106 protein-coding genes, 2 pseudogenes and 1 riboswitch (1 of these 109 running past the window's edge) are annotated in these 110,836 nt (G+C 71.9%); of the genes and pseudogenes, 52 read left to right on the forward strand and 56 right to left on the reverse strand.

The genetic code is table 11. The annotated features are described in order from the left end of the window. On the forward strand, positions 1–687 hold a 687-nt coding region (locus ACFO0B_RS14910), incomplete at its 5' end, for a DUF5753 domain-containing protein (protein WP_378613018.1). Next, a complete protein-coding gene (locus tag ACFO0B_RS14915) occupies positions 684–866 on the forward strand; it encodes a DUF397 domain-containing protein (RefSeq protein WP_378613019.1) in 183 nt (60 codons plus the stop codon). The genes ACFO0B_RS14910 and ACFO0B_RS14915, both read left to right, overlap by 4 nt. Here the strand turns inward: ACFO0B_RS14915 and ACFO0B_RS14920 are convergent. Next, the gene (locus ACFO0B_RS14920; protein WP_378613020.1) at positions 832–1,245 is read right to left on the reverse strand and encodes a DUF4254 domain-containing protein; all 414 of its coding nucleotides are present in this window, start codon (positions 1,243–1,245) and stop codon (positions 832–834) included. The two genes, ACFO0B_RS14915 and ACFO0B_RS14920, sit on opposite strands and share 35 nt — an antisense overlap. Before the next feature lie 179 nt (positions 1,246–1,424). Here ACFO0B_RS14920 and ACFO0B_RS14925 point away from each other — a divergent pair, with 179 nt between their 5' ends. Continuing rightward, positions 1,425–2,213: a GntR family transcriptional regulator gene (locus ACFO0B_RS14925; RefSeq protein WP_378613021.1), complete on the forward strand. Its 789-nt coding sequence runs from the start codon at positions 1,425–1,427 to the stop codon at positions 2,211–2,213. Continuing rightward, positions 2,210–2,719, forward strand: a complete 510-nt coding sequence (locus tag ACFO0B_RS14930) for a GNAT family N-acetyltransferase (protein ID WP_378613022.1) — start codon at positions 2,210–2,212, stop codon at positions 2,717–2,719. The genes ACFO0B_RS14925 and ACFO0B_RS14930 overlap by 4 nt, the downstream gene beginning before the upstream one ends. Before the next feature lie 88 nt (positions 2,720–2,807). Here ACFO0B_RS14930 and ACFO0B_RS14935 read toward each other — a convergent pair whose 3' ends face one another. From ACFO0B_RS14935 to ACFO0B_RS14950, 4 genes are all read right to left on the reverse strand, one after another. Further along, the gene (locus tag ACFO0B_RS14935; protein WP_378613023.1) at positions 2,808–3,191 is read right to left on the reverse strand and encodes a DUF3349 domain-containing protein; all 384 of its coding nucleotides are present in this window, start codon (positions 3,189–3,191) and stop codon (positions 2,808–2,810) included. A 9-nt stretch (positions 3,192–3,200) separates the two neighbouring features. Next, positions 3,201–3,446, reverse strand: a complete 246-nt coding sequence (locus ACFO0B_RS14940; RefSeq protein WP_378613024.1) for a hypothetical protein — start codon at positions 3,444–3,446, stop codon at positions 3,201–3,203. After that, positions 3,443–4,609, reverse strand: coding sequence for an inorganic phosphate transporter (locus ACFO0B_RS14945; protein ID WP_378613025.1), 1,167 nt, complete (start codon positions 4,607–4,609; stop codon positions 3,443–3,445). The genes ACFO0B_RS14940 and ACFO0B_RS14945 overlap by 4 nt, the downstream gene beginning before the upstream one ends. Positions 4,610–4,677: 68 nt before the next feature. Further along, complete coding sequence (locus tag ACFO0B_RS14950; RefSeq protein ID WP_378613026.1) at positions 4,678–6,258, reverse strand: ATP-dependent DNA ligase; 1,581 nt, start codon at positions 6,256–6,258, stop codon at positions 4,678–4,680. A gap of 105 nt (positions 6,259–6,363) precedes the next feature. Here ACFO0B_RS14950 and ramB point away from each other — a divergent pair, with 105 nt between their 5' ends. After that, a complete protein-coding gene (ramB, locus tag ACFO0B_RS14955) occupies positions 6,364–7,770 on the forward strand; it encodes an acetate metabolism transcriptional regulator RamB (RefSeq protein ID WP_378613027.1) in 1,407 nt (468 codons plus the stop codon). A gap of 3 nt (positions 7,771–7,773) precedes the next feature. Here the strand turns inward: ramB and ACFO0B_RS14960 are convergent, their stop codons facing one another. Next, positions 7,774–9,603: an acyl-CoA dehydrogenase gene (locus ACFO0B_RS14960; RefSeq protein ID WP_378613028.1), complete on the reverse strand. Its 1,830-nt coding sequence runs from the start codon at positions 9,601–9,603 to the stop codon at positions 7,774–7,776. A gap of 271 nt (positions 9,604–9,874) precedes the next feature. On the opposite strand from ACFO0B_RS14960, the gene urtA reads away from it, so the two are divergent. The 6 genes from urtA (at position 9,875) to ACFO0B_RS14990 (ending at position 15,506) form a co-directional block, all read left to right on the forward strand. Further along, positions 9,875–11,137 carry an urea ABC transporter substrate-binding protein gene (gene urtA, locus ACFO0B_RS14965; RefSeq protein ID WP_378613029.1) on the forward strand — a complete coding sequence of 421 codons (1,263 nt, stop codon included), beginning with the start codon at positions 9,875–9,877 and terminating at the stop codon, positions 11,135–11,137. A 69-nt stretch (positions 11,138–11,206) separates the two neighbouring features. Next, on the forward strand, positions 11,207–12,091 hold the full coding sequence (urtB, locus tag ACFO0B_RS14970) for an urea ABC transporter permease subunit UrtB (RefSeq protein ID WP_378613030.1): 885 nt from the start codon (positions 11,207–11,209) through the stop codon (positions 12,089–12,091). After that, complete coding sequence (gene urtC / locus ACFO0B_RS14975; protein ID WP_378613031.1) at positions 12,088–13,215, forward strand: urea ABC transporter permease subunit UrtC; 1,128 nt, start codon at positions 12,088–12,090, stop codon at positions 13,213–13,215. The genes urtB and urtC overlap by 4 nt, the downstream gene beginning before the upstream one ends. After that, entirely contained in the window at positions 13,212–14,051 is an 840-nt protein-coding gene (urtD, locus tag ACFO0B_RS14980) for an urea ABC transporter ATP-binding protein UrtD (RefSeq protein ID WP_378613032.1), read from the forward strand. Before urtC ends, urtD begins: the two co-directional genes overlap by 4 nt. After that, entirely contained in the window at positions 14,035–14,727 is a 693-nt protein-coding gene (gene urtE, locus ACFO0B_RS14985) for an urea ABC transporter ATP-binding subunit UrtE (protein ID WP_378613033.1), read from the forward strand. Before urtD ends, urtE begins: the two co-directional genes overlap by 17 nt. A gap of 8 nt (positions 14,728–14,735) precedes the next feature. Next, positions 14,736–15,506, forward strand: a complete 771-nt coding sequence (locus ACFO0B_RS14990; RefSeq protein ID WP_378613034.1) for a GntR family transcriptional regulator — start codon at positions 14,736–14,738, stop codon at positions 15,504–15,506. Here the strand turns inward: ACFO0B_RS14990 and ACFO0B_RS14995 are convergent, their stop codons facing one another. The 4 genes from ACFO0B_RS14995 to ACFO0B_RS15010 all read right to left on the reverse strand — a co-directional run bounded on the left by ACFO0B_RS14995 (position 15,507) and on the right by ACFO0B_RS15010 (position 20,613). Beyond that, on the reverse strand, positions 15,507–18,176 hold the full coding sequence (locus tag ACFO0B_RS14995; RefSeq protein WP_378613035.1) for a hypothetical protein: 2,670 nt from the start codon (positions 18,174–18,176) through the stop codon (positions 15,507–15,509). It abuts the gene before it with no gap. Positions 18,177–18,346: 170 nt separating this feature from the next. After that, on the reverse strand, positions 18,347–19,240 hold the full coding sequence (locus ACFO0B_RS15000) for an NERD domain-containing protein (RefSeq protein WP_378613036.1): 894 nt from the start codon (positions 19,238–19,240) through the stop codon (positions 18,347–18,349). Between the two features lie 20 nt (positions 19,241–19,260). After that, positions 19,261–19,812 (reverse strand): carboxymuconolactone decarboxylase family protein, encoded by a 552-nt coding sequence (locus ACFO0B_RS15005; protein ID WP_378613037.1) that lies wholly within the window; start codon positions 19,810–19,812, stop codon positions 19,261–19,263. Between the two features lie 54 nt (positions 19,813–19,866). After that, positions 19,867–20,613, reverse strand: coding sequence for a TetR/AcrR family transcriptional regulator (locus ACFO0B_RS15010; RefSeq protein WP_378613038.1), 747 nt, complete (start codon positions 20,611–20,613; stop codon positions 19,867–19,869). A 58-nt stretch (positions 20,614–20,671) separates the two neighbouring features. On the opposite strand from ACFO0B_RS15010, the gene ACFO0B_RS15015 reads away from it, so the two are divergent. Beyond that, on the forward strand, positions 20,672–21,079 hold the full coding sequence (locus ACFO0B_RS15015; RefSeq protein WP_378613039.1) for a VOC family protein: 408 nt from the start codon (positions 20,672–20,674) through the stop codon (positions 21,077–21,079). A gap of 1 nt (position 21,080) precedes the next feature. Here ACFO0B_RS15015 and ACFO0B_RS15020 read toward each other — a convergent pair whose 3' ends face one another. Further along, positions 21,081–21,926 carry an NAD(P)H-binding protein gene (locus ACFO0B_RS15020; protein ID WP_378613040.1) on the reverse strand — a complete coding sequence of 282 codons (846 nt, stop codon included), beginning with the start codon at positions 21,924–21,926 and terminating at the stop codon, positions 21,081–21,083. A 78-nt stretch (positions 21,927–22,004) separates the two neighbouring features. On the opposite strand from ACFO0B_RS15020, the gene ACFO0B_RS15025 reads away from it, so the two are divergent. Together ACFO0B_RS15025 and ACFO0B_RS15030 are read left to right on the forward strand one after the other, a co-directional pair. After that, complete coding sequence (locus tag ACFO0B_RS15025; protein WP_378613041.1) at positions 22,005–22,382, forward strand: winged helix-turn-helix transcriptional regulator; 378 nt, start codon at positions 22,005–22,007, stop codon at positions 22,380–22,382. A gap of 28 nt (positions 22,383–22,410) precedes the next feature. Continuing rightward, positions 22,411–22,830, forward strand: coding sequence for a PPOX class F420-dependent oxidoreductase (locus tag ACFO0B_RS15030; protein ID WP_378613042.1), 420 nt, complete (start codon positions 22,411–22,413; stop codon positions 22,828–22,830). A 4-nt stretch (positions 22,831–22,834) separates the two neighbouring features. Here the strand turns inward: ACFO0B_RS15030 and ACFO0B_RS15035 are convergent, their stop codons facing one another. From ACFO0B_RS15035 to lpdA, 3 genes are all read right to left on the reverse strand, one after another. Then, a complete protein-coding gene (locus tag ACFO0B_RS15035; RefSeq protein WP_378613043.1) occupies positions 22,835–23,404 on the reverse strand; it encodes a hypothetical protein in 570 nt (189 codons plus the stop codon). Positions 23,405–23,688: 284 nt separating this feature from the next. Then, positions 23,689–24,360 (reverse strand): polysaccharide deacetylase family protein, encoded by a 672-nt coding sequence (locus tag ACFO0B_RS15040; protein ID WP_378613044.1) that lies wholly within the window; start codon positions 24,358–24,360, stop codon positions 23,689–23,691. A gap of 60 nt (positions 24,361–24,420) precedes the next feature. Then, entirely contained in the window at positions 24,421–25,824 is a 1,404-nt protein-coding gene (gene lpdA / locus ACFO0B_RS15045) for a dihydrolipoyl dehydrogenase (protein WP_378613045.1), read from the reverse strand. A gap of 88 nt (positions 25,825–25,912) precedes the next feature. On the opposite strand from lpdA, the pseudogene ACFO0B_RS15050 reads away from it, so the two are divergent. After that, positions 25,913–27,997 (forward strand): annotated as a pseudogene (locus ACFO0B_RS15050) (prolyl oligopeptidase family serine peptidase); the annotation flags it as partial. Between the two features lies 1 nt (position 27,998). On the opposite strand, the gene ACFO0B_RS15055 reads toward ACFO0B_RS15050, so the two are convergent. Together ACFO0B_RS15055 and ACFO0B_RS15060 are read right to left on the reverse strand one after the other, a co-directional pair. Continuing rightward, positions 27,999–28,862, reverse strand: coding sequence for an alpha/beta hydrolase family protein (locus ACFO0B_RS15055; protein ID WP_378613046.1), 864 nt, complete (start codon positions 28,860–28,862; stop codon positions 27,999–28,001). A 19-nt stretch (positions 28,863–28,881) separates the two neighbouring features. Then, positions 28,882–29,514, reverse strand: a complete 633-nt coding sequence (locus tag ACFO0B_RS15060; RefSeq protein ID WP_378613047.1) for a TetR/AcrR family transcriptional regulator — start codon at positions 29,512–29,514, stop codon at positions 28,882–28,884. Positions 29,515–29,817: 303 nt separating this feature from the next. Here ACFO0B_RS15060 and ACFO0B_RS15065 point away from each other — a divergent pair, with 303 nt between their 5' ends. Beyond that, on the forward strand, positions 29,818–30,507 hold the full coding sequence (locus tag ACFO0B_RS15065) for a ZIP family metal transporter (RefSeq protein WP_378613048.1): 690 nt from the start codon (positions 29,818–29,820) through the stop codon (positions 30,505–30,507). Positions 30,508–30,562: 55 nt separating this feature from the next. Here the strand turns inward: ACFO0B_RS15065 and groL are convergent, their stop codons facing one another. Both groL and ACFO0B_RS15075 read right to left on the reverse strand, forming a co-directional pair. Beyond that, positions 30,563–32,188 carry a chaperonin GroEL gene (gene groL / locus ACFO0B_RS15070; protein WP_378613049.1) on the reverse strand — a complete coding sequence of 542 codons (1,626 nt, stop codon included), beginning with the start codon at positions 32,186–32,188 and terminating at the stop codon, positions 30,563–30,565. Between the two features lie 206 nt (positions 32,189–32,394). Next, positions 32,395–32,709, reverse strand: coding sequence for a hypothetical protein (locus tag ACFO0B_RS15075; RefSeq protein ID WP_233020814.1), 315 nt, complete (start codon positions 32,707–32,709; stop codon positions 32,395–32,397). An 84-nt stretch (positions 32,710–32,793) separates the two neighbouring features. Between ACFO0B_RS15075 and ACFO0B_RS15080 the strand changes: the two genes are divergently transcribed. Both ACFO0B_RS15080 and ACFO0B_RS15085 read left to right on the forward strand, forming a co-directional pair. Further along, positions 32,794–33,426, forward strand: a complete 633-nt coding sequence (locus ACFO0B_RS15080) for a suppressor of fused domain protein (RefSeq protein ID WP_378613050.1) — start codon at positions 32,794–32,796, stop codon at positions 33,424–33,426. 23 nt (positions 33,427–33,449) lie between these two features. After that, the gene (locus ACFO0B_RS15085; RefSeq protein WP_378613051.1) at positions 33,450–35,501 is read left to right on the forward strand and encodes an NAD(+) synthase; all 2,052 of its coding nucleotides are present in this window, start codon (positions 33,450–33,452) and stop codon (positions 35,499–35,501) included. On the opposite strand, the gene ACFO0B_RS15090 is transcribed toward ACFO0B_RS15085, so the two are convergent. From ACFO0B_RS15090 to ACFO0B_RS15115, 6 genes are all read right to left on the reverse strand, one after another. Beyond that, complete coding sequence (locus ACFO0B_RS15090) at positions 35,498–36,205, reverse strand: Clp protease N-terminal domain-containing protein (RefSeq protein ID WP_378613052.1); 708 nt, start codon at positions 36,203–36,205, stop codon at positions 35,498–35,500. The genes ACFO0B_RS15085 and ACFO0B_RS15090 overlap by 4 nt on opposite strands. 49 nt (positions 36,206–36,254) lie before the next feature. After that, the gene (locus ACFO0B_RS15095; protein WP_378613053.1) at positions 36,255–37,352 is read right to left on the reverse strand and encodes an NAD(P)/FAD-dependent oxidoreductase; all 1,098 of its coding nucleotides are present in this window, start codon (positions 37,350–37,352) and stop codon (positions 36,255–36,257) included. Between the two features lie 102 nt (positions 37,353–37,454). Then, the gene (locus tag ACFO0B_RS15100) at positions 37,455–38,336 is read right to left on the reverse strand and encodes an RNA polymerase sigma-70 factor (RefSeq protein WP_378613054.1); all 882 of its coding nucleotides are present in this window, start codon (positions 38,334–38,336) and stop codon (positions 37,455–37,457) included. A 15-nt stretch (positions 38,337–38,351) separates the two neighbouring features. Continuing rightward, positions 38,352–39,254 (reverse strand): CDP-alcohol phosphatidyltransferase family protein, encoded by a 903-nt coding sequence (locus tag ACFO0B_RS15105; protein WP_378613055.1) that lies wholly within the window; start codon positions 39,252–39,254, stop codon positions 38,352–38,354. After that, on the reverse strand, positions 39,251–39,964 hold the full coding sequence (locus ACFO0B_RS15110) for a phosphatidylserine decarboxylase (RefSeq protein WP_378613056.1): 714 nt from the start codon (positions 39,962–39,964) through the stop codon (positions 39,251–39,253). Before ACFO0B_RS15110 ends, ACFO0B_RS15105 begins: the two co-directional genes overlap by 4 nt. Positions 39,965–40,120: 156 nt before the next feature. Beyond that, positions 40,121–40,393 (reverse strand): GlsB/YeaQ/YmgE family stress response membrane protein, encoded by a 273-nt coding sequence (locus ACFO0B_RS15115; protein ID WP_378613057.1) that lies wholly within the window; start codon positions 40,391–40,393, stop codon positions 40,121–40,123. Between the two features lie 215 nt (positions 40,394–40,608). On the opposite strand from ACFO0B_RS15115, the gene ACFO0B_RS15120 reads away from it, so the two are divergent. Then, positions 40,609–41,637, forward strand: coding sequence for a beta-ketoacyl-ACP synthase III (locus ACFO0B_RS15120; RefSeq protein WP_378613058.1), 1,029 nt, complete (start codon positions 40,609–40,611; stop codon positions 41,635–41,637). A 40-nt stretch (positions 41,638–41,677) separates the two neighbouring features. Here the strand turns inward: ACFO0B_RS15120 and ACFO0B_RS15125 are convergent, their stop codons facing one another. After that, positions 41,678–42,133, reverse strand: a complete 456-nt coding sequence (locus ACFO0B_RS15125) for an SRPBCC family protein (RefSeq protein WP_378613059.1) — start codon at positions 42,131–42,133, stop codon at positions 41,678–41,680. Positions 42,134–42,249: 116 nt separating this feature from the next. Between ACFO0B_RS15125 and ACFO0B_RS15130 the strand changes: the two genes are divergently transcribed. From ACFO0B_RS15130 to mnhG, 11 genes are all read left to right on the forward strand, one after another. Beyond that, positions 42,250–43,917 (forward strand): FAD-dependent oxidoreductase, encoded by a 1,668-nt coding sequence (locus ACFO0B_RS15130; RefSeq protein ID WP_378613060.1) that lies wholly within the window; start codon positions 42,250–42,252, stop codon positions 43,915–43,917. A gap of 91 nt (positions 43,918–44,008) precedes the next feature. After that, complete coding sequence (locus ACFO0B_RS15135; protein WP_378613061.1) at positions 44,009–45,445, forward strand: sensor histidine kinase; 1,437 nt, start codon at positions 44,009–44,011, stop codon at positions 45,443–45,445. 36 nt (positions 45,446–45,481) lie between these two features. After that, positions 45,482–46,888 carry a WS/DGAT/MGAT family O-acyltransferase gene (locus tag ACFO0B_RS15140; RefSeq protein ID WP_378613062.1) on the forward strand — a complete coding sequence of 469 codons (1,407 nt, stop codon included), beginning with the start codon at positions 45,482–45,484 and terminating at the stop codon, positions 46,886–46,888. 71 nt (positions 46,889–46,959) lie between these two features. Next, entirely contained in the window at positions 46,960–47,394 is a 435-nt protein-coding gene (locus tag ACFO0B_RS15145) for a hypothetical protein (RefSeq protein ID WP_378613063.1), read from the forward strand. 10 nt (positions 47,395–47,404) lie between these two features. Beyond that, a complete protein-coding gene (locus tag ACFO0B_RS15150; protein WP_378613064.1) occupies positions 47,405–49,666 on the forward strand; it encodes an AAA family ATPase in 2,262 nt (753 codons plus the stop codon). Between the two features lie 138 nt (positions 49,667–49,804). Next, on the forward strand, positions 49,805–52,627 hold the full coding sequence (locus tag ACFO0B_RS15155; RefSeq protein WP_378613065.1) for a Na+/H+ antiporter subunit A: 2,823 nt from the start codon (positions 49,805–49,807) through the stop codon (positions 52,625–52,627). Next, positions 52,624–53,004, forward strand: coding sequence for a Na(+)/H(+) antiporter subunit C (locus ACFO0B_RS15160; RefSeq protein WP_378613066.1), 381 nt, complete (start codon positions 52,624–52,626; stop codon positions 53,002–53,004). Before ACFO0B_RS15155 ends, ACFO0B_RS15160 begins: the two co-directional genes overlap by 4 nt. After that, positions 53,001–54,605: a Na+/H+ antiporter subunit D gene (locus tag ACFO0B_RS15165; protein WP_378613068.1), complete on the forward strand. Its 1,605-nt coding sequence runs from the start codon at positions 53,001–53,003 to the stop codon at positions 54,603–54,605. Before ACFO0B_RS15160 ends, ACFO0B_RS15165 begins: the two co-directional genes overlap by 4 nt. Next, a complete protein-coding gene (locus ACFO0B_RS15170; protein WP_378613069.1) occupies positions 54,602–55,138 on the forward strand; it encodes a Na+/H+ antiporter subunit E in 537 nt (178 codons plus the stop codon). Before ACFO0B_RS15165 ends, ACFO0B_RS15170 begins: the two co-directional genes overlap by 4 nt. Next, a complete protein-coding gene (locus ACFO0B_RS15175; protein WP_378613070.1) occupies positions 55,135–55,395 on the forward strand; it encodes a monovalent cation/H+ antiporter complex subunit F in 261 nt (86 codons plus the stop codon). Before ACFO0B_RS15170 ends, ACFO0B_RS15175 begins: the two co-directional genes overlap by 4 nt. Further along, on the forward strand, positions 55,392–55,724 hold the full coding sequence (gene mnhG / locus ACFO0B_RS15180) for a monovalent cation/H(+) antiporter subunit G (RefSeq protein ID WP_378613071.1): 333 nt from the start codon (positions 55,392–55,394) through the stop codon (positions 55,722–55,724). Before ACFO0B_RS15175 ends, mnhG begins: the two co-directional genes overlap by 4 nt. A 14-nt stretch (positions 55,725–55,738) precedes the next feature. On the opposite strand, the gene ACFO0B_RS15185 is transcribed toward mnhG, so the two are convergent. From ACFO0B_RS15185 to ACFO0B_RS15205, 5 genes are all read right to left on the reverse strand, one after another. Beyond that, complete coding sequence (locus ACFO0B_RS15185; RefSeq protein ID WP_378613073.1) at positions 55,739–57,064, reverse strand: phosphatase PAP2 family protein; 1,326 nt, start codon at positions 57,062–57,064, stop codon at positions 55,739–55,741. 61 nt (positions 57,065–57,125) lie between these two features. Beyond that, positions 57,126–58,283: a glutamate--cysteine ligase gene (locus tag ACFO0B_RS15190; RefSeq protein WP_378613074.1), complete on the reverse strand. Its 1,158-nt coding sequence runs from the start codon at positions 58,281–58,283 to the stop codon at positions 57,126–57,128. A 10-nt stretch (positions 58,284–58,293) separates the two neighbouring features. Continuing rightward, positions 58,294–58,977, reverse strand: coding sequence for a superoxide dismutase[Cu-Zn] (gene sodC, locus ACFO0B_RS15195; RefSeq protein ID WP_378613076.1), 684 nt, complete (start codon positions 58,975–58,977; stop codon positions 58,294–58,296). A gap of 171 nt (positions 58,978–59,148) precedes the next feature. After that, complete coding sequence (locus ACFO0B_RS15200) at positions 59,149–59,736, reverse strand: LytR C-terminal domain-containing protein (RefSeq protein WP_378613078.1); 588 nt, start codon at positions 59,734–59,736, stop codon at positions 59,149–59,151. A gap of 66 nt (positions 59,737–59,802) precedes the next feature. Next, positions 59,803–60,126 carry a DUF3263 domain-containing protein gene (locus ACFO0B_RS15205; RefSeq protein WP_233020840.1) on the reverse strand — a complete coding sequence of 108 codons (324 nt, stop codon included), beginning with the start codon at positions 60,124–60,126 and terminating at the stop codon, positions 59,803–59,805. Between the two features lie 126 nt (positions 60,127–60,252). Between ACFO0B_RS15205 and ACFO0B_RS15210 the strand changes: the two genes are divergently transcribed. The 6 genes from ACFO0B_RS15210 (at position 60,253) to ACFO0B_RS15235 (ending at position 66,178) form a co-directional block, all read left to right on the forward strand. Beyond that, on the forward strand, positions 60,253–60,840 hold the full coding sequence (locus tag ACFO0B_RS15210; protein ID WP_378613080.1) for a peptide deformylase: 588 nt from the start codon (positions 60,253–60,255) through the stop codon (positions 60,838–60,840). Beyond that, complete coding sequence (locus ACFO0B_RS15215) at positions 60,840–61,826, forward strand: N-acetylglutamate synthase, CG3035 family (RefSeq protein WP_378613081.1); 987 nt, start codon at positions 60,840–60,842, stop codon at positions 61,824–61,826. Before ACFO0B_RS15210 ends, ACFO0B_RS15215 begins: the two co-directional genes overlap by 1 nt. A 10-nt stretch (positions 61,827–61,836) precedes the next feature. Continuing rightward, positions 61,837–62,652 (forward strand): exodeoxyribonuclease III, encoded by an 816-nt coding sequence (locus tag ACFO0B_RS15220; RefSeq protein WP_378613082.1) that lies wholly within the window; start codon positions 61,837–61,839, stop codon positions 62,650–62,652. Positions 62,653–62,747: 95 nt separating this feature from the next. Then, positions 62,748–63,374: a TetR/AcrR family transcriptional regulator gene (locus tag ACFO0B_RS15225; RefSeq protein WP_378613084.1), complete on the forward strand. Its 627-nt coding sequence runs from the start codon at positions 62,748–62,750 to the stop codon at positions 63,372–63,374. A gap of 25 nt (positions 63,375–63,399) precedes the next feature. Then, positions 63,400–63,509: riboswitch (TPP riboswitch) on the forward strand. Next, the gene (gene thiC / locus ACFO0B_RS15230) at positions 63,498–65,123 is read left to right on the forward strand and encodes a phosphomethylpyrimidine synthase ThiC (RefSeq protein ID WP_378613812.1); all 1,626 of its coding nucleotides are present in this window, start codon (positions 63,498–63,500) and stop codon (positions 65,121–65,123) included. (Overlaps the previous riboswitch by 12 nt.) Positions 65,124–65,383: 260 nt before the next feature. Further along, a complete protein-coding gene (locus ACFO0B_RS15235) occupies positions 65,384–66,178 on the forward strand; it encodes a thioesterase family protein (RefSeq protein WP_378613085.1) in 795 nt (264 codons plus the stop codon). Positions 66,179–66,205: 27 nt separating this feature from the next. Here ACFO0B_RS15235 and ACFO0B_RS15240 read toward each other — a convergent pair whose 3' ends face one another. Beyond that, the gene (locus ACFO0B_RS15240) at positions 66,206–66,838 is read right to left on the reverse strand and encodes a TetR/AcrR family transcriptional regulator (RefSeq protein WP_378613086.1); all 633 of its coding nucleotides are present in this window, start codon (positions 66,836–66,838) and stop codon (positions 66,206–66,208) included. Between the two features lie 88 nt (positions 66,839–66,926). On the opposite strand from ACFO0B_RS15240, the gene ACFO0B_RS15245 reads away from it, so the two are divergent. Next, on the forward strand, positions 66,927–67,997 hold the full coding sequence (locus tag ACFO0B_RS15245) for an epoxide hydrolase family protein (protein ID WP_378613088.1): 1,071 nt from the start codon (positions 66,927–66,929) through the stop codon (positions 67,995–67,997). A 14-nt stretch (positions 67,998–68,011) separates the two neighbouring features. Here ACFO0B_RS15245 and ACFO0B_RS15250 read toward each other — a convergent pair whose 3' ends face one another. Then, a complete protein-coding gene (locus ACFO0B_RS15250; protein WP_378613089.1) occupies positions 68,012–68,440 on the reverse strand; it encodes a VOC family protein in 429 nt (142 codons plus the stop codon). A 159-nt stretch (positions 68,441–68,599) separates the two neighbouring features. Here ACFO0B_RS15250 and ACFO0B_RS15255 point away from each other — a divergent pair, with 159 nt between their 5' ends. Then, positions 68,600–69,226 carry an NAD(P)-dependent oxidoreductase gene (locus ACFO0B_RS15255; protein WP_378613090.1) on the forward strand — a complete coding sequence of 209 codons (627 nt, stop codon included), beginning with the start codon at positions 68,600–68,602 and terminating at the stop codon, positions 69,224–69,226. Here ACFO0B_RS15255 and ACFO0B_RS15260 read toward each other — a convergent pair. Continuing rightward, positions 69,223–70,587: an FAD-binding oxidoreductase gene (locus tag ACFO0B_RS15260; RefSeq protein WP_378613091.1), complete on the reverse strand. Its 1,365-nt coding sequence runs from the start codon at positions 70,585–70,587 to the stop codon at positions 69,223–69,225. The two genes, ACFO0B_RS15255 and ACFO0B_RS15260, sit on opposite strands and share 4 nt — an antisense overlap. Positions 70,588–70,750: 163 nt before the next feature. Here ACFO0B_RS15260 and ACFO0B_RS15265 point away from each other — a divergent pair, with 163 nt between their 5' ends. Further along, entirely contained in the window at positions 70,751–71,881 is a 1,131-nt protein-coding gene (locus ACFO0B_RS15265) for a helix-turn-helix transcriptional regulator (RefSeq protein ID WP_378613092.1), read from the forward strand. Here the strand turns inward: ACFO0B_RS15265 and ACFO0B_RS15270 are convergent. Next, positions 71,878–72,957, reverse strand: coding sequence for a GTP-binding protein (locus tag ACFO0B_RS15270; RefSeq protein ID WP_378613093.1), 1,080 nt, complete (start codon positions 72,955–72,957; stop codon positions 71,878–71,880). The two genes, ACFO0B_RS15265 and ACFO0B_RS15270, sit on opposite strands and share 4 nt — an antisense overlap. Positions 72,958–73,008: 51 nt before the next feature. On the opposite strand from ACFO0B_RS15270, the gene thiD reads away from it, so the two are divergent. Continuing rightward, positions 73,009–73,863, forward strand: coding sequence for a bifunctional hydroxymethylpyrimidine kinase/phosphomethylpyrimidine kinase (gene thiD, locus ACFO0B_RS15275; protein WP_378613094.1), 855 nt, complete (start codon positions 73,009–73,011; stop codon positions 73,861–73,863). Positions 73,864–73,990: 127 nt separating this feature from the next. Here the strand turns inward: thiD and ACFO0B_RS15280 are convergent, their stop codons facing one another. Then, entirely contained in the window at positions 73,991–74,689 is a 699-nt protein-coding gene (locus ACFO0B_RS15280; protein ID WP_378613095.1) for a TetR/AcrR family transcriptional regulator, read from the reverse strand. Positions 74,690–74,763: 74 nt separating this feature from the next. Between ACFO0B_RS15280 and ACFO0B_RS15285 the strand changes: the two genes are divergently transcribed. The 4 genes from ACFO0B_RS15285 (at position 74,764) to ACFO0B_RS15300 (ending at position 79,199) form a co-directional block, all read left to right on the forward strand. Continuing rightward, the gene (locus ACFO0B_RS15285; protein WP_378613096.1) at positions 74,764–75,417 is read left to right on the forward strand and encodes a class I SAM-dependent methyltransferase; all 654 of its coding nucleotides are present in this window, start codon (positions 74,764–74,766) and stop codon (positions 75,415–75,417) included. 94 nt (positions 75,418–75,511) lie between these two features. Further along, a complete protein-coding gene (locus ACFO0B_RS15290; RefSeq protein ID WP_378613097.1) occupies positions 75,512–76,753 on the forward strand; it encodes a glycosyltransferase in 1,242 nt (413 codons plus the stop codon). After that, positions 76,750–78,759: a glycosyltransferase family 39 protein gene (locus ACFO0B_RS15295; protein WP_378613098.1), complete on the forward strand. Its 2,010-nt coding sequence runs from the start codon at positions 76,750–76,752 to the stop codon at positions 78,757–78,759. The genes ACFO0B_RS15290 and ACFO0B_RS15295 overlap by 4 nt, the downstream gene beginning before the upstream one ends. 71 nt (positions 78,760–78,830) lie before the next feature. Next, positions 78,831–79,199 carry a DMT family transporter gene (locus ACFO0B_RS15300; protein ID WP_378613099.1) on the forward strand — a complete coding sequence of 123 codons (369 nt, stop codon included), beginning with the start codon at positions 78,831–78,833 and terminating at the stop codon, positions 79,197–79,199. On the opposite strand, the gene ACFO0B_RS15305 is transcribed toward ACFO0B_RS15300, so the two are convergent. Then, positions 79,177–79,911, reverse strand: a complete 735-nt coding sequence (locus ACFO0B_RS15305; protein ID WP_378613100.1) for an SDR family oxidoreductase — start codon at positions 79,909–79,911, stop codon at positions 79,177–79,179. The two genes, ACFO0B_RS15300 and ACFO0B_RS15305, sit on opposite strands and share 23 nt — an antisense overlap. 44 nt (positions 79,912–79,955) lie before the next feature. On the opposite strand from ACFO0B_RS15305, the gene ACFO0B_RS15310 reads away from it, so the two are divergent. Beyond that, a complete protein-coding gene (locus tag ACFO0B_RS15310; RefSeq protein ID WP_233020859.1) occupies positions 79,956–80,249 on the forward strand; it encodes a winged helix-turn-helix transcriptional regulator in 294 nt (97 codons plus the stop codon). On the opposite strand, the gene ACFO0B_RS15315 is transcribed toward ACFO0B_RS15310, so the two are convergent. From ACFO0B_RS15315 to ACFO0B_RS15350, 8 genes are read right to left on the reverse strand one after another with little or no spacing between them, the layout of a single operon-like run. Next, positions 80,250–81,212: a linear amide C-N hydrolase gene (locus ACFO0B_RS15315; RefSeq protein WP_378613101.1), complete on the reverse strand. Its 963-nt coding sequence runs from the start codon at positions 81,210–81,212 to the stop codon at positions 80,250–80,252. It lies immediately after the preceding gene. Between the two features lie 56 nt (positions 81,213–81,268). Further along, a complete protein-coding gene (locus tag ACFO0B_RS15320) occupies positions 81,269–81,874 on the reverse strand; it encodes a TetR/AcrR family transcriptional regulator (protein ID WP_233020861.1) in 606 nt (201 codons plus the stop codon). Positions 81,875–81,878: 4 nt separating this feature from the next. Next, positions 81,879–82,649 carry an enoyl-CoA hydratase family protein gene (locus tag ACFO0B_RS15325; protein WP_378613102.1) on the reverse strand — a complete coding sequence of 257 codons (771 nt, stop codon included), beginning with the start codon at positions 82,647–82,649 and terminating at the stop codon, positions 81,879–81,881. Continuing rightward, complete coding sequence (locus tag ACFO0B_RS15330) at positions 82,649–83,809, reverse strand: acyl-CoA dehydrogenase family protein (protein ID WP_378613103.1); 1,161 nt, start codon at positions 83,807–83,809, stop codon at positions 82,649–82,651. The genes ACFO0B_RS15325 and ACFO0B_RS15330 overlap by 1 nt, the downstream gene beginning before the upstream one ends. Next, complete coding sequence (locus ACFO0B_RS15335) at positions 83,806–85,815, reverse strand: acetyl/propionyl/methylcrotonyl-CoA carboxylase subunit alpha (protein ID WP_378613104.1); 2,010 nt, start codon at positions 85,813–85,815, stop codon at positions 83,806–83,808. Before ACFO0B_RS15335 ends, ACFO0B_RS15330 begins: the two co-directional genes overlap by 4 nt. 10 nt (positions 85,816–85,825) lie before the next feature. After that, entirely contained in the window at positions 85,826–87,424 is a 1,599-nt protein-coding gene (locus ACFO0B_RS15340) for an acyl-CoA carboxylase subunit beta (RefSeq protein WP_378613106.1), read from the reverse strand. Next, positions 87,421–88,572 carry an acyl-CoA dehydrogenase family protein gene (locus ACFO0B_RS15345; protein ID WP_378613107.1) on the reverse strand — a complete coding sequence of 384 codons (1,152 nt, stop codon included), beginning with the start codon at positions 88,570–88,572 and terminating at the stop codon, positions 87,421–87,423. Before ACFO0B_RS15345 ends, ACFO0B_RS15340 begins: the two co-directional genes overlap by 4 nt. Continuing rightward, positions 88,569–90,203 (reverse strand): acyclic terpene utilization AtuA family protein, encoded by a 1,635-nt coding sequence (locus ACFO0B_RS15350; protein WP_378613813.1) that lies wholly within the window; start codon positions 90,201–90,203, stop codon positions 88,569–88,571. The genes ACFO0B_RS15345 and ACFO0B_RS15350 overlap by 4 nt, the downstream gene beginning before the upstream one ends. A 181-nt stretch (positions 90,204–90,384) precedes the next feature. Here ACFO0B_RS15350 and ACFO0B_RS15355 point away from each other — a divergent pair, with 181 nt between their 5' ends. Then, a complete protein-coding gene (locus ACFO0B_RS15355; protein ID WP_378613108.1) occupies positions 90,385–90,540 on the forward strand; it encodes a hypothetical protein in 156 nt (51 codons plus the stop codon). 48 nt (positions 90,541–90,588) lie between these two features. On the opposite strand, the gene ACFO0B_RS15360 is transcribed toward ACFO0B_RS15355, so the two are convergent. Beyond that, positions 90,589–91,167, reverse strand: coding sequence for a hypothetical protein (locus ACFO0B_RS15360; RefSeq protein ID WP_378613109.1), 579 nt, complete (start codon positions 91,165–91,167; stop codon positions 90,589–90,591). 439 nt (positions 91,168–91,606) lie between these two features. Here ACFO0B_RS15360 and ACFO0B_RS15365 point away from each other — a divergent pair, with 439 nt between their 5' ends. Together ACFO0B_RS15365 and ACFO0B_RS15370 are read left to right on the forward strand one after the other, a co-directional pair. Further along, positions 91,607–92,926 (forward strand): lipase family protein, encoded by a 1,320-nt coding sequence (locus ACFO0B_RS15365; RefSeq protein WP_378613110.1) that lies wholly within the window; start codon positions 91,607–91,609, stop codon positions 92,924–92,926. A 55-nt stretch (positions 92,927–92,981) separates the two neighbouring features. Next, complete coding sequence (locus tag ACFO0B_RS15370) at positions 92,982–94,529, forward strand: LVIVD repeat-containing protein (RefSeq protein ID WP_378613111.1); 1,548 nt, start codon at positions 92,982–92,984, stop codon at positions 94,527–94,529. A gap of 203 nt (positions 94,530–94,732) precedes the next feature. Here the strand turns inward: ACFO0B_RS15370 and ACFO0B_RS15375 are convergent. The 6 genes and pseudogenes from ACFO0B_RS15375 to thiO form a co-directional block, all read right to left on the reverse strand. Beyond that, positions 94,733–95,494, reverse strand: a pseudogene (locus tag ACFO0B_RS15375) (adenylate/guanylate cyclase domain-containing protein); the annotation flags it as partial. A gap of 384 nt (positions 95,495–95,878) precedes the next feature. After that, positions 95,879–96,640 (reverse strand): ABC transporter permease, encoded by a 762-nt coding sequence (locus ACFO0B_RS15380; RefSeq protein WP_378613112.1) that lies wholly within the window; start codon positions 96,638–96,640, stop codon positions 95,879–95,881. Continuing rightward, complete coding sequence (locus ACFO0B_RS15385; RefSeq protein WP_378613113.1) at positions 96,640–97,584, reverse strand: ABC transporter ATP-binding protein; 945 nt, start codon at positions 97,582–97,584, stop codon at positions 96,640–96,642. Before ACFO0B_RS15385 ends, ACFO0B_RS15380 begins: the two co-directional genes overlap by 1 nt. Positions 97,585–97,670: 86 nt before the next feature. Then, entirely contained in the window at positions 97,671–98,471 is an 801-nt protein-coding gene (thiG, locus tag ACFO0B_RS15390; RefSeq protein WP_378613114.1) for a thiazole synthase, read from the reverse strand. Further along, complete coding sequence (gene thiS / locus ACFO0B_RS15395) at positions 98,464–98,679, reverse strand: sulfur carrier protein ThiS (protein WP_378613115.1); 216 nt, start codon at positions 98,677–98,679, stop codon at positions 98,464–98,466. Before thiS ends, thiG begins: the two co-directional genes overlap by 8 nt. Further along, on the reverse strand, positions 98,676–99,890 hold the full coding sequence (gene thiO, locus ACFO0B_RS15400; RefSeq protein ID WP_378613117.1) for a glycine oxidase ThiO: 1,215 nt from the start codon (positions 99,888–99,890) through the stop codon (positions 98,676–98,678). Before thiO ends, thiS begins: the two co-directional genes overlap by 4 nt. A 112-nt stretch (positions 99,891–100,002) precedes the next feature. Here thiO and thiE point away from each other — a divergent pair, with 112 nt between their 5' ends. After that, on the forward strand, positions 100,003–100,719 hold the full coding sequence (thiE, locus tag ACFO0B_RS15405) for a thiamine phosphate synthase (RefSeq protein WP_378613118.1): 717 nt from the start codon (positions 100,003–100,005) through the stop codon (positions 100,717–100,719). Between the two features lie 9 nt (positions 100,720–100,728). Here thiE and ACFO0B_RS15410 read toward each other — a convergent pair whose 3' ends face one another. Next, positions 100,729–101,415 carry an NUDIX hydrolase gene (locus tag ACFO0B_RS15410; protein WP_378613120.1) on the reverse strand — a complete coding sequence of 229 codons (687 nt, stop codon included), beginning with the start codon at positions 101,413–101,415 and terminating at the stop codon, positions 100,729–100,731. Positions 101,416–101,539: 124 nt separating this feature from the next. Between ACFO0B_RS15410 and ACFO0B_RS15415 the strand changes: the two genes are divergently transcribed. Genes ACFO0B_RS15415 through ACFO0B_RS15425 form a run of 3 tightly spaced genes read left to right on the forward strand, consistent with a single transcriptional unit; the run spans position 101,540 to position 106,277 of the window. Then, positions 101,540–102,814 carry a hypothetical protein gene (locus ACFO0B_RS15415; protein WP_378613121.1) on the forward strand — a complete coding sequence of 425 codons (1,275 nt, stop codon included), beginning with the start codon at positions 101,540–101,542 and terminating at the stop codon, positions 102,812–102,814. Further along, the gene (locus ACFO0B_RS15420; protein ID WP_378613122.1) at positions 102,811–103,776 is read left to right on the forward strand and encodes a glutamate ABC transporter substrate-binding protein; all 966 of its coding nucleotides are present in this window, start codon (positions 102,811–102,813) and stop codon (positions 103,774–103,776) included. The genes ACFO0B_RS15415 and ACFO0B_RS15420 overlap by 4 nt, the downstream gene beginning before the upstream one ends. A 5-nt stretch (positions 103,777–103,781) precedes the next feature. After that, positions 103,782–106,277 (forward strand): serine/threonine-protein kinase, encoded by a 2,496-nt coding sequence (locus ACFO0B_RS15425; protein WP_378613123.1) that lies wholly within the window; start codon positions 103,782–103,784, stop codon positions 106,275–106,277. Positions 106,278–106,378: 101 nt separating this feature from the next. Here the strand turns inward: ACFO0B_RS15425 and ACFO0B_RS15430 are convergent, their stop codons facing one another. From ACFO0B_RS15430 to ACFO0B_RS15445, 4 genes are all read right to left on the reverse strand, one after another. Next, positions 106,379–107,566 (reverse strand): acetate kinase, encoded by a 1,188-nt coding sequence (locus ACFO0B_RS15430; protein ID WP_378613124.1) that lies wholly within the window; start codon positions 107,564–107,566, stop codon positions 106,379–106,381. 11 nt (positions 107,567–107,577) lie between these two features. Further along, on the reverse strand, positions 107,578–109,647 hold the full coding sequence (gene pta, locus ACFO0B_RS15435; RefSeq protein ID WP_378613126.1) for a phosphate acetyltransferase: 2,070 nt from the start codon (positions 109,645–109,647) through the stop codon (positions 107,578–107,580). Between the two features lie 87 nt (positions 109,648–109,734). Beyond that, positions 109,735–110,532, reverse strand: a complete 798-nt coding sequence (locus ACFO0B_RS15440) for an HAD-IIA family hydrolase (RefSeq protein ID WP_378613127.1) — start codon at positions 110,530–110,532, stop codon at positions 109,735–109,737. A gap of 10 nt (positions 110,533–110,542) precedes the next feature. After that, a protein-coding gene (locus ACFO0B_RS15445) for an ester cyclase (protein ID WP_378613128.1) crosses the window boundary here: on the reverse strand, positions 110,543–110,836 show its 3' portion. Its footprint extends 237 nt past the window's final position; the window shows 294 of its 531 coding nt (coding positions 238–531); its start codon lies beyond the right edge, outside the window — the gene reads right to left on this strand; the stop codon is at positions 110,543–110,545.

Consider the following 110,836-nt stretch of genomic DNA (forward strand, 5'->3'; position numbering starts at 1 on the left):
GAGAGCGAACAGCACGAATTCCTCGCCCTGCGCGAGGCCGCGCGGCAACGCGGCTGGTGGGCCGCGCATCCCGGGCTCTTCGACGAGGAGCTCACCCGCTACTACGGCATGGAGTGGGGCGCGCACACCATCCGCAGCTACGAGAGCGTGATGATGCCCGGGCTGCTCCAGGGCGAGGAATTCATTCGCGCGCTGATGAATTCGCGCAGCGCGACCGTCGCGCCGGTCGAGGCGGAGGAGCGGGTGCGGGCGCGGCTCACCCGGCAGCGCCGGCTCACCGACGCGGCGGATCCGCTGCACCTCACCGTCGTGCTCGGCGAGGCGGTGCTGCACCAGCAGCTCGGCGGGCCCGAGGTGCTCGCCAGGCAGCTGCGGCACCTGGTCGCGGTCGCGGAGGAGCACCCGGCGACCGTCGACATCCGCGTGATCCCCTTCGCCGACGCGGGTTTCGTGCCCGCGGGCTCCACCTTCCACCTGCTCGACTTCGACCGGCCCAAGCTGCCGACGCTCGCCTGGTACGAGTCGGCCGTCTTCGGCGAGACCGTCGTGGACGATCCGGCGCGCAACCAGAACCGGGTCCGCGACCTCACCTACCTCTTCGAGCGCATGCACCGCGAGGCGCTCGGGCGGGTCGAATCGCTTGCCCTGATCCTGGATCGGGCCGCGGCGTTGGACGGTGCCCGATGAGCGAATGGTTCGTCTCGTCGTACTCGAGTGATCGGCAGACCTGCGTTGAGGTTCGGTTCCGCGCGGGGCGCGTCGAGGTGCGCGACAGCAAATCGCCGAGCGGGAGCCCGGTTCTGAGCTGGCCCGCACATGAGTGGACCGCATTCACCGCAGCCATTCGGGCGGGCGCACTTCGCTGACCGGATCGCGGTCGTCGGGTAACCGCAGCCCGCGACGGCCGAAGGCCGTGACCAGGTCGGTGTAGCTGTCTGCCAGCTCCGCCAGCCGGAACCAGGCCGCGTGCACGCGGGGTGCCGCGAGGTCGTCGGCGGTCATGAGCAGGCGATAGGCCCGGACCTGCGTATAGGCGATGCGGTCGACGACTACGCCGAGAGTCTCGCCGGATGGGCGGGCGTCGGCGCGAGGCGCGGGTAGGTGACGCGCCGCCCAGGTGTCGACGGAAGATATGAGTTCCTCTCGCCTACCGGGAAATTCGAGCTCCTGGTACAGCGCTCCGAGTTCGGTCGCGAGACGGGCTACCGGATGCGGACCCCGTGATGCCCCCTGATCGCCGCGCACAGTTCCTCCGCCGAGGGCGGCAGCTGAAACATCGCCGTACGACCCCGATTGATCACGGAACCGGTTCTTTCCGAGCAGGTTTCACTATTTCTCCCCCTTCGACCAAAGTGGCTTGAGCCAGTGAAACACTGGACGGACAGCTCGTCAAGAGGTGGCTCAAGCCAGTAGTATGGGGCGGCATGAGCGACGTTGACCCGACGGCGCGAGCTGTACCTGCAAGCAAGCGACTGGCAGGGGAACTGCGCCTCGCCATCGCTACGGGCGAACTCGGCCCGGGCGCACGCCTCCCGTCCGAGCGGGCACTCGCCGAGACTCACCGTGTAGCGCGCAATACCGCCAGGGAGGCCGTGCGAATTCTCGCGGACGAAGGGCTGGTCACGGCGGTACACGGCAAAGGCGTATTCGTTCGGGAACCGCGGCGGCTCCTACGATTCGGGAGCAGCCGGTATTCGAATCAGCTGCGGGAGCGGACCGGGCTGTCGCCCTTCCGGGCCGAGGTCGCGGAGCAGGGCAGGGTGGCGCGGGTCGACTGCACGTCGATCACCCGGGTTGCGCCACCGGAGCGAGTCGCAGCTCGGCTCGGCCTCGATCCGGAGAGCGACACCGTTGCCCGCCGGGAGAACTGGTACTACGCCGACGACGAGCCCGTGCAGGTCGGCGTGACCTACATTCCGTGGGCGGTCGCGGAGGACTCGGTCCTGGCGAGCTCGGCGCAGTTGGGCAAGGGCAGCTTGTACGCGCATTTCGAGGAACGCGGACATCGGATCACCCGGATCCGGGAGGAGGTGTCCGCCCGGATGCCGTCACCGGACGAGATCCGCGGGTTGGCGATCCCCGACGGAGTCCCGGTCCTCGAAGTGCTGCACACCGGAATCGACCAGGATGATCAGCCATTCGAGGTCACGCATTTCGTCATGCGTGCCGATCTCAACGCTGTGGACTACAACATGCCCGTGGAGGACCGTTGACCGTCACCGTGCGCCTGCGAGCGGCGACCGACCTCGAGGCTTGCGCCCGGCTCCTGGTCGAGGTGCACCGAACCGACGGATACCCGGTCGAAGGTGTTGCCGAGCCGATTTCCTGGTTGACCCCGGGTAACGCCGTCGAAGCGTGGGTCGGCGAGGTCGAAGGGGCGGTGGTCGGGCACGCGCTGGTCTGCGCGGCGACAGCTGCCGACGACGCTGCGCGGCTCTGGCTCGAACGAACGGCGGAGCCGCTTACGCGGGTGCTGGCATTCGGGCGCCTCTTCGTCGGCACCGCGGGCCGGAATCACGGTGTCGGCGAACGACTCGTGCGCACGGCGATGGCCTACGCGACCGAGCGGGACAAGCGGCTCGTGCTCGATGTCATGGACAAGGACCGAGCCGCCATCCGGCTGTACGAGCGGCTCGGCTGGCAGCACATCGGCATGGTGACTCACCACTTCGGCGAGGGCAGGGAAACGGGCGCGCAGTGCTATGCGGCTCCCAGCTGATTCACAGCCGTATGCCGAGTAATTCGGAGCAACGGCGAGCAGGATGAACTGCGTCGCCCTCGGGCGACGGAATCACCGCCGGAGCGGATCAACTGCCCTGATCGTCCGGCGCGACGGCCGGTGCCGCTGCCCCCTCGCAGGCGGCACCGGCCGATTTCCGCTCCGGGGCGGCGAGCGGGGGCGCGAGCGAGCGGCCGGTGGCGGCGAGGTGTGCGGCGACCCGCGCGATGTCGTCGGGGCCCGCCTTCTCCTTGGCCAGGTCGCCGATGGCGGCGGCGATCTCCGTCGCCGTGATGTCGGTGTGGCCGCGGCCGCGCGCGAGTTCCTCGGCGACCAGGACGATCTCGGTGTCGGTGAGGTCGCGGTGCAGGACGGCGAGCAGCGCGACGTAGTCCGACTGCGGGACGCCCTGCGGGTACCCGGTGCGCAGCCAGTCGACGATGCGGCGCAGCAGGCCGGCTCGGTCGCTCATCGAAACTCCTCAGGCACCGAAGATGTGCACGCCGAGCTTCGCCGCGAGGAACGCCTTCGCGACCCACAGCACCCCGCAGACGACGGCGGCGACGACGATCCCGAAGCAGGCGTACGCGCCCGCCCGCGCGGGGGCGCCGCCGCCGGCGTAGAAGCGCACGCCGAAGGCGAAGACGGCGGGCAGCCCGGCGCCGAAGACGATGCCGGCGAGCACCACCTCGAGCAGCGCGTTCAGGTTGGTGACGACGGTGTTCACGCGGACTCCCGGTCGGCGGCGGGCAGCCGGTCGCCCGGCCACTCGTTGACATTGGCATCGGTGACCGGCGCGCGCCGGGAGCGCAGGTACATGAGCGTGGAGAGCGCGATCAGCACGGTGAAGACCACGAGCACGCCGGGCAGCCCGCCGACGAAGTGCGCCACCGCCCAACACGCCGCGCCGACCAGCCCGGCCATCGGCAGGGTGAGCAGCCAGGCCACCGCCATGTGCCCCATGACCCGCCAGCGCACCTCGGCGCCCTTGCCGAGCCCGCTGCCGAGGATCGAGCCGGTGGCGGTCTGCGTGGTGGAGAGCGGCAGCCCGAAGTGCGCGGAGGTGAGGATGATGGCGGCGGCGGAACTCTCGGCCGCCAGCCCCTGCGGCGACTCGATCTCGACCAGCCCCCTGCCCAGTGTGCGGATGATTCGCCAGCCCCCCAGGTAGGTGCCTGCCGCGATGGCGACGGCGCAGGCCGCCATCACCCAGAGCGGCATTTCATCGTTAGCTGTGAGTGTGCCGTTGGCGACGAGCGCGAGGAAGATCACGCCCATGGTCTTCTGCGCGTCGTTGGTGCCGTGCGCCAGCGAGACCAGCGAGGCGGAGCCGATCTGACCCCACCGGAAGCCGCTCCGCACCGTATCGGCGTCGGCCCCCCTGGTGATCCGGTAGACGGCGCGGGTACCGAGCGCGGCGACCAGCGCGGCCACCACCGGCGCGAGCAGCGCGGGTACGACGATCTTGGCGAGCACGCCCTCCGACCCGGCCTGCCAGATCACCCCGCTCCAGCCGAGCGCCGCGAGCGTGGCGCCGATGAGCCCGCCGAACAGCGCGTGCGATGAACTCGATGGGAGCCCGAAAAGCCAGGTCAACAGGTTCCAGAGGATGCCGCCGACGAGTCCGGCGAAGACGACGACGAGCAGCTCCTGTCCGCTGACGGCGTCGAGCCGGACGATGCCCTTGGCCACCGTCGCGGCCACCGCCACCGAGAGGAAGGCGCCGATCAGGTTCAGCACGGCGGAGAGCGCCACCGCCACCCGGGGCCGCAGCGCCCCGGTCGCGATGGAGGTGGCCATCGCGTTGGCGGTGTCGTGGAACCCGTTCGTGAAATCGAAGGCGAGCGCGGTGATCACGACGATCACGAGAACCAGGAGCTCTACGGACACCTCCACAGTGTGGCGGGTTCACCCTGCATTTACCACCAGTTTGCCCAGCGTTGTGAATGGGTAATGGGTCACAGCAGCAGGGCCCGGATCGCGTCGATGGTGTCCGCCTCGGCGGGCGTTTTGTCCGGCCGGTACCGCACCACCCTGGCGAATCGCAGCGCGACGCCGCCGGGGTAGCGGGTGCTGGTCTGCACCCCGTCCAGCGCGATCTCCACCACCAGCGCCGGGTGCAGCAGCACGGTGTGCTCGTCCCTGGCGCGCTCGTGCCGGGGGAACTCCGCGGTCTGCCAGTGCAGCAGGGCGTCGGTGAGGCCCTTGAAGGTCTTGCCGACCATGATCGGCTCGCCGCCGTCCGGGTCGCGGGCGCCGAGGTGCAGGTTGGAGAGGTAGCCGGTGCGCCTGCCGTACCCCCACTCGGCGCCGAGGACCACCAGGTCGAGGGTGTGCGTCGGCTTGATCTTCTGCCAGGCCCTTCCGCGCCTGCCCGCGGCGTACGGCGCGGTCAGCGACTTGACCATGACGCCCTCGTGCCCGGCGGCGAGCGCGCCGTCGAAGTACTCGGCGGCGGTCTCGGCGTCGGGGCGCAGCAGCGCGGGGATGCAGTGCTCGGCGGCGACCTGTTCCAGCGCCTGCCTGCGCTCGGCCAGCGGGGCGTCGAGCAGGTCGCGGCCGTCCAGGTGCAGGCAGTCGAAGAAGTAGGGGTGCAGGAGGAGCTCGCGGGTGGAGGCGACCGGGCGGACGGCGGGATCGTCGCTGCCCGCCGGCACCGGGCGGGCAGCGCCGTCCGCCGGCTCCAGGATGGCGAAGCGGCTCATGGTCTCCTGGAACGGGCGCGGGCGGCCCGCGTCGGTGAGGGCGAGGGTCTCGCCGTCCAGCACCACCGAGCTGCACGGCAGCGCGCGGACCAAGCGAACCAGCTCCGGTACGCCCGCGGTGATATCGCGCAGGGTGCGGGTGTAGATACTGACCTCGTCGCCGCTGCGGTGCACCTGGATCCGGGCGCCGTCGAGCTTGTGCTCCAGGCTGACCTCGCCGCCGAACTCGCCGAGCGCCTCCTCCAGGCTGGCGCCGGGCGCGGCGAGCATGGGCCGCACCGGGCGCCCGACCTCCAGCCGGAACTCGGCCAGCGCGGCCGCGCCGCCGCGGCGGGCGGTGACGGCGGTGAGCGGCAGCTCGCCGCAGAGCATGTGCGCGCGGCGCACCGCGGCCACCGGGATGCCCTCGGCCTCGGCGACCGCCTCGGCGACCAGCGCGGTGAGCGCGCCCTGGCGCAGTTCGCCGGTGAGCAGGCGGATCAGGAACTCCCGCTCGGCGGAGGTCGCGCTGCCGAACAGCTCGATGAGCAGGTCCTTGCGGCGGGCCGCCGAGCCGGCGCCGGAGATGCCTGCCAGCTCGGTGAAGGTGGCGTCGACCTCGGCCACGGTGAGCCGGGGCTCCTCGGCCGGGGCCACGTCCAGCGCGGACAGCGTGCGCCAGCCGGTCCCGATCCGGCCCTGGCGCAACTCGCCGGAGAGCCACGCGGTCACAGCCGCGAGTTCGGCGTCGTCGCCGGCGGCGCGCAACACCTCGGCGAGCGCTTCGGTCTTCGTTTTCCGTGATCGGGTGGCCCGCACGCTCTCCGAGACCCGCACGACATCGGCGAACAGCACGTACTGGAATCTAGCCGCAGGCACCGACAGCAAACCCCACCGCTGTGACCAGCATTGCTAACTCCGTTATGGCCGGACTGCTAATCAGTTCGTAGACTCGGCCGCATGGCCAAAACCTACGTCGGCGCGCGGCTCCGCCAGCTGCGCACCGAGCGGGGGCTGAGCCAGGTCTCGCTCGCGCAGAAGCTGGAGATCTCGGCGAGCTACCTCAATCAGATCGAGCACGATGTACGCCCGCTGACCGTACCGGTGCTGCTCAAGATCAGCGAGCTGTTCGGCGTCGACGCCACCTTCTTCTCCTCGCAGGACGACACGCGCCTCATCGCGGAGCTGCAGGAGGTGGTGCTGGATCAGGAGCTGGGCATCGAGGCCGACACCAAGGAGATCGCGGACATCGTCTCGGCGCACCCGAGCATGGCCCGCGCCCTCGTCGCCATGCACAACCGGTACCGCAACACCTCGGCCCAGCTGGCCGCGGCCACCGAGGACCGGTTCGCCGACGGCTCGGGCAGCGGCGCCATCAGCAAGCCGCACGAGGAGGTGCGCGACTACTTCTACCAGCGGCAGAACTACATCCACGAGCTGGACACCGCCGCAGAGGACCTGACCACCCGGATCCGCTTCCACGGCGCCGACGTGAACACCGAGGTCGCCAGGATGCTGCGCGGCCACGGGGTGCGGATCGCGGAGCGGATCGATCTCGGCGAGGGTGTGCTGCACCGGTACGACCCGGCGGAGAAGCTGCTGGAGATCGCGCCGCACCTCTCCGGCGGGCAGCGCAGCTTCAAGCTCGCGGCGGAGCTGGCCTACTTCGAGTGCGGCGAGCTGATGGAGAAGCTGGTCGACGAGGGCAACTTCGCCTCCGACGACGCCCGCAAGCTGGCCCTGCTCGGGCTGGCCAGCTACTACGCCGCGGCGATCGTGCTGCCGTACACGCACTTCCACGAGGTCGCCGAGGACTTCCGGTACGACATCGAGCGGCTGTCGGCCTTCTTCACGCAGAGCTACGAGACCGTCTGCCACCGGCTCTCCACGCTGCAGCGGCCGGAGCTGCGCGGGGTTCCGTTCTCCTTCGTCCGGGTGGACCGGGCGGGCAACATGTCGAAGCGGCAGTCCGCCACCGGTTTCCACTTCTCCTCCAGCGGCGGCACCTGCCCGCTCTGGAACGTCTACGAGACCTTCGCCTACCCGGGCAAGATCATGACCCAGATCGCGCAGATGCCGGACGGCCGCAAATACCTGTGGGTGGCGCGCACCGTGGAGCGCAGGGCGACGCGCTACGGCCAGCCGAGCAAGACCTTCGCCATCGGCCTCGGCTGCGAGCTGCGGCACGCGGGCCGGGTGGTCTACGCCGACGGCATCGACCTGCCCGAGGTGCAGCCGACCCCGATCGGGGCTGGCTGCCGGGTGTGCGAGCGGGCCAACTGCCCGCAGCGCGCCTTCCCGCCGCTCGGCAAGAAGCTGGACATCAGCGAGCACCGCAGCTCGGTCTCGCCGTACGTCCTGCAGTAGCGCTCAGAAGGCGGCTTCGTCCAGCTCCATGATGTCGTTGTCCAACTCGGCGAGCACCGTGCGGACGGCGGCCAGCCCGGGCAGCACATTGCGGGCGAAGAATTGCGCCGCCGCGATCTTGCCGGTGTAGAAGTCGCGGTCGGCCGCGGGCGGTTCGGTGGCCAGCGCGGCCGCGGCGGCCTCCGCCTGGACCTGCAGCCGCCAGGCGATGAGCAGGTCACCGACGGCGAGCAGGAAGCGCACCGAGCCGAGCCCGATCTTGTACAGCTCGGCCGAGTCCTGCTGGGAGGCGCCCAGATACCCGGTCAGGATGCCCGCCATGGCCTGCACGTCGGCGAGCGCGGTGGCGAGCAGGGCGCGCTCCCGGACCAGCCGCCCGGTCTCCATCTCCAGGAAGCCCTGGATCTGCCCCGCGACGTGGCCGAGCGCGACCCCGCGATCCCGGATGATCTTGCGGAAGAAGAAGTCCTGCGCCTGGATGGCCGTCGTTCCCTCGTAGAGCGAGTCGATCTTGGCGTCCCGGATGTACTGCTCGATCGGGTAGTCCTGCAGGTACCCCGAGCCGCCGAGGGTCTGCAGCGATTCGGTCAGGTACTGGTAGGCGCGCTCGGAGCCGACGCCCTTGACGATCGGCAGCAGCAGGTCGTTCACCCGGGCGGCCGTGTCCGCGTCCGCACCGGAGACCAGCTGCGCCACGTCCTCGTTCTGGTGTGCCGCCGTGTAGAGGTAGACCGCGCGCAGCCCCTCGGCGTACGCCTTCTGCATGGCCAGGCTGCGCCGCACGTCCGGGTGGTGCGTGATGGTGACCCGGGGCGCGGCCTTGTCCGCCATCTTGGTGAGGTCGGCGCCCTGGACGCGCTGCTTGGCGTAGTCGAGCGCGGTTAGGTAGCCGGCCGAGAGCGTGCCGGTGGACTTGACGCCGACCATCATGCGCGCGTTCTCGATCACCTGGAACATCTGCGCGATGCCGTCGTGCACCTCGCCGACCAGCCAGCCGACCGCGGGGACGCCGTTGCCGCCGAAGGTGAGTTCGCAGGTGGGCGAGGACTTGAGCCCCATCTTGTGCTCGAGGCCGGTGACGACGACGCCGTTGCGCGCGCCGAGCTCGAGGGTCTCCGGGTCGAAGTGGAACTTGGGCACGTAGAACAGCGAGAGCCCCTTGGTGCCCGGCCGCGCGCCCTCGGGGCGGGCGAGCACCAGGTGGAAGATGTTCTCGGTGAGATCGCCCAGGTCGGCGCCGGAGATGAAGCGCTTGACGCCGTCGATGTGCCAGGTGCCGTCCGGCTGCTTGACCGCCTTGGTGCGTCCGGAGCCGACGTCGGAGCCGGCATCCGGCTCGGTGAGCACCATGGTGCCCTGCCAGCCGCGCGCGAAGCCCTCGCGCGCCCAGTGCTGCTGCTGCTCGGTGCCGACGGTGTAGAGCACCTTCGCCATCACCGCGCCCATGGTGTAGAAGGCCGCCGACGAATTGGCGCAGGTGATCATCTCGTTCACCGCCCAGGCCAGCACCGCGGGGGCGGGGGTGCCGCCCATGCCATCGGGCAGCGCGAGCGCGCCCCACCCGGCGTCGTAGACCGCGCGCACCGAGCGGGCGAGCGGCTCCGGCACCGTGATGTCGCCGGTGGCGGGGTCGAAGGTGGGCGGTTCGCGGTCGGCGGCGGCGAAGGACTCCGCCACCGGCCCCTCGGCCAGCCTGCGCACCTCGTCCAGGATCGCCCGCGCGGTCTCCGAGTCGAGGTCGCCGTAGGCGCCGGTGTCGAGCAGTTTGTCGAGTTCGAACACCTCGAACAGGTTGAACTCGATGTCGCGCAGATTCGCCCTGTAGTGGCCCACCGCTCCTCCTGACCCAACCGCGATTGACATTTTCCGCAGCCTGCCGCAGGGACTTCGGGCTACGCAACCGTAGGCGGCGGAGGCTGCTCACCGCCGGTCACGATCGAGCCTCGGCAAGGTTTCACACGGGCGAAACATCGGCAACGAATTCGTCACCGACAGATATTCCTCGGCAACAGAAGCGGCCTACCGTTCATCGCGGATACGGCCTCTGTATACATCCTGACGTGGGCGTATTCCGTTTGTTCGATGAGGAGAAGGGTTCGCCCCCATGTCAGATTCCCGTTCGAAACGACTGCGTCGTGCAATCGCGGTGCCGGCCGCGATCGCACTCGCCGGACTCCTGGTGACCGCCTGCGGCGCCAAGGACGACGCCTCGACCGGCGGCTCGGATGCCGCGTCCTGCGTCGACACCTCGCAGCCGACCATCAAGGTCGGCTCGCTGCACTCGCTCTCCGGCACCATGGCGATCTCCGAGGTCACCGTGGCGAACTCGACCAAGCTGGCGGTGGACCAGATCAACGCGGCGGGCGGTGTGCTCGGCAAGCAGATCCAGATCGTCCTGGAGGACGGCGCCTCGGACCCGAAGACCTTCGCGGAGAAGGCCGAGAAGCTGATCAGCTCGGACTGCGTGGCCGCGGTCTTCGGCGGCTGGACCTCCTCCAGCCGCAAGGCCATGAAGCCCAAGTTCGAGAGCCTGAACTCGCTGCTCTACTACCCCGTGCAGTACGAGGGGCTGGAGGACAGCAAGAACATCTTCTACACCGGCGCCACCACGAACCAGCAGATCATCCCGGCGCTCGACTACCTGAAGCAGAAGGGCGTGAAGTCGCTCTACCTGGTCGGCTCGGACTACGTCTTCCCGCAGACCGCGAACCGCGAGATCAAGGCGTACGCGGCGGCGAACGGCATCGAGATCAAGGGTGAGGACTACACCCCGCTCGGCTCCACCGACTTCTCCACCATCGTCAACAAGGTGCGCACCGCCGACGCGGACGCCGTCTTCAACACCCTGAACGGCGACTCCAACGTCGCCTTCTTCCGCGAGTACACCAACGCCGGGCTCAAGGCCGCCGACATGCCGGTGGTCTCGGTGTCGATCGCCGAGGAGGAGGTCGCCGGCATCGGCGCGCAGAACATCGCGGGCCAGCTGACCGCCTGGAACTACTACCAGACCGTCGACTCGCCGGAGAACAAGGCGTTCGTGGCCGCGTACAAGGCCGCCTTCGGTGCGGACAAGCCCACCTCGGACCCGATGGAGGCGGCGTACGCCTCGGTCTTCCTGTGGAAGAACACGGTCGAGAAGGCGAACTCGTTCGCGGTCGCCGATGTGCAGGGCGCGGCCGACGGCGTCAGCTTCGCGGCGCCCGAGGGGCCGGTCACCATCGACGGCAAGAACCACCACATCACCAAGACGGCCAGGATCGGTGAGATCCGCCCCGACGGCCTGATCTACACGGTCTGGGATTCGGGCAGCCCGATCAAGCCGGACCCGTACCTCGAGTCGTACCCCTGGGCCGACGGCCTGCGGTAACTCCCCGACACCGGTGCGGGGCGGCAGTGCCGCCCCGCACCGGCTCGATCCCGAAGGGGGTACTCCTCGATGGACGTCATGATCGGCCAGCTCTTCACCGGGCTGAGCCTCGGATCGATTCTCCTGCTCGCCGCGCTCGGCCTCTCGCTGACCTTCGGTCAGATGGGCGTCATCAACATGGCGCACGGCGAGTTCATCATGGCCGGCTGCTACACCACCTACGTCGTGCAGACGGTGGTCTCCTCGGCCGGCGTCTCGCTGATCATCTCGCTGGTGATCGGCTTCCTGGTCGGTGGCCTGCTCGGCGCCGCGCTGGAGATGGGGCTCATCCGCTGGATGTACGACCGGCCGCTGGACACCCTGCTGGTGACCTTCGGCGTCGGGCTCGTGCTGCAGCAGCTGGCCCGCGACATCTTCGGCGCCCCGGCCAAGAACGTGCTGGTGCCGGAGTTCCTCGGCGGCGGCATCACCATTCTCGGCGCGGTGGTGCCGAAGACCCGCATCTTCATCCTGGTGCTGGCGATCCTCGCGGTGACGGCGCTGGCCGTCGCGCTGAAGACCACCCCGCTCGGCAGGCGGATCCGGGCCGTCGTGCAGAACCGCAGCCTGGCCGAGACCAGCGGCGTCTCCAGCCGTTTCACCGATATCAGCACCTTCTTCATCGGGTCGGGGCTGGCCGGCGTCGCCGGTGTCGCGCTCACCCTGATCGGCTCCACCAGCCCGACCATCGGGCAGAGCTACCTGATCGACGCCTTCCTGGTGGTGGTGATCGGCGGGCTCGGGCAGATCAAGGGGACGGTGATCGCCGCGTTCGCGCTCGGGCTGCTCAATTCGTTCATCGAGTACTCCACCACGGCCTCGATCGCCAAGGTGATCGTCTTCGTGATCATCGTGATCGTCCTGCAGGTCCGGCCGCAGGGGCTGTTCACCGTCCGGACAAGGAGTCTGGCATGACCACGCTCGTACAACGGTGGCGCGCGAACTCCTCGGCCGGCGCGCTGGCCGGCTTCGCGGTGGCCGCGGTGCTGCTCTTCGCGGTGGCGCCCGCCGTGCTCAGCGACTTCCGGCTGAACCTGCTCGCCAAGTTCCTCTGCTTCGCCATCGTGGCGGCCGGGATCGGGCTGGCCTGGGGCCGGGGCGGCATGCTCACCCTCGGCCAGGGCGTGTTCTTCGGAATCGGCGCCTACATCATGGCCATGCACCTGCAACTGGCCGACGCCGAGCGGCTCGGCAACGACGTGCCCGAGTTCATGGACATCGCCGGGATCAGGGAGCTGCCCGCGCTCTGGGTGCCGTTCGCCTCGGCTCCGGTCGCGCTGCTCGGCATTCTCGTCGTCCCCGCGCTGGTCGCGGCGGTGCTCGGGTACGGGGTGTTCAAGCGCCGGGTGAAGGGCGCGTACTTCGCGATCCTGAGCCAGGCGCTGGCGGCCGCGCTGGCGATCCTGCTCACCGGGCAGCAGGCGCTCGGCGGCTTCACCGGGCTGTCGGACTTCCGCGCCTTCTTCGGCTTCAAGCTCTCCGACCCGGCGAACCGGCAGATGCTGTTCTTCATCGCCGCGGGCACGCTGCTCGTGGTGGTGGCGATCGTGCGCCAGCTGATGCGCAGCCGCTACGGCGAGCTGCTCGTCGCGGTGCGTGACCAGGAGGAGCGGGTGCGGTTCCTCGGCTACGACCCGGCCAATATCAAGATCGTGGCGTACGTGGTGGCGGCGTTCTTCGCCGGGATCGCGGGGGCGCTGTTCACGCCGATCGTCGGGATCATCTCGCCCGCCGACATCGGCGTCGTCCCCTCCATCGCCTTCCTGATCGGGGTCGCGATCGGCGGGCGCACCACGCTGCTCGGGCCGGTGCTCGGCGCGATCGGCGTCGCCTGGGCGCAGACCTCGCTCTCCGAGCAGTTCCCGTCCGGCTGGACCTATCTGCAGGGCGTGCTGTTCATCGTGGTGGTCGGCTTCATCCCGGCCGGGCTGGCCGGAATCTGGCCGATGCTCAAGGGCCGCGTCGACTTCGGGCGGTTCCGGCGCAAGCCGGAGCCGGAGCCGGCGGCCCCCGAACGAGAGAAGGTGGCGGCGCCATGAGTGCACCGGCCAAGGCGGGGATGTCCGCCGAGTACCTGGAGGTGCGCGGCCTCTCGGTGAGCTTCGACGGCTTCAAGGCCGTCACCGAGGTGGATCTCACCGTGCTCTCGGGCGACCTGCGCTTCCTGATCGGCCCGAACGGCGCGGGCAAGACCACCCTCATCGACGCCATCACCGGCCTCGTCCCCGGCACCGGGTCGGTGCAGAAGACCGGGGTCGAGCTGCTGGGCAAGAAGGTGCACCAGATCGCGCGCGCCGGGATCGGGCGGACTTTCCAGACGGCGAGCGTGTTCGAGCAGCTCACCGTCCTGCAGAACCTGGACATCGCGGCGGGCGCGGGCCGCTCGGCGCTCACCCTGCTCCGCACCCGCAAGTCGGTGCTGCCCGCCATCGAGGAGGCGCTGGAGACCACCGGCCTCACCGCGCTGCGGGACAAGCCGGCCGGGGTGCTCGCGCACGGCCAGAAGCAGTGGCTGGAGATCGGCATGCTGCTGGTGCAGAACGCCACCGTGCTGCTGCTGGACGAGCCGGTCGCGGGCATGAGCGCCGAGGAGCGCGAGGAGACCGGGAACCTGCTGCGCCGGATCGGCGGCGAGCGGGTCGTCGTCGTTGTCGAGCACGACATGGACTTCATGCGCTCCTTCGCCAACTCGGTGACGGTGCTGGCCGGCGGCAAGCTGCTCAGCGAGGGCAGCGTCGAGCAGGTGCAGGCCGATCCGAAGGTGCAGGAGGTGTACCTCGGCACCGCCGCCGAGATCGACAGCACCGGAGCCGATCTGAGCGATGTCACCACTATCGCCGCCGAAGAGGAGACCGACGATGCTCGAGCTCGATGACGTGCGCTCCGGCTACGGCCGCACCGAGGTGATCCACGGTGCGACGCTGACCGTGCCGGACGACAGCGTGGTGGCGGTGATGGGCCACAACGGCGCGGGCAAGACCACCCTGCTGCGCACCGCGGTCGGGCTGATCGGGGTGAAATCCGGGCGGATCGCCTTCGACGGCGAGACCATCACCAAGCTCGCGCCCTCCAAGCGGGTGCGCCGCGGCATCGCCTACGTGCCGCAGGGGCAGCAGAGCTTCGGCCAGCTCAGCACCATGGAGAACCTCCAGGTGGTGGCGGACGGCCGCAAGCGCGGCAAGGCGCTGATCGACGAGGCGCTCGACCTCTTCCCCGCGCTGCGCGAACTGCTGCCGCGCAAGGCCGGGCTGCTCTCCGGCGGCCAGCGCCAGCAGCTCGCCATCGCGCGGGCGCTGATCACCGAGCCGAAGCTGCTCATCCTCGATGAGCCGACCGAGGGCATCCAGCCCTCGGTGGTGGCCGAGATCGAACGCACCATCATCGAGCTGACCGGGCGCGGCGGGCTGAGCGTGCTGCTGGTCGAGCAGCACATCGGCTTCGCGCTGCAGGCCGCGCAGCACTACTACGTGCTGCAGTCCGGGCGGATCGCCTCCAGCGGGGAGGGTGGGGCGGGCGCGGAGACCGCGGTCCGCTCCGCCATGGCGATCTGAGCCCTGCGATGGCGCGGATTCCGCTGCGCGAGCAGGTCTACGACGCACTGCGGCGTGACCTCGCGGGCGGCGCGCTGCCCGCCACCGAGCGGCTCCGCGAGGAGCGGCTGGCCGCCGGGTACGGCGTCTCCCGCACCCCCGTGCGGGAGGCGCTGGCCCGGTTGCTCGCCGACGGGCTGGTGCAGCGGCAGGTGGACGGGTTGTACCCGTTCCGGCCCCGGCTGGACGAGCTGGACAACCTGTACGAGCTGCGCATCGTGCTGGAGGCGCGGGGGTTGCAGCGGGCACTGCCCGCCACCGGCCCCGGGCCGGGTACCGCGCCCGGCACCGCCGCCGCACCCGGCGCGGACGCACCGCCGAGCGCGGGCACGGACTCCACGGCCCCTCCTGTGCACGACCTCGCGGCGGTGCGGGCCGAACTGGCGATCTGGCAGGCGCTGCGCGACGATCCACCCGAACCGGGCCAGGCACTGGTCACCGCGGACGAGCGGTTCCACCTGACGCTGCTCCGGGCGGCGGGCAACCCGGCGCTGGCCGACGCGCTGCACACCGTCTACGAGCGGGTCCGCCCGGTGCGCACCATGGATCTCCCCAACCCCGAGCGGATCGCGGTGATGACCGCCGAGCACATCGCGGTCGCCGAGCACCTGCTCGACGGCGACCTCGATGCCGCGCTGCGCGCGCTCACCACCCACATCGACACCTCGCGCGCCCACGTCCGGCTCCGCGCCGAGCAGGCGCTGGAGTACACGAAACTGGCCCGCGCCGTGCGGGACTGACTAATCATCGGTCTGCGGACACCAGTCCTCAGATCTCTGCTCGGGATCGGGTTCGGGTGGTCCGCAGTATCCGCGGAAATCCGGAACGACCTCGCCATCCATGACGTGCACGACGGTGATGGGCTTGTTCAGCGGAACGTTCCTGGCGATGTCGCCGCCGTAATCGATGGTCCCGGTCACGCCTTCCAGCGCTTTGCTCGGCTGGCCGTCGTCCTGCTGAGGTGTGTGTATAGCGGTGATCTCGCGCCAGACGGCACCCGTGCTGAGCGGGATCGGCGGCTGTGAGTCGTGCAGATACGTGGCCGCGGTGATGAGCACCTGTGTGGCGTCGTAGGCCAGTGGCCCATACGGGTCGGACGGCGGACCGCTGTCGGGTGGCCGGGAAGCGAAAAGCTTGTTCCAGGGCTCGTAGTAGTCCTGGGCGGCGCCGACTCCGATGGCATCGTTGGCGAAGGACAGATAGTAGTACGGGATCGCGCGCGTCCGGGTGCGCATAGCGTCATCGGCGACATGATTGGCGATATCGTCATCGCCGATCAGCAAGCTGTCCTTACCGCCACACCCTTCCGCGCCCGAGATGAACTCCTCGAAGTCGGCGCCGCGAGCGGCGAAGAACGTCACTCCCCGATAACCACCACAGATGTCCCGCCCCGCGGCCCCGGCACTGAGCTGGCCGGTTATACCGGGAGGGGCGAAGGCGACCGACTGGACGGTGAATCCGAGAGCCTCGAATTCCTCGCGGGCATCCTGTTGCAAATTCGAACTGTAGATGTCGTCCTCGTCGCCGGAGTAGTAGATGCGAACCGTTCTCGGCCGGTTCTCCTCGCGCACCAACCGATCGGCGAAGGCCGCGGCGACCTGGGCTTCACGCCTGTTGCTCGGGGCTACCTGGAAATACAGCGGTGACGACTGGGCGAGCGTGTCCGCGGACAGCGTGGAACTCACCATGGGCACACCCATCCTCGACAGCTCGTGGATCAGGGTCAAGACGGTCAGCCTGCTCTGGTCCAGCCCCACGACTCCGACCACGGTCGGATCGCGGCGCAGGAGGGCACGCAGCGGCTGGACGAGCCGGTATCCCTGGTCCAACTGCTTGCCCGCGTTCGCGAGCAGCACCTTGACGAGCGGCGTCGAAGCCGGGCCGCTCAGTTGCCGAGCCTGGGCGACCGCAACTCCTTCGATGGACTTGCGCGGTCCGGCCGACACGCTCGCCTCCCCGGCCGGTGCGGTGAATCCCTCCAGAACGACAATCGTGATGAACGGCCGAGCAGGATTGCTGCGGTGCTGCTCCTCGGCCTGCCTGTTCTGGTCGGCGATCACGACTTCGACCTTCCGGAAAGCGTCGTCGGAAGGCAGGAAGGAAAACGAGCCGTCACTGATCCCCACGCATTCACTGCCGGTCCAGATCAGATCTCGGTTACGCGAGCCGCAATGCCTGTCCCATTGCGCATCCTGCCACCACAGCGCCGTGCCGGCCGCCAGGGCGACAACGACGGCAGGCACCCCGATCCGGATCCATCGGCTCAACCACCATGCCGGTCGCACCCGCTTGGCGAAAGTGTTGATCGGTGACCAATTGTTATCGGGCTGCCCCGCGACGACCGCGGATATCTGGATGGGCAGAAACCACGCCGTCTCCCGTCGTCTCCGTTGGTCGCGGAGCAGTTCGTCACACCAGCGCTCATATGCATCGCCGGCCTCGGCCGCATCGTAGAGCCGCCTGGCCGTGTCGTTGCTTCCGGCATCCGGCGGCGCCGTGGCGGCGGTGGCGATCACCAGCAGCGGGTCGAAGAGTCCGGTTTGATTTCGAACGGTATTGATGGATTCCAGCAGTGAGAAACCGCCGTTGGCGGCATCGGCATTATCGACCAGCAGAACAGGGTAGACCGTTTCGCGCCGCCGCCACACCTGCCAGAACCTCAGACGGTAAGCCCGGCGAAGATCTTCGAGAAAGGCGTGGATCAGCAGGAGCCGTACCGAATCCTGATCCTCGTTCTTCCATTCGTCCTCGGTCAGACGGCTGGCGAACCGCACGAACGTCCCCGACAGCCCCGGCGCGAGGTAGGGCTGGCGGAGAAACCAGCGATAGCGGCCGGACAGAACAGGCACCCGCCCGGTCACCGCCACCTGGAATGCCGCGACGGTCAGCAGTCGCAGAAACCACAGCGATGCCCGCCACCACCAGGTGTCGTTGGAACTTTCCGCGTCGGCGCGCTGTATCCAGTGGTCGAGCCGGACCGCGAGGCCGCGCTGCAGCAGCCGCATCCGCATCGTACGGTCCGGGTGGCGTTCGTCATGGTCGACCCTCTGTTCCATCAACCACAGCAGCAGCGTGAGTCGCTCGAATCGCAACCGCGGACCCCGGACATCGGGATTGCGCACGAAGCGCGACGCCGCCAGGTCCAGGATGTCGCGGACGCGAGCGACGGAACCCGTCGGCTCCGGGCCCGCGTTCGCCTCGAGGTCGGGGACGGGGAGAGCCTGATAGCTGCGGCGCAGATCGCTCGGATACTGCGATTTGAGATGCTTGCTGATGGTGTCGAGAATGTCGGTGCGAGCATCGCCCCGAACCAGACACAACATCGGCAGCCCCCGACCACCGGTGCCCCGCGGCCAGCGGTCGCCGACCCGCGGCCGTCGGCACAGCTGGTCGATGACCTTGAAAAGCACTGTAGCGCCCGCGGATTCCCGCATCTTCGCCCCCTCGGCAACTCGACCGCCCCCTGCGGGCACCACCGAACGCAAACCGGCTTCGCTGATCCCCGACCCCATCGATCCTACGGCCGAATTCGTCGTAGACAGCTCGAACGGATCAAACGGCGAGGGCGGCGAACGTCACTTCAGCAGTCGGGTTGCAGCGGGAAGCAGGCCGGCGGCCGGGTGCTGGAGGCGGGCGCCGGGGTGCTGGTGGCGCTGGGCGCGACCGGCTCACCGATGTCGCCGTCGTCGCGGATCAGCGCGGTCGCGACCACCCCGACGACCACGAAGAGCCCGAGCAGCGCCACCAGGATGATGGCCCAGGTGGTGCTGCGGTGGTGCCGGTGCGGTTCGCGCGGGGTCGGCGCGACCCGGGGCACCACCGGCGGCGGGATCACCGACGGCCGCTGCTGCTCCGGCGACTGGTCGAACCCGGCGGCGAGCAGTTCGGCGCGCGGCGGCACCGCCTCGCCCGCGCCGAGTTCCCGGCACGCGCCGAGCACCCCGTCGGCGGTCCAGGTACGCGGCCCCTTCGCGAAATTCTCCAGATAGATGCGGAGTTCGGTGGCGTCGGCGGCATTGCCGACCACCACGTCCAGCCCCGGCCGCAGCGTGGTGCGGGCCGGGCGCACCACCACCCCGCGGAACGGGACCAGCACCGTCGCGCCGCAGACGTGGCCCGGGTCGCGCAGCCCGCGCTCCAGCGCCGCGCGCACCGCGTACGCGCTCTGCTCCACCCGGTCCGCGAGGTCGCCCGCTTCCCGCTCCTCCAGGTCGAGCGGGGAATCGCTGATCAGCCACGGCTTTCCGGGCACGGCCGTGAGGATCCCGCTCTGCCTGCGCTGGAAGCCGAAGACCTCGAGCACGGTCAGCCCGGTCGGGGTGAAGATCACCGCCCCGACCCGCCGAGTACCGCCGCTCTCCCCGATCGGCACGTCGAGCAGAGCGAGCCCGGTGGTCGGCAGGACGCCGAGACATTCCGCGAATTCCCGTTCGGCGCCGGAGAGTTCCGCCCCCGGCCGTACCCGCACCAGCATGAGGTTGTCCCCCCGACGATCTAGTTTTTCAGTGCAGGCAAAGTATCGCGCCGAATGCGGAGGGCCGTGATGGTTGCGGCCAAACCGTCGTACTGATTGACCAGCAGGACGATTTCGATGAGCTCGCGCTCGCCGTAGTGCGCGGCCAGCGCCTGCCAGGTGGCGTCGTCCAGGTCGCGCTCGGTGACCAGCTGGTCCACCGCGGCGAGCAGGGCGCGGTGTTTCGCCGACCATCCCTCGGCGCTCGGCCCGGTGCGCAGCCGCTCCACGATCTCCGCGGTGACCCCGGCGCGGCGGCCGAGCCGCAGGTGGTGGTCGTATTCGTAGTCGCAGTCGCGCAATTGGGCCACCCGAAGGATCACCAGCTCGGCCTCGTGCCGCGGCAGCCGCCCGCCCGGCATGAGCTTGCCGGAGTAGTGCAGCCAGCCGCGGAACAGCCCGCGGGTGCGGCCCAGCGTGCTGAACAGTTGCGCGTCCCTGGTGTGCGCGGCGCGGGAGAGCGCCTGCCAGACGAGCCAGTTGATCGGACCGAGTTCGCTCAGCCGTCCGGGGGCGATCCGCGGGGTGCTCATGGAGTGGGAGTTTAGTAGCCGGGTGTCGTCGGGCGGGGTTCGCGGCGCGAACCGTCAGGGGTCGATCAGGTCGGCGAATCCGGCCAGTACCCGGGTGAGGCCGAACTCGTAGGCGTGTTCGGCGCTGTAGGCGGCGTCGTGCGCCCGCCCGGCGGCGGCGCCGACCCGGGTGGCGAGGGGGTAGCGCTCCGGGTCGATGACCCGTTCCAGCACCGGGCCGACCCGAGCCCACCACTGCGCGTCGTCCATGCCGGTCGCGGCGGCGTTGCGGGCCAGGTCGATGCCGATCCGGGCGGCGGCGGTGACGAAGCCGAGCAGGTGGGTGAGCGCGGCGTCCATGGTGACGTCGTCCAGCCCGAGACCGTCGAAGGCGGCGAGCTCGTGCTCGTACTTGGCCAGCTGGCCGGGGCCGAGCGGCGGGCGGGTGGCGGGCAGATCGGCCACCCAGGGGTGCCTGGCGAGCAGCGCGCGGTTGCCGGCGGCGACCGCGCGGACCCGGTCGCGCCAGGGCAGCCCGGCCAGGTCGGCGCGCTCCATCGCGGCGTAGACGCTGTCCAGCATGAGATCGAGCAGCTCCGCCTTGCCCGGCACGTAGGTGTAGGTGGCCATCGGGGTGAGGCCGAGCCGGTCCGCCACCGCGCGCATGGTGAGCGCGCCGAGCCCGTCGGCGTCGGCCAGCGCGACGGCCGCCGCGACCACCTCGTCCACGCTGCGGCGCTGCCTGGGGCCGCGCCTGCGCTCACCCGGCGCGCGCCAGAGCAACTCCAGCGTGCGGACCGGATCGTTCTTCTCGCTTGCCATCCACCGATCTTACATGTACAACGTACAGAGTACTAAGTACAGAGTTTTGGGAGGTCTCGTGCACATCACCGCTTCGTGTATTTCGCTCAATGTCCCCGACCCGCGCGCCTCGGCCGACTTCGCCATCAGGCACCTCGGCTTCGCCGAGCACAACTCCGCTGCCGGCTTCATCGCGCTGAACAGGGCGGACGCGGGCTTCGACCTGGTCTTCCTGCAGACCGGGCTCGGCAGCTTCAAACCGGCCAGGATCGCGGGCAGTGCGGGCGAGGGGCTGCTGGTGGCGTTCGTGGTGGACGACATCGACGCCGAGTACGCCCGGATGCGCGCGGCGGGCGCGCCGATCGAGACTCCGATCGAGACCGAGGAGTGGGGCGAGCGCTACTTCCAGCTCACCGACCCGAACGGCATCGTGCTGCAGCTGGTGCAGTGGGTCTCCGGCCCGGCGGACGCCGGGCCGGAGCACTGAGTCAGAGCGCGGCGCGGAACACCGACTCGGCGGTCGCCGCCGGACGGCCGAGCAGCTTCACCAGGTCACCGGTGGTGACGTCGAGCGCGCCGGTCTCCACCCCGGCGTCGGAGTCGGCGAACACCTCGGCCGCCGGGGCCGGGAGCCCCGATGCGACGAGCGCGGCGGCGTAGCCGGCGCGGCCCAGGTTCTCGTACCGCACCGGCGTGCCCAGTGCGGCGGCCATGGCGTCGGCGAGCTCGGCGTGCGTCAGCGGCTGATCGCCGCCGAGCTCGTAGACCCGGCCGCCCTGGTCGTCGGCGGTCAGGACGGTGGCGGCGGCCTCGGCGTAGTCGGCCCTGGCCGCGCCGGCGACCCTGCCGTCCGCCGCGGCGCCGGCGAACGCGCCGGTCGCCTCGGCCTGCCGCAGGCTGCCGAGGTAGTTCTCCCAGTACCAGCCGTTGCGGAGCAGGACAAGCGGCACCTCGCCCGCGCGCAGGATCTCCTCGGTGGCGCGGTGCTCGTTCGCCAGGATCAGCGGGGTGGTGTCGGCGGCCGGGATGCTCGTATAGGCGAGCAGCTCGACGCCGGCCCGCTCGGCGGCGCGCAGCACGGTGGTGTGCTGGGCGACCCGCTGCCCGAACTCGTTGCCGGAGACCAGCAGCAGCCGGGTGACGCCGGCGAGCGCGGCATCGAGCTGGTCCGGGTCGTCGTACGCCGCCCGGCGCACCTCGATGCCGCGCTCGGCGAGGTCGGCGATCCTCTCCGGGGTGCGGGCGATCGCGATCGGCGCGGCGCCCTTTCGCGCCAGTGCCTCGACGACGAGCCGGCCGAGCTGGCCACTTGCTCCGGTAACGGCGACGGTCATGGTTCCTCCTCTGAAGCGAACTATTTCTCAGCACTAACTTTCCGTAAGCGCTATTCATTCCGCCGCTATGCTCGAGGGATGGAAACGGAGTCCGACCCGGGGCTGGAGTCGGATGTCTTCGCCCGCAACTGCACCTCCCGGCCGGTGCTGCAGAACCTGGCGGGCCGCTGGGGCATCCTCGCCCTCGTCGCGCTGCGCGAGGGGCCGTACCGGTTCAGCGCGCTGCGCCGCCGGGTCGACGGGGTCAGTGAGCGGATGCTCGCCCAGACCCTCCGGGCTCTGGAGCGCGACGGCATGGTGCACCGCGAGGTGCTGGAGACCATCCCGCCGCGGGTCGAGTACACCCTCACCGAGCTCGGCGCCGAGATCGCCGACCAGCTGGAGGCGCTGGTGAAGCTGGTCGAGCTGAACATGCCGCGGGTGCGCGCGGCACAGGATGCCTACGACCGGGATTGACCCGCGCCCCACCGCGGTTGTTCCTGCCATGGAACTCGACCGCGCCCTCGAATTCGCCCGCGGCACCACCCGCTCGGTGCTCACCACGCTGCGCCGGGACGGCCGCCCGCAGCTCTCCAACGTGCTGCACGTGACCGGTGCCGACGGGAAGATCCGCATCTCCATCACCGCGGACCGGGCCAAATACCCCAACCTCCGCAGGCAGCCCTGGGCCGCGCTGCACGTCACCGACGACTCCTTCGGCTCCTACGCCGTACTCGAAGCCGACGCCGAGCTGACCGACGTCGCCACCGACCCCGGCGACCCGGCCGTCGACGCCCTCGTCGCCTACTACCGGGCAGGAACCGGCGAGCACCCGGACTGGGACGAGTACCGCGGCGCCATGGTCGCCGACCGCCGCGTCCTCCTCACCCTCACCCCGACCCGGGCGTACGGGTTGCTGCGCTGAGGGGTCAGCCGCGCTTGCGGCGGGTGCTCGCCAGGCGCCGGATGGGAGCGTTGCCGAGTGCGGTGCGCGGGTGCCTGACCACCCGCGCCCCCGGCGGCCGGTTCGCGGCCGCGCGCCCGCCCCGATTCGACTCGACCTCCCGCAATGCGGCGGCGATCGGCTCGAGCAGCGCCATGACCGGTTCCAGCACGGCCGCCACGTCGACGCGCACCTCCTGGCGCTGGTCCGGCGCCTCCTCGGATCCGGCACCGCGGCGTGGGAACGCCGGGGACAGGTACACGTCGATCAGGCTCTGCAGCACGACCGTCTCCGCCGCCCCCGGTCGCCGATGCGCCGCGACAGCCTGCTCGATGACCGCGCGCAACCACGCACCGGTGGACACCCCGCGCTCCTGCGCGAGCGAACGCGCGGCACGCACCGTGGACTTCGGCAGCCGCAGGCTGTAGCCCGCCATCGGCGACGATTCGTTCGGCTCGTGCGCGGTGAGTGTCGCCGCCGCGATATCCGCCGCGACATCGTGCGTGTCGTAGTAGCCGGCTGCTTCTTCGATGCGAGTGCACTGCTCAGAACTCATGACCTTCGAACTTTCTTCCGGTACTCCCGCTTCTCGGCCTGTGTCAGCTCCCGAGCGGTGCAGACGAAGTGACGACCGTCCGCCGCCTCCGTGAAGACCACGGTCAGGAAGCGCCCCGCATAGCTGCGCCCGAACAGGATGGTGGTTCCGTCCGACCCGGGAACGTGTGGAACGGCACCTCCGTCGCCTCGTCGACCTCCTCGGGTGCCACGTCATGTCGAGCTATGTGCGCCTCCGAGCCTCTGTCCACATCAACTCGAACACGGATCAGCCGACATCGGAGATCAGCGCAGCTCCGACACCCGGACGAAGCGATACCCCTGCCCCCGCAACTCCCCGACGATCCGCGGCAGCGCGGCCAGCGCCTCGCCGGTCCCATACATGACGTGCAGCAGCACGATGGACCCCGGCCGAACCGCCCGCACCACCTCCGCGGCGATATCGGCGGCCGCGGACGCTTCGGGCTCCACATCCCACATCACCGTGGTCCGCCCGTGCTCGGCCAGGTACCGCGGCAGCGCGAGGAACTTCTTCCCGTAGGGCGGCCGGAAGGTGATCTCGCCGGTGTACCCGGCGGCGCGGATGGCGGTGTCGGTGCGCTCCACCTCGTCGCGCACGGCGCCCGGCGTCACGAAGACCATGCGGCGATGGCTGTAGGTGTGGTTACCCACCTCGTGCCCGGCGGCGACGACGGCCCGGCCCAGCTCGGGGTGCGCGTCGAGGTCGCGGCCGTTGAGATAGAAGGTGGCGGGGACGCCGAGCTCGGCGAGGACCCGGAGCACTTCGGGGGCACGCTCGCTCGGCCCGTCGTCCAGGGTCAGCGCGACCACCTTCGAGGTGGTGTCGACCCGATCGACCAGCTCCCCGCCGAGCTGGAAGGACCGCGCGTTCACCAGCCGATAGAAGCCGAAACTCAACCCGACCACGACAACGAGCACACCCGCGATCCACCGCACCCGCCCATCCAAACAGCGGCGCCCCGGCTGCGAAAGCCAGGGCGCCGGGGCGAGCGAGGGTCAGAAATTGATCATGTGCCCCGCGAGCCCGTGGAACGCCTCCTGCAGCGCCTCACTGAGCGTCGGGTGGGTGTGCACATTGCGGGTGAGCTCGTTGACCGTGAGGTCCCACTTCTGCGCCAGGGTGAGCTCGGGCAGCAGCTCGGAGACATCGTGGCCGATGAGGTGGCCGCCGATGAGCTCGCCGTACTTCTTGTCCGAGATCAGCTTGACGAAGCCGGTCGGGTCGCCGAGGCCGTGCGCCTTGCCGTTGGCGGTGAGCGGGAAGGTGGCGACCTGCACGTCGTACCCCTCGTCGCGGGCCTGCGCCTCGGTCAGCCCGAAGCTGGCGACCTGCGGCTGGCAGAAGGTGGCGCGCGGCATCATGCGGTAGTCGCCCAGCGGCACGGTGGGGGCATCGGCGATGGTCTCGGCGGCGACCACGCCCTGCGCCTCCGCGACGTGCGCGAGCTGCAGCTTGGCGGTGACATCGCCGATGGCGTAGATGTGCGGCACGTTGGTGCGCATGTAGTCGTCGATGGCGATGGCGCCGCGCTCGGTCAGCTCGACGCCGGTGTTCTCCAGGCCGAAGCCCTCGACCCGGGGCGCGAAGCCGACGGCCTGCAGCACCTTGTCCACGGTGACGGTCTCGACCGAGCCGCTCTTGTTGTCCTTGATCGCGACGGTGACCTTGGCGCCGTCGTCGTCGATGGACTGCACGGCGGCACCGGTGCTGATGGTGATGCCGAGCTTCTTGTACGCCTTGGTGATCTCCTTGGAGACGTCGGCGTCCTCGTTCGGCAGCGCGCGGTCGAGGAACTCGACGATGCGCACGTCGACGCCGTAGTTCTTGAGGACGTAGCCGAACTCCATGCCGATGGCGCCCGCGCCGACGATGAGGATCGAGCCGGGCAGGTCACGGGTGAGGATCTGCTCCTCGTAGGTGACCACGTTCTCGCTCAGCGCGGTGCCGGGCAGCAGCTTGGTGGTGGTGCCGGTGGAGATGATGGCGTTGTCGAACGTGACCGTCTCGGTGCCGCCCTCGGACAGCTCCACCGAGATCGTGTTCGCGTCGGTGAAGGTGCCCTTCCCGTCGAACTCGTCGATCTTGTTCTTCTTCATCAGGAAGTGGACGCCCTTGACCCGGCCGTCCGCGACCTTGCGGCTGCGGTCGTACGCCGCGCCGAAGTCGAACGAGACGTCCCCCGAGATGCCGAAGGTCTTGGCTTCCTTGGTGAAGATGTGGGCGAGTTCGGCGTTGCGCAGCAGCGCCTTCGACGGGATGCAGCCCACGTTCAAGCACACACCGCCCCAGTATTTCTGCTCGACGATCGCTGTTCGCAGGCCGAGTTGAGCGGCGCGGATCGCGGCGACGTAACCGCCGGGACCAGCGCCGAGAACGACGACATCGTAGTGGGAAGTCACGGTATCGAGCCTAGTCCTGTATGCGGCGTCCGGCCCAGCCACCCGGGAGCGAACGCCGCGCCGCCGGGCCGCGCTCCGGCGCGTCCGCCACAATATGGGGATGACCGGCAGCGTTGACCCCAGTGCAAGCGACCCCCACCTGTGGCTGGAGGAGGTCACCGAGGAGGCGGTGCTGGACTGGGCGCGCGCCCGCAACGAGGTCACGGTCGAGCGTTTCGCCTCGTCGGACCGGTTCCACGGGCTGCAGCGCCGGATCCTGGACATGCTGGACACCGACACCAAGATCGCCTACCCGAACCGGCGCGGCCGGTGGCTGTACAACTACTGGCGCGATGCCGGGCACCCGCGCGGGCTCTGGCGGCGCACCACCTTCGACGAGTACGCGGGCGGTTCGCCGGACTGGGACGTGCTGATCGACCTGGACGCGGTCGCCGCCGCCGAGGACGAGAACTGGGTGTGGGCCGGCGCGGTCGTGTTGCGCCCGGAGCAGAGCCGCGCGCTGATCAGCGTCTCCCGGGGTGGCGCGGACGCGAAGGTGGTGCGCGAGTTCGACCTGGAGGCCAGGCGCTTCGTGGACCCGGGTGACGGCGGCTTCTTCCTGCCCGAGGCGAAGTCGCGGCTGAGCTGGATCGACCGGGACACCGTCTACGTCGGCACCGACTTCGGCCCCGGCTCGCTCACCGACTCCGGCTACCCGCGGATCGCGAAGCGCTGGCACCGCGGCACGCCGCTGGCCGAGGCGGTCACCGTGTTCGAGGGCGAGCCGGCGGACGTCTCGGTCTCGGCCGGGTACGACCGCACCCCCGGCTTCGAGCGGCACTACATCGCCAGGGCCACCGACTTCTACAACGAGGAGGTGTCGCTGCTCGCCCCGGACGGCACCCGCACCCGGATCGATGTGCCGACCGACGCCGACGTCTCCTGGTACCGGGACCGGTTGCTGGTCCGGCTCAAGTCGGCGTGGCAGCCGGCGGCGACCGAGTTCCCGGCCGGTGCGCTGCTGGTCGCCGAGCTGCCCGCGTTCCTCGACGGCGGCCGCGAGTTCGAGGTGCTCTTCGCCCCCGACCCGCACACCGCCCTGTACGGCGTCGGCTGGACCGAGAACCACCTGCTGCTGGTGACGCTGCGCGACGTGCGCACCGAACTGCACGTGCTCACGCCCGGCCCGGACGGCTGGCAGCGCCGGTCGCTCGCGGACACCCCGCCCATGTCGACCACCGGCATCTCGAACCTGGACCCGCTGGAGTCCGGGGACGAGTTCATGCTCACCACCAGCGGCTTCACCACCCCGCCGACGCTGCTGGCCAGCTCGATCGGCGGCGAGACGGTCGAGCTGGCCAGGGAGCCCGCGTTCTACGACGCCACCGGCATCGGGACCGAGCAGTTCTTCGCCACCTCGGACGACGGGACCGCGGTGCCCTACTTCGTGGTCAGGCACCGCGACCGGCGCGGCACCCCCGGCCCCGCGGTGATGTACGGGTACGGCGGCTTCGAGTCCTCCTACACCCCCGCCTACGCCGCCACCGCGGGCATGGGCTGGCTGGAGCAGGGCGGCACCTGGGTGGTCACCAATATCCGCGGCGGCGGCGAGTACGGGCCGGAGTGGCACACCTCGGTCCTGAAGGCGAACCGGCACCGGGTGTACGAGGATTTCGCCGCCATCGCCAGGGACCTGGTCGCGCGCGGCATCACCACCGCCGACCAGCTCGGCGCGGTGGGCGGCAGCAACGGCGGGCTGCTGATGGGCGTCATGCTCACCCGCTACCCGGAGCTGTTCGGCGCCATCGTCTGCCGGGTGCCGCTGCTCGACATGAAGCGCTACCACCTGCTGCTGGCCGGCGCCTCCTGGGTGGCCGAGTACGGCGACCCGGACAAGCCGGAGGAGTGGGAGTACCTGAGCCGCTACTCGCCCTATCAGAACACCGACCCCGACCGCGCCTACCCGCCGATCCTGCTCACCTCCTCGACCAGGGACGACCGGGTGCATCCCGGGCACGCGCGCAAGATGGCGGCGCTGCTGGAGGCGCAGGGCCACCCGGTCTGGTACCACGAGAACATCGAGGGCGGGCACGGCGGTGCGGCCGACAACAAGCAGTCGGCATTCCAGACCGCGCTGATGTACGAGTTCTTCGGCACCATGCTGCGTGACGGCGAGAGCCCGGGACGGGGCTGAATCAGCGGTCGCGCAGCCACCTCTCGACCCGGTCGACGGTGCTGCCGCACTCCCGGATCCAGCCGTTGTGGCCGAGCCGCTCCGGCTGGGTCCAGGTGGTCACCTCGGCCGCGGGCAGCTTGCGCACCAGGTGCGCGGCCGAGGCGGCGGGGGCGATCTCGTCGCCGGTCATGGTGATCGAGAGGACCGGTAGTTTCAACCTGCCGATCCGCTCCTCGTAGTCGATGTCCGCGCCCATCGGCACGAAGCGGCCGGTGCGGGCGAGCCGGGCCCAGTCCGAGATCAGCACCCTCGACTGCCTGCCGAACCCGGCGGGGCCGCCGATCCGGTCGCCCGGCCAGTACCCGGCGACGCCTGCGGTGAGCGCGACCGCCGCTGTGCCGAGCAGCATTCCGGGGCCGGAGAGGCCGCGGAAGCCGCGGTGGTACGGGGTGCCGGAGGCGACCAGGATCAGCCCGCCGAGCCTGCCCCTGATCCGGGCCGCGTAGAGCACCGAGAGCTGGCCGCCGATGCTGTGCCCGAGCAGGTACGGGGTGCTCTGCGGGAAGCGGTTGCGAACCACCTGGAAGATCGCCGGAAAGTCGACCGAGACCAGTTCGTGGTAGCCGTAGCTACTGTCCGCGTCGGGTTCGGGCCTGCTGTCGCCGTTGCCGCGCAATTCGCCGATGGCGGTGTCGAATCCGCGCGCGGCGAGGTCGCGGGCGACCGACTCGTAGTAGCCGCCGGGGACGCCGAGGCCGGGCACGATCACCACGGCCGGGCGCGGGGCGTCCGGCGTCACCGGGTGCCGGTGCGTGCCCGCGGCGCCGAGCAGCCGCACCGGGACGGTCGAGCCGTCCGGCATCTGGATCGGAACGGTCTCCATACGCGCACGCTACCGCGCGTCAGGCGCGCACCGCCCCGAGGATCACCCGGCTCAGCACCGCGATGACATCGTCCAGCGGGGGGCGCGGGTCGGCGCCGCTCCAGGCGTCGACCACGTAGTTCACCGCGCCGATCACCGCGAGCACCCGCATGTCGTAGTCCCCGGCCGGGACTTCGCCGTGGCCGGCCGCCGCCTCCACCGCGTCGGCGAGCATGGCACCCCAGACCCGGCGCAGCTCCAGCCGGAACTTCTCCACCTTCGGCCCGGCGCCGACCACCTCGACCAGCGCGACCCGCGCCCGGCGCGGGTCGGTGCCGACCGACTCGATGTAGGCGCGGGTGGCGGCGTCGATGCGGACCAGCGCGCTCGCATCCCCGGTCACCGCAAGCGCTTTCGTGACCGCGTCCCTGCACTCGCGATCGATGTGTTCATAGAGTTCCAGCAGCAGCGACTCGCGGCCGCTGAACTCCTCGTAGAACTGCCGCGAGGAGAGTCCGGCGTCCTTACAGATCGCCCCCACCGAACTGTTGGCGTACCCGTCCCTGGCGAATACCGTGAGGCCCGATTCCAGAAAACGCGCACGCCGTTGACGTTGCCGGTCCTCGACGGGCTGCCCGGCATACATACGCCCCGTATTCGCATCCTGTGACATCGCCGCAGACAATACAGAAGGGCCCGATCCCCTCGTCATGGATCAGGCCCTTCGCCGGAACCTCCGGCGAACCGCGCGTTAGCCGGAAGTTGGCAGTGCGACAGCTAATCCATGTGCCTCCCGAACAGCGTGGGTACCAGGCGTTTGCCGATCAGAGGTTACGCACCGTGCCGGAATTTCGGGGCGGATTTTGACGGAGTTTCTTAGATTTTTTTCGGAAGCAAGCGCGGGAATGCCCGAAGGACGTTCGCCGGGGCCGAATGGGAGCCCGGCGAAATAGGTCCGGCTGCCTAGGCTGAGCGCATGGGAACCGCACTGCTCTTCGGCCTCGGCACCGCCGTGCCGTTGGTGCTCGGCGCATTCGTCGGGCTGCGCTGGTCGCTGCCGAAACAGGCACTCGCGACGCTCATGGCGTTCGGCGCGGGAACCATGATCGCGGCGGTCTCCGAGGAACTCTTCGGCCCCGCTTTCGGCCAGGCGGGCGGCACCGTCGCCGGGCTCGCGCTCTTCGCCGGGGCCGGGCTCTACGTCGGCTCCGACCACCTGCTGGAGACGCGGCTCGGGGCGAGCGCCGTCGGCTGGGCGCTCATGCTCGGCACCGTGCTCGACGGGATCCCGGAGAACACCGCGCTCGGCGTCACGCTCACCGAGTCCGGCGGGCTGGTGCTGCTCGTCGCCATCGCGGTCGGCAACGTCCCCGAGGCGATCAGCGGCTCCGCCCTGCTGCGCCGGGACAAGAACTTCCCGCCCCGCCGCGCCCTCCTGCTCTGGACCGCGACCGGCATCGTCCTGGTCGGGGTCACCGTCGGCGGAAACCTGCTCTCCGACAACCTCGCCCCGACCAGCATCAGCGTGGTCCAGGCCTTCGCGGGCGGCGCCACCCTCGCCGTCCTCGCCGACTCCCTCATGCCGGAGGCGTACCGCGAGGGCGGCTGGTGGGTCGGGCTCGCCACCGCCGCGGGCTTCCTGGTCGCCTTCGTCCTCGGCGGGTAGAAACGCCGGAAGCCGGCCCCCGCGGGGACCGGCTTCCGGAGCGAGACAGGCGGACTCAGAAGTCCATGCCGCCCATGCCACCGGTCGGGTCGCCGGCGGGAGCGGCGGCCTTCTCCGGCTTGTCGGCGACGACGGCCTCGGTGGTGAGGAACAGGGCCGCGATGGAGGCCGCGTTCTGCAGCGCCGAGCGGGTGACCTTGACCGGATCGGCGACGCCGGCGGCCAGCAGGTCCTCGTACTCGCCGGAGTCGGCGTTCAGGCCGTGGCCGTCGGGCAGGTTCGAGACCTTCTCGGCGACGACGCCGGGCTCGAGGCCGGCGTTGAAGGCGATCTGCTTCAGCGGAGCCGAGAGCGCGACGCGGACGATGTTCGCGCCGGTGGCCTCGTCACCGGTGAGGGACAGCGCGTCCAGCGCGGGGCCGGACTGCAGCAGCGCCACGCCGCCACCGGCGACGATGCCCTCTTCGACGGCGGCCTTCGCGTTGCGAACGGCATCCTCGATGCGGTGCTTGCGCTCCTTGAGCTCGACCTCGGTGGCCGCGCCCGCGCGGATCACCGCGACGCCGCCGGCCAGCTTGGCCAGCCGCTCCTGCAGCTTCTCGCGGTCGTAGTCGGAGTCGGAGTTCTCGATCTCGGAGCGGATCTGCGCGACCCGGCCCTTGATCGCCTCGGCGTCGCCCGCGCCCTCGACGATGGTGGTCTCGTCCTTGGTCACGACGACCTTGCGGGCCTGGCCCAGCAGCTCGATGCCCGCGGTCTCCAGGGAGAGCCCGACCTCTTCGCTGATGACCTCGCCACCGGTCAGGATGGCGATGTCGGCGAGCTGCGCCTTGCGGCGGTCACCGAAGCCGGGCGCCTTGACGGCGACGGACTTGAAGGTGCCGCGGATCTTGTTCACGACCAGGGTCGACAGGGCCTCGCCCTCGACGTCCTCGGCGATGATCAGCAGCGGCTTGCCCGCCTGGATGACCTTCTCCAGCAGCGGGAGCAGGTCCTTCACGGTGGAGACCTTGGAGCCGACCAGCAGCAGGTACGGATCCTCGAGGACCGCTTCCTGACGCTCGGGGTCGGTCACGAAGTAACCGGAGATGTAGCCCTTGTCGAAGCGCATGCCCTCGGTCAGCTCCAGCTGGAGCCCGAAGGTGTTGCTCTCCTCGACGGTGATGACACCTTCCTTGCCGACCTTGTCGAGCGCCTCGGCGATGAGCTCGCCGATGGACGCGTCGCCGGCCGAGATACCGGCGGTGGCGGCGATCTGCTCCTTGGTCTCGACCTCCTTGGCGGTCTCGAGCAGCTTGGCGGTGACGGCCTCGACGGCCTTCTCGATGCCGCGCTTCAGGCCGAGCGGGTTCGCGCCGGCCGCGACGTTGCGCAGCCCCTCGCGCACCAGCGCCTGGGCCAGGACGGTAGCGGTGGTGGTGCCGTCGCCCGCGACGTCATCGGTCTTCTTGGCGACTTCCTTGACCAGCTCGGCGCCGATCTTCTCGTACGGGTCCTCGAGCTCGATCTCCTTGGCGATGGAGACACCATCGTTGGTGATCGTGGGGGCGCCCCACTTCTTCTCCAGGACGACGTTGCGGCCCTTGGGGCCCAGCGTCACCTTGACCGCGTCGGCGAGGCTGTTGAGGCCGCGCTCGAGACCGCGACGGGCCTCTTCGTCGTACGCAATTGTCTTGGCCATTGCGTTGAGATCCTCCATGTGGATGGCTGACACACAGGACGATCCCATGTCGGGTCGCCCCATTTACGCTGGCCAGGTTCGGTGCCCGCGACGGACGACCGAGGGTGTCGAGGTACCCGGTCTCACCGTCCCGACCTGGCACTCGCCTGTGGTGAGTGCCAAGCCATTTCTAGCACTCGAGCATGCCGAGTGCAAGATTACCGGGTTCAGCCGGGGTAGCCGGGGATCCACTGGCGGTCGTCGATGCGCAGCAGCAGCGCGACGAAGGCGTCCACCCGGCGCTGCTCCGGATCGCGCGGCTCCTCGTTCTCCACGGTGACCAGCTCCGCGTCGTGCAGCAGCAGCTCGGCCTCCACCCGCATGATCGCCCGGATGAAGGGCGGGGCGACCTCGGGCGGCAGATCGCCGTTGACGATGTACTCGCCGTCCGGGCCGGATTCGGTGGACACGTAGGTGAGCGCGCGGACCAGATCCGCTCGCCGCTCCCCCGCCACCAGGTCGGAATCCGGGTCATCCGCCATTGCTATAGCTTATCCGGCTCGGGCCGGAATGCCGGGTGGGCGGCGCCGCGGGCCGGTACCGAAGGTCCCGCCTACAGTGGCGAGGTGAGTGAAACACCCGGCCTTCCCGACGTCACGGGGGCATTGGCGCGGCTCTACGCCGACGCGGTGCCGGTGTACTGGGCGGGCGAAAACCCCTGGTCGACGGGGGGTACCGAACCGCTCGACGGCATCTCGGCCTACCGCCGAACCGCCCCGATGCCGCACTGGCACTACGCGACGCACGGCCTCTCCGCGATCTTCGAACACGGCCAGCGTTTCGAGTTCACCATGCGGGTGCTGAGCACCGCCGAGGCGACCGAGCCGCCGCAGTGGCCGGTGGATTTCCTGCAGAACCTCAGCCGGTTCGTCTTCCAGTCCGGCGAGTGGTTCGAGCCGGGCGACGCGGTGAAGTCGGCGGTGCCGCTCGGCGCGCCCGGCTCCGCGCTGCGCGCGGCGGGCTTCGTGCCCGACCCGGAGCTCGGCACCGTCGGCGGGCTGATGTTCCTGCAGATCGTCGGGCTGACCACGGCCGAGTACCGGACCGCGCGCGGCCGCGACCTGCTCGACCTGCTGGCCAGGCTGGAGCCGTCGCTGCCGCTGTACGTCACCGACGTCACCAGGGACTCGCTGGTGCCGGAGCCGCCGCCCGCGGCGCGCTGGCCGCGCTGGGGCGGGGGTCTGGCGGGCCGGTCGTGACGGCGCCGGGAAAGATGAGCAGCATGACGCTGCCGTTCGACTCGCTGTACCGGCACGGCTTCGCGCGGGTGGCCGTCGCGGTGCCGACGCTGCGGGTGGCCGATCCCGCCTTCAACGCCGAGCGCACGATCGAGCTGGCCCGTGCCGCCGCCGCCGACGGCACCGTGCTGACCGTCTTCCCGGAACTCGGCCTCTCCAGTTACACCGCCGACGATCTCTTCCACCAGGACGCCCTCGACCTCGCGGTGCGGCAGGCACTGGCCGACATCGTCGAGGCCAGCCGGGAGATCGCGACCGTGCTGGTGGTCGGCGCCCCGGTGCGGGCCCAGGGCAGGCTGTTCAACTGCGGGATCGTGATCGCGGACGGCGCGGTACTCGGCGCGGTGCCGAAGAGCTACCTGCCGAACTACCGCGAGTTCTACGAGAAGCGGCAGTTCGCCGCGGCCCGCGAAGTGCTCGCCGACACGGTCGAGATCGCCGGGCAGGAGGCCCCCTTCGGCGCCGACCTGCTCTTCCCGACGGATGTCGACGGCTTCACCTTCCACCTGGAGATCTGCGAGGACGGCTGGGTGCCGCTGCCACCGAGCGGCTTCGCCGCGCTGGCCGGGGCGACGGTGCTGGTGAACCTCTCGGCCAGCAATATCGTCGTCGGCAAGGCCGACTACCGGCGCGCGCTCTGCGCTTCGCACTCGGCGCGCTACCTGGCCGCGTACCTGTACTCGGCGGCGGGCACCGGCGAGTCGACCACCGACCTGGCCTGGGACGGGCAGGCGCTGGTCTGCGAGAACGGCGACCTGCTCGCCGAGGGCGAGCGCTTCGCCGACCACCCCCGGCTGGTCACCGCCGACCTGGACCTGCAGCGGCTGGCCGCCGACCGGGTGCGCACGACGAGCTTCGCCGACAATGTGCACGACCACAGGGAGCGGCTCAGCCGGTTCCGGAAGGTGCCGGTCACCCTGCCGGTGCCGGCCGGAACGGTGGCGCTGCGCCGGGAGATCCCGCGCTTCCCGTACGTCCCCGCCGACCCGGCGGCGCGCAACGAGCGCTGCGCCGAGGTGCACCACATCCAGGTGGAGGGGCTGAGCACCCGGCTGCGCGCGGCGGGTGCCCAGCGGCTGGTGATCGGGGTCTCCGGCGGGCTCGACTCCACCCAGGCGCTGATCGTCGCGGCCAAGACCATGGACCGGCTCGGGCTGCCGCGCACGAACGTGCTGGCCTACACCATGCCCGGCTTCGCGACCAGCACCAGAACCAAGACCGACGCGCACCGGCTGATGGCCGCGCTCGGCGTGACGGCGCACGAGATCGACATCCGGCCGTCGGCCGAGCAGATGCTGCGCGACCTGGGGCACCCCGCCGCGGACGGGGTGCCGCAGTACGACGTCACCTACGAGAACGTGCAGGCGGGCGAGCGCACCTCGCACCTGTTCCGGCTGGCGAACATGCACGATGCCCTGGTGGTCGGCACCGGTGACCTCAGCGAGCTGGCCCAGGGCTGGTGCACCTTCGGCGTCGGCGACCACATGGCGCACTACAGCGTGAACGCCTCGGTGCCGAAGACGCTGATCCGCTACCTCATCGCCTGGGCGGCGGAGACCGGGCAGTTCGGGGCGGAGGCGAACGCGGCGCTCACCTCGATCCTGGCCACCGAGATCTCGCCGGAGCTGGTGCCGTCGGCCGACGGCGACGAGGCGCCCGGCCAGAGCTCCGAGGCCACCGTCGGGCCGTACGAACTCCAGGATCTGCACCTCTACCAGCTGCTGCGGTTCGGCTACCGGCCGAGCCGGATCGCCTACCTGGCGCAGGCGGCCTGGTCGGACCGGACCAGGGGGCGCTGGCCCGACCTGATCCCGGAGGACCAGCGCAACGAGTACGACCTGGCCACCATCAAGCACTGGCTCCGGCTCTTCCTGCGCCGCTTCGTGCAGACCAGCCAGTTCAAGCGCTCCACGCTGCCGAACGCGCCGAAGGTCGGCTCCGGCGGTTCGCTCTCGCCGCGCGGCGACTGGCGGGCGCCGAGCGACGCGGTGGCGACGGCCTGGCTGGACGAGCTGGAGCGCAACGTCCCCGGCTAGCCGCCCAGCCCCGCCAGGATCTCCAGCAGGTGCGCCTCCACCCGCGCCTTGGCCAGCCCGACCCCGCTGAGCACGCCGGTGCCGTTCTCCTGCTCCAGCAGCGCGAGCAGCACGTGCTCGGTGCCGACGTAGTTGTGGCCGAGCCGGACCGCCTCGCGGAAGGTGAGCTCCAGCGCCTTCTTGGAGTCGGCGTCGAAGGGGATCAGGGGCGGGACGGCCTCGCCGGTGGGCTCCGGGAGTGCGGCCGCGGCGGCCGCGGCCACGGCGTCGAGGGTGACCCCCTGGGTCTCGATCTCCTTCGCGGCGAGCCCCTCCGGCTGGGTGAGCAGCCCGAGCACCAGGTGCGGCAGCCCGATCACGGTGTGGCCGGAGTTGCGCGCCGCCTCCTGCGAGGCGGCGACGGCGCTGCGGGCGCGCGGGGTGAAGCGGGCGAAGCCGGCGGCCGGGTCGAGCCCGGCGTCCTCCGGCCCCTTCGGCACGAAGCGCTTCTGCGCGGCCTGCTTGCTGACGCCCATGCTGGCGCCGATATCGGTCCACGACGCGCCGGAGCGGCGGGCCTGGTCGACGAAGTGGCCGATCAGGTGATCGGCCACCTCACCGAGCGTTCCCGCGGTCACCACCGCGTCGGAGAGTTGTTCCAGGACATCGTCGGGGCGGGCCTTCTTGATGCCGTCGATCAGGTCGTCGAGTCGTACGTTCGTCATGCGTCAACCATAGGTTGACGAACACTCGTCGTCAACCCTTGGTTGACGATCAGAGCCCGGCGGGCAGCCCCGCCCGCCTGGCGGCGAAGCGCACGATGCGCTCCTTGATCCAGGCGCCCGCCCTGCCGGTGATCACCAGCCGGGCCGGTGAATCGTCGGCGTGCACCAGGTGCAGCAGGCCGTCGCCGCGGCCGAGGCTGTAGCACTGCGCCTGGTAGCGGAACCGGAACTCGCGCGGCTCGGCGCCGCGCGCCCTTGCGCCGATGGCGGTCGCGGCGTAGGCGCCCTGCGGCAGCGCGGTGGCGCAGGCCATCCGGAGCTGCCTGCCGTCCTGGCCCGCGGTGGCGGCGGCGTCGCCGACGGCGTAGACGTCCGGGTGCGAGAGCGAGCGCAGGGTGGCGTCGGTGCGCACCCGGCCGGAGCCGTCCACCGCGAGCCCGGCCGCGGCGGCCAGCGGCGGCGCCAGGAAGCCGGTGGTCCAGAGGACGGCGTCGCCGGGCACCTCGGTGCCGTCGGCCAGCCGGACCCCGGCGGCGGTCACCGCGGTGACCTTGGCATCGGTGCGCACCTCGACGCCGAGCCGGTCGAGCACCCGGCGCACGTGCGCGCGGGCGCGGGGCGAGAGCGCGGCCACCGGCTCGTCCGCGCCGAGTAGCAGCACCCGCAGGTCGGGGCGGGTCTCGGCGAGTTCGGTGGCGAGCTCGACCCCGGTCGCGCCCGCGCCGATCACCAGCGCCCTTCCGGTCGGCGGGGCGGCGTCGGCGAGATCCTCCGGGGTGGCGACGGCCAGCGCGTGCTCGGCGGCGCCGGGCACGTCGGCGGTGCCAGCGGCCGAGCCGAGCGCGTACACCAGGGTGTCGTAGGGCAGCGCGGCGCCGTCGGCCAGCCGGACCTCGCGCGCGGCGAGATCCAGCCCGACGGCCCTGCCCTGCACGAAGCGGATCCCCCTGCGGCCGAGGACGTCGGCGAGGTCCCACTCCGGGATGGCCTGCCCGGCGGCGCGCTGGTGCAGCCGGACCCGCTCGACGAAGCGGGCGCGGGCGTCGAGCACGGTGATCTCCGCGCCGGGGACGGTGCGGAGCAGTTTGTTGGCGGCGACGAGCCCGGCGTAGCCGGCGCCGAGTACGACGATGCGTCGAGTGGTCATGATGGGGCTCCTTCGGCAGAGCTGCTCCCGGGCGTACCGGGCCTGACACCACTCAGACCGGACAGCCGCCGCCGAGCTGACAACGTCCGGCTGTGAAACCGGTCACCGGAAGCGGCCGAGCTTGGCCGGGTTCAGCACGAAGGAGAGCGAGACCAGCCGCGGGCCGTCCGGGAACTCGCCGAACTCCGGCGCGACGACCACGTAGACCGCGCCGTCCACCCGCGCCAGCAGCCCGGCCGAGCCGTTCACCTCGGCCGCCTCCAGCGTGAAGCCCGCGGGTGCGCGCCGGAGCAGCCCGAGCAGGAACGCGGAGACCTTGTCCACGCCGGTGACCGGGCGCCTGGCCGCGCTCACCACGCCGCCGCCGTCCGAGGTGGCGACCACGTCGGCGGCGAGCAGCGCGCGCAGCCCGGCCACGTCACCCTCACCCGCCGCGGCGAGGAAGCGCTCCAGCAGCTCCCGCGCCCGCTCCACGGAGACCTCGAAGCGGCCGCGGCCCTCGCGCACCCGGACGCTCGCGCGCGAGTGGATCTGCTGGGAATTCGCCTCGGACAGCTCGAGCATGGCCGCGATCTCGCGGTGCGGGTAGCCGAAGGCCTCGCGCAGTACGAAGACCGCGCGCTCCACCGGGTTGAGCCGCTCCAGCGCGGCGAGCAGGGCCAGCGAGACCAGCTCGCGCTGCTGCGCCGTCTCCAGCGGGCCGAGGTCGGTGTCCGGGGTGGGCACCGGCTCCGGCAGCCACGGGCCGACGTAGCTCTCCCGGCGGGCCCTGGCCGAGACCAGCCAGGAGCGGCAGAGGTTCACCGTCACCGTGGTCAGCCAGGCCTCGGCGGAGCGGATCCCGTCGGTCTCCGCGGCGGCCCAGCGCAGGTAGGTCTCCTGCACCGCGTCCTCGGCCTCGCTCGCGCTGCCGAGCATCCGGTAGGCCAGCGCGAACAGCCGCGGCCGCTGCCGCAGGAACTCGTCGAGCTCGGAGCCGCTCATCGGTCGCGGCTCCGGTCAGCCGCGACGCTGGTCGTGCGGCCGGTTGTTCCCGCCGGGCCTGCGCAGCCGGAGGCGGGCGGTGGAGATGGCCGGACGCGGCAGGCTCGGCCTGCGCCGGTTCGCGCGGCGCTGCGCCCTGCGCTCGGCCGGCTTGTCCTGCCAGGTCTCCGGCCTGGCCGCGACCCAGCGCTGCGAGCGCCAGGCGAACGGGATGTGCACCAGGTACAGCGCGATCAGCACGAGCAGCAGCACGATCGGGAAGGTCACCAGCGCGGCGGCCGCGATCGCCACCAGCACCAGCAGTGCCGCCGCCGCCTGCGGGGCCACCCGGACCGACTTCATGGCCAGCGTCGGGATGGTGCTCACGCAGAGCAGCGCGGAGAACGCGGTCCAGGCGGCGACCTCGTAGAAGCCGACCCACCAGCCGTCGCCGAACTGCTCGAGCAGCGCGATCGGGGTCAGCGCGATGAGCGCGCCCGCGGGGGCCGGAACGCCGACGAAGTACTCGCGCGACCACTCCGGCCTGGTGTCGTCGTCCATCAGGGTGTTGAACCGGGCCAGCCGCAGCACGATGCTGACCGCGAAGAGCAGCGCGACGATCCAGCCCGCGCTGTACTCGTCGAGCAGCGCCACGTAGAGCACCAGCGCGGGGGCGACGCCGAAGGAGATGGCGTCGGAGAGCGAGTCCAGCTCGGCGCCGATCTTGGTGGTGGCGTCGAGCATCCGCGCCAGCCTGCCGTCGAGCGTGTCGAAGACGGCGGCGGCGCCGACCATGGCCAGCGCGGTCGACAGGTCGCCGTCCAGGCCGAACTTCACCGCGGAGAGCCCCGAGCAGAGCGCCAGGATGGTGACCGTGCTCGGCAGCAGCCGGACGCTGCGCCTGCGGCGCCCCTCGGCCCGCTCCGCCTGCGCGATCACGACAGGACGGCGAGGACGGTCTCGCCGCCGATGGTGCGCTGACCGGGCAGCACCAGCAGGTCGGTGCCTGCCGGGAAGTAGGTGTCCACCCGGGAGCCGAAGCGGATCAGGCCGTAGGTGTCGCCGATGGTCAGCACGTCACCCGCGCGCGCCTCGTTCACGATCCGGCGGGCGATCAGCCCGGCGATCTGCACCACGACGACCTGCTTGCCGCCGGGGGTCTCCAGCACCATGCCGGTGCGCTCGTTCACCGAGCTGGCCTCGGGCAGATCGGCGGAGCGGAACTGGCCGGGCTGGTGCACGACGGTGCGCACGGTGCCGGAGACCGGGGTGCGCTGCACGTGCACGTCCAGCACCGAGAGGAAGATGCTGACCCGGGGCAGCGGGGCATCGCCGAGGCCGAGCTCCGGCGGCGGGACCGCGGAGTCGACCAGCGCGACCTCGCCGTCCGCGGCGGCGACGACGGCGCCCCTGATGTTCGGCGGCACCCGGTGCGGGTGCCGGAAGAAGCCGGCGCAGGCCGCGGCCGTCAGCAGTCCGGCCCGGCGCACCCAGCGCCGCTTGCGGCCGAGCGCCGCCACCGCGAGCGGGGCGGCCACGAAGGGCAGCCCGGCGGGGTGCAGCGGGGGGATCGAGGACCGGATCAGGTCGGCGACGTGGCCGACTCCGGTGGTCTCGGGGGTGCCGGACGGGGTCGGGCGGCGTGCCACAGGCTCCTCTTTCGGTTTCGGGTACGGGCACCACACCTTACGCCGACGCGACCTCGGAGATCATGGTCGGCGGTCGGCGTATTCCCGGCTACCGTGCGGGCAGGCGAAATCGGCGCCGCCGCGGTTCGGCGGCGCCGATCACCTCGTGCGCCTGGGTCAGCGCACCGGCCGGCGGCCGGTGACGAGCTTGACCAGGAACAGCAGGATGGCCGCGCCGGCGAGGCAGGTCAGGAAGCTGAAGATCAGCCCGCCGCCCTCGACGTCGACACCGAAGAGCTTGAGCAGGAAGCCACCGAGCAGACCGCCGATGACGCCGACGACGATATTGAGCAGGATGCCCTGCTGCGCGTCCGTCTTCATGAACTTGCTGGCGATCCAGCCGGCCAGGCCGCCGATGATGATCCAGCCGATAATCCCGAGACCGAGCATTGTGTCCTCGCATCGTTAGTTGGGTGCGCGCCGCTTCGAGCCATCGCCGCGCTGTACATCGGATACCCCCGGTCGGGGGGAATACGCGCACGTGTCAGTGGGGTGGAGATAATATGAGGAAGCCTCATGTACAGCGCTCCGGACAACACCCGGCAACGCTGGACGGCAACCACCGACGCCACCCGCCGGCTCGGCCGTGGGGACAGGAGACGCACATGGTCGCTCGAATCGCCCAGACGACCGGAGTTGAGCACACCGCCATCCTCGGGCTGGGGGTGTACCGGCCCGCGCGCATCGTCACGAACGACGAGGTCGCGGGGGCGATCGACTCCAGCGACGAATGGATCCGCACCCGCTCCGGCATCCGGACCCGCCGCTTCGCCGACGACACCGAGACGGTGCGGAGCATGAGCGTCGCCGCCGCCAGGGGCGCGCTGGAGTCGGCGGGGGTCGCGGTCGACCAGGTGGACACCGTCATCGTCGCGACCTCGACGCACCTTCTGCTCACTCCGGCCGCCGCCCCGCAGATCGCCACCGAGCTCGGGATGAACGGCGCCGCCGCGTTCGACATCTCGGCGGGCTGCGCCGGCTTCTGTCACGCGCTCGCGCTCGCCTCGGACCTGGTGCGGTCGGGCACCGCGGGGCACGTGCTGGTGATCGGCGTGGAGAAGCTGACCGACACCATCAACATGAAGGACCGCTCCACCGCGTTCCTCTTCGCCGACGGCGCGGGCGCCGTGATCGTCGGCCCGGCCGACGACCAGGGCATCGGCCCGACGGTGTGGGGCTCGGACGGCACCCAGAGCCACGCCATCCGGCAGGACAAGGACTGGCTGGAGTTCTTCGCCGAGATCGAGGAGAAGGGGCTGGACGCGGTCCGTCCCTACCTGACGATGGAGGGCACCGCGGTCTTCCGCTGGGCCGCGCACTCGCTGGAGAAGGTCTGCCGGGACGCCATCGACCGCGCCGGGCTCGCCACCGACGACCTGGACGCGATGATCCCGCACCAGGCCAACGGCCGGATCATCGAGATCATGGCCAGGGTGCTCAAGCTGCCGGAGAACTGCGCGCTGGCCAACGACATCGAGGAGACCGGCAACACCTCGGCCGCCTCGATCCCGCTGGCCATGGAGCAGCTGCTGCGCACCGGGCAGTCCAAGCCGGGCGACACCGCGCTGCTGATCGCCTTCGGCGCCGGGCTGTCGTATGCCGCGCAGGTGGTCCGGCTGCCGAACTGGGTCTGATCGCCGCGGCCCGGACCGCGGGTCCGGGCCGCGGTGCGGGTCAGGCGGGTGTCTCGACCGCCGCCTTGATCCCGGCCAGGGTCTGACGCATCCCGTCGACCAGCTTGACATCGAACGACTCCGCGCCACCGAGCACCGCGTTGATGGCGGTCCGGGAGAAGGCCGTCGTGCCGTCGGAGGTGTCCCTGGTCTGGGTGAGCCGGGTGCCGTTCGCGGTGGGCTCCAGCGTGAAGCGCCAGGTGCTGCGGTTCTCGGTGACCTTGAAGGCGAACTCCCGGTTCGGCTCGAAGGTCACGATCCTGGCGGTGGTCGGCCAGTACTTCCAGCCGTCCCGGTTGAGGTTCACGGTCCAGGTGCCCCGCTTCACCGCACCGAGCGGCTGCATCCGCACGCACTGCGGGCTGAACTCGGGAATCCGCTTGGGATCGGCCACCACGGCCCACACCCGCTCCGGCGGGGCGATGATGTCGACGGTCGCTTCCAGATTCTTCGGCAACGCTGCCTCCTGTTCGCGGTACTGCTGGACACAGCAACTCTAGTCGGGCGCTCTTCCGCCGTTCGCCCTGGGCAGAGCAAAGCGACAGGTCGGTTCCCTGCGCGCATACTCGATGGGTGACTTCCCCCGCCGCCGATAAACCGCTCATCCTCAGCGTCGACGACGATCCGGGCGTCTCCCGCGCGGTCGTGCGCGACCTGCGCCGCCGCTACGGCGCCGACTACCGGATCCTGCGGGCCGAGTCGGGGCCGTCCGCGCTGGCGGCGCTGCGCGAGGTGAAGCTGCGCGGCCAGCAGGTCGCGGTGCTCATCGCCGACTTCCGGATGCCGGGCATGGACGGCATCGAGTTCCTGGAGCAGGCCATGGACCTGCACCCCTTCGCGCGCCGGGTGCTGCTCACCGCCTACGCCGACACCACCGCGGCGATCAACGCCATCAACGTGGTCGACCTGGACCACTACCTGCTCAAGCCGTGGGACCCGCCGGAGGAGAAGCTCTATCCGGTGCTGGACGGGTTGCTGGAGGCGTGGCGCGGCGACGAGCAGCGCCCGGTGCACGGCACCAAGGTGATCGGCACCCGCTGGTCGCCCGCCTGTTCGCAGGTGCGCGAGTTCCTCGCCCGCAACCAGCTGCCGTACCGCTGGTACCCGGCGGACGAGCCGGAGGGCGCCACGCTGCTCGCCGCCGCGGGCAAGGACATCAGCTGCTGCCCGGTGGTGATCACCGCCGATGGTGAGCCGCTGGTCCAGCCGACCGACGGCGAGCTGGCCGAGCGGGTCGGGCTGAACACCACGCCCGCAGGCGAGTTCTACGACCTGATCGTGGTCGGCGGCGGCCCGGCCGGGCTCGGCGCCGCGGTGTACGGCGCCTCCGAGGGGCTGCGCACGGTGCTGGTCGAGCGCACCGCGACCGGCGGCCAGGCCGGGCAGAGCTCGCGGATCGAGAACTACCTCGGCTTCCCGGACGGCGTCTCCGGCGGCCAGCTGGCCGACCGGGCCAGGCGGCAGGCCGGGAAGTTCGGCGCGGAGCTGGTGACCACCCGCGAAGTGGTCGGGCTGGAGGTGAACGGCTCGGCGCGGACCGTGCGCTTCGCCGACGGGGGCAGGCTCTGCGCGCACACCGTGATCATCGCGACCGGCGTCGACTACCGCAGGCACCCGGCGCGCGGGGTGGACGAGTTCACCGGCCGCGGCGTCTACTACGGCTCGGCCATGACCGAGGCGGCGGAGTGCGCGGGCCACGAGGTCTACATCGTCGGCGGCGCCAACTCGGCCGGGCAGGCCGCGGTCTTCCTCTCCCGCAATGCCGGGCGGGTGCACCTGGTGGTGCGCGCCGACTCGCTGGACAAGTCCATGTCGCACTACCTGGTCCAGCAGATCGCGGGCATCCCGAACATCGAGGTGCACACCTGCACCGAGGTGATCGCGGCCGACGGCGACGACCACCTGCGCGGCATCGTGCTGCGCGACAACGAGACCGGGCGCGAGGAGAAGGCCGAGACCGAGCGGCTCTTCCTCTTCATCGGCGCCGCGCCGCAGACCGACTGGCTGGAGGGCACCATCGCCCGCGACCCGGCCGGGTTCGTGCTCGCCGGGCCGGACCTCACCCCCGAGGGCGGCCGCCCGGCGGGCTGGGAGCTCTCCCGCGCCCCGCACCACCTGGAGACCAGCGTGCCCGGCGTCTTCGTCGCCGGCGACGTGCACGCGGAGTCGGCGAAGCGGGTGGCCTCCGCCGTCGGCGAGGGGGCCATGGCCGTGATGTTCGTGCACCGTTATCTGGCATGACCGGGTCAGGCCCGGAGGCGGGAGCGAAGCGTAGCCACGGAGGGCCCCCGGTCATGCCCCATAGACACAGCGTAGGCAGAAGGGATTCATCGTGAGCGAGCTTGTCTGCGATCCGGCGGAGCTGCGTGAGCTCTTCCTGTTCGAGCGGCTGGACGACGAGCAGCTGGCCTGGCTGTGCCGGGACGGGCGGATCGAGCAGCTCGAACCCGGCCTCGCCTTCCGCGAGGGCGACCCGGCCACCTGCTTCTACGTGCTCATGGACGGCGAGCTGCGGCTCACCAAGCTCTCCGCGGGCACCGAGATCGAGCTGACCCGCACCGACCACCGCGGCTCCTACGTCGGCGCCTGGACCGCGTACCTGGGCGAGCGGGCGGACCAGAGCTACGTCTCGACCATGTACCTCACCCGGCCCTCGCGCTTCTTCGTGCTGGACGCCGCGACCTTCTCGGCCATGATGCGCGAGTGGTTCCCGATGGCGGTGCACCTGCTGGAGGGCGCCTTCTTCGGGAACCGGGACAAGCACGAGCGGGTGGCCGAGCGGGAGCGGCTGCTCGCGCTCGGCTCGCTCTCCGCCGGGCTCACGCACGAGCTGAACAACCCCGCCGCGGCCGCGGTGCGCGCCACCTCCGGGCTGCGCGAGCGGGTCGCCGGGATGCGGCACAAGCTCGGCATGATGGCGCAGGGCAAGTTCACCCCCGAGGTGCTGCTCACCCTGGTCCGGCTGCAGGAGGACGCGGCCGAGCTGGTGGCGAAGGCGCCCGAGCTCACCCCGCTGGAGGCCGCGGACCGCGAGGACGCCATCGGCGACTGGTTCGCCGAGCACGAGATCGCCGACGGCTGGGACCTGGCGCCCAACTTCGTCCAGGCTGGCATCGACATCGACTGGCTGGAGCGGGTGGCCGGCACCCTGGATGGCTGCACCGAGCAGGTCTTCGAGGGCGCGATCCGGTGGCTGAACTACACCATCGAGACCGAGCTGCTGATGAACGAGATCGCCGACTCCACCGCGCGCATCTCCACCCTGGTCGGCGCCGCCAAGCAGTACTCGCAGATGGACCGGGCCCCGTTCCAGGTGGTCGACGTGCACGAGTTGCTCGACAGCACGCTGGTGATGCTGAACCGCAAGCTCGGCGACGGCATCGCGCTGGTCAAGGAGTACGACCGCACGCTGCCGCCGATCCCCTGCTACGCAGCGGAGCTGAACCAGGTGTGGACCAACCTGATCGACAACGCGGTCTACGCCATGGACGGCGCGGGCACGCTCACCATCCGCACCTACCGGGACGACGTGTGCCTCGCGGTCTCCATCGGCGACACCGGGCCCGGCATCCCGGCCGACGTCCGGCGCCGCATCTTCGAGCCGTTCTTCACCACCAAGCCGGTCGGTGAGGGCACCGGGCTCGGCCTCGACATCAGCTTCCGGATCGTGGTGAACAAGCACCACGGCGACATCGAGGTGCAGTCCGAGCCGGGCTCGACGGTGTTCACCGTCCGCATCCCGCTGGAGCGTCCCACCGCGCCCGAATAGCCCCTCACCTGCAACACGTTCCACTACACTCCCGACATGGAACGCCTCACCGGACTCGATGCCAGCTTCCTGTATCTGGAGACCGGGACGCAGCACCTGCACGTGTGCGCGCTACTCCTGCTCGACCCCGCCGCGGACGGCGGCGACTACTCGTTCGCCACCTTCAAGGCCGAGCTCGGGCGCAGGCTGGCCTTCGTCCCGCAGATGCGCCGGAAGCTGCGGGCGGTGCCGCTGGATCTGGACCACCCGTACTGGGTCGAGGCGGGCGACTACGACCTGGACTACCACGTCCGGCGCTACGGCCTGCCCGCGCCGGGCGGGCGCGCGGAGCTGGCCGAGCTGGTCGGCGACATCGCAGGCACGCCGATGGACCGCAACCACCCGCTCTGGCAGGTGCGGGTGGTCGAGGGCGTTGAGGGCGACAGGGTCGCGGTGATCCTCAAGTACCACCACGCCGCGGTGGACGGCGTCACCGGCGCCGAGCTGCTCATGGCGCTGTGCGACGCCGAGCCGGGGAAGCGCGGGAGCGAGGAGCCGCCCGCGCCGCTGGGCCGCGAGCCGGAGCCGAGCGACCTGCGGCTGCTCGCCGAGGCGGCGCTGCGCTTCCCGACCCGCGCCGGGGTGGTGCGGATGGTGCCGAAGACCGTCGGCAGGCTGGCCGGGATGGTGCGCAGGCGGGTCGGCAACCGCTCCGGCATGGCGCTGCCGCTCACCGCGCCGCGCACCCCGTTCAACGGGGCCATCACCCCGCACCGCGCGGTGGCCTTCACCGAGGTCGAGCTGGCCGCGGTGAAGCGGATCAAGAACGCCTTCGGGGTGAAGATCAACGACGTGGTGCTCGCGGTGGTCGGCGGCGCGCTGCGCGACTACCTGGCCGAGCGCGGCGAGCTGCCGGAGGAGAAGTCGCTGATCGCGACCATCCCGGTGTCGGTGCACGAGTCGTCGCGGCACACGCGCGGGATCAACAAGGTCTCCTCGCTCTTCTGCCTGCTCGGCACCGATATCGCCGACCCCGTGCAGCGGCTGAAGCGGGTGGCGGAGGCGAACCGGGCCGCCAAGGAGGAGCACGAGGAGTTGATCGGCCCCGACTTCCTGCAGGACTGGACGCAGTACGCGCCGCCGAACACCTTCCGGATCGCGATGCGGCTGTACTCCTCGCTCGAGCTCGCCGAGCGCCACCCGGTGGTGCACAACCTGGTGGTCTCCAACGTCGCCGGGCCGCCGCTGCCGCTGTACTTCCTCGGGGTGCGGCTGCTCAGCTCGTATCCGTTCGGCCCGATCTTCCACGGCTCCGGGCTGAACATCACCGCGCTCTCCTACGACGGCAAACTCGACTTCGGGCTGATCGCCTGCCGCGAGCTGGTGCCGGACCTGGCCGCGCTGACCGACCGGATCCCCGGCGTGGTCGATGCGCTGCGCGCGGCTGCCGAGCAGACCGCCTGAACCACACCCGGTACAGTGCTGCCGACGCACCGGAGCCGCCGGCGCCGCGAACGACCCACGGGGGATCCATCATGCAGCGACTCTCTGCCGCCGTGCTCGCCGCCGGTGTGCTTGCCCTGGTCGTCAGCGGGTGCGGATCGGACGAATCGACCGACGCCAACGGGCTGCGCAAGGGAAGCACCGGCGCCGTCGCCGGCAGCACCACCGCCGCCGGAGCGCCGAGCAGCGCCGCTCCTGGCAGTGCGACGGCCGCGCCGGGCGGGGCCCCGAGCACGACGCCGGCCGCGGCGCCGAGCGGGTCGGGCGCCGACATCACCTGCGCCGAGTTCAGGAAGCTCGACACCGAGCAGGAGAAGGCGGTGATCGAGCTGATCCTCGCCGCGCACCCGGACAGCCCGTTCACCGGCAGCCCGAATGTCGCACTCGGCACCGCGAAGCTGGTCTGCCTCGCGCCCAGCGTCGCCGACGAGCCCGTGGCCACGGCGGCGGGGCTCGTCGCCGGGTAAGAATGGGGCGGTGGCCGAACTTGCGCTGACCGCCCGTCTCAACCCCTCCGCGGCCGATGCCAGGAGGGGGGTGGTGCGGCTGCATCCGGAGGCACTCGCCGCGCTCGGGCTGCGGGAGTGGGACGGGATCGCGCTGACCGGCTCCCGGCGCACCGCCGCGGTGGCCGGGCTGGCCCCGGCGGGCACCCCGGCCGGGGTCGCGCTGCTGGACGACGTCACGCTCTCCAACGCCGGGCTGCGTGAGGACGCCACCGTGGTGATCGCGCCCGCCACGGTGTTCGGGGCCAAGCAGATCCGGGTCAGCGGCTCGCTGCACGCCACCCGCTCGATCCCGGCGAGCACCCTGCGCCAGGCGCTGCTCGGCAAGGTGGTGACGGTGGGCGACGCCGTCTCGCTGCTCCCCCGCGACCTCGGCCCCGACATCAGCTCGGCCGCAACCACCCAGGCGCTCTCGCGGACCTTCGGCATCGCCTGGACCACCGAGTTGCTCACCGTCACCGGCACCGAACCGGCAGGCCCGGTCAGCGTGCAGCCGAACTCGGCCGTGGACTGGGGGCCGGGCGTGGTGACTTCGGCCCTGCCGGGCGAGCCCGCCGCTGAGCTGCGACCGGGCGTCCCGGGAACGGAGGCGGGCGGCTTCGGGCCGGGGTTCCCGCCGACCACGGCCGGGGGCGACCGGATTCCGCTGCCCGCCACGGTGACCAGGGTCAGACCCGCCCCGGCCGCCGCCGATCTGATCGGCGTCCAGGGCCAGTCCGCCAAACTCGCCGAATGGCTCGCGCTCGCCCTGGACGAGCCGGAGCTACTGCGCACCCTCGGTGCGCCCCCGCACCTCGGGGTGCTGATCACCGGCCCGCACGGGGTCGGGAAGGCCACGCTGGCCAGGGCGGTCGCCGCCCCGCGCCGGATCACCGAGCTGGACGGCCCGTCGATCGGCGCCACCGAGAGCGGCGCCCGCCTGCGCACGGTGGCCGCCGCCGTCGCCGAGGTGAGCTCGGGGCAGGGCGGCATCCTGCTGGTCACCGATATCGACGCGCTCCTGCCGAGCGCCGCCGAGCCGGTCGCGACGCTGATCCTGGACCAGCTCCGCGCCGCCGTCGCCACCCCGTGCGTCGCCTTCCTCGCCACCACCGCGCACCCGGGCGAGATCGACGCCAGGCTGCGCGCCCCCGACCTCTGCGACCGCGAGATCGCGCTCCCGCTGCCCACCGCGGCGGTCCGCGAGGCGCTGCTCGACTTCCTGCTCCGCGCGGTGCCGACCGGCGAGCTCCAGCTCGCCGAGATCGCCGCCCGCACCCCCGGTTTCGTCGTCTCCGACCTGGCCGCGCTCTGCCGCGAGGCCGCGCTGCGCGCCGCCTCCCGCACCGGCCGCGAGCACACCGACCCGCGGCTGCTGCAGGCCGACCTGGCCGGCGCGCTGGAGGTGATCCGCCCGCTCTCCCGCTCCGGCAGCGAGGAGCTGGCGATCGGCAGCCTCGGCCTGGACGACGTCGGCGACATGGTGCAGACCAAGCAGGCGCTCACCGAGGCGGTGCTCTGGCCGCTGCGCCACCCCGACTCCTTCGCCCGGCTCGGCATCGAACCCCCGCGCGGCGTGCTGCTCTACGGCCCGCCCGGCTGCGGCAAGACCTTCCTGGTGCGCGCGCTCGCCAGCACCGGGCAGCTCAGCGTGCACGCGGTGAAGGGCGCCGAGCTGATGGACAAGTGGGTCGGCGCCTCCGAGCGCGCGGTGCGCGAGCTGTTCCAGCGGGCCAGGGACTCCGCACCGTCGCTGATCTTCCTCGACGAGGTGGACGCGCTCGCCCCGCGTCGCGGCCAGAGCGGCGACTCCGGGGTCGGCGACCGGGTGGTGGCCGCGCTCCTCACCGAGCTGGACGGGGTCGAGCCGCTGCGCGACGTCGTCGTGCTCGGCGCCACCAATCGCCCGGAGCTGATCGACCCCGCGCTGCTCCGCCCCGGCCGGCTGGAGCGGCTGGTCTTCGTCCCGCCGCCGGATGCCGAGGCGCGCGTGGCGATCCTGCGCACCGCCGGCCGCGCGGTGCCGCTCGCCGCCGACGTCGACCTGGCCGCGCTGGCCGAGGAGCTGGACGGCTACTCCGCCGCCGACTGCGCCGCGCTGCTGCGCGAGGCCGCGCTCACCGCCATGCGCAGGGACATCGACGCCGCCGACGTGACCGCCGCCGACATCGCCGCCGCGCGCGCCGCGGTGCGCCCCTCGCTCGACCCGGAGCAGGTGGAGTCGCTGCGGCGGTACGCGGAGATCCGCGGCTGACCCGCAGTGTGCCCGGAGATTGCCGAAGTGCCGGCGGAGTGACGAACGCCGCTCCGGCCAGCACCGGCAACGGTCCTGGCCACCCGCCCAAGTAGGATCGACCCGGACGACCGCCCGCCCGAGACGACGGAGCGTAGTTTGCTCGTAATCCTGCTCGCACATGCCCTTGCCGCCGTGGTGGCCCCGCTGTGCGTTCGGATCGCGGGTCGAAAAGCCTTCTATCCGCTCGCGGCGGTCCCGCTCGCCTGCCTCGGCTGGGTGGTGGCCCAGTGGGGCACCACCCAGGTGGTCAGCGTGGAGTGGGCCCCCGCGATCGGGATGAACATCGACCTGCGGTTCGATTCGCTCGCCGCCGTGCTGGCCGTGCTCGTGCTCGGCATCGGCACCCTCATCCTCTGCTACTGCGCCCGCTACTTCGACGACGACGAACCGCGGCTCGGCGCCTTCGCGGCCCAGCTGGTCGCCTTCTCCGGCGCCATGTTCGGCGTCGTGACCAGCGACAACATGCTGCTGCTCTATGTCTTCTGGGAGATCACGACGGTCCTGTCGTTCCTGCTGGTCGGGCACAACGCGGACAAGGCGGCCAGCAGGCGCGCGGCCATCCAGGCGCTGCTGGTGACCGGTGCGGGCGGGCTCACCATGCTCACCGGCATCGTGCTGCTCGGCCACCTCTCCGGCAGCTTCCTGCTCTCCGACCTGCTGGACGGCGGGGCGCCGAGCGGGGTGGCCGCGAGCGTCGCGGTCGGGCTGATCCTGGTCGGCGCGCTGAGCAAGTCCGCGATCGTGCCGCTGCACTTCTGGCTGCCCGGCGCCATGGCCGCCCCGACCCCGGTGAGCGCCTACCTGCACGCGGCCGCCATGGTGAAGGCCGGTGTCTACCTGATCGCGCGGCTCGCGCCCGCCTTCGCCGAGTCGCCGGTCTGGCACCCGCTGGTGCTGACGCTCGGCGCGGTCTCGATGGTGCTGGCGGGCTGGCGCGCGCTGCAGGTGACCGACCTCAAGCTGGTACTCGCCTTCGGCACCGTCAGCCAGCTCGGCTTCCTGGTCATGCTGGTCGGCATCGGCACCCCGGACGCCGCGCTGGCAGGCATCGCCATGGTGGTGGCGCACGCGCTGTTCAAGGCCTGCCTGTTCATGGTGGTCGGCATCGTCGACCACGGTGCGGGCACCCGCGAACTGGGCAGCCTCTCCGGGCTCGGCCGCCGCGAGCCGGTGCTGTTCGGCGCCGCCGCGCTGGCCGCGCTGAGCATGGCGGGCATCCCCCCGCTGCTCGGCTTCGTCGGCAAGGAGAGCGCGCTGGCCGCCGCGCAGCACGCCGAGGTGCTGGCCGGGCCGGTCCGGGTCGCGCTGCTCGCGGTCTTCGTCGTCGGCTCGATGCTGACCGTGGCCTACAGTGCCCGTTTCGTCTGGGGCGCCTTCGCCGACAAGGACGGCGTCGAGCCGTTGCGGCACTGGCACGGCCCGGATCTCGCCTTCCTCGCTCCGCCGGTGCTGCTCGCGCTGGCCGGGCTCGCCGCCGGGCTCGCCGCGCCCTGGGTCGACACGCTGCTCGCGCCCTACGCCCGCACGCTGCCCGGCCCCGCCCCCGAGCAGCTGGCGCTCTGGCACGGCTTCACGCTGCCGCTGCTGCTCACCGTGGTCGTGGTGGCGGGCGGGCTCGCGGTCTTCGCGGTGCGGGGCCGGATCCACGAGTCGGCGCACCCGCGGCTGGGCAACGCCGACCGGGTCTACGACGCCACGCTCAAGCAGATGGACCGGCTCTCGCTGCGGATGACCGCGGCCACCCAGCGCGGCTCGCTGCCGCTGAACCAGGCCACCATCCTCGGCACCATGACGCTGCTGCCCGCGGTCGCGCTGGCCATCGCCGGGCCGAGCGAATTCCGGATGCGGCTCTGGGACACCCCGATGCAGCTGGTGATCGCGCTGGTCATGATCGCCTCCGCGCTGGCGGCGACCGTCGCGCGGAACCGGCTGGCCGCGGTACTCGTCGTCGGCGTCACCGGCTACGGCTGCGGCGTCATCTTCGCGCTGCACGGCGCCCCCGACCTCGCGCTCACCCAGTTCCTGGTGGAGACGCTGCTGCTGGTGGTGTTCGTGCTGGTGCTGCGCGCCTTCCCGGCGGAGATCGAACAGAGCAGGCTGGCCGCCTCGAAGGGGAGCAGGGCGGTGCTCGGCATCGCGGTCGGCTCGGTGGTCGCGGTGCTCGGCGCGGTGGCCGTCGCGGCGCGCAGCGCGACGCCGATCTGGCAGCTCATCCCGGAGGCCGCCTACACGCTCGGCGGCGGCAAGAACGCGGTCAACGTGCTGCTCGTCGATATCCGCGCCTGGGACACCATGGGCGAGGTCTCGGTGCTGGTCGTCGCCGCGACCGGGGTGGCGTCGCTGGTCTTCCGGGTGCGCCGGTTCGGCAGCGCGCCGCGCGCGGCGGACGCGCCCGACTACGACCCGGACCGGGTGGGCTGGCTCTCCGCGGGCCGCCTCATCTCCAGGGAGAACCGGTCGATGATCCTGCAGATCGCGACCAGGCTGGTGTTCCCGACGATCATGGTGCTCTCGGTGTACTTCTTCTTCTCCGGGCACAACGCGCCGGGCGGCGGCTTCGCGGGCGGGCTCACCGCCGGGCTCGCGCTCACCCTGCGCTACCTGGCGGGCGGCCGCTACGAGCTGGGCGAGGCGCTTCCGGTGGACGCCGGGCACCTGCTCGGCACCGGGCTCATCCTCGCGGCGGGCACCGCGGCGGCCTCGCTGGTGGTCGGGGCGCCGCCGCTCTCCTCGGCGATCGTCGAGGTGACGCTGCCGCTCTTCGGGGAGATCAAGCTGGTGACGGCACTCTTCTTCGACCTCGGCGTCTACCTCATCGTGGTCGGGCTGGTCCTGGACGTGCTGCGCTCGCTCGGCGCGCGCCTGGACAGCGAGCTCGACTCGGACACGCCGGTCGGCGCGAAGGGCGGCGCCGCATGACCGCGAACCTGACCCTGCTCGTCGTCATCGGCGTGCTGGTGGCCTGCGGCGTCTACCTGATCCTGGAGCGCGCGGTCTCCAAGATGCTGCTCGGCATGATCCTCTTCGGCAACGCGGTGAACCTGCTCATCCTCACCGTCGGGGGCCCGGACGGGAACCCGCCGCTGCGCAACGCGGAGGCGGCCGATCAGGACATGGCCGACCCGCTGGCCCAGGCCATGGTGCTCACCGCCATCGTCATCACCATGGGGCTCACCGCCTTCGTGCTCGCCCTCGCCTATCGCGCGCGGATGCTCACCACTACCGACGACGTGCCCGACGACGCCGAGGACGCCGACGTCGCGGGGCGGCGCGAGCGAGAGGACCCGGAGGATTGAGCCCAGATTCCAGCCTGCTGTCCGTATTGGCCCCCCTTCCGGTTCTCATTCCCCTGATCGCCGCCGCCATCACGCTGATCTTCGGCCGCAGGCCGCGGCTGCAGAGCATGGTCACGCTGATCGCGCTGACCGCGGTGGTCGCGGTCTGCGCGGCGCTGCTCCACCTGGCCGACCGCGACGGCACCACCGCCGTCCAGGTGGGCGGCTGGGACGTCCCGATCGGCATCACCCTGGTGGTGGACCGGCTCTCCGCGGTCATGCTGCTGGTCTCTTCGATCGTGCTGCTCGTCGTCTCCGTCTACGGCGCGGGCCAGAACATCAGGGACGGCGACGAGCGCCAGCCCACCTCGATCTACCGCCCCACCTACCTGGTGCTGACCGCGGGCGTCGGCACCACCTTCCTCGCCGGTGACCTGTTCAACCTCTTCGTCGGCTTCGAGATCCTGCTCGGCGCCTCCTTCGTGCTGCTCACCGTCGGCGCGACCGCCGAGCGGGTGCGGGCGGGCGTCGCCTACGTCATGGTCTCCATGCTCAGCTCGCTGATCTTCCTGGTCGGCATCGCGCTGGCCTACGCGGCGACCGGAACGCTGAACCTGGCCCAGCTGGCGCTGCGGATCGGGGCGGCGCCGGAGGGCGTGCGCAACGCGGTGTACGCGGTGCTGCTGGTGGCCTTCGGCATCAAGGCGGCGATCTTCCCGCTCTCCAACTGGCTGCCCGACTCCTACCCGACCGCGCCGGCGCCGGTCACCGCGGTCTTCGCCGGGCTGCTCACCAAGGTCGGTGTCTACGCCATCATCCGGACGCACGCGCTCTTCTTCCCGGAGAGCGGATTCGACACCCTGCTGCTCGTGGCCGGGCTGCTCACCATGCTGGTCGGCATCTTCGGCGCCATCGCGCAGAGCGACATCCGGCGGCTGCTCTCGTTCACCCTGGTCAGCCATATCGGCTACATGCTCTTCGGCATCGGGCTGGCCAGCGAGGCCGGGCTCGGCGGCGCGGTGTACTACGTGGCGCACCACATCCTGGTGCAGACCGCGCTCTTCCTCGTTGTCGGGTTGATCGAGCGGCAGGCCGGGTCGGTCTCGCTGCGCAGGCTCGGCGGGCTGGCCGGGGCGAGCCCGCTGCTGGGGCTGCTGTTCCTGATCCCCGCGCTGAACCTCGGCGGGATCCCGCCGTTCTCGGGATTCATCGGGAAGGTCGCGCTGTTGCAGGCGGGCGCCGCGGACGGCGGCTGGCTGGCCTGGGTTCTGGTGGCAGGCGCGGTGATCACCAGCCTGCTGACGCTGTACGTGGTGGCGCTGGTCTGGAGCAAGGCGTTCTGGCGGCCGCGCTCCGAGGCGCCCGAGGGGCACCTCGCCATGGCCCGCCCCGCGAACCTGGTGGAGGAGACCACCGACGTGCTCTACGACGAACGCACCGACCCCGGCCGGATGCCCGCGCTCATGGTCGGCGCGACCGCGGGGCTCGTCCTCGTCGGCTTCGCGCTGACCGTGCTGGCCGGGCCGATCCTCGACATCACCGACCGCGCCGCCGCCGAGCTGGACAACCCCGGCGTCTACGTGAGCGCGGTGCTCGGCGACGACCCGGAGGCATACCGGTGAGCCGGGAGAATCTCGGCCGGGTCGGCGTCGTGCTCTGGCTCGCGCTCGTCTACACGCTGCTGTGGGGCTCGATGACGCTGGGCAACCTGGTCGCCGGGCTGCTGATCGGCATCGTCATCGTGGTGGTGCTGCCGCTGCCGACCATGCCGGTGAGCGGCCGGTTCAACCCCATCGCCTTCGCCGAACTGGTCGCGGTGAGCACCTACTACGCGCTGCACTCCAGCCTCCAGGTGGCCTGGCTCGGGATCCGGCCGGGGTCGCAGCCGGTCTCCGGGGTGCTGCGGGTGCGGCTCGACATCCAGTCCGAGCTGGTGCTCGCGCTCTGCGTCGACCTGCTCAATCTCATCCCGGGGACCATGGTGCTGGAGATCGACCGGGACCGCCGGGTGGTCTACGTGCACGTGCTCGACGTGGGCAGCGACGCCGCGGTCGAGCAGTTCTACCGCACCACCCGCAGGCTGGAGCGGCTGCTCGTCTCGTCCTTCGAGCGGCGGCTCGAGCCGGAAACCCCCGCCGAGGAGGCGAAGTCATGACCGTCGTCGCCGGTGTCGCCGCGGTGCTGCTCTCGGTGGCCGCGCTGCTCACGCTGTTCCGCGTACTGACCGGCCCGAGCACGCTGGACCGGGTGGTCGGGATGGACTCGCTCACCGCCATGGCGGCGGCCGGGCTCGCGGTGTACGCGGCCTGGAGCAAGGAGACCTCGGTGGTGCCCGCCATCGTCGCGCTGGCGCTGGTCGGGTTCCTCGGGTCGGCCGCGGTCTCCCGCTTCCGGGTCAGGGACGACCGGTGAGCGCGCTGGAGTGGGTCTCCGCGGTCCTCATCCTCTTCGGCTCCACGCTGGCGCTGACCGCGGCCATCGCGCTGGTCCGCTTCCGGGACACCCTCGCCCGGATGCACGCCGCGACCAAGCCGCAGGTGATCGGGCTGGTGCTGGTGCTGCTCGGCGCGGCCATCCAGGTGCGCGGTGACGTGAACGCCTGGATGCTCGTGCTCATGATGCTGTTCGTGCTGCTCACCGCGCCGGTGATCGCGCACCTCATCGGGCGCACCGCCTACCGGGAGCAGCGCTACCGGGACGGGTTGCTCCAGATCAACGAGCTCGGCGACGAGGAAGTGTAGTTTTCCGGCCGGGATCAGCGGGCGGGCTCGGGGACGGCGGGCTCGGGGACGATGGGCTTCAGCGCGGCGAACCAGGTGGCGTGGAAGACCGCGGCCACCGCTGCGAGCAGGGCGAGGATCGCCGTCCCGGCGAAGACCGGGTACTCGGCCATGGGGACAGCGAGGAAGCGGTAGGCGAGCAGCAGCGCGACGAGCACGGCGGCGCCGAAGAGCACCAGCCGCCAGCGGAACCACCCGTACCCGCGCTCGGGATCGCGCAGCGCCGACTCGACAGCGAGGCAGAGCACGGCGCCCGCGACCAGGTCGACCCCGTAGTGGTAGCCGAAGCCGAGCGTCGCGGTGAGCGTCGCGCAGAGCCAGAAGGTGCCGCCCCAGCGCAGCCAGCGCGGCGCGGGCGAGCCGTCCACGCCCCGCCTGGTGTGCAGGAAGACGGCGAGCGCCCAGGCCGTGTGCATGGACGGCATGCAGTTGCGCGGCGTCACCTGATCGAAGGGGAGCACGCCGGGGCTGCGGTCGATCGGCGGAACGAACTGCGGCCAATAGTTCCCCACCTGCAGCCCGTTCCCGTCCGCGCCGAAGGCGAACATCGGCCCGACCACCGGGAAGATCAGGTACACCACCGGCCCGGCCAGCCCGAGCACCAGGAAGGTGCGCACCAGGTAGTGCCCCGGCCAGCGCCCGGACGAGACCACCCGGCGCAGCTGCCACACCGCGACCACGATCGCCGCCAGCGGCAGCTCGATGTAGACCCAGTGCAGCACCGCGTACACCACCGGCCCGAGCGCGTCGACCACCCGGCCGAGCACCCAGGACGGATCGCCGAGCGCGTGATCGGCCAGCATGACGTACTCGTCCAGCACCCCGGGGTGCGCGAGGATGGTGACGTGCAGCCAGACGTCGCCGACCTTGGTGGCCAGGATGAGCAGCGCGCCGAGCGCGACCGCGTGCAGCGCGGTCCGGCGCCGCAGCCCGCTCCAGCGCCACAGCGCGAGCACGGTGATCCCGGCGAGCACCCAGACCGGTCCGTTGCCGACTGTCGGCGGGTCACCGGCGAGCAGCCTGGCGCCCGCACCGATCAGGTCGATGCCGATCGCCGCGCCCGCCGCGACGAACCGGTCCCGCACGCGCAGCCCGACCAGCGCGAGCACCAGCCCGGCCCACGGCACCGTCATCGACTTCGGGGTGCCGGCGAAGTCCTTCCAGAGGCTGCTCAGCGGCCCCTCGAAGCCCTGCCGCAGCGCCACCGCCTGGAGCCCCGCCAGCAGCAGGCCGACCGCCGCGACGAGCACGATCGAGAGCTGCGCCCGGCGGCTGCGCCGGACAGGGTCCTCCACAAGCATCCGCCCATAGTAAACGGCGTGTGAACAACACCGCCCCCGGTGCTTGAACGGGAGGTCGACGTCAGGGATTCAGCTCGCGCACCAGCGAATCGACCACCGCGATCAGATCGCCCTGGCTGGCCGCCGCCACCCGGCGCTGCCGCTGGTAGTTGGCGCCGTCGCGCGGGATCTCGGCCACCGCGCGCAGCTCGTCGGCGCAGCCCAGCTCGGCCGCGGTCGGCTCCAGCCGGTTCAGCAGGTCGTCCAAGTCGTCGGTGACCAGCCGCTCGTTGCTGTCCGAGTCGGTGATGACGATGGCGTCCAGCCCGTACCTGGCCGCACGCCACTTGTTCTCCTGCACATGCCATACCGGCAGTGTGGGCAGCGTCTCACCGGCCTCGACCCGCTTGTCCAGGTCGACGATCAGGCAGTGGATGAAGGCGGCCAGCGCGCCGAGCTCGCGGTGCGTGGAGACGCCGTCGCAGATCCGCACCTCGATCGTGCCCCACTTCGGCGCGGGCCTGATGTCCCAGTGCATGCCGCCGAGCTGCTCGAAGACCCCGGTCTTGAACTGGTCGTGCACGAATCCCTCGAACTGCGACCACTTCTCGAACTGGAACGGCAACCCGGCGGTGGGCAGCTGCTGGAACATGAGCGCCCGGTTCGAGGCGTAGCCGGTGTCCGAGCCGGACCACATGGGCGAGGAGGCGGAGAGCGCGAGCAGGTGCGGGTAGGAGGGCAGCATCGCGTTCAGGATCGGGAAGACCTTCTCCCGGTGCGACACCCCCACGTGCACGTGCACCCCCCAGATCAGCATCTGCCTGCCCCACCACTGGGTGCGCTCGATCAGCTCGTCGTAGTGCTCGGAGCGGGTGAGCTGCTGCGCCGACCACTGCGCGAACGGGTGCGTGCCCGCGCAGAACAGGTCGACCCCGAGCGGGTCGGCGGCCCGGCGCAGCACGTTCATGGTGCCGGTGAGGTCGTCCAGGGCGGCGCCGACCGTCTCGTGCACCCCGGTGACCAGCTCGACGGTGTTGCGCAGCAGCTCCTTCGAGAGCTGCGGGGTGCCGTCGTGCGCGCGTACCTCGCCGACCTCGTCGAAGACGGCGGCCGCGGTGTTGGAGAGATCGCGGGTCACCTTGTCGACCAGCGCGATCTCCCACTCGATGCCGATGGTCGGCCGGGGCGAACCGTGGAACTCGACGTTCGTTCCGCTGCCCCTGCGATCAGCCCCGGGCATACCGCTCCCCCTAGTGGATGACGCCACAGGCGACGCGGCCCCCCGCGTCACCGGTGGCGAGGGTGGCCTCGTCCGGCCCGGCGACGCCGTCGGCGCGCTGGTACCGGTTCGGGATGTTGCCGAAGTTGTCGGCGTCGGCGTGCACCACGATCGCCTTGTCCTCGATGTCCGCCAGCGTGACGGTGTCGGAGGTGGTGACCAGCGAGGCGGTGCCGTCGCCGCGCACCTGCAGCGAGGTCAGGTCGCCGCTGGCCGGGTGGCTGTTCGCGCTGCCGACCTGGAGGTGCCCGCCCGCGGAGAGGAAGTCGCCCGCGGGGCCGCCGGTCGGGGCGACCGAGTTCGCCTCGCACTTGCCGACCGAGTGGATGTGCAGCCCGTGGAAGCCGGGGCGCAGCCCGCGCGCCTCGACGGTGACCTGCAGGTGCCCGCCGACCTCGGCGAAGCTGACGGTGCCGACCGCCTGGCCCGAGGCGTCCTTCAGGTCGGCACTGGCGCCCGACTCCGAGCCGGAGTGCTCGCCGCCGTGCCCGGACTCGCCCGCGGGGGCGGGGGACGCGGTGAAGACCGGCGGGGTGGTCCCCGTGACATCGGTCGACTCCTGGCTGTTGGAGCAGCCGGCCAGGCCGAACGCCGCGAGCGCGAGTACCGGGGTCACGATCCGCCAGGACGGGCGACGGGACGGGGACGAGGCCATCGGAATGACTCCTTCACGGATGTGGACGGGGTTCGTGCCGATCTTGCCAGGTTCTGATTCGGCACGGCCCGGGGCCCTCGCGGCTACGCTCCGCTCCCGCCTCCGGGCCTGACCCGGTCGTGCCTGGCGAGAGCAGCTCGATCGTGCGAGGGTGACCGGCGGCTATGCCGCTCAGTTACCCGTGACGATGACGATCACACCCGGCTCGGAGCCCGAGATTCCGGCGAAGCGCGGCTCGGCGACCGCGCCGATCTCCGCGGCGATGGCCTCGGCGGCCGCCTGCTCGGCAGGCGAGTCGCCGTAGAAGACGGTGGTTCTGGGGAGCGTGCCGCCCGCGTAGTTGCCGGTCGCGACATTGCTCCAGCCGTTCGCGCCGAGCTCGCTCGCGGTGCGCCCGGCCAGCCCGGCCACCAGGCTGTTGTTCAGCACCCGCACCGGCACCGCGCGGTTCACCGATGGCGCCGTCGGCGGGGGCGGAGGCGGCGGGGCCGCGGTGGTGGTGGTCTCCACCGCGGTCGGGGTCTCCGGCACCGTCGAGGTGGTGCTGGTAGCCGCCGCCGCGCTCGTTGTCGTCACGCGGGGGGCGGTTGTCGTCGGGGCGGCGGTGCTCGTCTCCGTTCCCGGAGTGTCCGCCGCGCTGGAATCGGAGTCCGACAGCGACATCGCACCCAGCCCGGCGAACACGATGGCCAGCGCGATCAACACCATCGCCAGCGCGCGCAGCGGCGGACCGCCGGAGGTGGGATTCGGGTTGCTCACCCGCTCGACCCTAGTCGCTCCGACCGGCGTTCGAGGCCGGTGCCGCCGACACGCGGCACTCCCGGCTCAGACCTGAAAACCGAGGCGCCGCGCGGCCCTTGCCTTCTGCCTGCTCGCGCGCAGCCTGCGCAGCCGCTTCACCAGCATCGGGTCGGCGGCGAGCGCCTCCGGCCGGTCGACGACGGCGTTCAGCACCTGGTAATAGCGGGTGGGGGACATGCCGAACAGTTCGCGGATCGCCTCCTCCTTGGCGCCCGCGTACTTCCACCACTGGCGCTCGAAGGCGAGGATCTCCTGATCGCGCCGGGAGAGGCCGCTCGCGTCCTCCAGCACCGGCTCGTCGGCATCATCCGGGGTGCCGGATGGATTCCGAGCAGCTGCGCCGTCCATCTCGCTCCCTCGCCGAGTTCCCATCACGTGCTGGTCCGACCGGATCATTGAACCACGGGGTGCCGACGGTTTCCGGCCGAGCACCCGGCGTGTTCACTACCTTCCGGTAACCGCAATAATTGCCGCATGGCAATCCTCCCGATCGTGATCGTCGGCGACCCGGTGCTGCACAACCCGACCGAAAAGGTCACCGAGCCGCCGGAGGAGCTGGCGCCGCTGATCGCCGACATGTACGAGACCCTGGACGCCGCGAACGGCGTCGGGCTCGCGGCCAACCAGGTCGGCGTCGCCAAGCGGCTCTTCGTCTACGACTGCCCGGACCGGACCGCCGACGGCAGCACCGTGCGGCGCAGGGGCGCCGTGGTGAACCCGATCCTGGAGACCTCCGCGGTGCCCGAGACCATGCCCGATCCGGACGACGACGACGAGGGCTGCCTCTCCGTCCCCGGCGAGCAGTACCCCACCGGCCGCGCCGACTGGGCGAAGGTCACCGGCACCGACGAGAAGGGCGAGCCGGTCGAGCTGGAGGGCACCGGGTTCTTCGCCAGGATGCTGCAGCACGAGGTCGGCCACCTGGACGGCCTCCTCTACGTGGACGTGCTCGTCGGCAGGCACGCCCGCGCCGCGAAGAAGGCGATCAAGCGGAACGGCTGGGGCACACCGGGGTTGAGCTGGCTGCCGGGTACGGTGCCCGACCCGTTCGGGCACGACTGATGAGCATCGAGCCGCCGACGGCCGAGCGGCTCCCCGCCGTCGGCGACCGGGTGGTCATGCGGTACCGCCTGCCGGCGGGGTATCCGCAGCCGCTCACCGACGTGCTCGGCGAGCTGGTCTCGGTCCAGCCGCCGACCGTGCGCACCGCGGACGGCGCGCTGGTCGAGGTGGCGCCGGACCGGGTGGTCGCGCTGCGCGTGGTTCCGTCCCGGCCGATCCGCACCTCGGAGATCAGGGCGCTGGAGCACGCGGGCGCGGCCGGCTGGCCGGGGGTCGAGCAGACCTGGCTGGACGGCTGGCTGCTGCGGGCCGGCCACGGCTACACGCACCGCGCCAATTCCGCGCTGCCGCTCGGTGATTCGAGCGGCCCGGCGATCGTCGGCCGGGACACGCTGTACCGGATCGGCGCCTGGTACACCGAGCACGGCCTCCCGGTGCAGCTCTGCCTGCCGGACCGGCTGGCGGCGACCCCGCCCGGCTGGCACACCTGGAACGAGACGATCGTGCTCGGCATCGATATCGAGACCATGGTGCTGCCGCAGGGGCCGTCCATGGTGCGCGTCTCGCCCGCGCCCTCGCAGGCCTGGCTGGAGCTGTACCGGTACCGCGGCGGCATCCCGGACCCGGTCGTGCCCCCGCCGCCGCGGCCGGCGCCGGACGTGCTCAACGCCGTCCGGGACGGTGCGCTCGGCTTCGCCGTGCTCGGCGTCCCGCAGCCGATCGCGGTGGCCCGCGGCGCCGTCACCACCGCGCCGGACGGGCGGGTGTGGGTGGGGCTCTCCTGCGTCGCGGTCGCCACCGAGCACCGGCGGCACGGCCTCGGCGCGCTGGTCTGCGCGGAGCTGCTGCGCTGGGGTCAGGAGCGCGGGGCGGGGTACGCCTACGTCCAGGTGGCCGCGGACAACCCCGACGGGCTCGGGCTCTTCCGGGAGATGGGGTTCGTCGAGCACCACCGCTACCGGTACGCCGCCCCGCGGCACAGCTGAAGGGTCACCCGTGCGGATCGCCACCTGGAACGTCAACTCCATCCGCTCCCGGATCGACCGGGTGATCGGCTTCCTCGACCGCCACGACGTCGACGTCCTCGCCATCCAGGAGACCAAGTGCCGGGACGACCAGTTCCCCTTCGAGCGGTTCGACGAGGCCGGGTACGAGGTAGCGCACCTGGGCGTGAACCAGTGGAACGGGGTCGCGATCGCCTCCCGGGTGGGGCTCACCGACGTCGAGGCGGCCTTTCCCGGGCAGCCGGGATTCGACAGGGACGCGGGGGAGTCGCTGCTCGGGGCACCGGTGGTCGAGTCGCGGGCGCTCGGCGCGACCTGCGGCGGGATCCGGGTGTGGAGCCTGTACGTACCGAACGGGCGCGCGCTGGACGACCCGCACTACCGCTACAAACTGGAGTGGCTGGCAGCGCTGCGGCGCACCGGCGAGCAGTGGCTGACCGCCGACCCGGCGGCGAAGATCGCGCTGGTCGGCGACTGGAACATCGCGCCGACCGACGACGACGTCTGGTCCCCGGAGTACTTCGAGAACAGAACGCACACCTCGCAGCCGGAGCGGGACGCCTTCGCCGCCGTCGTCGACACCGGGTACGCCGACGTCATGCGGCCCTTCGCGCCCGGTCCCGGCGTCTACACCTACTGGGACTACACCCAGCTGCGCTTCGCCAGGAAGGAGGGCATGCGGATCGATTTCGTGCTGGCCTCCCCCGCGCTCGCCGCCGGGGTCACCGACGCGATGGTCGACCGGCAGGAGCGCAAGGGCAAGGGCGCGAGCGATCACGCGCCGGTGCTCGTGGAGTTCACCGACTGAGACGGATCAACGCTGGTAGGAGCGTTTTCCGGTAAAACCATCCATATGGTCTTGTTACGCCACGTGCCGGGTTCACGCTGCTAGGGTTACCGGCCATGGGTAGTGAGTCGGCCGTCCGGCCGCGGCAGCGGGCACAGCATCTCGGCCCGCAGCGCAGGCGGCCACAGGTGCTCGACACCGCCCTCACCCTCGCGGTCTCCGAGGGGCTCTCGGCCGTCACCATGGCCTCGATCGCGGACCGGATGCGGGTCACCCGCCCGGTCGTCTACGCCTGCTTCGCGGACCGGGTGCAGCTGATCGACGCGCTGCGCAGGCGCGAGGAGAACTACCTGATCCACGACCTGCTCGCCACGCTCCCCGGCCGCGACCTCGGCACGGACGAGACCGCGGTCGTCACCAGCTTCCGCACCCTGCTACAGCTCACCGCCGCACGCCCGGAGTCGTGGCGCTTCCTCGCCGAGACCCCGGACCCGGTGATCTCCGAGGAGTTCGGCCGGGGCAGGCGGATCGCGGTGAACCGCTGCACGGCGCTGCTGCGCGGCTCCATGCTCGGCTGGGGTACCACCGCCGCCGACCGCAAGCTGCCGGTGCTGGTCGACCAGTGGCTGGCCGCGGGCGAGGGTGCGGTGCAGACGCTGATGGCGGGGAACGCCGACTGGACACCGGAGGATCTCGGCGATTTCGTCGGAGGTCAGGTGTTCCGGATGTTGCGCGACGCGTAGCGGGTAGGGTCGGCCGCGCACAACTTCATCGTCGAAACGGGGGCTCGCACCAGCGGGCTGAGAGGACGGCTAGGGCCGTCGACCGTATGAACCTGACCGGGTAATGCCGGCGTAGGGAGTGACATCGTGACAGCTGTCGACAGCGTGACCACCGGGCCCATCGAGGGCAGCGTGAAGCATTATCTGGAAGTGGACGACCTGCGGGTTCCGGTGCGCCGGATTCCGCTCAGCAATGGTGAGCACCTCGATGTGTACGACACGTCGGGGCCGTACACCGACTCCGCCGCGGCCATCGACCTGGCGGCCGGGCTGCCCGCGCTCCGGGACACCTGGGAGCGGCCGGCGGGCGATGGCCCGCGCACTCAGCTCGCCTGGGCGCGGGCGGGGTTCGTGACCCCGGAGATGCGGTTCGTCGCCGCGCGCGAGGGCGTCGAGCCCGAACTGGTGCGTGCCGAGGTCGCCGCTGGACGTGCGGTGATTCCGGCCAACCGCAACCATCCGGAGCTGGAGCCGACGGTGATCGGCAAGAAGTTCCTGGTGAAGATCAACGCCAATATCGGCAACTCGGCGGTCTCCTCGTCCATCGCGGAGGAGGTGGAGAAGATGGTCTGGGCCACCCGCTGGGGCGCCGACACCATCATGGATCTCTCCACCGGCAGGAACATCCACGAGACCCGCGAGTGGATCCTGCGCAATTCGCCGGTCCCGGTCGGCACCGTGCCGATCTACCAGGCGCTGGAGCAGGTGAACGGCGATCCGACCCAGCTCACCTGGGAGCTGTACCGGGACACCGTGATCGAGCAGGCCGAGCAGGGCGTCGACTACATGACCGTGCACGCCGGCGTGCTGCTGCGCTACATCCCGCTCACCGCCGAGCGGGTCACCGGCATCGTCTCCCGGGGCGGCTCCATCATGGCCGCGTGGTGCCTGGCGCACCATCGGGAGTCGTTCCTGTACACGCACTTCGAGGAGCTCTGCGAGATCCTGGCGCGCTACGACGTCACCTTCTCGCTCGGCGACGGGCTGCGCCCCGGCTCGATCGCCGACGCCAACGACGCCGCGCAATTCGCCGAGCTGCGCACCCTCGGCGAGCTCACCGCGATCGCGAAATCCCATGGGGTGCAGGTGATGATCGAGGGCCCCGGCCACGTGCCGATGCACAAGATCGTGGAGAACGTGCGGCTGGAGGAGGAGCTCTGCGCGGAGGCGCCCTTCTACACCCTCGGCCCGCTCGCCACCGATATCGCGCCCGCCTACGACCACATCACCTCGGCCATCGGCGCCGCGATGATCGCCCAGGCGGGCACCGCCATGCTCTGCTACGTCACCCCCAAGGAGCACCTCGGCCTGCCGAACCGGGACGACGTCAAGGTCGGGGTGATCACCTACAAGATCGCCGCGCACAGCGCCGACCTGGCCAAGCAGCACCCGCACGCGCAGCGGCGCGACGACGCGCTCTCGCGCGCGCGCTTCGAGTTCCGCTGGCGCGACCAGTTCGCGCTCTCGCTCGATCCCGACACCGCGCGGGAATACCACGACGAGACCATGCCCGCCGAGCCCGCCAAGACCGCGCACTTCTGCTCCATGTGCGGGCCGAAGTTCTGCTCCATGCGCATCTCCGCGGACGTGCGCGCGTACGCCGCGAAGAACGACCTCACCGATGTCGAGGCCATCGAGGCGGGGATGGTCGAGAAGTCGGCGGAGTTCGCCGGGAGGGGTTCGCAGGTCTACCTGCCCGTCGTGCCCTGAGGTGGTCACGGGCCCCGCGCCTGCCTGGACTGTGCGGGGCGGGGCTCCGCTCCACGGCGCGGGTCCCCTTCGCGGGGCGAGGCTCCGCCCCCGCAGCGATGCGACTCCTCGCTGTGCGACGTGCGACGCTCGACTCTCCGCTCGTACCGGCGTGCGAATCGCGATCCACCGAGTGCTGTCGGACCTCACCGAGGGCTGCGCACCCGCCGGTTCGAGGCCGGGGCAGAATCTGCGGTGACGACCAGCGAGAGGACGATGCCGTGACCGATGCCTTCTACCTGCCGGACCCGGACGACGAGCGGCGTTACCACTCGACCGAGCTGACCCGCGGCCCGTGGTCTCCGGACGCGCAGCACGCGGGACCGCCGTCGGCGCTGCTCGGGCACGTGCTGGAGCGGTGCGAGCCGAAGCCGGGGTTCCAGATCGGGCGGGTGGCGGTGGAGATCCTCGGCCCGGTGCCGCTGGCGCCGCTCACGGCGACGGCGCGGCTGGTGCGGCCGGGGCGCAGCGTGGAGTTGCTGGAGGCGACGCTGGAGTCCGAGCGCGGGCCGGTGATGCGGGCGAATGCCTGGCGCTTCAAGCTGGCCGAGCCGGAGCTGGACGTGCCCGCGGAGTTCCTGCCCACCGGCTCTCGGCCCGGCCCGGAGCAGGCGCCGGATCCGGAGGTGTTCCCCTCGACCCAGCCGGTCGGGTTCCACACCGGCATCGAGTACCGGTTCGCGGCGGGCTCGTTCATGAAGCCGGGTCCGGCGGTGTGCTGGATCCGGCTCAGGTACCCGATCGTCGCGGGCACCACCCCGAGCCCCCTGGAGCGCACCCTGGCCGCCGCCGACTCCGGCAACGGGGTCAGCTCCGTCCTGGACTGGGACCGCTACCTGTTCATCAATACCGATCTCACCGTCACCCTGCACCGCCACCCGGCGGGCGAGTGGGTCTGCCTGGACGCCGTCACCCTCCCGCAGCGGCACGGCATCGGCCTCGCCGAGACCGCCCTCTTCGACGAGAAGGGCCCCCTCGGCCGCGGCACCCAGACCCTCTACCTCGGCCGCCGCTGAGACGGGCCACGGCCGCCGCCGAAACGCTCACCGCTTCCCGCGATACTCCCAGCGCCCCGCGAACTCCCCCGGCGCGGGCGGCGGTCCGGGCAGCTCGGGCCCACCGGACTCCATCCCGGCGATGAGCAGGGCCAATGTGCGCCTGCGCAACTCGACCGTCCGCACCGGGTCCGGCAGGGCGACGGCGGAGCACGCTTCCAGCACCAAACTCAGGTCGGACGCCCCGACATCGGCGCGCAACCGCCCGCTCTCGTGCGCCCGGCGCACCAGGGACGCAGCGATCTCCCCGGCCCGCCGCACATCCGGCAGGATCGATTCGTCCGGCGCGAAGGCCCCCGCCAACCGCACGGTCAGCGAGTGCACATCCGCATCGACCACGGACTCCAGGAACCGCACCAGCCCCGCCCACCCGTCGGGAACCTCCAGCGCGGCCGAACCGAGCGTGCAGTACTTCCGCAACCCTTCGTAGCAGAGCGTCCGCAGCAGCACCTCCTTGCTCGGATAGCGCCGATACAGCGCACTGATCCCCACCCCGGCCCGCTCGGCGACCGCCGAGATCGGCGCACCGGGGTCGGCGAGGAACACCGCCCGCGCGGCATCGAGGATGAGCCCGTCGTTGCGCGCGGCCTGCGCCTTGCGCCCGGGAAGCGATTCGCTCATGCCTCCGAGATTACCACTTGAACGGAATGATCCGTTCCGCTACTGTCTGAACGGAACAAACCATTCTGTTCCAGAGATGAGGCACCCGATGATCCGTCCCTTCCGCATCGAGATCCCCCAGTCCGACCTGGACGACCTGCACAGCCGCCTGGCCCGCACCCGCTGGGCGGATCAGATCCCCGGCTCCGGCGACGCCTACGGCGTCACCACCGACCGCGTCCGCCACCTGGTCGAGCAGTGGCAGCGGCTGGACTGGCGCGCACTGGAGGCGAAGCTCAACGAGCACCCGCAGTTCAGCACCGAGATCGACGGCCAGGACATCCACTTCCTGCACCTGAAGTCGAAGCGCGACACCGGCTTCCCGCTGCTCCTGCTGCACGGCTGGCCGGGCACCTTCGCCGAGTTCCTCGCCGTCGCGGGCCCGCTCACCGAGGCCGGCTACGACCTGGTGATCCCGTCGCTGCCCGGCTACGCCTTCTCCGGCCCGACCACCTCGACCGGCTGGAACGACCAGCGCACCGCCCGCGCCCTCGCCGAGCTCATGGAACGGCTCGGCTACGACCGTTTCGGCGTGGTCGGCAACGACCACGGGGCACAGATCGCGCCGCAGCTGGGGCGGATCGCGCCGGTGTCGGGGGTGCACGTGTCGCAGGTGTTCTCGTTCCCCTCGGGCGACCCGGCCGAGTTCGCCGACCTGACCGAGGACGAGCAGTCCGCGCTCGCCACGCTCACCTGGTTCGCGGAGAACAAGATGAGCTTCAACACCCTGCACTCGCAGCAGCCGCAGACCCTCGCACACGCCATCGTCGACTCACCCGCCGGGCTGGCCGGCTGGAACAGCCAGCTGCTCGGCCCCGACCTGGACGACGAATTCGTGCTCACGCACCTCGCGCTGCACTGGTTCTCCGGCAGCGCGGGCTCGGCCGTCCGGCAGTACTACGAGAACGCGAAGGCGCCGCGGCAGGCCGAGCCGACCACGGTCCCGCTCGCGCTCTCCGGCTCGATCGGCGACTTCCACGGCATCCGCCGCTTCGCCGAGCGCGACCACACCGCGATCGTCTCCTGGCGGGTGCACGACGTGCCCACCCACTACCTGCACCACGCCGCGCCGGAGCTCGCCGCCGCCGAGATCGCCGAATTCTTCGCCGAGTACCGCTAACCGCGGGCGGTATATCAGGTGCCGCTGCCGCGGGCGGAGATCTGCTGCACCGCCCAGCTGTTGCCGTCCGGGTCGTCGAAGAAGAAGAAGCCGACATTGTCCAGCGGGTCTGGTACCTCGCGCGGGTTCGCCCCGATCACCTGGACGTCGGAGACCGCGACCCCGCGCTCCACCAGCTCGGCGTGCGCCGCGTGGACATCGGGCACCACCAGCTGCAGCCCCTTGAGCGAGCCGGGAACCATCTCCGGCACCGCCCCGCTGCCGATCACGATCGAGCACCCGGACCCGGGCGGGGTGAGCTGCACGATCCGGATCGCGGCGCCGTCCGGAGCCTGCCCGGTGGTGTCGTGGTCGATGTCGAAACCGACCCCTTCGGAGTAGAAACGCTTGGCCCGGTCGATATCGGACACCGGGACGACGACGACCTCGAGGGTCCACTTCACCGGCGGCACTCCCTTCACGCGATTGGTGCCGCTGACGCTACTGGAGCACCGCGTATGTTTCCGAGACTCCGGGCCATGTTCCGCCCGCGCTCCCCCCGGTGTACTGGGATCACCTCCCGCTCAACCCTTCCGAGCGGGATCGGACGAGGAGGCAGGGACATGCGAATCGCGGTTTTCGGAGCGACCGGGACGGTGGGCAGGCTCGTGGTCCAGCAGGGGCTGGAGCGCGACCACGAGATCACCGCCTTCACCAGAAACGCGGCCGGCGTCGGCGCCGCGCACCCGAACCTGCGGGTGGTCACCGGCGACGTGCTCGAGGTGGCGGCGGTGCAGCGCGCGGTCGGCGGGCAGGATGCGGTGATCGTCGCGCTCGGCAACGGCCGCAAGGGCGTCGTCCGCGCGGAGGGCACCCGCACGGTCATGGAGGCCATGCGCCGGACCGGGGTCGAGCGGCTGGTCTGCCAGACCACGCTCGGCGCGGGCGACAGCAGGGCGAACCTGAACTTCCTCTGGAAGTACGTCATGTTCGGCCTGCTGCTGCGCCCCGCCTACGCCGACCACCAGCTCCAGGAGCGGTACGTCCGGGAGGCGACCGACCTGCGCTGGACCCTGGTCCGGCCGAGCGCCTTCACCGACGGCCCCGCCACCGGCACCTTCCAGCGCGGCTTCGGGGCCGAGATGTCGGGGCTGGCCCTGAAGATCTCCAGGGCCGACATCGCCGGGTTCCTGCTGGACCAGGTCACCGACGAGACCTACCTGAACCGGGCCGTCGGGATCTCGGACTAGCCGAGCGCGTGGTTCGCCACGAAGGCTGCGCCTGGCGCGACGGCGTCCCTGACCCGGCAGAGCCGGGCCCAGTCCTCGCCGTCGTAGAACCTGCCCGACTCCACCCGGTTCTCCGCGAAGGTCGGGACCAGATTCGGCCGCGACCAGGCCGACATGGCCCTGACCACGCCGAACGCCGCCGCCCGGCCCGCGACCGCGGCCTGCGGGGTCGGCGCGACCGCCATCGTGAGCAGGGCGAACTCGCCGGGCACGTGCGCGAGTGCGCCGCCGTCGACGGCGGGCCTGCCGAGCGCGCCGCCGAGGTGCCGCAGCTCGGCGAAAATGAGCCCGTGGTCGACCCCGTCGCCGACCCGGTCCAGGAGGGCCGCGACGGCGGCGGCGTCGAGCGGGCCGAGCACGCTGTGGTCGCCGACGACCGGGGTGGGGGCGGGCGGGTCCAGGTGCGTGAAGAGCAGCTGGGCGGCCGGGATGCGGGCGAAGGTGTCGATCTCCGGGGCGAGCGCGCGCAGCGGGGCGAGGACCGCGGCGGCGGTGTCGTCGTCGGCCAGGATCGCGCCGTCGACGATCACCAGGTCGCGCCCGGCCAGGAACGGCGGCAGCTCGGGCAGCGGCGGGAAGCTCATGATCCGCAGCGCGGTGGTCGCGGACTCCGGCGCGGTGCGGCTCCACTCGGCGTAGGCGGCGACCACCTCGGCGGCGCGGGCGCGATCCCAGAGCAGCATGCCGGCGAACACGTCGGCGTAGGGCAGCAGGTCGAACTCGGCCGCCACCACGACGCCGAAGTTGCCGCCGCCGCCCCGGAGCGCCCAGAACAGGTCGGGATGCTCGGTCGCGGTCGCCCGCACCAGCGTGCCGTCGGGCAGCACCACCTCGAGCGCGCGCACCGCGTTGGCCGCGACGCCGTGCTTGCGGGCGTAGAAGGAGAGCCCGCCGCCGAGCAGGTAGCCGATCACCCCGACGTCGGGGGCGCTGCCGTGCAGTGCGGTCAGGCCGTGCGCGGCCGCGGCCTCGATCACCGGCAGCCACTGGGTGCCGCCGAGCACCCGCGCCACCCGCGCCTCCGGGTCGATGGTGACGCCGGTGAACCCGGTGAGCCGGAGCAGCAGCACGTCGTCGAGCGGCCGCTCGCCCAGCGGGTTGGCACCGTGCCCGGTGCTCTGCGGGGCCACCCTCAGCCCGGCCGCGGCAGCCGCCCTGACCAGCCCGATCACCTCGTCGAGGCTGCGCGGCAGCGCGACGGCCGCGGGCCGCAGGTCGACGGCGAGGTTCCACGGGGTGCGGGCCGCGTCGTACCCGGGCTCACCGGGCAGGTGCAGCTCGCCGTTGCCGCGGAGCGAGTCGAGCGGGAGGGTGCCGGTCATGGTCGGGCCTTTCGATCGGTGCGATGTGCGCTCAACTCTGCGAGCCGCGAGCGGCGCGCGACATCCCGTTCAATCAGGGAAAACCTACCCGTCGGTTCTGGTGGGTGCCGGTCCCCAGAGTTCTGGGATGGCGCAGGTCGGAGCGGTGCCGCAGACTGATTTCATGGCCAGAGGACTCACCGCCGCCCGCGTTCGACAGGATGTGGACGTCGTCGCGCGCGCCGGCCTCGACCTGGACACCTTCCTGGCGGAGGCCAGCGCCTCGGTGGCGCGGGCAGTGCCGTGGGTCAGCGCCTGCATCGCCACCCACGACCCGGTGACGCACATGCTCACCAGCGCCCGCAAATATGGTGACCTGCACAATCGCAACAGCCACGACGTCGAGTTCGGGGTGATCGAGTACGGCACGGTCGAGCCGACCGCCTTCACCGAGCTGGCCCGCGCCGAGGTGCCCGCGGCAGGCGTGCACCTGATGACCAACGGCGAGGTCGAGCGCTCCGGCCGGATGAGTTCCTTCATGAAGCCGCGCTTCGGCTACGCCGACGAGGCCAGGCTCGCCTTCCGCGACGGCAGCGAGGTGTGGGGCGCGATGGCGATCTTCCGCGGTGCCGAGGACGCGCCCTTCGACGCCGCCGAGATCGACTTCCTCGCCTCGCTGGCGGCGCCCTTCGCGCACGGCGTGCGCACCGGCATGCTGGCCCAGCTGGCCGAGGCGCGTCCGCCCGCAGCCGTCACCGGCCCGGCCGTGGTGATCGTCGGCGCGGATGACCAGATCGTGCAGATGAGCCTCGGCGCCGAGCAGCGCATCGCGGACCTCGATGCCGGCGCCAACAGCGGCGACCCGCTCTCCCCGATCGGCGCGCTGATCGGCGCCGCCCGCCGCTACGGCCGCGGCGAGACCACCGTGCCGCCGCGCTGTCGGCTGCGCACCGGCTCCGGGATGTGGCTGGTCCTGCACGCGGGGCCGCTGACCACCCGCGACGGCAGGCAGGGCGAGGTGGTGATCACCATCGAGGAGGCCCGCCCGCCGGAGATCGTCGCCATCGTGGTCGCCGCCTACGGCCTCTCGCCGCGCGAGCGCGACGTGGTGCAGCTGGTGCTGCAGGGCGTCGACACCAAGGAGATCGCGGGGACACTGCACCTCTCCACCTACACCGTGCAGGACCACCTGAAGTCGGTCTTCGACAAGGCCAACGTGCGGTCGCGGCGGGAGCTGATCTCGAAGGTGTACTTCGATCAGTACGTGCCGCGGATGGGCGCGGAGCTCTCGCCGACCGGGTGGTTCGTCGCCTAGTGGGTGTGCCACTCCGGGAACGGGTCGGCGTAGCGGCGCCACGCTCGCGGCCCGGTCGCGAACTCGGCGGCGGTGAGCAGCGCGCCGTCCAGTAGCCCGCGCAGCCGTTCGCGGTCGAGCCGGATGCCGATCAGTACGAGCTCCTGCCCGCTCGGCCCGGTCCCGGCCGGCTCGAAGACCAGGTTCGGCCCGGCCTGCGACCAGTGGGCGACCAGCTCCGGGCGGCTCGCGATCCAGCAGAAACCCTTGCTGCGCAGGATCCCCGTCAACTGCTCCAGCGCGGCGGCGAGCCGGCCGGGGTGGAACGGGCGGTCGGCGCGGTAGGTGAGGCTGCCGATGCCGTACTCCTCGGTCTCCGGGGTGTGCCCGCCCGCGAGTTCCTCGGCCCAGCCGTCGGTTTCGGCGGCGGCGAGCGGGTCGTAGCGGCCGGTGTCGAGCACCTCGGCCAGGTCGATGCCGCCGTGCGTGGCGCGGACCAGCCTGGCCCGCGGGTTCAGGCGGCGCAGGGTGGCCTCGACCGCGCCCGCCATGGCCGGGCTCACCAGGTCGGTCTTGCTGAGCACCAGGACGTCGGCGAATTCGACCTGGTCGATGAGCAGGTCGGCGATGCCGCGCTCGTCGCCGTCGGCGGCCTGCAGCGCACGGGATTCCAGCGAATCGCCGCGGGTGACCTCGGGCAGGAAGGTGGCGGCGTCCACCACGGTGACCATGGTGTCCAGCCGGGCCAGCTCGCCGAGCCGGAACCCGTCGTCGAACTCCCACTCGAAGCTCGCCGCCACCGGCATGGGCTCGGAGATCCCGGTGGACTCGATCACCACCTGGTCGAAGCGGCCCGCCCTGGCAAGCTCGCCGACCGCGGTGACCAGGTCCTCGCGCAGGGTGCAGCAGATGCAGCCGTTGGTCAGCTCGACCAGCTGCTCGTCGGTGCGCACGACGGCGGCGTCGATATTGATCTCGCTCATGTCGTTCACCACGACGGCGACGCGGCGGCCGTCCCGGTTGGCCAGGATGTGGTTGAGCAGCGTCGTCTTGCCCGCGCCGAGGAACCCGGAGAGAACGGTGACGGGGATGGTCATAAACTAATGGTAACCGTTTTCATTAATTGGCATCCCGTAGGGTTCCATCCCGTGAACTTGCTGCCCTTGCCCGGTGACGGGCAGACTCCGGTCCGCGTTCTCACGATCGCGGGCACCGACTCCGGCGGCGGTGCCGGGATCCAGGCCGACACCCGCACCATGGCGCTCTGCGGGGTGCACGCCTGCGTGGCGGTGGCCGCGGTGACGGTGCAGAACACGCTGGGGGTCAGCGGGTTCCACGAGATTCCGCCGGAGGTGGTCGCGGCGCAGGTGCGCACGGTGGTCGCCGATATCGGGGTCGGGGCGGCCAAGACCGGGATGCTCGCCTCCACCGCGATCATCGAGGCGGTGGCCGCGGTCTGCCGCGAGGTCGGGATCGGGCGGGACGCGGCGGTGCCGCTCGTGGTGGATCCGGTCGCCGCCTCCATGCACGGGGATCCGCTGCTGCACGCCGAGGCCCTGGATGCCGTGCGGCACACGCTGATTCCGCTCGCCACCCTGGTCACCCCGAACCTGGACGAGGTGCGGCTGCTCACCGGCATCGAGGTGGTCGACGACGCCACCGCGCGCGCGGCCGCCGAGGCGCTGCATGCGCTCGGGCCGCGCTGGGCCATCGTCAAGGGCGGGCATCTGCGCTCGTCGGCGAGCAGCAAGGATCTGCTCTTCGACGGGGAGCGGTTCCACGAGTTCAGCGCGGCGCGGATTCCCACCGGGAACGATCACGGGGGCGGAGACACGCTGGCCGCCGCCGTCGCCTGCGCTCTGGCGCACGGGTACGAGGTGCCGGAGGCGGTGGAGTTCGCCAAGGAGTGGACTCGGCGCTGCCTGGCGGCGGCCTACGATCTCGGGGCCGGGCACGGGCCGGTGTCGCCGCTCTGGCGGTTGCGAAGCGCGCCCGGCGCGTAGGCCGCACGAGCGCGCCCGATCCTGCCCGCGGCGCCCGATCCCGCCCGCGCGGCTGGCGTTTCCCGGCGGCGGGGCGCGGTGACGAGCCGCGGCCACGCGGGTGCGGTCGCGGTCCGGCGCCCGTGGTTCAGCCGTGTTCGACGGTGCCGCCCAGGGGTGCCTCGAGATCCAGCACGATCCCGTGCAGCCGCGAACCCGCCTCGACCAGCGCCGTGACGATCGTCCCGAGATAGATCACGAACCTCTCGACCGGCATGGGCGCGGGCTCGGCTCGATCGGCACCCAGCCACCAGTCGGTGGCCGAGGCGACCGCCCCGAACACCGAGTAGTTGACCAGCTCCAGCCCGGAGACGTCGAGCTCGGAGTCGCCGACCACGGCGGCGACCAGCTCCGCCGCCCAGCGGGCGGAGCGCCGGGCCGAGCGCAGCGCGCGCTCGGATTCACCCGCGTTCCTGGTGAAGTGGCTGTGCAGCAGGAACCGGAAGACATTCGGGTGCTGATCGACCACCAGCACATACTCGGTGACGGCCCGCCCGATCAGCACCCGGACCGGGTCGGCGGTCAGATCGGCGCCTGCCGCGATCCTGGTCCAGAGCAGCTCGCGCATCCGGTCGACGACGGCGTCGTAGAGATCGGTCTTGTCCTCGAAGTGCCGATACAGCTTGGGTTTGGCCGCCCCCGCCTCGCGGGCGATATCGCCCATGCTGACGCCGGGGCCGAGCGCGTCGAGCGCGCGGATCGCCGCGTCCACGAACTCCTCGCGCATGCGCACCCGATGCGCCCGCCAGCGTTCGGTGCGGGCGTCGACCCGGATGCTGCGCGTCATCCCCGCAGCCTACTTTTTTGCCGGTTCGGCACGGAAAGTGGCGGGACCGGAACGCGCGGCGGCAGCATGCGACCATGCACGATCACCACGCGGCCCCGCCCGCTGACATCTCCACCCGGGAGCACTGGGACACCTTCTACCGCGATCGTGACCAGGTCTGGAGCGGCAACCCGAACCCGATCCTGGTCCGCGAGGCCGGTGCGCTGCCACCGGGCACCGCGCTCGACCTCGGCTCCGGCGAGGGCGGTGACGCCATCTGGCTGGCCGGGCTCGGCTGGCGGGTGACCGCGGTCGACGTCTCGCAGGTCGCGCTGGACCGCGCCGCCGGGCACGCCGCCGCGGCCGGGGTCGGGGACCGCATCACCTGGGCCGCGCACGACCTGCACACCGACTTCCCCGCCGGGGAGTTCGACCTGGTCTCCGCGCAGTTCCTGCACTCGCAGACGGCGCAGCCGGGGGAGCGCGACGCCATCCTGCGCAGGGCGGCGGGTGCCGTCGCCGTCGGCGGGGCGCTGGTGATCGGCTCGCACCAGGGGTGGCCGAGCTGGATGGACGAGCCGCCCTTCGCGCACGAGTTCCCCACCCTGGAGCAGGTGCAGCAGGGGCTCGCGCTCGACGACGGCTGGCAGGTGGTGACCGCCGATCTGATCGAGCGGGACGCCCCCGGCCCAGAGGGGCAGCCGGGCACCCGCGCCGACAGCGTGCTGCACCTCCGCCGCCTGCGTTGAAAGCGGCACCCGCCCGCCGCGGGGCTGCGCGCTCGCAGGAACCTCACAGCCGCATCCCAGCCGGGTGGCAGCGGCGGCCACGAGTCTCGGACCCATGACCGAGACCGTGACCGCCGCACTGCCCGCGGATCGAAGCGTGACCACGGCGCACCCACCCGTGCTCGACGTGGTCATCCCCGTCTACAACGAGGAGGCCGACCTCGGCCGCTGCGTCCGCGGGCTGCACGCCCACCTGCGCACCGGCTTCCCCTTCCCGGCCCGCATCACCATCGCCGACAACGCCAGCACCGACGCCACCCTCGCGGTGGCCGATGCGCTCGCCGGCGACCTGGACGGCGTCCGCGTCGTGCACCTGGACCGCAGGGGCCGCGGCCGCGCCCTGCGCACGGTGTGGCAGAACTCCGACGCCCGCGTGGTCGCCTACATGGACGTCGACCTCTCCACCGACCTGAACGCCCTGCTCCCCCTGGTCGCACCGCTGGTCTCCGGCCACTCCGACCTGGCCATCGGCACCCGCCTGGCGGGCTCGTCGCGGGTGGTGCGCGGCCCGAGGCGCGAGTTCATCTCCCGCAGCTACAACCTGATCCTGCGCGCCTCCCTGCGCGCCCGCTTCTCCGACGCCCAGTGCGGCTTCAAGGCCATGCGCACCGAGGTGGCACGCAGGCTGCTTCCGCTGGTCGAGGACGGCGAGTGGTTCTTCGACACCGAACTGCTCGTGCTCGCCGAGCGCGCCGGGCTGCGCATCCACGAGGTCCCGGTGGACTGGATCGACGACCCGGACTCCCGGGTCGACATCGTCGACACCGCCCGCAAGGACCTGCTCGGCGTCTGGCGGGTCGGCCGCGGCCTCGCCTCCGGCGCGGTGCCGATCGAGGAGCTGCGCCGAGCCATCGGGCGCGAGCCGCTGGTGCCGCTCGGCATGGTCGGCCAGCTGGTGCGGTTCGCCGTGATCGGTGTGCTCAGCACCGCCGCCTACCTGGTGCTCTACCTGCTGCTGCAACCCGCGGTCGGCCCGCAGGGCGCCAACTTCGCCGCCCTGCTGCTCACCGCGGTCGGCAACACCGCCGCCAACCGCGCCTGGACCTTCGGCGTGCGCGGCTCGACCGGCATGGCGGCGCACCAGTTCCAGGGGCTGCTGATCTTCGCGCTCGGCCTCGCGCTGACCAGCGGCTCGCTCTCCGCCCTGCACCACTGGGCGCCCGGCGCCCCGATCGCGCTCGAACTCTTCGTCCTCGTGCTGGCCAATCTGCTCGCGACGCTGAGCAGGTTCGTCGGCCTGCGCTGGGTGTTCCGCGATGCCGGCGCCCGCCCGACCACCACCGGAGGAGCCCCGTGACCACCACCCTCGCCCCGCCCGCCGCCGAAGCGCCACCCGCTCCTTCTCGCCGATTCCGTTGGGAGCGAACCGCGCTGGGCGCACTGCTGCTCGGCACCCTCGTCGCCTACCTGATCAACCTCAGCGCCAACGGCTGGGCCAACAGCTTCTACTCCGCGGCCGTGCAGGCCGGCTCGGAGTCCTGGACCGCGTTCTTCTTCGGCTCGTCGGATGCCGCCAACTCGATCACCGTCGACAAGCCGCCCGCCTCGCTGTGGTTGATGGAGCTCTCGGTGCGGCTGTTCGGGTTGCACAGCTGGAGCATTCTGGTGCCGCAGGTACTGCTCGGCGTCGCCACCGTCGCGGTGGTGTACGCGGCGGTGCGCAGGCCGTTCGGGGCGGGGGCCGGGTTGCTCGCCGGGCTGGTGCTCGCGGTGACGCCGGTGGCGGTGCTCATGTTCCGGTTCAACAATCCGGATGCGCTGCTGGTGTTCCTGATGGCGGGGGCGGCGTATGCCGTGGTGCGGGCGGTCGAGGACGGGCGGACGCGGTGGCTGGTGCTGTGCGGTGCGCTCATCGGGTTCGGGTTCCTGGCGAAGCAGTTGCAGGTGTTGCTCGTGGTTCCGGGGTTGGCGCTGGTCTGTCTGTTCGCGGGGCCGCCCCGGCTGGGCAAGCGGGTGGTGCAGCTCTTCGCCGCGGGTGCGGCCATGGTTGTCGCCGCGGGGTGGTGGTTGCTGGCGGTCGAGCTGTGGCCCGCGGATTCGCGGCCGTGGATCGGGGGGTCGCAGGAGAATTCGATCCTGGAGTTGACGCTCGGATACAACGGGCTCGGGCGGTTGAACGGGGAGGAGACCGGGAGTGTCGGGGGCGGCGGTGGGGAGTTGCCCGCCGGGGGGAACGGGATGTGGGGCAGTACCGGTATCGGGCGGCTGTTCGAGGCGGCGCAGGGTGGGCAGATCGCGTGGCTCATTCCCGCCGCGCTGGTAACGCTAATTGCTGGAGTTCTGTTGCGCGGCAGGGCCGGTCGCGGTGATCGGCAGCGGGCCTCGCTGCTGCTGTGGGGTAGCTGGTTGCTGGTCACCGGGTTGGTGTTCAGCTTCATGGCGGGGATTTTTCACCAGTACTACACGGTGGCGCTTGCACCCGCGGTTGCGGCGCTGGCCGGGATCGGAGCGGTGCTCGCCTGGCGGAATCGTTTCCGCGGGTGGGTCCGCCTCGCGACCGCGCTCGGTCTCGCCCTCACCACCGCGACCACATGGATGCTGCTTTCCCGCAGCGCGGAGTTCCTACCCTGGCTGCGCTGGGCCGTGCTCGTCGCCGGTGTCGTCGCGACCGCGCTCGCACTCCTCGCCCTCCCCCGTCGCGCCGCCGTCGGCGCCGCACTGATCGCCGCCTTCGTCGCGCTCTCCGGCCCCGTCGCCTACAGCGTGCAGACGATCGGGACCGCCCACGCGGGTTCGATCCCGTCGGCCGGCCCGAACGTCGGCCGCGACATGGGCGGTCCGGGCGGAATGCGCGACGGGCGCGATGGTGGAGGCCATGGAGCCTTCCCCGGCGGCACCTTCCCCGGCGGCACCGCTCCGGGCGGCGTGGCGACCGGAACCGTGACCGGCGGCCCGGCCACCACCGGCACCGACGGCGCCCGCACGGGCGGCGGCACGATGGGCGGCCTCCTCGGCAGCTCCACCCCGACCCAGCAGGTCGTCGCCCTCCTGGAGAGCGACGCCGACTCCTACACCTGGGTCGCGGCGGCGGTCGGCTCGAACAGCGCCGCCGGCTTCCAGCTCGCCACCGAACTCCCGGTCATGCCCATCGGCGGCTTCAACGGCAGCGACCCGTCGCCCACGCTGGAGCAGTTCCAGGAGTACGTCCGGGACGGCAGGATCCACTACTTCATCGGCGGCAGCCGGGGCGGGCCCGGCGGCTCGAGCACCTCGGCCGGCTCCGAGATCGCCGCCTGGGTCGAGCAGAACTTCACCGCCACCGAAGTGGACGGCGTGACCCTGTACGACCTCACAGCCGAGTAACGACCACGTGCCCGGAGCGGCGACCCCGGACAGCACCCCGGCGCGACTCCCCGATGCGGCTCCCCCGGACGATGGACCCGCACGCCCGTCCACATCCGTCCCCAGGAGAGTCAGTGACCCCCTACCTCTTCCTCGCAGGCGCGATCGTCGCCGAGGTCTTCGCCACCAGCCTCCTCGGCAGCACCCAGGGCTTCTCCCGGCTGTGGCCGACGGTGGCGGTGCTGACCGGCTACGGGATCGCGTTCGCGATGCTCGCCCAGGCCATCGCCAGGGACATGCAGGTGGGGATCGCGTACGCGCTGTGGTCGGGGGTGGGCACGATCCTGATCGTCGGGATCGGGATCCTGTTCCTGAAGGAGCCGCTCACGGCGGCGAAGGTGGCCGGGGTGGCGCTGGTGGTGGCGGGGGTCGTGATCCTCAACCTTGCCGGGAGCCACTGAGGTAGTCGGCGCCGCCGATGTAGACGGTGTGGCCGTCGGGGTGGCCGGCGTCCAGTGCCTCCGCGACGGCGGCGCCGAACTCCTCGACGGTGGGCAGCGGGCCGCCCGCGCGCCGGGTGGCGACGGCATCCGGATCGCGGCGTTCGAGGAGCCGCACGATGATGGTGCCGTCGATCATGTCCCCGGACACCACGGTGAACCCGACCCCGCGCGCGGCGAACACGGGAATCAACGAGCGCAGCGCGTCCTCCCCGGCCCGCTTGCTCGCCGCCACCGGCGCGTAGTCGTCCGGCAGCGGGTGCCCGTCCCGCGAGAAGTGCGCCTGGTGACTGGTCACGAACACGATCCGCGACCCCGCGGGCATGAGCGGGAGTGCCGAGGTCGCCAGAGAGACCTGCGCGTCCCGGTTCAGCCGCATGGCGTAACCGGGATCGGCCCCGCGCTCCATCCCGCCGGACGCGTTCAGCACCAGCCCGTCCAACCGCCCGACCCGCGCCAGCAGCGCCTCGACCGCGGCCGGATCGGCCAGATCAGCGCACTCGGCCGCCGCACTCCCACCCGCGGCGCGAATCTCCTCGACCACGCCCTCCGCGCGTTTCCGCTTCTCCCGGTAGTTCACCAGCACGTGCGCCCCGGCGCGGCCGAGCTGCCGAGCGGTCTCCGCCCCGATCCCCCTCGACGCCCCGGTCACCAGCACGACCCGCTTCGCCATCGCTACCTCCGCTTCTGATTTCGAAGCAACTATGGTGCTTCGAAATGCGAAGCGCAAACCACGACGCCATCCTGGCCGCCATCGACCTGCTCGGGCAGCGCTGGATGCTGCGCGTGCTCTGGGAGCTGGAGCCGGGCCCGCTCGGCTTCCTCGAGCTGCGCAGACGCATGGGGAACTGCTCGTCCAGCGTGCTCTCCACCCGGCTGCAGCAACTGCAGGCCGCGGGGCTGGTGGAGAAGCACGGGACGCGCGGCAGCTACGGGCTCACGCCGACCGCGGGGCGGCGGCTCGGCGAGGCGCTGCAGCCGGTGTGGGACTGGGCCGAGGCCGAGGGCTGATCAGGCCAGCACCCACTGCGGCTCGGCGGCGGGCCGGTAGCGGTCGGTGACGTCACCGATCAGTCCGGGTTCGACGGTCAGCTTCCGGCACTCGTCGAAATCGAGTTCCGAGAGCCGGGTCCAGATGATGTCCGGGCTGAACGAGGACTCGTAGGCGTACACCCCGCGGCCCAGGTCGGCGAGGGTACGCCAGATCGTCGGCGCGATGTACGGGCGCTGCGGGTCCGGCGTGCCGAACGGCTGCGCGGCATTGCGCATGACGCTGAGCAGCGCGGCGTAGCCGCGGCCGGGGGTGCTGGCGGGGGGCAGCCGGTCCAGGTAGTACTCGGCCCGGACGAAGCGGTCGGCCGCCTCGGTGGTGCCGGGCAGCGGCTGGGTGCCACCGAACCCGGCGTAGCGGTTGCGCAGCTCGAGCTGCTGGTCGAAGGGCGGCGAGTTGGTCATCACGGTGTAGGCGCGATCGTGGTGCAGCCGGGGCTTGCCGTCCAGGTGCTCGATGACGAGCGAATCACCGCTCGCGTCGTCCAGCGCGAGGTGCACGGTGCCGAGCCGCCCGGAGCGCGGCTCGACCAGCGGAATCACCTGCATCGGCTCCTCGTCCAGCAGCCGCACGCACTCGGCGACCGTGGCGCAGCGATCGAGGAAGAGCTGCGGCCAGAGCGAGACGGCGAGCGCCGGCAACTCCGGAGCACGCTCCCCGAAGTCGGACTCCGCCAGCCAGAGCACGTGCGCGGCGAGCCCGCGCTCGTTGATCCCGTCGGTACTCGCGCCATCCCAGACGGTGGTGACCACGCTCCCGTAGGTCGCCGTCCAGCGCAGCGGATTCGGGTCGCTGCCATGGCCGGTGCGCACTGCCCCCCGCGGCAGCGACCAGAGGTTGGTGTCCATCTCCTCGGGCCAGTCCATATTCCGCCCGACCAGTACGCCCTGCTCGCTAGCCGTCCACATCGCCCGTGTGCACATGCGCCCTCCTCGCGCTCAGCTATCGTTGAGTTACCTGGAGGGCATGCTACTGCGGATCAGCCGTGCAGCGCGGTATGCAGCGTCGCGGCCCACTGCTGCACGATCAGCTTGCGCCGCACCGAGTCGTCGGTGAGGACATCGGCCAGCCCGAGCCCGCGGGCCAGATCCAGGGTGGCCTGGACCAGGTGGTGCGCCACCGGGTCGGAGTCGTCGACCCCGAGCGCCTCGACCGCGCGCCGGTGCGACACCCGGCCGAACTTCGCCTCCAGCGGGACGATGCGCTGGCTGAGCGCCGGGTCGGCGGCGGCGTGCGTCCACACCTGCAGCGCCGCCTTGAAGAGCGGGCTGGTGTAGGACTCGACCAGCCCGGAGACCACCGCCTCGGTGCGCGCGACCCCGGAGGTGGCGGCGAGCGACGCCGCCTCCTCCGTCGCCTGGCCGTTGCGGACGTCGAACATGTACTCGAGCGCGGCGGTGATCAGGTCCTCGCGGGTCGGGAAGTGGTGCTGTGCCGCACCGCGCGAGACCCCGGCACGCTCCGCGACCACCGCGACCGTCGCTGCGGCCCAGCCGAATTCGGCCAGACAGTCGATCGTCGCCTCGAGCAAACGCTGCCGCGTGGCGCGGCTGCGGTCCTGCTTGGGTTCGTGCGGAGTCACCATGCGCTCATTCTGCCCAGGAGGGCGGGCGGCGCTGCAGGAAGGCCGTCATCCCCTCGCGCACCTGGGCGGTGCCGAAGAAGCTCGCCGAGCGCTCGGCGAGCTCCTCGGCCCGCAGGTCGAAACCGGCCAGGATATCGGCATTGACCAGGCGTTTCGCCTCGGCCAGGCCCTGCGGTGCGCCCCTGCGCAGGTCGGCGCGCAGCCGGGCGATCTCGGCGCCGGGATCCTCGGCGGCAACGGTCACCAATCCGATCGCCGCCGCGACCTCAGGACCGAACTTCTCGCCGGTCAGGTAGTACCGGCCCGCGGCGCGCTGATCCAGCCGGGGCAGCAGGGTCAGCGAGATCATGAACGGCGCGAGCCCGATTCGCACCTCGGTGAGCGCGAAGCTGCTGCCCGGGCCTGCCACCACGAGGTCGCAGCCTGCCACGATGCCCATGCCGCCTGCCCGGACATTGCCGTCGATCCTGGCCAGCACCGGCTTGGGGATCTCGACCAGCCTGCGCAGCACCCCGATCATGGCGCGGGTGCGCTGATCCGCCGCGACCGCCGGATCGGCGTCGCTCGCCTCGCTGAGATCCGCACCGGCGCAGAAGGTGTTGCCGGTGTGGGCGAGCACGATGCCGCGCACGGCGTCGTCGGCGGCGGCAGTGTCCAGCCCGGCGAGCAGCTCGGCGACGAGCCTGCTGGAGAGCGCGTTCCGGTTGTGCGGCGAGTCGAGGGTGAGCGTGGCGAAGCCGTCGCCCACCTCGTAGCGCACCAGCGGCTCGGCCATCAGTACGACTTCGGCAGGCCCAGCGAGTGCTGGGCGACGAAGTTGAGCACCATCTCCCGGCTCACCGGCGCGATCCGCGCGATCCGGGCCGCGGCCAGCATGGAGGCCAGCCCGACCTCCTTGGTTAGCCCGGCGCCGCCGTGCGTCTGCACCGCCTGGTCCAGCGCCTTGATGCTGGCCTCGCCCGCGGCGTACTTGGCCATGTTGGCGGCCTCGGCGGCGCCCATCTCGTCGCCGGTGTCGTAGAGCACGGCGGCCTTCTGCATCATCAGCTTGGCCAGCTCGACCTCGACCTTGGCCTGCGCCAGCGGGTGCGCGATGCCCTGGTGCGCGCCGATCGGGGTCTTCCACACGGTGCGCTCGCGGGCGTACGCGACAGCCCGGTCCAGGGCGTAGCGGCCCATGCCGACGGCCATCGCGGCGCCCATGATGCGCTCCGGGTTGAGCCCGGCGAAGAGCTGCATGAGCGCGGCGTCCTCGCTGCCGACCAGCGCGGTCGCGGGCAGCCGGACATCGTCGAGGAAGAGCGTGAACTGGGTGTCCGGCTCGATGATGTCCATCTCCTGCGCCGTCTTCTCGAAGCCGGGGGCGTCGGTGGGGACGATGAAGAGCGCGGGCTTGAGCTTGCCGGTCCTGTGGTCCTCGGTGCGGGCCACGATCAGCACCGCCTCGGCCTGGTCGACGCCGGAGATGTAGACCTTGCGGCCGTTCAGGATCCAGTCGCCGCCGTCCCGGCGCGCGGTGGTGGTGATCTGGTGCGAGTTGGAGCCCGCGTCCGGCTCGGTGATGCCGAAGACCATCGTCGCGGAGCCGTCGGCGAGCTTGGTCAGCCACTCCCGCTTCTGCTCCTCGGTGCCGTACCGGGTGATGATGGTGCCGCAGATGGCGGGCGAGACCACCATGAGCAGCAGCCCGGCGCCCTGCGCGGCGAGCTCCTCCATCACCAGCGCGAGCTCGTACATGCCCGCCCCGCCGCCGCCGTACTCCTCCGGCAGGTTCACGCCGAGGAACCCGAGCTTGCCCGCCTCGTCCCAGAGTTCACGCAGCGGTTCGTGGTTGCGCGCCTTCGGCAGCACGTAGTCCAGGTACGGGTACTTGCTCGCGAGCGCGGCGACGGCCTGGCGCAGCGACTTCTGCTCGTCGGTCTCGATGAAACTCATGCGTTCTCCTGAGAAGTTGCTGCTTCCGCGGCATCCTGCACGACCGCGAGGACGGTGCCGACATCGACCTGATCGCCGACGCCGACGTGCACGGCGCTGAGCACGCCGTCGGCCGGGGCCGCGATGGTGTGCTCCATCTTCATGGCCTCCAGCCAGAGAATCGGGGTGCCAGCGGTGACCGCGGCACCCACCTCGGCGCCGAGCCGGATCACGGTGCCCGGCATGGGGGCGAGCAGCGAGCCGGTGGCCACCAGGTCGGCGGGGTCGGTGAAGCGCGGCAGTCTGCGCAGCGCCACCGGGCCGAGCGGGGAGTCCACCGCGACCAGGTCGCCGTACCTGGCGATGGCGAACTGCCTGCGCACCGGCCCGCGCTCGCCCGGCACCGCGAGCACCACCCGGTCCGGGGCGGCCTCGAGCACCGCCAGCCCGTCGTGGCCGTCCACCGCGATCACCCCGCGGGTGACCAGGTAGCCGATCTCGTGCACGGCGCCGTCCCTGCCGTCGAACCGCTTGACCGTCGACTGCGACGGCAGGTTGCGCCAGCCGCTCGGCAGCCCCGGCACCACCCGGGCGGCCGCGCGGTTGGCGGCAGCGTCGGCCAGCGCGGCGGCGACGGCGGAGAGCTCGGTGCCCTCGGCGTCGGTGAGTGGCGCCGCGAGTGCGGCGAGGCCGTGCGTGGCGAAGAAGGCGGTGTCGGTGTCGCCTGCCAGGAAGGCCGGGTGCCGCAGCACCCGGACCAGCAGGTCGCGATTGGTCACCAGGCCGTGCAGCTGCGCGCGCCGCAGGGCGTCGGCGAGCAGCCGGGCGGCCTCGGCCCGGGTCTCGCCGACCGAGATGACCTTGGCCAGCATGGGGTCGTAGTGCACGCCGACGACCGAGCCGTCGACCACGCCGGTGTCGAGCCGGATGCCGGAGCGGGCGGGGAGGTCGAACTCGGCGAGCACGCCGGGGATCGCGATCCGGTGCACGGTGCCGCTCTGCGGCTGCCAGTCCTGCGCCGGGTCCTCGGCGTAGAGCCGGACCTCGATGGAGTGGCCGCGCTGGGCGGGCGGTTCGGCGGGCAGCGCCGCGCCGTCGGCGATCGCGAGCTGCCAGCGGACCAGGTCCAGCCCGGTGGTGCACTCGGTGACCGGGTGCTCGACCTGCAGCCGGGTGTTCATCTCCAGGAAGAAGAAGTCGCCGCGCTCGTCGGCGAGGAACTCGACGGTGCCCGCACCGGTGTAGCCGATCGCCTCGGCGGCGAGCACGGCCGCCGCGAAGAGTCGCGCCCGCATCCCGTCCACCCGCTCGACCAGCGGCGACGGCGCCTCCTCGACCACCTTCTGGTGCCTGCGCTGGATTGAGCACTCGCGCTCGCCGACCGCCCACACGGTGCCGTGCGTGTCGGCCAGCACCTGCACCTCGATGTGCCTGCCGGTCTCCAGGTAGCGCTCGCAGAAGACGGTGGGGTCGCCGAAGGCGGACTGCGCCTCGCGGCGCGCCCCCTCGAGCTGCGGCTCCAGCTCCGCCAGCTCGCGGACGACCCGCATGCCGCGGCCTCCGCCGCCCGCCGACGCCTTGATCAGCACCGGCAGTTGCTCCGCGGTGACCTCCGCCGGGTCCAGCTCGGCGAGGACCGGGACGCCCGCCGCGTCCATCATCTTCTTCGCCGCGACCTTGGAGCCCATCTGCTCGATCGACTCGACCGGCGGGCCGATCCAGGTCAGCCCGGCAGCCTGAACCGCGCGGGCGAACCCGGCGTTCTCCGAGAGGAACCCGTAGCCCGGGTGCACCGCGCCCGCGCCGGCGGCGAGCGCGGCCTCGATGACGAGGTCACCGCGCAGGTACGTCTCGCCGGGGGTGTTGCCCGGCAGCCGGACGGCAGCGTCGGCCTCCGCCACGTGCGGGGAGGCCGCGTCGGCGTCGGAGTACACCGCGACGGTGCCGAGCCCCATCCGGCGGCACGTCGCGAAGACCCGCCGCGCGATCTCGCCGCGATTGGCGACGAGAACTGTTTCGACAGTCATGAATTCGCCCCTACATCCGGAAGACGCCGAAGCCCGCGGCGCCCTCGATCGGTGCGGTGTGCACGGCGGAGAGCGCCATGCCGAGCACGGTGCGGGTATCGCGCGGGTCGATCACGCCGTCGTCGTAGAGCCGCCCGGACATGAACATGGCCAGCGACTCCGCCTCGATCTGTGCCTCGATCATGGCCCGCATCCCGGCATCGGCCTCCTCGTCGAAGCCCTGCCCGCGCGCCTCGGCGGCGGCACGGCCGACGATGGAGATGACCCCGGCCAGCTGCGCCCCGCCCATGACCGCGGATTTCGCGCTCGGCCAGGCGAAGACGAAGCGCGGGTCGTAGGCGCGCCCGCACATGCCGTAGTGCCCGGCCCCGTAGGAGGCGCCCATGAGCAGCGAGATGTGCGGCACCGTCGAGTTGGAGACGGCGTTGATCATCATCGAGCCGTGCTTGATGATGCCCTTCTGCTCGTACTCCTTGCCGACCATGTAGCCGGTGGTGTTGTGCAGGAAGAGCAACGGCGTGTTGCTCCGATTGGCGAGCTGGATGAACTGGGTCGCCTTCTGCGACTCCTCGGAGAAGAGCACGCCGCGCGCGTTCGCCAGGATGCCGACCGGGTAGCCGTGCAGCTCGGCCCAGCCGGTGACCAGGCTGGAACCGTAGAGCGGTTTGAACTCGTCGAATTCGGAGCCGTCCACGATCCGGGCGATCACCTCGCGCGGGTCGAACGGGATCTTGAGGTCGGGCGGGACGATGCCGAGCAGTTCTTCGGGGTCGAAGAGCGGTTCGAGCACCGCGGCGCGCGGCGCGGGCCCCTGCTTGCGCCAGTTCAGCCGCCGGACGATGGCGCGCCCGATCCGGATGGCGTCCTGCTCGTCCACCGCGTAGTAGTCGGCCAGCCCGGAGACCCTGGCGTGCATGTCCGCGCCGCCGAGCGATTCGTCGTCGGACTCCTCGCCGGTCGCCATCTTGACCAGCGGCGGACCGCCGAGGAAGACCTTGGAGCGCTCCTTGATCATGACCACGTGGTCGGACATGCCGGGGATGTACGCTCCGCCCGCCGTCGAGTTGCCGAAGACCAGCGCGATGGTGGGGATGCCCGCCGCAGAGGCGCGGGTGAGGTCGCGGAACATGCGCCCGCCGGGGACGAAGACCTCCTTCTGCGTCGGCAGGTCCGCGCCGCCGGACTCGACCAGCGAGATCACCGGCAGCCGGTTCTCCCGCACGATGTCGTTGACGCGCAGCGTCTTCCGCAGGGTCCACGGGTTGGATGTGCCGCCGCGCACGGTCGGGTCAGGGGCGACGATCATGCACTCGACGCCCTCGACAACGCCGATCCCGCAGACGGTGCTGCCGCCCACGTGGAACTCGCTGCCCCAGCCCGCCAGCGCGCAGAGCTCCAGGAACGGCGAGTCCTCGTCGACGAGCAGCTCGATGCGCTCGCGCGCGGTCAGCTTGCCGCGTTTGCGGTGCCTGGCCAGCTTGTCCGGCCCGCCGCCGGCGACGGCCTTGGCGAACTCCGCCTCCACCTCGGTCAGCTTGGTGCTCATGGCCTCGGCGGCGGCCAGGTACTCCGGCGCGGCGGTGTCGACGGCGCTGCGCAGCACGGTCATGACTGGTACCCCAATCGCTTCGCGGCCAGTGCGGTGAGGATCTCGGTGGTGCCACCGCCGATACCGAGGATGCGGATATCACGGTACTGCCGCTCGACCTCGGCCTCGCGCATGTAGCCGAGCCCGCCGAAGAGCTGAACGGCCTGGTTGGCGACCCACTCGCCGGCCTCGACGGCGGTGTTCTTGGCGAAGCAGACCTCGGCGATCAGGTCGGTCTCGCCCGCGGCGGCCCGCTCGACCACGTGCCGGGTGTAGACCCGGGCGACGTCGGTCCGGCGGGCCATCTCGGCCAGCGTGTTCTGCACCGCCTGCCTGCTGATCAGCGGCCGGCCGAAGGTCTCCCGGTCGCGGCACCACTGGAGGGTCAGGTCGAGGCAGCGCTGCGCCTGGCTGTAGGCCTGCGCCGCCAGCCCGGCCCGCTCGCTCACGAAGGCCTGCGCGATCTGGGCGAAGCCGCTGTTCTCCGGCCCGACCAGGTTGCGCACCGGCACCCGGACGTCCACGTAGGAGAGTTCGGCGGTGTCCGAGGCGCGCCAGCCCATCTTGTCCAGCTTGCGGCTCACCGTGAAGCCGGGCGCCCCCTTCTCGACCACGAGCAGCGAGACACCGCCCGCGCCCGGCCCGCCGGTACGCACCGCGGTGACCACGAAGTCGGCGCGGCAGCCGGAGGTGATGTAGGTCTTGGCGCCGTTGACGACGTAGTGGTCGCCGTCGCGGACCGCGGTGGTGGTCAGGTGCCCGACATCGGAGCCGCCGCCCGGCTCGGTGATGGCGAGCGAGCCGATCAGCTCACCGGCCAGCGTCGGCCGCACCCAGCGCTCGAGCTGCTCCGGATCACCGGCCGCGGCCAGGTGCGGCACCGCGATCCCGCAGGTGAAGAGCGAGGCGAAGAGCCCGCCGGAGCCGCCCGCGTAGTGCATCTCCTCGCAGACCAGCGCGGCGTCGATGCCGTCGCCGCCCGCGCCGCCGACCGCCTCGGGGAACTGGATGCCGAGCAGTCCGAGCGCGCCCGCCTTCTTGTGCAGCTCGCGCGGGATCTCGCCGTCGCGCTCCCACTCGTCGAGGAACGGGAGCACCTCGCGCTCGACGAAGCCGCGGACGGTGGCGCGCAGCTCGCGCCGCTCCGGGCTGGACCAGGGATCGTTCACAGCAGCTCCGTGGGGATCTCGACGTGCCGGGACCGCAGCCATTCGCCGAGCCCCTTCGCCTGGGGGTCGAATCGGGCCTGGTAGGCGACGCCCTTGCCGAGCAGGCCGTGGATGACGAAGTTCAGCGCGCGCAGGTTGGGCAGGACGGTCCTGGTGATCGGCAGCTCCGCCGCCTCCGGGAGCAGGGTGCGCAGCGCGTCGACGGTGAGCGTGTGCGCCAGCCAGCGCCACTGCGCGTCGGTGCGCACCCAGACGCCGACATTGGCATTGCCGCCCTTGTCGCCGCTGCGCGCCAGCGCGATCGTGCCGAGCGGGAGCGTTTCGCTGCCGGTTGCCTCGAGCGGATCCGGCAGCTCGGGTTCGGCGAGCTCGAGCAGGTCGCGGGTGGCTCTCGGCGCCCCGATCCGCACCACCGCGCCGTCCGGCAGGACCGCGGTGTGCCTGACCGCGTCGGCGGGCACGTACCCCGGCGTGAAGACGCCGTAGGGCGCGCCGTTGCCGGGCGGGGAGGTGAGGGTGAAACCGGGGTAGCTCGCCAGCGCCAGCTCCACCGCGACGGCGGAGAAGGCGCGGCCGACCCGGTTCGGGTCGGGGTCGCGGACCACGCAGCGCAGCAGCGCGGAGGCGCGCTCCTCGGTGTCGGCGTCCGGGCGGTCCAGCCGGGCCAGTGACCACTCCAGCTCGGCCGGGCGGGTGGGCAGCCAGGACTCCAGCTGCTTCCTCGTGAGCTCCGCCTTGGCCTCGATCTCCAGCCCGGTGAGGACGAAGGTCATCTCGTTGCGGAAGCCGTCGAGGGTGTTCAGCGAGACCTTGGCGGTCGGCGGCGGCGCCTCGCCGCGCACGTTGTCGATCCGCACCCGGTCCGGGCCCGCCGCGCTGAGCCGGATGCTGTCCAGCCGGGCGGTGACGTCCGGCCCGGCGTAGCGGGCACCCTGGATCTCGTACACGAGCTGCGCCGCGACGGTGTCGACGGTGACGGCGCCGCCGGTTCCGGGGTGCTTGGTGATCACGCTGCTCCCGTCCCGGCGCAGCTCGGCGATCGGGAAACCGGGGCGGCCCAGGTCCGCGATCTCGGTGAAGAAGGCGAAGTTGCCCCCGGTCGCCTGGGTGCCGCACTCGATCACGTGGCCGGCCACCACCGCGCCCGCCAGCGCGTCGTAGTCGTCCGCGGCCCAGCCGAAGTGCGCCGCCGCCGGACCGGCGACCAGCGCGGCGTCGGTGACCCGGCCGGTGACCACGATGTCCGCGCCGGCCTGCAGACACTCGGCGATGCCCCAGGCGCCCAGGTAGGCATTGGCGGTGAGCGGGGCGCCGAGGCCGAGTTCGGCGGCCCGCTCGAGCAGGTCGTCGCCGGTGACGTAGGCGATCTTCGGCCGCAGGCCGAGCTGCTCCGCGACCGCGCGCAGTTTCTCCGCGAGCCCGGCCGGGTTCAGCCCGCCGGCATTGGCGACCAGCGTGACGTGCCGGTCCATGGCGAGCCCGAGGCAGTCCTCGACCTGGCGCAGGAAGGTCTTGGCGTAGCCGAGCGCGGGGTCCTTCATCCGGTCCCTGCCCAGGATGAGCATGGTGAGCTCGGCCAGGTAGTCGCCGGTGAGGACGTCGAGTTCGCCCCCCTCCAGCATCTCCCGCATGGCGACGGCGCGGTCACCGTAGAAGCCGGAACAGTTGCCGATCCGGAGCAGCTCCGGATCGGCCGCGAGACTGGTCACGCGGGTGCCCTCCTGTGCAAGCGTCGTAGCGATTACAGGGTCACACCGAGGGAGTAAAAAAGCAAGCCCGCGTGCTTGTTAATGGGTTCGGTAGGCTGCGGGCGTGTCCTCGACCTTCACCGTACTTCTGCTTCTCGCGCTGGCCGGGTTTCTGCTCGGCGGGGCGATCACCCTGTGGAAGAGCACGCGGTGGATGGCTGTTTCGCTCGGGGTCTGCGCGGTGCTCGCGGGCGTCGGAGCGTTCGTCTGGGGGCAGTAGCGGCGCGGCGCGGCCCGTGACCACCACGGACCGCGCCGGACGACCCGGCTACCCCGCCGGAGCGAGCTCCAGCAACCGCCGAGCGCCGGTGACCTCCGCACCGGCCCAGAACGTCTCCGTACAACCGTCACCCGACACCCGCGCACCCGAGGCGCGCACCGCGCAGGACTTGAAGGCCCGCCCCGCGACGCTCACCCGATGCTGCGCCGGACGCATGCGGTACCCGAGTTCCTCGGGCGGCAGCCCGCCCCACAGCACCGTCTCCGAGTGCCCGCCGCCGAGCGGCGGCACCAGGTCGGACCGGTAGCTGTCGACCGCGATGGCCAGCACGTCGGGCCGGATCTCGCGGACGGCGGCGGCGGGCCAGTGCTCCAGGTCGAGCGGGACGGCGCCGAGGATCTCCAGCGGGCGGACGGCGGCGGGGTCGGAGACGGGGACGATCACCTCCCACCCGGAGGCCCGCATGTCGAAGAGCCAGCCGCCGAGGTGGTGCACCACCTCGGCGACGTCGGGCGCGACGACCACCAATCGATAGCGGAGTTCGTAGCGGCGGGCGTGTGCCCGCCATTCCATCGGAGAGTAGGTGCCGAAACCACGTTCGGGCAGGTCCGCGGATCGTACTGCCATGTTCCATCCGTTCTCGATGCCACACCGGCGGCAGCTCGCCCGACCACGACCGCGCGGCACGAAGGCGCGCGCGATTCGCCTCGACGAGGTAAGGGCGACGACGCACCGGGACTGGGGGGCCGGGCGTCGCGCTCGGACGAAAGCGTGCCGCGTCCACGGTAACGGCGTTACTGCGATCGGATCGCGAAACGGCGGATTCCGACCGGTCCGCCGGAGCCGGGGCCGATCCGTCGGCGCGCGCACTGACCGATTACGCCAATGAAGTGCGGAAACCTTTTCGGTCGGTGAGCCGGGTGAGCTGACACCGCGAGGGCTCACTTCCCGATAACCATGTTACTGTCCAGTTGGGTCTCTTCCGTGACCGGTCGCACTCGACCGGCCCGGGGTGACCGAGGACATTCCGGCGAAGGGGCCGGGGTGGTGGCCAGGGAGAGTTCGGATGGATCGACAGCAGCGGCGCTCGCGGTGGCGGGGCCGGATGACGGCGGCGGCACTCGCACTCGCCTGTGCCGCCGGGCTCACGGCGGCGGTGGCGGCACCGGCGACGGCCGAACCGGTCAGCGCCTTCTACGTCCCGCCCGCGCAGGTCCCGGCCACGCCGGGCACGATCATCAAGACCCAGCCCCTCTCACTGTTCGCCACCCTGCCGACGGAGCAGGGCTGGCCGGGCAAGGGCGAGCTGATCATGTACAGCAGCACGCTGCAGGACGGTTCGCCGGTAGCCACCACCGGCACCTACATCGCCGCCGCCGGGCCGTGGCTCGGCCCCGGCCCCCGCCCCACCGTGGTGATCGCGCCCGGCACCTCCGGGCAGGCCGATCGCTGCGCCATGTCGGTGGCCTTCTCCACCGGGCTGACCGCCTTCATGGACCCGTCGCCGAGCATCTCGGCCAACCAGGAGCTGCCCTCGTCGGCGGCCTGGGCCGGGCTCGGCGCGAACGTGGTGATCCCGGACTACATCGGGCTCGGCACCCCCGGCATCCACACCTACGGCAACCGGTTCGAGCAGGGCCACGCCGTGCTCGACGCCGCGCGCGCGGCCAACACCCTTGCCGGTGTGGGCCCGGAGACCCCCCTGGTCTTCTGGGGCTACTCGCAGGGCGGCGGGGCCACCGCGTCCGCCAACGAGCTGCTGCCCGAGTACGCGCCGGAGCTGAATCTCAAGGGCATCTGGGCGGGCGGCCCGACCGCCGACCTCTCGGCGATCCTGGACAAGATCGACGGCGCGCTGATCGGCGGCGCCATCGGCTACGCCATCAACGGCATGCTGGCCCGCTTCCCCGAGCTGCAGCTGGCGCTGCAGCGGGTGAGCAGCCCGTCGGGCAAGGACATGCTCGCCACGCTCGGCGAGACCTGCATCGGCGACCTGATCTTCCGGCACCCGTTCCTGCGCACCAATTCGCTCACCGTGGACGGCCGCTCGCTGGGCGAGCACCTGACCGACCTGCCGGAGGCCGCCCCCGTGCTCGCCGAGCTGAAGGTGGGCACCCTGAAGCCGCACGCACCGGTGCTCATCACCAGCGGCCGCCATGACGACACCGTGCCGTACGGCCAGGCCAAGCAGCTCGCGCACGACTGGTGCGGCCTCGGCGGCACCGTCGAGTTCCGGACCAACGAGCTGCCGCCGATCCTGCCGGGATTCACGATCCCGAACCACTTCGGCCCCGAGCTGATCGACGGTTTCAGCCCGAACAGCGTGATCGCCTACCTGCTGGACCGGCTCGCGGACAAGCCGATCTCCGGCTGCTCCATCGACTGATCGGAAACATCGTTCTAACATTCCGAGAATCAGAATCTCGGATCGAGGACACGTCATGGGAACAAGCCGGGTGCGCAGGGTCGCGGCGGTACTGGCCGGGGCGATCCTGCTGCCGGTCGGGGTGGTGGCGGCGCAGCCACCGACCTCCGGGGTGCGGCACATCGGGACGGTCGCGGATGTCGCGGCCGCCCCGGCGGAGTGCGGCCCCGGCTCGGCGCCGGAGACCGGGATGCAGGGCGAGGTGCCCGCCGCGGATCGCTCCAGCGGGCGCAGCGCCGCCGGGTACCGGTGCAACATCAGCCGGGTCGGCGGCTTCGACGGGCCGGGCGGCGGCATCGTCTCGGCCGCCTTCGAGCACTGCGTCTACGTCGGCAGCTTCTTCCCCGGCAGCCTCACCGGGCCGAGCCCGGGCGTGCAGGTGCTCGACGTTTCCGATCCGGCGAACCCGGCACCGACCGCCACCCTGACCGAACCGGCGATGCTGGCGGGCACCTGGGAATCGCTCAAGGTGCACGAGGGGCGCAAGCTCCTGGTGGGTGCCGGGGTTCCGCTGCTCACCGGGGCCGGGCTGCTCTCGGTCTACGACCTCACCGACTGCGCGCACCCGCGGCTGCTCAACCCCGGGCCGGGCACTGCCGTCGACCAGCCGCTGCCGATCATCGCGCACGAGGGCGGGTTCTCTCCCGACGGGCGCACCTACTGGTCGTCCGGGACCGCACCGGGCGTGCTCAGCGCCATCGACCTCACCGACCCGGCGCAGCCGCGGATCATCTGGCAGGGGCTGCCCGGGCTCTCCGTGCACGGCATCGGCTTCAGCCCGGACGGCGACCGGCTCTACCTCGCCAACAACTTCGGCGGGCTCACCGTGCTCGACACCTCCGCGGTGCAGCGCCGCGACCCCGACCCGCGGGTGCCGACCCTCTCGGCCACCTCCTGGACCGACGGGTTCGCCTCCCAGCACGCCGTCCCGGTCACCTACGGCGGGGTGCCGCACCTGTTCGTGGTGGACGAGGCCGGGTCCGGCGGGGTCAAGATCTTCGACGTCGCCGATCCGGCGCAGCCGCGGCAGCTCAACTCGATCAAGCTGGAGATCAACCTGCAGTCCAACCAGGACACCGCGCTGGCCTCCAGCTTCGGCGGGTCGCTGTTCGCCTACGACGCGCACTACTGCACCGCCGACCGGCCGCGCGACCCGACCGCGCTGGCCTGCGGGTGGCTCGCGTCCGGGATCCGGGTCTTCGACATCCGCGACCCGGGCGCGGTCAGGGAGATCGCCTACTACAACCCGCCCGCGCGCACCGGGCAGCCCGCCGGGGCGAATTCCCCGCAGTCGCTCTTCTCGATCGCCGGGGTCCCGCTGCTGAACGCGGGCGCGCTCACCCAAGCGCTCGCCGCCGGGGTCTTCGACCCCGCGCAGGCGCTCGGCGGGGTGCGCGGCGACCGGCTCACCGGGGATCAATCCGCCGACCTGTGCTTCTCTCCGCCCACCTGGCGGGGCAATCAGCTCTGGGTGACCTGCTCGGACAACACCTTCCAGACGCTGCGGCTCGACCCGGCGGTCTACACACCGCCGCCGGACCAGCAGACGACGGTCGGCTCCTAGTCCCCGGCCGACTCCCGCTTGCGTCCGGATCTCGGTCGCCGCGGGGGCGCGCTCCCGGCCGCCGCGGGCGTGCCTGCCGCCGCCGCGCCCGCGCTCCCACGCGCCTGCGGCTCCGAGCCCGTGCGCTCCTTCGCGCGGGCCCGCGACTCCGCCTTCGTGCGCGCTTCCGCGCTCCGGCGCGCACTCGAACCCGCGCCCGGTTCACCCACGCCCAGCACGAAGAGCCGCAGATCCTCCGGCACCCCGCTCAGCGGCGCCGCGAAGAGCCCGCGGCGATACGGCTTGACCCGCCCGCCGAGCGACTCCAGCGTCTCGGGCTGCAACCCGCGCAGGGTGGCCTCGGAGAGCATGGTGTTCCCGTTGCCGCCCGCCTCCATCACCCTGGCCGCGATGGTGACGTCGACGCCGAGCCAGTCGCCGCCGATCTCGCGCGGCGAGCCGGTGTGCAGCCCCATCCGCATGCGCGGGCGGTAGTCGCCGAAGTCGACCGCGCCGAGCGCGCGCTTCATGGCGACGGCGGCGGCCAGCGCGCGGTCGGGGGAGTCGAAGACGGCCATGAGCCCGTCGCCCATCCGCTTCACCACGGTGCCACCGCGCTCGACCACCGGCGGCTCGATGGCGAGCGCGACCCGGCGCAGCAGATCGAGCGTGGCCTGATCACCGGCGGTGAGCGACCAGCGGGAGAAGGCGACCAGGTCGGTGAAGAGCACCGTCACCTCTTCGCTGCCCCGGCCGCGGCCGACCCGCTCCAGCACGGCCTGCCACACCTGCAGCGCGCCGAAGCCGACCTCGCGGGCCGCGCTCGGGGTGTCTCCGACGAGCCGGTCGGCGGCGCGGGCGACCGCACGCGGGCCGCCGGGACCGGTGACCGAGAGCGGATCCCCGAACGCCGGATCGCCGGGCAGCCGGTGCCTGGCCCGGCGCAGCACGCCGATGATCTCCTGGCGCCGGTTCGCGGAGTGCATCAGCTCGGCCAGCCGCTCGCGCTGCCGCCGCGCGCGGCGGCCGAACGCGGAGGCGCCGGTAACCGCCTCCGGCTCCGGCTCGGGATCGGCACCGCCGGATGTCGGTCTCACGGTGCGAGGGTATCGCAGCGCATCGGCGGAAAGCGGGGCCGAAGGTCACAGGTATCCGGGAAACGGCAGCGCAACGCTGGAAAAGGGCGATGAACGCACCGGGCCCGGTGTGGCAGGTGCCACACCGGGCCGGCGGCGACGACCACCGGGCAGTGGTGGCCGATGCGGGGCCGCGACCTCGGTAGATCGCGGCCGCACCCGAGCGGCGAGGGACGTCGGCTCGGGTGGCTCGGAGGTTGCTCCCCGTTCGGGGAGTAACCGATCGTGTGCGGTTCAGGCGTCCCTGCGGTCCGCGTACACCAGGGCGGCGACGTAGACCACCGCGACGAACGCGATGAAGTAGAGCAGGCTGCCCCACACGCCCCAGTGCCAATTGCCGCCGACCTCGGTGACGGTCAGGAACCGGTTGATGTTCTGGAAGGGCAGGAAGGGTCCCACATTACGCCCGAAGTTGCCGAATGCACTCAGCAGCGGCTCCAGCAGCAGCGACCAGAGCACGATCAGCGAGATCGCCGCGGCCGACTGCCGCACCAGCACGCCGACGCCGACCGCGAGCACCACCGCGAGAAAGGCGTAGATCGGGATGCCGTAGACAGCCCGCCATTGGCCGTCGAAGGTCAGCGCGACCGTGGCCTCCGAGCCGCCGACCACCTTGGCCACCGCGACCGCGCCGAGCGCGACCAGGGTGCTCAGCGCCGCCCCGTACAGCCCGACCAGCCCGGCCTTGGTGAGCAGCACCGCGTACCGGTTCGGCACCGCCTGGAAGGTGGTCCTGATGACCCCGAAGCGGTACTCGCTGGTGACGGTGAGCGCCGCCAGGATCATCAGCACCATGACCCCGAAGCCGGTGACCCCCGAGGTCGCGGTGCTGATGTCGAGCGCGGGCATGCCGACCTCGGGGTCATCGGCCGAGGTCCGCACCACGAGCGCGAAGAGCGCGGCGAGGCCGAGCCCGAGCGCCACGATCACCGCGGAGCACCACCAGGGCGACCTGGTCGAGGTGAGTTTGATCCGTTCCGCTGCCAGCACGCCCATCAGAGCGCACCTCCCATCACCTGGTCGACTCCGCTGCCGTGATATTCGACCGCGCCACCGGTCATCCTTATGAAGGCGTCCTCCAGCGAGGCGCGCTGCGGCGCCAGCTCCAGGAGGGTGATGGCGTTCTGCCCGGCCAGCGTGCCGACGGCATCGCTGGTGACCCCGGCCACCACGAGCGCGGGGCCGTCCTGGCCCGCGCCGTCCTCGCGCACCGTCATCCCCGCCGAGGTGAGCAGGCTGCGCAGCTGGTCGAGCTGCGGGCTGCGCACCCGGACGGTCGCCTCCGAGGCCCGTTCGATGAACTCCTGCGTGGTGGAGTTGGAGATCAGCTCGCCGCGGCCGATCACGACCAGGTGGTCGGCGGTCTGCGCCATCTCGGAGAGCAGGTGGCTGGAGACCAGCACGGTCCGGCCCTCGCCCGCCAGCCGCTGCATGAACCGGCGGATCCAGAGGATGCCCTCCGGGTCGAGGCCGTTCACCGGCTCGTCGAAGAGCAGCACCTCCGGGTCGCCGAGCAGCGCCCCGGCCAGGCCGAGCCGCTGCGACATGCCGAGTGAGAAGCCGCCCGCCGCCTTGTTCGCCACCTCGGAGAGGCCGACCAGCCGCAGCACCTCCTCCACCCGGTCTCTGCCGATGCCGTTGGAGGCGGCCATCCAGTGCAGGTGCGAGCGGGCGGAGCGGTTCGGGTGCACCCACTTGGCGTCCAGCAGTGCGCCGACGGTGCGCAGCGGGTTCTTCAGCTGCCGGTACGGCACCCCCTTCACCAGCGCGGTCCCGGACGTGGGGGTGTCAAGTCCGAGGATCATCCGCATGGTGGTGGATTTACCCGCACCGTTCGGCCCGAGGAACCCGGTCACCTGCCCGGGCCGGACGGTGAACGTCAGATCCCGTACCGCGACCGTCTGGCCGTACCGCTTGGTCAGACCCTTCAGTTCGATCATGGGGCCAAGCATTCCGCACCGGGGGTGCTCCGCGCGTCGGCAGCAAGTCGCGGCGCGCGTCATCCTCGCGGAGGACCCGCCCCGGACTACAGCTCGGGGGAGGAGGCCTGCGCCCAGAACCGCTTGGGGATGCGCCCGGCCAGCCGGGCGGCGTGCCCGGCGCGCACCGCGTCGGCCATCGCGGCGGCCATCAGCGCCGGTTTGCGGGCCCTGGTGACGGCGGTGGCGAGCAGGACGGCGGAGCAGCCGAGCTCCATGGCGAGCGCGGCGTCGCTCGCGGTGCCGATGCCCGCGTCCAGGATCACCGGGACCTCGGCTCCGGCCACGATCATCTCGATGTTGTGCGGATTGCCGATGCCGAGGCCGGTGCCGATCGGCGAGCCGAGCGGCATCACCGCGGCGCAGCCCGCCTCCTCGAGCCTGCGTGCCAGGATCGGGTCGTCGTTGGTGTAGGGCAGCACGGTGAAGCCCGCGTCGACCAGCTGCTCGGCGGCGCTGAGCAGCTCGACCGGGTCCGGGAGCAGGGTGCGCTCGTCGGCGACCACCTCCAGCTTCACCCAGTCGGTCTCCAGTGCCTCTGCGGCGAGCTGCGCGGTGAGCACCGCCTCGGCGGCGGTGCGGCAGCCGGCGGTGTTCGGCAGCGGGGCGATGCCGAGCCGCTTGAGCAGGTCGAGCACGCCGGTGCCGCCGGCGGCGTCGATCCGGCGCATGGCGACCGTGGTGAGCTCGGTGCCCGAGGCGAGCAGCGCCTCCTCCAGCACGGTGAGGTTCTCGGCGCCGCCGGTACCCATCACCAGCCGGGAGCCGAACTCCCTGCCCGCGATGCGCAGCGGCTCGAACTCGGCGGCCTGGACCGCGGTGGCCTCGGGTGTGGCGAGTTCAGCCACCCTGGACCGCCGTCAGAACCTCGATGGCCCAGCCGCGGCCGACCGGCTCGTCCCACCGTGACTTGGGGAACACCGCGCCGTCGACGGCGAGCGCTATCCCCTTCGTCGGCAGCTCCAGCCGGTCGAGCAGCTCGCGCACCGAGAGCGGCGCGGCGAACTCGTGATCGGCGCCGTTCACGGTCACCCCGATCGGGATGGATGTCGTCATCCGATTCCTCCTGTGTCTGTGCGGAACCCGTCGCCGGGCCGATCAGCAGCCGCGTGCACCGGCCCGCGGGTGTGGGGTGTCCCGTCGGCGGTTGCGCCGACCGGCTCCCTGGTGCGTGGCGACCGGTCGGCGGCGGCCGACGTGCTGCCCGCGGTGGTCCGGGCCAGGAAACGCCCCGGGTCGGCTACCTCGGTTTCCAAAAGCGAATCCCCGTCGAGCAGGGCGAGTACGGCGTCCGCGGTGAGCGGAACGGCGAGCATGCCGTTGCGGCCGTGGCCGGTGGCCGCGATCACCCGGTCGTCCAGCGCGCCGATGAGCGGCAGGTTGTCCGGGCTGCCCGGGCGGGAACCGGCGCTCGCCTCGGCGAATTCGTACTCGGCGATGGCCGGGAACACCGCCTCGGCGTCGGCGATCAGATCGCGCACCCCGCCGACGGTGACCGCGGTGTCGAAGCCTGCCTCGTACTGGGTGGCGCCGACCACGATCCCGTCGCCGCGCGGCACCAGGTAGAGCGCGCGCCCGTGCACCCTGGCCCGGATCACCCGGCCGGGCGCGGGCGCGGCGCCCGGCCGGTGCCGCAGCCGCAGGATCTCGCCCTTCACCGGCCGCACCGGCAGCTCCGGCCGGAGCCGGGCGGAGGCGGCGCCCGCGGCGAGCACCACCCGGTCGGCGTCGAGCGCGGCGAGATCGTCCACCCGGTCGGCGTCGACCCGGACCCCGGCCATCTCGGCGGCGGCGCGCAGCGCGGTGATCAGCGCCCGGTTGTCGATGGCCGGCTCGTCGGCGAGCAGCCCGGCGCGCACCGTGCGGGCCAGCCCCGGCTCCCGCTCGCGAACGCCCGCGCGGTCGAGCAGCCGGAGTTCGTGGCCGTACCCGGCGACGAAGTCGGCGATCGTGCGCAGGTCGGCGGCGTCGGCCTGATCCAGCGCGACGGTCAGCGTCTGGTCGGCGACGAAGAGCGGGATGCCGGTGCGCGCGGTGAGCCGCTCGGCGAAGCCGGGCCAGCGCGCGAGCGCGGCGGCGCCGAAGCCGAGCACCCGCTCCTCGCCGGGCCAGCCCTCGGAGAGCGGGGCGAGCATGCCGCCCGCCACCCAGGATGCCCCCGCGGCGATCTCCGGGTCGGAGAGGGTGACGGACCACCCGGCCTCGGCGGCCCGCCATGCCACGGCGAGCCCGATGGCGCCGCCACCGACGACGGCCAGAGTCCGCATCCGCTCCACCTGCCTCCTTGTCCTTATCCACGGTAGCGCGGGGAGCGCCCCCCGCTGTCGGGTGCCCGGTACCGGGTCGACGGGCGGGATCGGGGTGACTACCGTCCTCTCCATGCAACCCGGCCACCCGGTTCCGCCGATCACCCCCGCCCGGCCCGTTCCGCCCCGGGACCGGCTCGGCACCGCCCGCCTCTACCTCTGCACCGACGCCCGCCGCGAGCGCGGCGACCTGGCGAGCTTCGCCGAGGCCGCGCTGGCGGGCGGGGTCGACATCATCCAGCTGCGGGACAAGGGCTCGCCGGGCGAGGCGCAGTTCGGCCCGCTGGAGGCCAAGCAGGAGCTCGGTGCGCTGGCCCAGCTCAAGGCCGCCGCGCGCAGGCACGGCGCGCTGCTCGCGGTGAACGACCGCGCCGACATCGCGCTGGCCGCGGGCGCCGACGTGCTGCACCTGGGCCAGGACGACCTGCCGCCCTGGTACGCCCGCAAGATCCTCGGCCCGGACGTGGTGCTCGGCCGCTCCACCCACGACCGCGACCAGGCGCGGCTGGCCGCGCTGGACGAGCACATCGACTACTTCTGCACCGGCCCGCTGTGGGCCACCCCGACCAAGCCGGGCCGACAGGCCGCCGGGCTGGAGCTGGTGCGCGCGACCGCGGCGGCCGCGCCGGTGCGGCCCTGGTTCGGCATCGGCGGGATCGACGCGGAGCGGCTGCCGGAGGTACTCGCCGCGGGGGCCTCGCGGGTGGTGGTGGTGCGCGCGATCACCGAGGCCGACGACCCGGAGACGGCCGCGCGGGCGCTCAAGTCCGCGCTGCTGGCGGACGCCTGAGCCGTGCGGTCAGGAGAGCACCTGGCAGCGGGTGAACGAGAGAACGGCGGCGTCCGGCGGCACCGCGGCGGCGGCCTCGTCCGTTTCGGTCTCCCGGTCGACGATCCGGGCGAACCCGCCGGGGCCTGCCGGCTCGGCGTGCAGCCAGACGAAGCCGCGATCGGCCAGGGCGACGGTGCGCGGCAGCGCCTTCGCCAGCCGGTCGTCCGCGGCGAGCCCGGCCGGGTCGATCCGCGCGGGGGCGGCCCGCAGCCCGGGCCAGGCCAGCGCGAAGCCGGGGTGCAGCGGGTGGCCGGCGACCTCGTCCTCGGGCACCCAGGCCAGCTCGGTGCTCTCCCGGTTGCCGACCGTGACCAGCGGCGACGGCGCGTCCGCGACGACGGTGGTGTAGGTCCAGCCGCTGGCGGCCTCCGATGTCACCCGCTCGGCGCGGACCCGGACGTCATCGGGGCGGATACCCGCCTCCTCCCACGCCTCGCGCACCGCCGCGTGCACATTCGTCTCGTGGCTGTCCCTGGCGCCGCCGGGCAGCGCCCAGGTGCCGCCCTGATGGCTCCAGAGCGCCCGGTGCTGCAGCAGCACCGCCGAACCTCCGCCCGCCAGCGGCGCCCGCAGCAGCAGCCCGGCCGCCCCGAAGCGGCCCCAGTGCTTCGAGCCGTCCGGGCCGAGCGACCAACCGTCCCCGTCACCACGCATCCGCACAACCCGCTCTCGTCCGGCCGCGGTGCTCCCGCCGGGGGCGTTTCACACACCGCGACTTCCGTACGACCACAATAAACTCCGGAGGCGGGCAGGTGCTCACCCGAAACTGGAGGTGGAGATGACGCCGGTCGATACCGACGTGCGGATCTTCGCGGCCTCCTCGCCAGGCAAGCTGCTCGCGATGGGCATGCTGCTGGTGCTGATCTGCCTCACCGCGGGGCTCACGACCTCGGACGAGGTCGGCGGCAGGCAGGACGCGCTGCGCACGCTGCTCGCCGACTCCGAGCCCGACGCGTACTCCGCGCACAGCCTCTACACCGCGCTCTCGGTGGCCGACGCCGCCGCCGGAACCGCCTTCATCGCCGGCGGCATCGAGCCGCAGCCGGTGCGCGACCGGTACAGCCAGGCGGTCGGCGAGGCCGCCGCCGAGCTGGTCGCCCGCTCCGGGCACAGCGGCGAGCCGGTCGACGGCCCGGACACCACGCTGCGCACCGGAATCGCCACCGGGCTCCCGGTCTACACCGGGCTGGTGGAGACCGCGCGCACCGCGAACCGCAGCGGCTACCCGGTCGGCGCCGCGTACCTCAGCGAGGCATCCAACCAGATGCAGACCGTGCTGCTGCCGATGGCGGGCGACCTGCACGAGCACCGCTCCGCCGCGGTCGTGCAGGCCCAGCGCGACCACGTGCGCCCGCCGTGGAAGGCGATCCTGCTGCTCACCGTCGCGCTGCTGGCGCTGCTCTGGGCGCAGCGCGAGCTCGCGCACCGCTGGCACCGCACGCTGAACCCCGGGCTGCTCGCGGCCAGCGTGCTGCTGCTCGCGCTCTTCGCCTGGACCGTGCTCGCCGGCTCCATCTCCGCGGTCGCCATGGTGCACGGCCGCGACGAGGGCGCGGTGCCCGGCTCCCGGCTCACCGAGAGCCGGATCCTGGTGCAGCAGGCGCGCGCCGCCGAGACGGTCAAGCTGGTCCGCCGGGACGCCACCGGCGACTACGACCGCACCTACGCGGCCGGGGTGACCCGGCTCGGCGAACTGCTCGACGGCTACCCGCCCGGCGCCCCCGCCGCGGACGACATCGCCTCCGCCCGCGCCGCGCTGGAGCGCTGGCGGGCCGCGCACCAGCGGATGAACGACACGCTGAACCGCGGCGACTGGGCCGGCGCCGCCGTCGTGGCGACCGGGAACGGCACGGCGGATTCGGCGGCGCAGGTGGAGGCGCTGGACACCGCGCTGGAGCACGCCGTCACCGAGACCAGGGACCGGCTGCGCGACGAGGTCGCCACGGCGCTGCGGGTGCTGAACCTGCTCGCGCCGGGCGCGTACCTCATCGGCATCGTGGTGGCGGTCTGCGTCGTCCTCGGATTGTGGCCGCGGCTGCGGGAGTACCGATGAGAGCGACGATTCCGCTGCTGCTGCTCCTCGCGCTGACCGCCGTCGCGGGCTGCGCGGAGCCGACCGCGCCGGGGGTGATCACCCGCACCGCCGAGTACACCGCCCCGCCGCTGCCCGCCCAGGCGGTGCCGATCACGCCGGGCGCCCCGCTGCCGACCGCTGCCACCGAGGACTGCGGCGACCCGACCGCGAGCCTGCGCCCGACCGGCGCGCTCACCGGCCCAGCGGTGGACGCCATCCGCGAGCGCGGGCGGCTGATCGTCGGGCTGGACGCGGGCAGCAACCTGCTGAGCTTCCGTGACCCGGTCTCCGGCAGCATCGTCGGCTTCGACGCCGATATCGCGCGGGAGGTCGCGCGGGACCTGCTCGGCGACCCGAACGCGGTCGAATTCCGCAGCCTCGGCTCGGCCGATCGCGAGCGCGCGCTGGTGGACCGCACCGTCGACATGGTCGCCAAGACCATGACCGTCACCTGCGAGCGGCGCCGCAGCGTCACCTTCTCCAGCGTGTACCTGCGGGCGCAGCAGCGGGTGCTCGCGCTGGAGAACTCCGGGATCAACGGGATCGGCGACCTCGCCGGACGCCGGGTCTGCGTGGTGCGCGGCACCACCTCGCTGGACCGGATCCGGCTGCAGCAGCCGGCCGCCACCGTGCTCACCGTCCCCACCTGGGCCGACTGCCTGGTCGTGCTGCAGCAGCGGCAGGTGGACGCGGCCAGCACCGACGACACCATCCTGGCCGGGCTGGCCGCGCAGGACCCGTACACCCGCGTGGTCGGGCCCGGTATCGCCGACGAGCCGTACGGGATCGGCATCCCCAAGGGCGACGACGACCTGGTGCGCGCGGTCAACGCCACCCTGGAGCGGATTCGCGCCGACGGCACCTGGACCGCGATCCACCGCCGCTGGCTCGCCGTCCTCGGCCCCTCCCCCGCCCCGCCCGCTCCGACCTACCGGGACTGAGCGCCATGCCCGAAGCCGCTGTCCCGCCGCCCGAAGCCGCCGCCCTTCCGCCGGACGCCGCGTCCCCCGCGACGCAGCGTGTGCCGTTCGCGGGTGCGGCGGATGCGGGTTCCGCGCCGGCGACCAGGCGGGTCCCCGCTGCCGACGACGAGCACGAGCCCGGCACGCAGCGCGCCGACGGCCCGGCGACGGGGGCGCCCGCCCCGGCCGACGGCGAGGCGACCGGGGCGCTCGCCCCGACCGGCCGCACCAACTCCGGGCGCAGCACCAGGACCACCCGCACCCGGCCGACCGTGCGCAAACTCGGCGCGGGGCTGGTCACCATCCCGCCGGTGCTCCCGGCCGACCCGCTCGCGGCGGTGCTCGACGACCCCGTCGTCGCCGAGGCCAAACGCTTCTGCTGGCGCTGCGGCGCCCCGGTCGGCCGCGCCGAGCACGGCACGCCGGGCAGCACCGCGGGCACCTGCCCGAAGTGCGGAGCCCACTACGACTTCCGCCCCGCCCTGCACCGCGGCGACATGGTCGGCGGCCAGTACGAGATCCAGGGCTGCCTCGCACACGGCGGCCTCGGCTGGATCTACCTCGCGGTCGACCGCAACGTCGACGACCGCTGGGTCGTGCTCAAGGGCCTGCTGCACGCGGGCGACGCCGAGGCACAGGCCGTCGCCATGGCCGAGCGCCGCTTCCTGGCCGAGGTGGCGCACCCGAGCATCGTCAAGATCCACAACTTCGTCGAGCACACCGCGGCCGACGGCGATGGCATCGGCTACATCGTCATGGAGTACGTCGGCGGCCGCTCGCTGCGCGACGTGCTCGACGACCGCCCGCGCCCGGACCGCATGCCGGTCGCCGAGGCGATCGCCTACGTCCTGGAGATCATGCCCGCGCTGGAGCACCTGCACTCCATCGGCCTCACCTACAACGACCTCAAGCCGGACAACATCATGATCACCGAGGACCAGGTCAAGCTGATCGACCTCGGTGCCGTCGCCCCCATCGAGGCGTACGGGAACCTGTACGGCACGAAGGGCTTCCAGGCGCCGGAGATCGCGAACACCGGTCCGACCGTCGCCTCCGACGTCTACACCGTCGGCCGCACGCTGGCCGTGCTCACCCTCCGGCTGCCCACCGACGGCGGCCGGTACCCGGATGGCATCCCGGACCCCGCCGAGCACGAGGTGCTGCGCCGCTACCCGTCCTTCCACCGCCTGCTGCTCTGCGCCACCGAACCGGAGCCGGAGCACCGCTTCCCCTCCGCGCGGACGATGGCGGCCCAGCTCACCGGCGTGCTGCGGGAGATCCTCGCGCTGGACACCGGCGCCGAGCATCCCCAGCTCTCCACCGTGTTCAGCCCGCCGCGCGCGGCCTTCGGCACCGAGGGCATCGTCCGCCGCACCGACGCCTACCTGGACGGCATCGCCAGGAACGAGACGCTCGACGCCGCCGAGATCGCGGCCGCCCTCCCGGTCCCCCTGCTCGACCCCGCCGACCCCTCCGCCCCGCTGCTCGCCGCCACCGTGCACCCGGACCCGGAGCAGACCGTCCGCGCGCTGCACGACGCCCGCGACCGCGCCGCCACCGATCCGGCGAACGCCCCGGAGACGCTCGACCTGGAACTCACGCTCGCCGAGGTCAAGGTCCGGCTGGACCGCGGCGAGGCCGCGCGGGCGCGCGAGCTCCTCGCCCACCTCGACGGCGAGGACGACTGGCGCATCCCGTGGTACCACGGCGTCGCCCAGCTCATCGACCGCGAGCACACCGCCGCCTACCGCGATTTCGACCGCGTACTCGGCCTGCTCCCCGGCGAGATCGCCCCCAAACTCGCCCTCGCCGCCACCGCCGAGCTCCTGGCGCGCGATGCCCCCGCGAAGACCGGCCCCGCGGTGGCGGCCGACGAGCCGGTTCCGCCCGCCGGACAGCCGGCTGCGGCCCACATCGGCGAGCCGGCGCAGCGCGACGTTCCCGCGGCGCCCGACGCGGAGCAGCCCGACGATTCCGCCACGATCGCCCGCCGCTACTACGAAACCGTCTGGCGCACGGACCGCGCCGTGGTCAGCGCCGCCTTCGGCCTGGCAAGGCAGTGGTCGGCCCGCGGCCGGACCGCGGAGGCGGTGCGCGCCCTCGACGAGGTCCCGCCCACCTCGCGGCACTACGCCACCGCGCGCACCACCGCGGTGGTCCTGCTGCTCACCGCGCACCCGCCCGCCGACCTCGACGAGGACACCCTGCAGCGCGCCGCGGCCAGGGTGCAGGCGCTCCCGGAGGGCGAACCCCGCGCCACCCAGCTCCGGGTACTCGTCCTCGGCGCCGCCCTCACCTGGCTACAGGCCGGAAACGAGCCGGAGCGCCGCACCCTCTTCGGCGCCCCCTTCACCGAACGCACCCTCCGCGACGCCACCGAGACCGGCCTACGCGCGCTGGCCCGCGCCGCCCCCACCCGCGCCCACCGCTACGCCCTGGTCGACCTCGCGAACACCGTCCGCGCCAGGACCTGGTTCTGATTCCGCGCCGGCGGCACCGACACGGCCGAGCGCGCCACCATCCGTGAGCCGGGCAAACCCAGCACGCCGGTATTACCCGGCCGGCACCGCGACCGCCGGTGCTACCCGTCGACCACCGCGACGGCCGCGCGCGCGATGGCCAGCTCCTCGTTGGTCGGCACCACGAGCACCGTCACCTCGGCTCCCTCCGGCGAGATCGCCCGCGCCCCGCGCCCGGACGCGATATTGCGCTCCGGATCGACCGCGATCCCGTACCGCTCCAACCCGGCCAGCGCATCGGCCCGCACCCCGGAATCGTTCTCCCCGACCCCGGCGGTGAACGTGATCGCCTGCACCGCCCCGAGCTCGACCAGGTACGCCCCGAGATACCGCCGCAACCGGTGCACGTACACCTCGTAGGCCAGCCGCGCCCCGGCATCGTCGGCCTCGACGAGCTTCCGCAGCTCCCGGAAGTCGTTCACCCCGGCGAGCCCCTTCAACCCGGACTCCCGGTTCAGCAGCCGATCCACCTCGTCCACCGCGACCCCGTTACGCAGCAGGTGGGTGAGGACCCCCGGGTCGATATCACCTCCACGGGTGCCCATGACCAGCCCCTCCAGCGGCGTCAGCCCCATGCTGGTGTCCACCGCCCTTCCCCCCCGGATGGCCGAGGCCGACGCCCCGTTCCCCAGGTGGAAGACGATCTGGTTCAGCTCCGCCGGTTCCCGCCCGAGCAGCAGCGCCACCTGCCCGGAGACGTACTCGTGCGACGTCCCGTGGAATCCGTACCGCCGGATTCCGTACCGCTCGGCGGTGGCGGTGTCCAGCGCGTACGTCCGCGCGGCGGGCGGAAGCCCGTGGAAGAAGGCGGTGTCGAAGACGGCGACCTGCGGCACGTCGGGCAGCAGCCTGCGCGCGCTCTCGATCCCGGTGCGGTTGGCCGGATTGTGCAGCGGCGCGAGCTCGGCCAGATCGGAGATCGTGGCAAGCACCTCGTCGTCCACCAGCGTCGGCCGGTAGAACACCTCGCCGCCGTGCACCACCCGGTGCCCGACCGCGGTGAGCCCGGCCTGCGCCAGCTCGTACCCGGTCTCGGCGAAGAGGTCGAAGGCCACCTTCAGCCCGGCCTCGTGATCGGGAATCGCGAGCTCGCGCCGCACCTCCCGATCCCCGGCGCGGTGCTCGACCCTGCCGTCGCCCTCGCCGATCCGCTCGATCAGCCCGGAGGCGAGCACCTCCCCGGAGTCCGGGTGCAGCAGCTGGTATTTCAGCGAGGATGACCCCGAGTTGAGGACCAGGACCGTCGACATCGCTCTCCCACCTATCCCTGCGCCTGGATGGCGGTGATCGCCACCGTGTTCACGATGTCGGCGACCAGCGCACCCCGCGACAGATCGTTCACCGGCTTGTTCAGCCCCTGCAGCACCGGGCCGATGGCGACCGCGCCGGCACTGCGCTGCACCGCCTTGTAGGTGTTGTTGCCCGTATTCAGATCGGGGAACACGAAAACCGTCGCCTTTCCCGCCACCTGGGAATCCGGCAGCTTGGCATCGGCCACCGTCGGCTCGATCGCCGCGTCGTACTGGATCGGCCCCTCGACCGGGAGCTCCGGCGCGCGCTGCCGCACCAGGTCGGTGCCGACCCGCACCTTGTCCACGTCGGCGCCGCTGCCGGATTCGCCGGTGGAGTAGGAGAGCATGGCCACCCGCGGCTCGATGCCGAAGCGCTGCGCGGTGGCGGCGGAGGAGACGGCGATGTCGGCGAGCTGCTCGGAGGTCGGGTCCGGCACCACCGCGCAGTCGCCGTAGGCGAGCACCCGATCGGCGAGGCACATGAGGAAGACGCTGGAGACCGTCGCGACGCCGGGCACCGTCTTCACGATCTCCAGCGAGGGCCGGATGGTGTGCGCGGTGGTGTGCGCGGCGCCGGACACCATCCCGTCGGCGATCCCCTCGTACACCATCATGGTGCCGAAATAGGAGATGTCGGTGACGATTTCGCGGGCCCGCTCCAGCGTCATCCCCTTGTGCTTGCGCAGGTCGGTGTAGATCTCGGCGAAGCGCTCCACGTGCTCGGAGCCGAGCGGATCGAGCACCTCGGCGGCGGCGATGTCGACGCCGAGCTCGGCGGCGCGGGCCCGGATCTTCTGCTCGTCGCCGAGGATCACCAGGTCCGCGATCCGGCGCTGCAGCACCCGCCCGGCCGCGCGCAGGATGCGGTCGTCGCTCCCCTCGGGCAGCACGATCCGCTTGCGGTTCGCCCTCGCCCGCTCGATGAGCTGGTACTCGAACATCTGCGGCGTCACGATCTCGGTGCGCGGCAGGTCGATCCGGGCCAGCAGCTCGGCGGCGTCGACGTGCTCCTCCATCAGGGCGAGCGCGTTGTCGACCTTGCGCGAGTTGCCCGACGACATCCGGCCCCTCGTGCCGTGCGCGGCGCCCGCCGCGTCGTAGGTGCCGAGCTTCGTGGTCAGGATGGGCAGCCGCGGGCGCAGCCCGGTGATCAGCCGGGAGATCGCCGGGTGCGGCAGCATCCCGCCGTTCATGATGATCCCGGCCAGTGAGGGGAAGCCGTCGGCCTCGTGCGCGGCCACCACGCCGAGCAGCACGTCCGAGCGGTCGCCGGGGGCGATCACCACCACGCCCTCGGTGAGCCGCTCCAGGATGTGCTCGGCGGTCATGCCGCCGACCATCACCGAGAGCGCCTCCCGGTGCAGCAGCTCCGCATCGCCGCTCCAGAGCTCGCCGTCGACCGCCGTGCAGAGCTCGGCCATGGTCGGCGCGATCAGCAGCGGCACCTCGGGCAGCGTCCAGCACGGGACCTCGAACCCGGCCAGCTCGGCGCCGATCTCGCCGAGCGCCTCCGGGTCGCAGCGGTTCGCCACGATCGCGACCGACTGCGCGTGCTCGGCGTGCAGCTCGCTGGTACACAGCTCGACCAGCTGCCGCACCTCGTCCGGGGTGCGGCCCGCGCCGCGCACAACGAGCAGCACCGGCGCCCCGAGATTCACCGCGATCCTGGCGTTGAAGCGCAGCTCGCTCGGGCTGGCGACGTCGGTGTAGTCGCTGCCGACCACCACCACCGCGTCGCAGACCGCGGCCACCTCGTGGAACCGCATGACGATCTCGCTGATCGCGGAGTCCGGGTCGGCGTGCACCTGGTCGTAGGTGACGCCCACCGCCTGCGCGTAGTCGATGTCCGCGGTGCTGTGCTCGAGCAGCAGCTCCAGGATGTAGTCCGGCTCGGTGGTGGAGCGGGTGATCGGCCGGAAGACGCCGACCCTGGCCGCGGTGGCGCACAGCATCTGCAGCACCCCGAGCGCCACCGTCGATTTCCCGGTGTCGCCCTCCGGGGAGGCGATGTAGACGATGGACGGAGCGTGATCGGCCATGGCGACGAGCTTAGTGAAGGAACCGGGCGGATCGCCCGGCGCGAGCGGCCCCGGCATGAACTGTCGGCAACCGCACCGCGAACGGTGCTATTCGTCGAAGGGGGTGCGGGTGCGGCCCACCAGATCGGCCACCGAATCGATCACCGCCGTCGGCCGGTAGGGGTACGCCCCCACCGACGCCACGGTGGAGATCCCGGAGGTCACCAGGATGGTGCGCATGCCTGCCTCCAGCCCGGAGATGACGTCGGTGTCCATCCGGTCGCCGATCATCACGGTTGACTGCGAGTGCGCGCCGAGCCTGCGCAGCGCCGAGCGCATCATGAGCGGGTTCGGCTTGCCGACGTAGTAGGGGTCGCGGCCGGTGGCCCTGGTGATCAGCGCGGCCACCGACCCGGTCGCGGGGAGCACGCCGTCGCGCGAGGGTCCGGTGGCGTCCGGGTTCGTCGCGATGAAGCGCGCACCCCGCTCGACCAGGCGAATCGCGGTGGTGATCGCCTCGAAGGAGTAGGTGCGGGTCTCGCCGAGCACCACGTAGTCCGGGTCGCTGTCGGTGAGCACGTAGCCGATCTCGTGCAGCGCCGTCGTCAGCCCGGACTCGCCGACCACGTAGGCGGTGCCGTTCGGCCGCTGGTCGTCCAGGAAGGTCGCGGTGGCCAGCGCCGAGGTCCAGATCGCCTCCTGCGGGATGTCCAGCCCCGAGTGCCGCAGCCGCGCCTGCAGGTCGCGCGGCGTGCGGATCGAGTTGTTGGTGAGCACGAGGAACGGGATCTCGTTCTCCCGCAGTTCGCGCAGGAAGGTGTCCGCCCCGGGGATGAGGTGGTCCTCGTGCACCAGGACACCGTCCATGTCGGTCAGGTAGGACAGGATCGGTTCGTCGTTGGCCATCACGGAGCAATTATCGCGCGTTCCTCCGCTCCGCGCGGCGCGCCGCCCTGGTGGCGCGCGCCATCCGGAACAGATAGGCCGGTGTCGGCGGCACCCAGGCGAGCTGTTTCGCGGTGCCGAGGTCGTCGCGGTTGGCCCAGTGCTCGATCAACAGCCCGTCGGCCACCCGGAACCAGTGCGTCTGCGTGGTGGCGAAGCTCCGCCCGGTGGGCGGGAATGCCTGCTCCACCCCGCCCTCGGCGTCGTAGGTGACGAACGGGCCGGTGTGCCGCCCGGACATGGTGGTGCGCACGACGACGAGGTC

It is taken from the genome of Nocardia jiangsuensis, from assembly GCF_042650385.1.
GTDB classification, from domain to species: domain Bacteria; phylum Actinomycetota; class Actinomycetes; order Mycobacteriales; family Mycobacteriaceae; genus Nocardia; species Nocardia jiangsuensis.

Excerpts from the sequence above, each read along its gene's own strand:
- ACFO0B_RS15440 (WP_378613127.1), bottom strand. The coding sequence starts at position 110,532 with ATGGCCAACGACGAACCGATCCTGTCCTACCTGACCGACATGGACGGT.
- ACFO0B_RS15290 (WP_378613097.1), top strand. The coding sequence starts at position 75,512 with ATGACCGAGACCGTGACCGCCGCACTGCCCGCGGATCGAAGCGTGACC.
- urtB (WP_378613030.1), top strand. The coding sequence starts at position 11,207 with ATGGACGTCATGATCGGCCAGCTCTTCACCGGGCTGAGCCTCGGATCG.
- ACFO0B_RS15330 (WP_378613103.1), bottom strand. The coding sequence starts at position 83,809 with ATGAGTTTCATCGAGACCGACGAGCAGAAGTCGCTGCGCCAGGCCGTC.
- urtC (WP_378613031.1), top strand. The coding sequence starts at position 12,088 with ATGACCACGCTCGTACAACGGTGGCGCGCGAACTCCTCGGCCGGCGCG.
- ACFO0B_RS15055 (WP_378613046.1), bottom strand. The coding sequence starts at position 28,862 with ATGGAGACCGTTCCGATCCAGATGCCGGACGGCTCGACCGTCCCGGTG.
- thiO (WP_378613117.1), bottom strand. The coding sequence starts at position 99,890 with ATGCGGACTCTGGCCGTCGTCGGTGGCGGCGCCATCGGGCTCGCCGTG.
- ACFO0B_RS14990 (WP_378613034.1), top strand. The coding sequence starts at position 14,736 with ATGGCGCGGATTCCGCTGCGCGAGCAGGTCTACGACGCACTGCGGCGT.
- ACFO0B_RS15010 (WP_378613038.1), bottom strand. The coding sequence starts at position 20,613 with ATGGCAAGCGAGAAGAACGATCCGGTCCGCACGCTGGAGTTGCTCTGG.
- ACFO0B_RS15370 (WP_378613111.1), top strand. The coding sequence starts at position 92,982 with ATGGGAACAAGCCGGGTGCGCAGGGTCGCGGCGGTACTGGCCGGGGCG.
- ACFO0B_RS15280 (WP_378613095.1), bottom strand. The coding sequence starts at position 74,689 with ATGACGCGCAGCATCCGGGTCGACGCCCGCACCGAACGCTGGCGGGCG.
- urtD (WP_378613032.1), top strand. The coding sequence starts at position 13,212 with ATGAGTGCACCGGCCAAGGCGGGGATGTCCGCCGAGTACCTGGAGGTG.
- ACFO0B_RS15120 (WP_378613058.1), top strand. The coding sequence starts at position 40,609 with ATGGTCGCTCGAATCGCCCAGACGACCGGAGTTGAGCACACCGCCATC.
- ACFO0B_RS15360 (WP_378613109.1), bottom strand. The coding sequence starts at position 91,167 with ATGGCAGTACGATCCGCGGACCTGCCCGAACGTGGTTTCGGCACCTAC.
- ACFO0B_RS15350 (WP_378613813.1), bottom strand. The coding sequence starts at position 90,203 with ATGCGGGAGATGCTGGAGGGGGGCGAACTCGACGTCCTCACCGGCGAC.
- groL (WP_378613049.1), bottom strand. The coding sequence starts at position 32,188 with ATGGCCAAGACAATTGCGTACGACGAAGAGGCCCGTCGCGGTCTCGAG.
- ACFO0B_RS15340 (WP_378613106.1), bottom strand. The coding sequence starts at position 87,424 with ATGACCGTGCTGCGCAGCGCCGTCGACACCGCCGCGCCGGAGTACCTG.
- ACFO0B_RS15285 (WP_378613096.1), top strand. The coding sequence starts at position 74,764 with ATGCACGATCACCACGCGGCCCCGCCCGCTGACATCTCCACCCGGGAG.
- ACFO0B_RS15310 (WP_233020859.1), top strand. The coding sequence starts at position 79,956 with ATGCGAAGCGCAAACCACGACGCCATCCTGGCCGCCATCGACCTGCTC.
- ACFO0B_RS15335 (WP_378613104.1), bottom strand. The coding sequence starts at position 85,815 with ATGACTGTCGAAACAGTTCTCGTCGCCAATCGCGGCGAGATCGCGCGG.
- ACFO0B_RS15075 (WP_233020814.1), bottom strand. The coding sequence starts at position 32,709 with ATGGCGGATGACCCGGATTCCGACCTGGTGGCGGGGGAGCGGCGAGCG.
- ACFO0B_RS15215 (WP_378613081.1), top strand. The coding sequence starts at position 60,840 with ATGAGCATCGAGCCGCCGACGGCCGAGCGGCTCCCCGCCGTCGGCGAC.
- ACFO0B_RS15270 (WP_378613093.1), bottom strand. The coding sequence starts at position 72,957 with ATGACCATCCCCGTCACCGTTCTCTCCGGGTTCCTCGGCGCGGGCAAG.
- ACFO0B_RS15175 (WP_378613070.1), top strand. The coding sequence starts at position 55,135 with ATGACCGTCGTCGCCGGTGTCGCCGCGGTGCTGCTCTCGGTGGCCGCG.
- ACFO0B_RS15115 (WP_378613057.1), bottom strand. The coding sequence starts at position 40,393 with ATGCTCGGTCTCGGGATTATCGGCTGGATCATCATCGGCGGCCTGGCC.
- ACFO0B_RS15085 (WP_378613051.1), top strand. The coding sequence starts at position 33,450 with ATGACGCTGCCGTTCGACTCGCTGTACCGGCACGGCTTCGCGCGGGTG.
- ACFO0B_RS15140 (WP_378613062.1), top strand. The coding sequence starts at position 45,482 with ATGGAACGCCTCACCGGACTCGATGCCAGCTTCCTGTATCTGGAGACC.
- ACFO0B_RS15300 (WP_378613099.1), top strand. The coding sequence starts at position 78,831 with ATGGACCCGCACGCCCGTCCACATCCGTCCCCAGGAGAGTCAGTGACC.
- urtA (WP_378613029.1), top strand. The coding sequence starts at position 9,875 with ATGTCAGATTCCCGTTCGAAACGACTGCGTCGTGCAATCGCGGTGCCG.
- ACFO0B_RS15160 (WP_378613066.1), top strand. The coding sequence starts at position 52,624 with ATGACCGCGAACCTGACCCTGCTCGTCGTCATCGGCGTGCTGGTGGCC.
- pta (WP_378613126.1), bottom strand. The coding sequence starts at position 109,647 with ATGGCCGATCACGCTCCGTCCATCGTCTACATCGCCTCCCCGGAGGGC.
- ACFO0B_RS15095 (WP_378613053.1), bottom strand. The coding sequence starts at position 37,352 with ATGACCACTCGACGCATCGTCGTACTCGGCGCCGGCTACGCCGGGCTC.
- ACFO0B_RS15025 (WP_378613041.1), top strand. The coding sequence starts at position 22,005 with ATGGAAACGGAGTCCGACCCGGGGCTGGAGTCGGATGTCTTCGCCCGC.
- ACFO0B_RS14915 (WP_378613019.1), top strand. The coding sequence starts at position 684 with ATGAGCGAATGGTTCGTCTCGTCGTACTCGAGTGATCGGCAGACCTGC.
- ACFO0B_RS15265 (WP_378613092.1), top strand. The coding sequence starts at position 70,751 with ATGGCCAGAGGACTCACCGCCGCCCGCGTTCGACAGGATGTGGACGTC.
- ACFO0B_RS15410 (WP_378613120.1), bottom strand. The coding sequence starts at position 101,415 with ATGCGTGGTGACGGGGACGGTTGGTCGCTCGGCCCGGACGGCTCGAAG.
- ACFO0B_RS15185 (WP_378613073.1), bottom strand. The coding sequence starts at position 57,064 with ATGCTTGTGGAGGACCCTGTCCGGCGCAGCCGCCGGGCGCAGCTCTCG.
- ACFO0B_RS15325 (WP_378613102.1), bottom strand. The coding sequence starts at position 82,649 with ATGGCCGAGCCGCTGGTGCGCTACGAGGTGGGCGACGGCTTCGCCACG.
- ACFO0B_RS15305 (WP_378613100.1), bottom strand. The coding sequence starts at position 79,911 with ATGGCGAAGCGGGTCGTGCTGGTGACCGGGGCGTCGAGGGGGATCGGG.
- ACFO0B_RS15260 (WP_378613091.1), bottom strand. The coding sequence starts at position 70,587 with ATGACCGGCACCCTCCCGCTCGACTCGCTCCGCGGCAACGGCGAGCTG.
- ACFO0B_RS15225 (WP_378613084.1), top strand. The coding sequence starts at position 62,748 with ATGGGTAGTGAGTCGGCCGTCCGGCCGCGGCAGCGGGCACAGCATCTC.
- ACFO0B_RS15145 (WP_378613063.1), top strand. The coding sequence starts at position 46,960 with ATGCAGCGACTCTCTGCCGCCGTGCTCGCCGCCGGTGTGCTTGCCCTG.
- ACFO0B_RS14935 (WP_378613023.1), bottom strand. The coding sequence starts at position 3,191 with ATGAGCGACCGAGCCGGCCTGCTGCGCCGCATCGTCGACTGGCTGCGC.
- ACFO0B_RS15035 (WP_378613043.1), bottom strand. The coding sequence starts at position 23,404 with ATGAGTTCTGAGCAGTGCACTCGCATCGAAGAAGCAGCCGGCTACTAC.
- ACFO0B_RS15030 (WP_378613042.1), top strand. The coding sequence starts at position 22,411 with ATGGAACTCGACCGCGCCCTCGAATTCGCCCGCGGCACCACCCGCTCG.
- thiE (WP_378613118.1), top strand. The coding sequence starts at position 100,003 with ATGCAACCCGGCCACCCGGTTCCGCCGATCACCCCCGCCCGGCCCGTT.
- ACFO0B_RS15425 (WP_378613123.1), top strand. The coding sequence starts at position 103,782 with ATGCCCGAAGCCGCTGTCCCGCCGCCCGAAGCCGCCGCCCTTCCGCCG.
- ACFO0B_RS15065 (WP_378613048.1), top strand. The coding sequence starts at position 29,818 with ATGGGAACCGCACTGCTCTTCGGCCTCGGCACCGCCGTGCCGTTGGTG.
- ACFO0B_RS15315 (WP_378613101.1), bottom strand. The coding sequence starts at position 81,212 with ATGTGCACACGGGCGATGTGGACGGCTAGCGAGCAGGGCGTACTGGTC.
- ramB (WP_378613027.1), top strand. The coding sequence starts at position 6,364 with ATGGCCAAAACCTACGTCGGCGCGCGGCTCCGCCAGCTGCGCACCGAG.
- ACFO0B_RS14925 (WP_378613021.1), top strand. The coding sequence starts at position 1,425 with ATGAGCGACGTTGACCCGACGGCGCGAGCTGTACCTGCAAGCAAGCGA.
- ACFO0B_RS15005 (WP_378613037.1), bottom strand. The coding sequence starts at position 19,812 with ATGAGCACCCCGCGGATCGCCCCCGGACGGCTGAGCGAACTCGGTCCG.
- ACFO0B_RS15205 (WP_233020840.1), bottom strand. The coding sequence starts at position 60,126 with ATGGACGGCGCAGCTGCTCGGAATCCATCCGGCACCCCGGATGATGCC.
- ACFO0B_RS15380 (WP_378613112.1), bottom strand. The coding sequence starts at position 96,640 with ATGGGCGTGCTGGCAGCGGAACGGATCAAACTCACCTCGACCAGGTCG.
- ACFO0B_RS15365 (WP_378613110.1), top strand. The coding sequence starts at position 91,607 with ATGGATCGACAGCAGCGGCGCTCGCGGTGGCGGGGCCGGATGACGGCG.
- ACFO0B_RS15060 (WP_378613047.1), bottom strand. The coding sequence starts at position 29,514 with ATGTCACAGGATGCGAATACGGGGCGTATGTATGCCGGGCAGCCCGTC.
- ACFO0B_RS15430 (WP_378613124.1), bottom strand. The coding sequence starts at position 107,566 with ATGTCGACGGTCCTGGTCCTCAACTCGGGGTCATCCTCGCTGAAATAC.
- urtE (WP_378613033.1), top strand. The coding sequence starts at position 14,035 with ATGCTCGAGCTCGATGACGTGCGCTCCGGCTACGGCCGCACCGAGGTG.
- ACFO0B_RS15415 (WP_378613121.1), top strand. The coding sequence starts at position 101,540 with ATGACGCCGGTCGATACCGACGTGCGGATCTTCGCGGCCTCCTCGCCA.
- ACFO0B_RS15210 (WP_378613080.1), top strand. The coding sequence starts at position 60,253 with ATGGCAATCCTCCCGATCGTGATCGTCGGCGACCCGGTGCTGCACAAC.
- ACFO0B_RS15000 (WP_378613036.1), bottom strand. The coding sequence starts at position 19,240 with ATGCTGGTGCGGGTACGGCCGGGGGCGGAACTCTCCGGCGCCGAACGG.
- ACFO0B_RS15190 (WP_378613074.1), bottom strand. The coding sequence starts at position 58,283 with ATGCCCGGGGCTGATCGCAGGGGCAGCGGAACGAACGTCGAGTTCCAC.
- ACFO0B_RS15090 (WP_378613052.1), bottom strand. The coding sequence starts at position 36,205 with ATGACGAACGTACGACTCGACGACCTGATCGACGGCATCAAGAAGGCC.
- ACFO0B_RS15100 (WP_378613054.1), bottom strand. The coding sequence starts at position 38,336 with ATGAGCGGCTCCGAGCTCGACGAGTTCCTGCGGCAGCGGCCGCGGCTG.
- ACFO0B_RS15240 (WP_378613086.1), bottom strand. The coding sequence starts at position 66,838 with ATGAGCGAATCGCTTCCCGGGCGCAAGGCGCAGGCCGCGCGCAACGAC.
- ACFO0B_RS15255 (WP_378613090.1), top strand. The coding sequence starts at position 68,600 with ATGCGAATCGCGGTTTTCGGAGCGACCGGGACGGTGGGCAGGCTCGTG.
- ACFO0B_RS15245 (WP_378613088.1), top strand. The coding sequence starts at position 66,927 with ATGATCCGTCCCTTCCGCATCGAGATCCCCCAGTCCGACCTGGACGAC.
- ACFO0B_RS15320 (WP_233020861.1), bottom strand. The coding sequence starts at position 81,874 with ATGGTGACTCCGCACGAACCCAAGCAGGACCGCAGCCGCGCCACGCGG.
- ACFO0B_RS15385 (WP_378613113.1), bottom strand. The coding sequence starts at position 97,584 with ATGATCGAACTGAAGGGTCTGACCAAGCGGTACGGCCAGACGGTCGCG.
- ACFO0B_RS15020 (WP_378613040.1), bottom strand. The coding sequence starts at position 21,926 with ATGACCGTCGCCGTTACCGGAGCAAGTGGCCAGCTCGGCCGGCTCGTC.
- ACFO0B_RS15420 (WP_378613122.1), top strand. The coding sequence starts at position 102,811 with ATGAGAGCGACGATTCCGCTGCTGCTGCTCCTCGCGCTGACCGCCGTC.
- thiS (WP_378613115.1), bottom strand. The coding sequence starts at position 98,679 with ATGACGACATCCATCCCGATCGGGGTGACCGTGAACGGCGCCGATCAC.
- sodC (WP_378613076.1), bottom strand. The coding sequence starts at position 58,977 with ATGGCCTCGTCCCCGTCCCGTCGCCCGTCCTGGCGGATCGTGACCCCG.